Source organism: uncultured Roseicyclus sp., assembly GCF_937892565.1.
GTDB lineage: Bacteria > Pseudomonadota > Alphaproteobacteria > Rhodobacterales > Rhodobacteraceae > Roseicyclus.
In genome coordinates, this window is the sequence record NZ_CALAHQ010000094.1 from 1 (window position 1) to 113,664 (window position 113,664).

A 113,664-nucleotide genomic window follows, 5' to 3' on the forward strand; every position below is an offset into this window, starting at 1 on the left:
AAAACCCGGGTTTTTCGCATCCTTCTGCAGGCTCAGCCTTGCATTGCGTGCAAACCGGCCTGCGACCCAACGCCGATTGTCGTGTGACATGAAATTTGTTTAACGTTGAACAAACAGGTATCCAGAGGAGCGTGAGCCGTGGCATCTCAGACATTCGACGTGATCGTGATCGGCGCGGGGCCGGGCGGCTATGTGGCGGCGATCCGCGCCAGCCAGCTTGGCCTCAAGGTGGCCATCGTCGAGCGTGAACATATGGGGGGCATCTGCCTGAACTGGGGTTGTATCCCGACCAAGGCGATGCTGCGCTCCTCCGAGGTGTTCCATCTGATGCAGCGGGCCCGCGACTTCGGCCTCAAGGCCGACAACATCGGCTATGACCTGGACGCCGTGGTCAAACGCTCGCGCAACGTGGCCAAGCAACTCAATTCCGGCGTCGGCCATCTGATGAAGAAGAACAAGGTGACGGTCGTGATGGGGACGGCCAGCATTCCCGCCCCCGGCAAGGTTTCGGTCATCACCGCGGCCGGAACCGAGGTTCTGAGCGCCAGCAACATCATTCTGGCGACCGGGGCGCGGGCGCGCGAGCTGCCGGGGCTTGAGGCCGATGGCAAGCGCGTCTGGACCTACAAGGCGGCGCTGACGCCCCCGCATATGCCCAAAAAGCTGCTGGTCATCGGATCGGGCGCGATCGGGATCGAATTCGCCAGCTTCTACAATACCTTGGGCGCAGACACGACCGTGGTCGAGGTGATGGACCGCATCCTGCCGGTCGAAGATGCCGAGATTTCGGCCTTTGCCAGGAAAAGCTTTGAAAAACAGGGCATGACGATCATTCAGAAGGGCATGGTCAAGAAACTTGACCGCGCCGCCGATATGGTCACTGCCCATATCGAGGTCGATGGCAAGACCACCGCGCATGAGTTTGACACGGTGATTTCCGCCGTCGGCATCGTTGGCAATGTCGAAGGCTTGGGTCTTGAGGCGCTGGGCGTCAGGATCGACCGCACCCATGTCGTGACCGATGAATTCTGCCGCACGGGCGTTGCGGGGCTTTATGCCATTGGTGATGTCGCGGGCGCGCCGTGGCTGGCGCACAAGGCCAGCCATGAGGGCGTGATGGTGGCCGAACTGATCGCGGGCCACAAACCCCACCCGATCAAGCCCGAAAGCATCGCGGGCTGCACCTATTGCCACCCGCAAGTGGCATCCGTCGGCCTGACCGAGGCCAAGGCGCGGGAACGCGGCCACGCGGTCAAGGTGGGCCGTTTCCCCTTTATCGGCAATGGCAAGGCCATCGCGCTGGGCGAACCCGAGGGGATGATCAAGACCGTCTTTGACGCCAGGACCGGCGAATTGCTGGGCGCCCACATGATCGGCGCGGAAGTGACCGAGTTGATCCAGGGCTATGTCATCGGTCAAAAGCTGGAAACCACCGAGGCCGATCTGATGGAAACCGTCTTTCCGCACCCCACGCTGTCGGAAATGATGCATGAAGCGGTGCTTGATGCCTATGGCCGGGTGATCCACCTGTAAGGCTGTGCGCTTGACCGCAGCCTTGCGCGCGGTCAAGCACGCGCCATGACCCAACCCATCCCCCCGCTGCCCGACCGCACGCCCTGGGCGCTGATTGCGGCGCTTTATGGCGCGGGGCTGTTGGCGGCCGGTCAGTTCGCCAAGATCTCGCTTACGCTGGGGCCGCTTGCGCTGGTCTATCCCGGCTGGCCTGTGGCCTTTGCCGTGTCGGGTGTGGCGGTCATGGGCATTGTCTTTGGCGTCATGGCGGGCGGGCTGACGGCCAGCATCGGGCCGGGCCGGGCAATCTTGGCGGCACTGGCCCTGTCGGCGCTGGCGGGTGGTTTGCAAGCGCTCTTGCCGCCCTTTCCCGTCCTGATGGCGCTGCGGGTGATCGAAGGGGCGGGGCATCTGGTGCTGGTGGTAGCGATCCCCACGCTGATGGCCGGGCTGGCCGGCGCGCGCGACCGGGGGCTGGTGATGGGGCTCTGGGCCACGTTTTTCGGGGTGGGCTTTGCGCTGGCCGCACTGGTCATCGGCAACAGCGCCGCGCCGGTCTTTGGCTGGCATGCGGGGCTCTGCGCGCTTGTGGCGGTGGTGCTCTGGCGGATGCTGCCGCGCGTGGAGGCCGCCCGCCGCCCGCTGCCGCGGCTGTCGGAACATCTGTCGATCTATGCCAGCCCGCGCCTGTTGGCCCCGGCGCTGGGGCATGGGATCTATGCCTTTGTGTTTCTGGCGGCGGTGACCTATCTGCCCGTGGCGCTGGGCGCGGCGTGGCTGGCGCCCGTCTTGCCGGTTGTGGGGATCGTGGGGTCGCTGGCGGCGGGCGTGCTGGCGCGGCGGATTGCGCCGGGGGTGCTGGTGGTCTGGGGCTTTGTCGCCATGGCCGCGCTCTTTGCCATGGCGCTGGTCTGGTCCGGCGGGGCGGCGGGTCTGTCGGTGCTGGCGATGCTGATCTCGGGCCTTGTGGCGGGGGGCGGTTTCGCCGCCGTGCCATGGCTGAACCCGACCGAAGAGGCGCGCGCGCTGGCCAACGGGGCCCTGGCCCAGCTTGGCAATGTCGGCACCTTTGCCGGCACCCCGGTTCTGGCGGCCCTCGGGGTGGGGGCAAGCCTGCCCTTTGCCATCGTCGTGGGCGTTTTCGGGGCGGGGCTGACCGCAATCGCCTATCGCGCGGCCATACGTGGCGATGTTCGCTGAACGTTCCCGAATTTCCATTGGAGACTCGCGCCCGGCCGCCTATGTGTTGCCCAACCGTGAAGGACAGGCTGAACCATGCCCGAGATGAAGCAGATCGAGGTGCGCGGCGCGCGCGAACACAACCTCAAGAACATCGACCTCGACATTCCGCGCGACAAGCTGGTGGTGATCACGGGTCTGTCGGGGTCGGGCAAGTCAAGCCTTGCCTTTGACACCATCTATGCCGAGGGGCAGCGCCGCTATGTCGAAAGCCTGTCGGCCTATGCCCGCCAGTTTCTCGACATGATGCAAAAGCCCGATGTGGATCACATCTCGGGGCTGAGCCCCGCGATTTCCATCGAGCAAAAGACCACATCGAAAAACCCGCGCTCCACCGTGGGCACGGTGACCGAGATCTATGATTACCTGCGCCTTTTGTTCGCCCGCGCGGGCACGCCCTATAGCCCCGCGACCGGCCTGCCGATCGAGGCGCAACAGGTGCAAGACATGGTCGACCGCGTGATGGCCATGCAAGAGGGCACGCGCGCCTATCTGCTGGCCCCGATCGTGCGTGACCGCAAAGGCGAATACCGCAAGGAATTCATGGATCTGCGCAAGCAGGGCTTTCAACGCGTCAAGGTCAATGGCGCCTTTTACGAGCTTGATGAGCCCCCCGTGCTCGACAAGAAATTCCGCCATGACATCGATGTTGTGGTCGACCGCATCGTGGTGCGGCCGGGCACCGAGACGCGGCTGGCCGACAGTTTGCGCACCGCGCTTGATCTGGCCGACGGCATCGCCATCCTTGAAACCGCCCCCCCCGAAGGCGACCCCGAACGCATCACCTTTTCCGAAAACTTTGCCTGTCCGGTCTCGGGCTTTACCATCCCGGAAATCGAGCCGCGGCTGTTTTCCTTCAACGCGCCCTTCGGGGCCTGTCCGGTGTGCGACGGGCTCGGGGCCGAGCTGTTCTTCGACGAACGCCTGATGGTGCCCGATGCCGCGCTCAGCCTTGAGAACGGTGCCATCGCGCCCTGGCGCAAGGGCAAATCGCCCTATTTCACCCAGACGATCCAAGCCATTGCGCGCCATTACGGTTTTGACCCCAAGGCGGCGTGGAAAGACCTGCCTGACGGGGTGCAACAGGTGTTCTTGCGTGGCTCGGGGGATGAGGAGATTGCCTTTCGCTATGATGAAGGCGGGCGCGTCTATCAGGTGAAACGCAGCTTCGAGGGCGTGATCCCCAACATGGAACGCCGCTACCGCGAAACCGATAGCGCATGGATCCGTGAAGAATTCGAGCAATATCACAACAACCGCCCCTGCGGGGCTTGTGGCGGCTATCGGCTGCGCCCCGAGGCCCTGGCGGTCAAGGTCGCGGGCTTGCATGCGGGGCAGGTGGTGCAGATGAGCATCCGCGAGGCGCATGCCTGGTGCGAGGCCGTTCCGACCCAGTTGAGCGCGCAGAAAAACGAGATCGCGCGCGCCATTCTCAAGGAAATCCGCGAGCGCTTGGGATTTTTGAACAATGTGGGTCTCGATTATCTGACGCTGGCGCGCAATGCGGGCACGCTGTCGGGCGGCGAAAGCCAGCGTATCCGGCTGGCAAGCCAGATCGGGTCGGGGCTGACGGGCGTGCTCTATGTGCTTGATGAGCCATCCATCGGTCTGCACCAGCGCGACAATGACCGGCTTTTGACGACGCTCAAGAACCTGCGCGATCAGGGCAATACGGTGATCGTGGTCGAACATGACGAAGAAGCCATCCGCGAGGCGGATTATGTCTTTGACATCGGGCCGGGGGCGGGGGTGCACGGGGGACGCATCGTGGCCCATGGCACGCCCGAAGCGATCACGGCCGATCCGGCATCGATCACGGGTCAGTATCTGTCGGGTGCCCGCCAGATCGCGGTGCCCACCGCGCGGCGCAAGGGCAATGGCAAGACGCTGAGCGTGGTCAAGGCCACGGGCAACAATCTGCGCGGGGTGACGGCGGATTTTCCGCTGGGGAAATTCATCTGCGTGACCGGCGTGTCGGGGGGCGGAAAATCCACGCTGACGATCGAGACCCTCTACAAGAATGCCGCCGTCAAGCTCAACGGCGCGCGCGAAACCCCTGCACCTTGCGAGACGATCAAGGGCTTTGAACATCTCGACAAGGTGATCGATATCGACCAGCGCCCCATCGGGCGCACCCCGCGGTCGAACCCCGCCACCTATACCGGGGCCTTTACCCCGATCCGTGACTGGTTCGCGGGTCTGCCCGAGGCCTTGGCCCGCGGCTACAAGCCGGGCCGCTTTTCCTTCAACGTCAAGGGCGGTCGCTGCGAGGCCTGTCAGGGCGACGGCGTCATCAAGATCGAGATGCATTTCCTGCCCGATGTCTATGTCACCTGCGAGACCTGCAAGGGCAAGCGCTACAACCGCGAAACGCTCGAGGTGCAGTTCAAGGGCAAGTCCATCGCCGATGTGCTGGACATGACGGTCGAGGACGCACAGGAATTCTTCAAGGCGGTGCCGTCGATCCGCGAAAAGATGGATGCGCTGGTGCGGGTCGGTCTGGGGTATGTCAAGGTGGGACAGCAAGCCACCACCCTGTCCGGCGGCGAGGCGCAGCGGGTCAAGCTGTCCAAGGAATTGGCCAAACGCTCGACCGGGCGCACGCTCTACATTCTGGACGAACCCACCACGGGGCTGCATTTCGAGGATGTGAAAAAGCTTCTCGAGGTGCTGCATGAATTGGTCGATCAGGGCAATTCCATGGTGGTGATCGAGCACAATCTCGATGTGATCAAGACCGCGGACTGGATCATCGACATCGGCCCCGAAGGCGGTGATGGCGGTGGAGAGATCGTGGCCGTCGGCACGCCCGAAGACGTGGCCCAGATCGCGCGCAGCCACACCGGTCGCTATCTGGGCCCGATGCTGAAATCACGCAAACATGCCGCAGAATAGCGCGGGACGGGCGCCAGGGGGGGTGCGATTTTTCGTACGAAAAATCGCGTGCCTGTCCGCCTTACGCCCCCGACAGGGCGCGCGCATTTTTCGAGGCTAGTTGCCGATGCCTTGTCGCATGGGGTCGCTTGGGCTGATCACGGGGCTCAAACACACCCCTGTGGTCATTCCGCCGCCCTCAGCGGGGCTTGTTGCACGGGCGCCTGTGTCAGGTCGGCCTGATGATCGGCGCGATCAGGATCGGCATGTGGATCCTCATCCCAGAAAATCGTCGGGTTGACCGCCCGCTTGGCCTGACGCGTCAGTGCCCAGTCTTGGGTCCTGCGGCTCATCTCGCCCGCGCCAAGCCGGCCCAAACCACGCCCGAGCATGCCCAGAATTGTCCAGAACCAGATGCGAAAGGCCAGAAGTGCCGGCGTGAAGATCAGCGTCAGAACCGTGGCGATGCCCAGGCCAAAGACCACCGCGGTGGCCAATTGTTTCCACCACAACGCGGTCGGGCTGTCGACCGTGTAGCCACCATTGGCGAAATCAAGGCTGATCCCGTACATCATGGGGGTCAGGCCCGCCATGGTGGTGATGGTGGTCAAAAGCACCGGGCGGATGCGCGCCTCGACGGTGCGGGTGATTGCTTCGATCCTTGGCATGTAGCGGGCGTATTCCTGATAGGTGTCGATCAACACGATGTTGTTGTTCACCACGATGCCCGCCAGCGCCACGATGCCTGTGCCGGTCATGATGATCGAAAAGGTCTGGTCCATGACCAGCATGCCGATCAACACGCCAGCCGTGGACAAGATCACCGCCAGCAGCACGAGCACCGAGTTATAGACCGAGTTGAATTGCGCCAGCAAGATGATGAACATCAGCCCCAGCGCCGCGCCAAAGGCCTGACCCAGAAAGGCCTGGCTTTCGGCCTGTTCCTCTTGATCGCCGGCCCATTCCCAATTGACCGAAGCGGGCAGGGGGTTGGTTTGCAGCCAGGCGGTGACCGTTGCGATGCGCTCATTGGCGTTGACCGGCACCGCCGTCAGGCTGCCCCTGCGCAGCCCGTCGGCCAGCGCATCGGCCTGTTGCCCGTCGAGCAGGGCAAACACCTGCCAATTGCGGTCTTCGATGCTGAAATCGGCGGATGCGTCGGCGGTGCTTTCGGCGGTGTCGATCAGATAGGCCCGCGTCTGGCCCGTGTCGGTGTCAATCCGGTACAGGCCCGTGATCACATCGGCCTTCACATCCAGCACACGCGATTGGTTGATGCGTCGGATTTCCGCCAATTGCGGTGCAGGGCTGTAGGTGACGAAATTCGACAGCGGCACCAACCCGTCACGGGTGCGCACGCGCAGTGTCTCAAGCGTGGACAAGACGCGCGCATCTTGCGGAAAGCGCACGCGGATTTCGATTTCCTCGTCCGATGTCGGCACCCGCATGGTGTCGAGCAAGATGCCGCGTGTGACCAGTTGCACCATCGCCCCCACGGTTGCCACATCAGCACCAAAGCGGCCGGCGGCTTCGACATCGACGTCGATCTGCCAGTCGATGCCCGGCAAGGGCAGGGTGTCTTCGATCAGCGTCAGCCCATGCAGATCGGTGAATTGCGCCCGCGCAAGCCGCGCGGCGCTTTGCAATTCGTCCCAATTGTCGCCCGACAGCCGCAGATGCAGCGGCTTGCCGCTTGCCGGTCCGCGCGATTGCGAGAAGATCTCGGTCTGGATGCCGGGCAGCAGGTCAAGACGTGCCTGCAAGCGATCAAGGATGACATCGCCATCCTCGCGCCGGCCCCAAGGTTCCAGATCAAGCTGCACCTGTCCGATCGTGTCCGAAGGGGCCGCGGCGCCACCGGTGTTGTTGTCAAGCCCGCCTTCGCCGGAAAAGGCAAAGACATCGCGCACGCCTTCGGCGTCAAGCACGATGGCTTCCACCTGACGCACCAGCGCATCTTGTTCGGCCACCGACAGATTGCCGCGCGCGCGCACATAGACGATGGCGTTTTCAGGTTCGCTTTCGACAAAGAATTCCACGCCGTTGTTGTTGGCGCCGAAATAGACAAACACGCCCATGACAAAGCCGATCACCGCCGCGATGGTAACCACCGGCATCACCGGGTTGCCGACGATCAGATGGATCAGCCGCCCAAAGGCCGTGCGGCGATATCCCGCTTCGACCCGGCGGGGGCCGCGTTCGGGAATGACCGAGCCCAGCAAGACAGACATGGCCACCGATCCCGCCACGAACAAGATCGCGCCCGGCGCCATGCGCAGGATCGGGGCCGCGTCTTCGGGCATGGCGATCAGGATGCCGGGATTGATGGTCTGCAGCGCGGCCAGGGCCATGAGATAGGCCACACCCAGCGTCAGCACGAGGCGCGCGGCATACCACGGCAAGATCTGCATGATCAGCGCCGTTCCCTGTTCGGTCATGCGGGTAAAACGTGCAGCCACCCCCCCCAGTACCGGCAGATAGACCAGCGCCACGATCAACGAGGCCGAGAGCACGAAGATCATCGTGACCGGCAGCATCCCCATGAATTCACCCGGCACGCCGGGCCAGAACAACATCGGCAAGAACGCGCACAGCGTCGTGGCGGTGGACGAGACAACCGGCCAGAACATGCGTTTGGCGGCATCGGTGTAGGCCTGCATCGGCCGTGCGCCCGCCTGCAGGCGCTTGTCGGCATATTCGACAACCACGACAGCGCCATCGACCAGCATGCCCACGGCCAGGATCAGCCCGAACATCACGATGTTCGAGATCGGCACCCCCATGATGCCCAAAAGCACGAAGGCCAGCATGAACGAGGTGGGAATGGCAAACCCCACCAGCATCGCCGACCGCGTGCCAAGGGCCGCAAGAACCACGATCATCACCAGCGCGATGGCGGTCAGAACCGACCCCTCAAGCTGGCTTACCATGTCGGACACCGTGACCGATTGGTCGAGCGTGGTCGATACCTGCACCGCTTGCTGCAGATCCTCGGGCCATTGGCTGCGCAGTTCATCGACCGTCGTGCGCACCAGCGCTGCGGTGTCCATGATGTTGAAGCCCTGCCGCTTGACCACCTGCAACGCCACGGTCGGGGCGCCGTTGAAACGCGCGGTCCCGCTGCGGTCCTCATAGGTCAGGCGGATCTCGGCCAACTCGCCCAAGGTCACCACCCGGTCGCCATTGACCGTGATGGGCAGCGCATAGACATCGGCGGGGCTGTCAAAGCTTGACGGGATCTTGACCGAGATGGCGCCGCCCTCGGTCTCGACCTCGCCCGCGGCGATCAACTGGTTGTTGTTGCGCACCGCGTTGATCAGATCGGCGGCGGTGACATCATAGGCTTCAAGCGCGAGCGGGTCGAGGATCACCTCCAGCATCTCGTCGCGCGTGCCGGCAAGCCCTGCCTCCAGCACCGGGGTCAGCGCCTCGAGGGCGGTCTGCATCTCGCTGGCCAGCCGGATCAGCGTGCGCTCTGGCGCCGCGCCCGACAGCGCCACGATGATGATCGGAAATTCCGAGAAATTGATCTCGTTGATCGAATAGCTTTCGGCACCCGTCGGAAATTGCGCGCCCGCGCGGCCCATCGCGTCGCGCACATCGGCGATGGTGGCGGATTTGTCCCAGCCGAATTCGAATTCGACGAACATCCCCGCATAGCCTTCGGCGGCGGTGGCGGTGATCTTGGTCAGCCCGTCGAGATCCTGAAACTCGGTCTCCATCGGGCGCACCAACAGCTTCTCGCTGTCTTCGGCCGAAATGCCGGGAAAGGGGACCGATACGAACAGCCCCGGAATGTCGATATCGGGTTCACCCTCTTTGGGAAGGCCGACATAGGCGGCGGTGCCCACAACCAAAGACAGCACCACAAAAGCCACCACCATGCGCGCGCGGGCGGCGGCCCAGTCGATCAGGCCGATCATTGCGTCAACTCCTCATAGGTGACGCGGACGGGCACGGCATCGGTGACAAATTCCTGCCCCACGACGATCACATCCGCCTCGGCCGGCAGACCGGTCAACCAGACACCATTGGCGGTGTCGCGCACCATCCGCACCGGCACGAACCGCACCACACCATTCTCGGCGATGCGCACACCCAACGTGCCGTCATCGTTCAAGGTCATGCTTGACGCAGGCAGAAGATGTGCTGCCACCCCGTCGGACTGGATCAAGATGTCGGCGGTCTGGCCGTCGCGAATGGTGACATCGGGATTGGGGACGGTGATTTCCACCCGAAACGTGCGGGTGCGCTCATCGGCCGAACGGCTCAGGAAGCTGACCCTACCCGTCACGGCGCCACCCGATGCCAGCCGCGCGCCCGCCACGGCGCCCACAATGATGCGATCGACCTGTGCCTCGGGCACAAAGCCCACCAGCTTGATGGGGTCAAGCTGGATCACCGTCGCGCAGGGGCTGCCGGGTTGCAGCAAGCTGCCCAGTTCGGCGGTGTCGGTTTCCAGATAGCCCGCGAAAGGCGCCAGAATGCGCAACCGCTTGATGTCTTCATCGGCACGCGTCACCGCCGCTTCGGCCGAACGGATGCCCGACCGCGCCTGTGCCACCGCCGCTTCGCCCGACTGGATCGCGGCCAAGGCGCCTTCGCGCCCGGCCTCGGCCGAGGCGGCGCGCGTTTCCGAGCCAAATCCCGACTGGCTGAGTTGGGTCGCTGCGTTGGCGTCGATTTCGGCAGCCGTCAGCTGGGCGCGCGCCCCTGCCAGGACCGCTTCGGCCTCGGGCAGACGGGCGCGCGCGCTGTCGAGCGCGGCCAAAGCTTCTTCGCGGGCGGTCAGGCGCGTGCCCGGATCGATCTCGCACAGCATGGTTCCCGCTTCGACATAGCCGCCCGCCCGGATCGGATCGGAAATCACCCGCCCCGAGGTTTCAGAGGCCACCGTCACCGCCCGCATCGCCTCGGTGCGACCGCGCAGCGCGACGGCGTTTTCGGTGGTCTGGGCCACCGAGCGACGGGCCACCACATGCACGCGTGTGTCGCTCTCGGCGGGGGTATCCGCGGCGGGCTGCGGCGTGGCTGGTTGTGCGACGTTGTCGGGGGCCGGACCAAATCGGGCAGCGAAATCGACCAGACGGTCACGATCAAGGATCACCAGATAGATCGCTATACACACGAGGATTGCCGTGATGATGGGGAAAATGCGCATTGTGATCCTTTGCCCCGATAGCGGGATGGGGCCGTCTGTCGCCCAAGCTGGCCCAAATGGCCGTTGTGTCTGTTACGCTGAACTAACCGGTTCAGATTAGATTTTTCTGCACCGCCGCGCAAGACTGAACCGTCTGGTTTAGATCGCGGGCACCTTGGCTGTCCCGCAGCCCTTGCAGCGACGGGGGGCGTCGGGCTAAGACGCGGGGATGATCCGTTTGACGGCGCGCGCGGGGGCACATGTCCAATACTGACAGTTTCATTGACGAAGTGACCGACGAGGTTCGCCGCGACCGGCTTTATGGTTTGTTCCGCCGCTGGGCGTGGCTGGCGGTGGTGATCGTTCTGGGCATTGTCGGGGCGGCGGCATGGGTGGAATATTCCCGCGCTCAGGACCGCGCCGCGGCGCAGGCTTTTGGCGATGCGCTTCTGGCGGCGCTGGAAGCGCCCGATCCAGCGGCGCGGATTGCCGCATTGGGGGCGGTTGATGCCAGCCGACCCGAGGGGCGCGTGCTGCTGGCCTTGCTGGCTGCGGGCGAAGCGGCCGCAGGCGGGGCCGGGGCTGATGCGGACGCGGCAGCGGCCGATCTTCGCGTCGCCGCCGAGGCGGCCGGCCTGCCGCGCCGATACCGTGATCTGGCCATGCTCAAGGCGGAAATGATCGCGCCCTCGGATGTCGCGCAGGCGCGTCTGATCCTTGGGGCCTTGGCTGAGCCCGGCGCACCTTATGCCGCCTTGGCCGAAGAACAACTGGCACTGGTCGATCTTCGGGCGGGGGATCTGGCCGCCGCGCTCGAACGGCTGCGCAGCCTCGCGCGAAGTGCTGCCGCCACAGCGGGCTTGCAAGAGCGCGCGTCTCAGTTGATTGTGACGCTGGAGGCGGGGTCGACCCTGATCGATACTGCCCCCGTTCTGCCAGAGCCAGCGGCGCAAGAAGCCGCGCCCACGCCCGCCCCCGCCGGGGATACGGCCCCTGCCGCCCCTGCCGGCAACGAGACCACCGATGGTGCAGAGGGCGACGCCGCCCCCGCCGTGCAACAGTGACGACCACCGCCGCGGCGGCACAACAGGAAGACCGGGGCGCATGACCGGACCGAAGGGCAGAGCAGGCAAGCACCGCAGCGCCAGATGGGCGCTGGGTCTGATGGGCGTTCTGGCGCTGGCCGCTTGCGAACGCGAAAGCATCCTGTCGGGCGAGCGTTTTGACACGCGCACCCCGCTGGCCGCGACGCGGCCTGGCCCCGATGGGCGCGCCCCCGCCTCGGGGGGGGCCGTGGCCGATGGCGCGCGCGCCATCACCTTGCCCGCCGCGATGCGCATCGAAAGCTGGTCCAGCCGTGGATTTGATGCGCAAAATCGTCTGCCGCATGCGGCACTTTCGGCCAATCCCGTGGAAATCTGGGCCGCTGACATCGGTCAGGGCAACACGCGGCGCAACCGCATTGCCACCGATCCCGTGGCGGGCAATGGGGCGGTGTTTACCATCGATGCCGCCGCAGAGCTGAGGGCCAGCTCGCTTGAGACGGGGGCAGCACTTTGGACGGCAAGCCTGATCCCTGATTTCGACCGGGGCGGCAATGCGTCGGGTGGGGGGCTGGCGCTGGCGGGGGGCCGCGTGTTTGCCACCACACCCTATGGCGAGGTTTTGGCGCTGGATGCGGCCACAGGCGCGGTTGTGTGGCGCCAGCGGCTTGGCACGGTTCTGGGCGCGCCCAGCGTTTCGGGCGGCCTGGTCTATGTGGTCGGTCGCAATTCCGAAGCTTGGGCCATCGCGGCCGAAGACGGGCGCTTGCGCTGGCGTATCCCATCCACCGATGCGCCTGCGGTGCTGGTGGGGGGGGCTGCACCGGCTGTGGCTGATGGGCGGGTGGTGTTTCCCTTCCCCTCGGGCGAGCTTGCATCGGTCTTTGCGCAGACCGGGGTGACGATCTGGAATTCCTTTGTCGTGGGCGGCCGGCTTGGCACGGCCTATGCCACGCTCAACGATATCACCTCCGATCCTGTTGTGATCGGCGGCACGATTTATGCCGGAAATCAGTCTGGTCGGGTCGTGGCGATCGACACGCGGTCGGGGCGCACGCTTTGGCAGGCCAGCGAAGGCGCCTATTCCCCGGTTCTCGTCGCAGGCGGCAGCGTGTTTTTCGTGTCGGACCGCAATGAGTTGATCCGCCTTGATGCCGATAGCGGCGCGCGCATCTGGGGCAGCGAATTGCCGCTGTTCGAGGCCAATCGCGAGCGTCGGCGCAAGGCCGTGTTTGGTCATTACGGGCCGATCCTGGCTGGCGGACGGCTGGTGGTTGCATCTGGCGATGGGGTGATCCGCCTGTTTGCGCCCGACACAGGTGCGCTGTCGGGCACGCTGGCGCTGCGGGGCGGTGCTGCCTCGCATCCGATCGTGGTGGGCGATACGCTCTTGGTCGTCAGCACCGAGGGGCGTCTGCACGCCTATCGCTGACAGATCGCGCGCCCCGCCTTTCGGACAGGCTGTGCCTTGATCACCGCAACCAGGCGGCGCGCGCGCTGTCATCCACCCCGATGATGCCGCCCAGCCGCCACGCGGCAAAGCGTGCCGCGTTAAACCACAGCGCCACGCTTTCGCGGATCACCATCCCCAAGGCGAAGCTGCCATCCTCGGTCCGGCGCAGCCGTTCCGACGGGGAAAGCGCCACATCCCCCGCGCCCATCACCTTGAACGACGCCCAAGCGCGCGGCAGGTGAAACGCCTCGCTCACCACGATCACCCGCGCATCGGCAGGCAGCAGGGCAAGGCTGAAGAGCGCATTTTGCAAGGTGGATCGGGCCGATTGCTCCAGCGTGATGCGGGCGGGCCCAAGGCCTGCATCTTGCGCGGCCCGTGCCATGCCCTGCGCCGCCGAAGGCCCGCCGCGCCGGGCAGGCCCACCGGTAAAGATCACGACAGGCGCAGCCCCCGCACGCGCCAGCCCCGCGCAGGTTTCGGCGCGCGCATGGCCTGCCGCATCGATCCGCCCCGCGCCGTCCACGCCTGCGCCCAGACAGATGATCGCGTCGCCTTGCGGCATGGGCCGCTCCAGAGGCCAGAGAAAGGTCCACCCCAAGACAGCGAGGAAACTTGCCGCCCAAAGCCAAAGACCCGCACGGATAATCTGGCCCAGCCACCTTAGTCGCATGGGCGCGTCCCGTGCCGGCTGATGGCCTGATGATGGTTCATGCGCTTGCCCATCTTTGTCTTTCGCCCCATGACAACGAGATGGATGTTCATCACCCGCGATCACGGGCGTCGTGATCGCCTTTGGAAAATCGACGTCCTTCAGGCCAAAGAGTGCCGGGGCCTTTGACCTTCGGCATAGGTCTTGAAATTGTTCAAGATCGCCTGCCAGCCTGCGCGCTGCATCTCGACCGGGTTCTGGGTTTCGGGATCGAAACGAGTGGTTACCTTGGTGCCCGTGCCGTGATCGTCGAAGACCACCTCGACCACGCGCCCGTCATCGAGGTGAAATTCCAGCAGGCCATGCTGCTCGATCTGATGATAGGTGCCCCCGAAATCAAAGCCAAAGCTTTGATCGCGCGCTTCCATCCGCGCCACATACCTGCCGCCAACCCGCAGATCGACCGACGCGGAGGGGCAGCACCAGCCGGGATCGGCGAAATTCCATTCCGTGATATGCGCGGGCGTGACGTAGCAGTGCCACACATGATCGCGCGGTTGATCGACGAGGGCCTCTATCGTGATTTTGTCGGGCATCTGTGGTGCGGCCTATCCTTGCAAGGGCAGCGCCAAGGCTCTGACGATCTTGCCGCCGTCACAAGGACAATTTTCAAACAGCAGACGTCACCGGGCAGATTTGCGGGCTATTCCCACTCGATCGTCCCCGGGGGTTTTGATGTGATGTCATAGGTGACGCGGTTGATCCCCTTGACCTCGTTGATGATCCGTGTGGCGGTTTCGCCAAGGAAGTCATGGCTGAACGGGTAGTAATCCGCCGTCATCCCATCGACGGATGTGACTGCGCGCAGCGCACAGGCGAAATCATAGGTGCGCCCGTCGCCCATCACGCCCACCGTGCGCACGGGCAAGATCGCCACAAAGGCCTGCCAGATCTCGTCATAAAGCCCGTGGCGGCGGATCTGGTCGATAAAGACGGCATCCGCCCGGCGCAGGATCGCGAGCTTTTCGCGCGTGATCTCGCCGGGGCAGCGGATCGCCAGACCGGGGCCGGGAAAGGGGTGGCGACCGATGAATTGCTCGGGCAGGCCCAGTTCGCGGCCCAAGGCGCGCACCTCGTCCTTGAACAGTTCGCGCAAGGGTTCGACCAGTTTCAGCCCCATCTTTTCGGGCAGCCCGCCCACATTGTGGTGCGACTTGATCGTGACCGACGGCCCACCCGAAAAGCTGACCGATTCGATCACATCGGGATAAAGCGTGCCCTGCGCCAGAAACGCCGCGCCCTCGATCTGGTCGGCATAGTGCTGGAACACGTCGATGAAGAGCCGACCGATGGTCTTGCGCTTGACCTCGGGGTCGCTGACACCCTCGAGCGCGCTCAGGAAACGCTCGCTTTCCTCGGCATGGATAAGCGGCATGTTGTAATGGTCGCGGAACATGGTCACGACCTGTTCGGCCTCGTCTTGCCGCAACAGCCCGTGATCGACAAAGACACAGGTCAATTGATCGCCGATCGCCTCATGGATCAAGACGGCCGCCACCGATGAATCGACCCCGCCCGACAGCCCGCAGATCACACGCGCATCGCCAACCTGTTCGCGGATGCGCGCAATCGCCTCTTCGCGGTAGGCGCCCATCGTCCAATCGCCCGTGAAACCGGCCATACGCACGAAATTCGCGTAAAGCCGCGCACCATTGGGGGTGTGATGCACCTCGGGGTGGAATTGCACGGCATAGAAACGGCGCGCCAGATCGGCGGTGATCGCAAAGGGGGCGCCCGGCGACGTGCCATAGACCGCAAATCCCGGCGCGATGGCCGAGACATGATCGCCATGGCTCATCCAGACCTGTTCGCGCCCGCCATCGGCAAACCAGCCCGACAGGATATCGGGCATCTCGCCGGTCGGGGTGACAAAGGCGCGGCCAAACTCGGCGCTGGCATGTTCGCCCGCCTCGACCCGCCCGCCCAGATCCTGCATCATCACCTGCTGGCCGTAGCAGATACCCAGGATCGGCAGCCCGCGCGCATAGATCGATTGCGGCGGCCGGGGCGATCCGGGGCGCGTCACGCTGTCGGGGCCGCCAGACAAGATCACCGCCTTGGGTGCGTAAGCATCAAGGAAGGCATCGGTGACGTTTTGATAGGGGTGAATTTCGCAATAGACCTTCAGCTCGCGCAGGCGGCGGGCGATCAGCTGCGTGACCTGGCTGCCGAAATCGATGATCAGCAGGCGGTCGTGGTCGTGCGGGGCGTGGGCGGCGTGCGTGCTCATGACCCCGCATTAGGCCCGGGCGATGGACCATGCAAGCCCGGCTTGGACCCGCGCATGTCGCTTTCCCGCGCGAGGTGCCGCAATCGACCCAATCCCGCCGCGACAGGCAGGTTAGGTAACCACAACAACCCCTCAGCTTGGAGAGATCGGGACATGTCGGTGGTGGAACAGACAGCCGCACGGCGTGTGCGGGGCGGCGGCGGGGCCGCGCGGCGGGCCGAGCGTTCGGCCATCAGCTTTGAGACCGCGCGCTTCATCGAACGCAACATCCCGAATTTCGAAATCCTGACGCCCGAGGCCATCGAGATCATCGAGGCGAATGCCGAAACCGTGCTCGAGGAAATCGGCGTCAATTTCGTCGACAATCCCGGCGCGCTTGCGCTGTGGCGGAATGCGGGCGCCGATGTGCGCGGCGAACGGGTGCATATTCCGCGCGGTCTGGCGCGGCGGCTGTGCGCGACAGCGCCCTCACGCTTTACCCAGATTGCGCGCAACCCCGCGCGCAATGTCGAGATCGGGGGCAAGTCGCTGGTGCTGGCACCCGTCTATGGCCCGCCCTTTGTGCATGACCGCACCGTCGGGCGGCGCTATGCGACCATCGCCGATTTCGAGATGTTCGTGAAACTGGGTTACATGTCGAAATGGCTGCACCATTCGGGGGGCACGATCTGTGAGCCGACCGATATTCCGGTCAACAAGCGCCATCTCGACATGCTTTATGCGCATATGGCGCTGTCGGACAAACCCTATATGGGGTCTGTCACCGAACCCGTGCGCGCGGCCGATTCGGTCGAGATGTCGCGCATCTTGTTCGGCTCGGATGTGGTCGATCAGAATTGCGTGATGACCTCGCTGATCAACATCAACTCGCCCCTGACATTCGACAGCACCATGATGGGCGCGCTCGAGGTCTATGCCGCCGCAGGCCAGGCCTGCATCATCTCGCCCTTTATCGTGGGCGGTGCCATGGCGCCGGTATCGGTCGCGGGCACGCTGACGCAGGTACTGGCCGAGGTCTTGGCCGGCATCGCCTACAGCCAATTGATCCGTCCGGGCAGCCCGATGATTTTCGGCGCCTTCGTTGCCTCGATCGACATGAATTCCGGCGCGCCGACCTTTGGCACCCCCGAGGCCAGCCAGATCACCTATGGTGCGGGCCAATTGGCGCGGCGTCTGAACCTGCCCTACCGGTCTGGCGGGTCTTTCACCGGCTCCAAGCTGCCCGATGCGCAAGCGGCCTATGAAACCGCCAACTCGCTGAATTCGGCGCTGTTGTCGGGGGTGAATTTCATGCTGCATGCCTGTGGCTGGCTTGAGGGTGGTCTGGTGGCCAGCCCCGAGAAATTCGTGATGGATGCCGACCAGCTTGGCATCTTGCACAAGTTGGCCGAGGGCGTGCCGATGGATGCCAACGCCCAAGCCATGGGCGCGCTGCGCGAGGTGGGACCGGGCGGCCATTTCCTTGGCTGTGCCCATACACAAGACAACTATTCCACCGCCTTCTGGCGGACCGGGGTGCTGGATTACAAACCCTATGAGACATGGGTGGACGAAGGCAGCCGTTCGACCGCGGAACTGGCGGCCGTCAAGCTCGACAAGATGCTGGCCGATTACCAGCAACCCCATCTTGACCCCGCCACCGATGAGGCGCTCAAGGCCTATGTCGCACAAAAGAAAGCCGCCGTGCCTGACGCCTTCATCTGAGCTTCACCCGACCGAGCGCGCGGCGTTCAGAATCGCACTCATCACTTCGACATGGCGGGTGGGCGAATAGCCCAAACCCCCGCCAAGCCGCGCGGCGTTCAGCTTTTCCTCCTCGGCCAGCAAGGCCGCGACCGGGCGGCGGGCGGCGCGTCGATGCGCGTCACCCGTCAGCGCGGCCATGCGGGCGGCCTGAACCAGAAGTCTGGGGCGGTACATTTGTTTGAGCATGGTGGACAAGTCGGTCATCGGTCAGCCTCGTGAACAGGGAACTGCATCCGCCGATCCTGACCCGGGGGGCCTGGGTGTTGCTCACAGGCTTATCCACCGTGCGCCCCACCGCTATCCATTTACGAAAAAGTAACAAATTAAGCGATATCCACAGATTTTAACCGTTCAGTAATCAATTCGCCCAAATTCTGCCCCTGTGTCCTTTAACGAGTAGGGGTAAGCCATGACTTCGGCCAATGCCGGAACAGGCCTTGTTTTGCCTGATGACAATTTCGCTTTTCCGGGCCTTGCCGGCTGGCTGTCGGAACCTGCACGCCAATATCTTGCCCATACCGCAGCTGGCCAATCGCTGCGCCAGATCGCCCGTGAAACCGGCGCGGCGCCCTCCACCATTTGCCGCCGTGTCCGGCGTATCGAAGCGCGCCGGGACGATCCGCTTTTGGATGAAGCGTTGAGCCTGCTTGGCGCACAAGCCGCGCAAAGGCCCCAGACCCAGTTCCAAGCAGAGGAGCCAAACACCATGACAGCCCCCTTTCGTGCGCCTCAGGGCGATGAAGGCACCATCGCCCGCGAAGCACGCCGCATCCTGCGCCGCCTGTGTGAAACCGATGCGGTTCTTGCCGTGGCGCAAGATCTTGACCGGGCGGTGGTGCTGCGCCCCGGTCCCGATGGCGAACAAACCCGCACCGCCGTGGTCGATCGCACGGTCGCTCAGGCCTTTGCGATCAAGGACTGGATCATCTGTCTGAAGCCGGGGCGAATAGCACGCTACACCATCACCGCGGCGGGCAAGGCGGCACTGCGTCGCCTGCTTGACGAGGATCGCCGCCGCCGTCAGGAGGCGCTCGGCTTTGCCGAGGCCGCGACACCGTTTCAGGCGCAGCATGCGGTCTGGGGTGCGGCGCAGGTGGCCGAAGGGGGGCAAACGCGCAAGCTCAGGGTCAATCTGGCCGAATCGCCCCTCGTGGTGCTGGGGCGGCGCAAGGGCCCCGACGGGCAGCCCTTCTTGTCGCGCGCCCTGGTCCAGGCGGGGGAACGTCTGCGCGAAGATTTCGAACGCGCGCAGATGGGCCCGCGCGTCGGTCAGAACTGGGACCGGTTCCTGACCGGCGGCGATCGGGGGGGCTTTCTCAACGACAGCGGTCTGGCCGAGGGCCCGCGCGAGGCGCGCCGCCGTGTGTCGGATGCGCTCGATGATCTGGGGCCGGGATTGTCTGATGTGGTGCTGCGGGTGTGCTGTTTCCTCGAAGGGATGGAATCGGCGGAAAAGCGGCTGGGGTGGTCGGCACGGTCGGGCAAGATCGTGCTCAAGATCGGGCTTGAGCGGCTTTTGGCGCATTATGAACAGCGCTACGGCTTCGTGCCCGCGCTGCGGGGCTGAGTTGCGCCTGATGCAACCCGGCGTGCCAAAATTCGGCATGTGAAATGCATGCGGATGGGGTAAACATCCCCCCAACAGGCGGAGCGAGGCCCCATCCCATGCGCGATCTGAAAATCCCCGACCAGCGCCACCCCGAAAAGGCGCATCGTCCTGACAACGCCCAGCCCAGGAAACCGGACTGGATCAGGGTCAAGGCGCCCAGCGGAACGGGCTATCAAGACACCAAGGCCATCATCCGCGACAACAAGCTTGTCACGGTCTGCGAAGAAGCGGGTTGTCCCAATGTCGGCGAATGCTGGAGCCAGGGCCACGCTACCATGATGATCATGGGCGAGATCTGCACGCGCGGCTGCACGTTCTGCAATGTCGCCACCGGCAAGCCCAAGGCGCTTGATCTGTTCGAACCGGGCCGCGTGGGCGATGCCGTGGCCAAGCTTGGGCTGAACCATGTGGTGATCACCAGCGTGGACCGCGATGATCTGGACGACGGCGGGGCCGAGCATTTTGCCATGACCATCCGCGCCATCCGCAAGCGCGCCCCCGCCACCACCATCGAGATCCTGACCCCCGATTTCCTGCGCTGCGGCCCCTCGGCGCTGGAAACCGTGGTTGCGGCGCGCCCCGATGTGTTCAACCACAATCTGGAAACCGTGCCCGGTCTTTACCCCGAGGTGCGCCCCGGCGCGCGCTATTTCCATTCCCTGCGGCTCTTGCAGCGCGTCAAGGAACTTGACCCCGCCATGTTCACCAAATCGGGCATCATGGTGGGTCTGGGCGAAGATCGCCAATCGGTCTTGCAGGTGATGGATGACATGCGCGCGGCCGATGTCGATTTCCTGACCATCGGGCAATATCTGCAACCGACGCCGAAACATCACGCCATCGACCGCTTTGTCCATCCCGATGAATTCGCGGCCTATGAGACGGCGGCCTATGGCAAGGGCTTCCTGATGGTGTCGGCCACGCCGCTGACGCGGTCATCCTACCATGCGGGCGATGATTTCGCGCGGCTTCGCGATGCACGGCTGGCCAGACTGGGGCGCAGCTAGCGCTCAGCCCCTCACGGGGCCGGCAGCGCCTTGAGATAGGCGGCGATGGCAAGCCGGTCGGCATCGCTCAGCATGGCCATGTTGGCGATCACCGACACCATCGATCCGCCCGCGCTGTCGAAATCGGGCGTGAAGCCGTCGTTGAGATAGGCCGCGATCTCGGCTTGCGACCAAGTCAGCTTGTCCGGGGTCAGCGGGGGGATCGTGCCGGACCCCGACGGGTTGGGCGCGCCCGCCATCCAGGCCGCGCGGTCCAGCCCCCCCAGCGCATCGCGCGGCGTGTGGCATTCGGCGCAATGGGCCAAGGCTTCGACCAGATAGCGGCCGCGCGTGGCCTCGGCGCTCAGATCAGCGGTGATGGTGAAATCATCGCGCAGGTAACGCAGGTTCCACACCCCAACCGCGCGACGGATCGAATAGGGAAAGCCCAGCTCATGGGGTTGGCTGGGCATGTCGGATGCAGGCAGCCCCTGCCAGTAGGCCCAAAGATCGACCAGATCCTGCCGTTCGGCCAGCCGATAGGCGGTGTAGGGAAAGGCCGGGTAGTAATGGTGCCCCGCGGGGCTGGTGCCCATTTGCAAGGCGCTGACAAATTGCGCCACGCTCCAGCCGCCGATGCCGTGTTGCGGATGCATCGAGATATTGGGCGCCACGAATACCCCGTAATCCGAGACGAATCGCTGCCCCCCCGACAGGGTCAGCCGCGCATCGCCGGTGGCCCCTGTGGCGGCATGGCACGACGCACAGCCAGCCGCCCAGAAGACCGCCGCGCCCGCTATGGGGTCGCCAGACAGCCCGTCCAGATCGGCATCGGTGATCACACCGGGCCGCGTAACGGCCCAGGCGGCCACCGATCCGATCAGAGCCATCACGCAAAAGACTGTGAAAATGCGGTGCATCGATCTTGAACGGCCGGGGCGCGGGTGCCAGACCACGCGCCCCGGACCCTTGAGCTATTGCGGCGCGCGATAGACGTCGTGGCAGGCGCTGCAGGTGCCGCCGACCGGCCCAAGGGCTGCGCGCATTGCGTCCAGCCCATTGCCCGCCTCGGCCGACAGCCCCGTGGCGGCGGCGCCGAAGGCCTGCCATTTCGTGATCACATCGGGCAGGTTTTCCCAGATCGCGGGTTCGGCGCGCGTGCCGTCGATCGTCATGTTGTCGGTGCCTTCGGGCCAGTGAAACGACTGATCCAGCATCGAGATGGCCACCAGATTGGCCGCAGCCGTGCTGGCCTGCGCTGCGTCATAATCCGTCGTGCCGCGCGCCATGTTGCCCAGAACTCCGATATTGAGCGCCATGATCTGAAACTGGCCCTTGCGCGCCTGCACGGCGGCGGGCGTGTCTTGGGCAAGGGCGGGGCTGGGCCCGATGCAAAGGGCACCAAGGGCCGACAGGGCGATCAACGTGGTACGATATGACATGAAGATTGGCTCCCAAAGGGTCACGAAAGGTCGGTCGCTACGCAAAATAGGGTAGCCCGCAGGCGGCTTGCGTCAATTGGTCCGTTTCCATCCGCACGACGCCCCCCATTGCCATGGCGCGAATGCCCCTGTCAGGGCGCAGTGATGCGCGGGCCGCGTGGCACCCGCTCTGCGGTCAGCCAGTCAGGCCAGCCAGCCAGGTATTCCACCGCCGCAAAGGCGATCCCGATGCCGCAGATCAGCGCGATGGCGATCTGCTGGTTGCGCGAGGGGGGATGGCGCACCCACAGCAGCATCCGCATCAGGAAAGGTGGCATCAGCTTTGCTGTTGCAGCATCCGGACCTTGCCGATGAACGGCAGGTTGCGGTTGCGCTGCGCATAATCGATGCCATAGCCCACGACGAATTCGTCGGGAATTTCAAAGCCCGTCCAATCGGCACGAATGTCCACCTCGCGGCGGCTGGGCTTGTCCAGAAGCGCGATGGTCTTCATGCGGGCCGGGCCCTTTGATTTCAAAAGATTGACCACATGATGCAGCGTGTGGCCCGTGTCGACGATATCCTCGACCACCAGAACGTCGCGCCCCGCAATCTCGCCGCGCAGATCCTTGAGGATGCGCACCTCGCGGCTCGATTGCATGGCATTGCCATAGCTTGTCGCCTCAAGAAAATCGACCTCGACCGGCAGATCGATCTCGCGCACCAGATCGGCGATGAACACGAAGCTGCCGCGCAAAAGGCCCACAACCACCAGCTTGTCGGTGCCTGCGAAAACGACCTCGATCTCGCGGGCCAGCGCCTCGATGCGGGCGGCGATGGATTTGGCCGAGATCATCTGAATGACCTCATAGCTGGGGGTGCTGCCTTGTTGTGCGGATAGCTGTGCCATTATGCCCCCTCGGCGCGTTGACCTGAAACGCTTGATTTCTGCCGCATGTTTTAGGACATGGAGGCCAAAGGCGAAAGACGAAAGGCGCAGATGCCGACCCATTCCGAAACCCGCATGCTGCCCTATAGCCCAGACCAGATGTATGCACTGGTCGCCGATGTGGCGCAGTATCCGCAGTTCATTCCATGGATCAGCGCGGCGCGCGTGCGCTCGGTCACGCCCGAGGGCGATCATGCGGTGATGTTGGCCGATCTGGTGATCGGCTTCAAAATGTTCCGCGAACGTTTCCTGAGCCGCGTGACGCTGTGGGATGGCCCCCGCCGCATCGATACCGAATATGTCGATGGTCCCTTCAAGCACATGATGTCCAAGTGGCAATTCGCATCACCCGCCGATGGCGGGGCCGGCTGCGAGGTGCGATTTGAGGTGGATTTCGAATTTCGCAACAAGATCTTGCAAGGCGCCGCGGGCCTGTTTTTTCACGAAGCGATGCAGCGGATCGTGCGCGCCTTCGAGGCGCGGGCGGCGGCCCTTTATGCAACACCTGTGTCGGGCACCATGGGCTGAGCGCGCTCAATCTTCGGGCGGGATCAGACGCAACTCTCCCTCTTCCTCCAGCGCGCGAATGGCCGTGATGATCTCGGCCATGGCTGCCTCACCCTCATCGGGGCGGATCTTGCCGATGGTTTCGGCTTCGCCGCGCAGTTGTTCGGCCAGTCGCTTGGACATGTTCGCAAGGATGAATTCCACCGTCAGCGGTGCGGTTTCCATGCCCGCCGCGATGGCACGGGTGATGACGTCGGGTTCCACACGCCGCAAGATGCGCGGCACATCGGCCGGTTCGATCCGTTTGGGGATGTGGTGAAAGGTAAAGATCATGCGCCGCACTTCGACGGCGAAATCGGCGTCGCGGCTTTCCAGCCCACCCAGAACCACCTCGCGCAGAGTGCTGCCCACCGAATTGAGGATCGCGCCCACCCGGTCCACGGGGCTCGACCGAAAGGCGGATTCGGGGGCGGTCTGCATCTGTGACAAAAGCTGGTGGCCGATCCTGTCCACCATCGCCGGTGTCACCGTTGCCGTCAGCGAAACAGCATGCGCGATCACCTGCGCGCGGTCTTGCGGCAGATCGGCCAACAGGGTGGCGGCCTTGCCCACACCCATCTTGGACAACAAGATGGCCGCGACCTCGGCGCTTTCGGTCATCAGCAACGGGCGCAGGCGCGCAGGCTCCATGGCGCTGAGCCGCGTCCATGGGTCGGTGGGGTCACCCGCCTCGGCCTCGGCGCGCAATCCATCGCGGGCAATGGGCGAAATATGGGGCTCCAACAGGGCAAGGGCCGCAGCCAGCCCGTGGGGCGCGGTCAGCGCCAGACTGTCAAGACGGGTGGTGAATTCCTGCACCACTTGCGCCAGTGTCGACCGGCTGATCGGGCCAAGGGTCGCCATGGTGCGCGCAAGCTCGGCCTGAAGTTCGGGGCGCAGCCGATCCAGCCCCGGCGAGACATTCTGCGTCAGCAATAGCCGCACGATCACGGCCGCTTTTTGTTTGGCGCTCAGCCGCGCGGGCGGTTCGACCACCCGCATGGCGTCATCCGCGACAACGTCCCAATCCCGATGCAGGCTCATGCCTCACCCAATCCCTGATCCAAACTCACCCAAGGGGAGCTTGGCGCAACAGGTCTTAACGCCGGGCTTACGGCTTGGGGCTATTCCCGCGGCATTCCAGTCGAATTCGACGATAATCCGAAGGGGCGTCAGTAATCATATCGCGTGGCATCGCCATCGATCAGCGCCTGTGCCAGAACGCGTTCCGACCATGAACCGGCCCCGCCACGCGCCATGATTTCGGCCAACTGCGCCTTGGCCAGCTCGGTTTGCCCGGTCTGAAGATAGGCAAGACCCAGATAGGCGCGCGCCAGCAGATTGTCGGGCGCAACCGTCAGGGCGCGGTCATAATACCCAAGCCCCCGGGCCATATCGCCCGTTTTTCGGGTGACATAGCCAAAATACGTCAACACCATCGTGTCGCCTTGATCCGGGGCGCGGTGCAGCAGGTTCAGCGCATCCTCGAACCGGTTTGCATAGGCCAGTTCGCGCACGACCGTGATCAGCGCGTCGGGCGTCTGGGGCAGGCGGCTTTCCTTGATCTCGACACAGGCGGCGCGCTCGACATCCCAGACCGTGCCGTCGGGGCATTCCAATGTCGTGGCGGTCGGGGCGGGCGGGGCGTTGTCCTCCATGCCCACGGCGCCAAGCTGGCTGGCGCACAACAGGCTGAGGCAAGCGGCAAGAGCAGGGGCGCGCAACATATCACATCCTTGGGCCAAGGGTTTTGTGGGCATGGCGCGACGGTGCGGCGCGGCCGATCCCGGAAACGGAACCGCGCGCCAATCGATCTGGCGCGCGATCCCTGTTCAGGTCTGGCGGCTTGGTCTTCAGCTGCTTGCCGTTGTCACACAGCTTTGCGAGGCGGCATCCCAGCTTGTTCCCTGGGCACAGCTCATCGTCGCGTCATGAGCACTGCTTGAAGAACAATCGGCATAGGCGAAACCCGGCACAGCCATCAGGACGAAGGCGGCCAGGAGGGTCTTGATACGCATCTAGCGTTCTCCTGTGTCAGCTGCGGTCTGGTCGTCTTACTTGCAGGCGAAAGGGTAGCACGGGGGCCGCCAAAGGCAATGCGTGTCTGCAGAATTTCACGAGGCGCAAAAAAGCGTTCCACAACAGCGCTCTGTCGGCAATATGTCATTCACTGGCTGCCAAACACCCGCGCAAAGATCGTATCCACATGCTTGGTATGGTAGGCCAGATCGAATTTTTCCTCGATCTGTGCGGGGCTCAGCGCCGCCGTCACCTCCGGGTCGGCCAGCAGTTCCTCGCGAAAATCGCGGCCCTGTTCCCAGACCTTCATCGCGTTGCGCTGCACCAGCCGATACGCATCCTCGCGGCTGACGCCCGCCTGTGTCAGCGCCAGCAGCACGCGCTGCGAATGCACCAGCCCGCGAAACTTGTTCATGTTGGCGATCATGGTGTCGGGATAGATCACCAGCTTGTCGATCACGCCGGTCAGACGCGCCAGCGCGAAATCCAGCGTGATCGTGGCATCGGGCCCGATCATCCGCTCGACCGAGGAATGGCTGATGTCGCGCTCGTGCCAGAGCGCCACGTTTTCCATCGCGGGCACCACGGCCGCGCGCACCATGCGCGCAAGCCCTGTCAGGTTTTCGGTCAGGACCGGGTTGCGCTTGTGGGGCATGGCGCTGGAGCCCTTCTGGCCCTTGGCAAAAAATTCCTCGGCCTCCAGCACCTCGGTGCGCTGCATGTGGCGGATCTCGATCGCGATGTTCTCGATCGAGCTTGCGATCACGCCCAGCGTGGCGAAAAACATCGCATGCCGGTCGCGCGGGATCACTTGCGTTGAAATCGGCTCGGGCCGCAGACCCAGCTTGGCGCAGACATGATCTTCGACGGCCGGATCGATATTGGCGAATGTGCCGACCGCGCCGGAAATGGCACCCGTGGCAATCTCCCAGCGGGCCTTTTCCAGACGGTTGCGGTTGCGCTCCATCTCGGCATGAAACCGGGCAAATGTCAGGCCCATGGTCACGGGTTCCGCATGAATGCCATGGCTGCGCCCGATGCGCACCGTCATCTTGTGTTCCAGCGCGCGCCGCTTCAACGCGGCCAGCAGCCCATCCAGATCGGCCAGCAAGATGTCGCTCGCCCGCATCAGCTGGATGTTGAACGTCGTGTCCAGAACATCCGACGATGTCATCCCCTGATGCACAAAGCGTGCGTCATCGGCGCCGACGATTTCGGCCAGATGGGTCAGAAAGGCGATCACATCATGTTTGGTGACCGCTTCGATCTCGTCGATGCGGGCCACGTCGAATTCCACATCCTTTGCGCGCCAGACCGCTTCGGCATTGGCGCGCGGGATCACGCCCAGATCCGCCATCGCATCACAGGCATGGGCCTCGATCTCGAACCAGATGCGGAATTTCGTGGCGGGTTCCCAAAGGGCGACCATCTCGGGGCGGGAATAACGAGGGATCATCGGCGCGACCTTGCCTTTTGTGCATGTGTGCCGCTCTCTTAGGGGGCATGACGCGGCGCGACAAGGCAAGCCGGCGGACAAATGGCCCGACAGATGATCACATTGACCGATCTACATGGCGCATGGCGGCTGACGCGGCACATCATCGACCATCGCGCGGGGGTGACGGGTTCCCTGACGGGGCTGTGTCACTGGCGGCCCGACGGGCCGGGCCTGCGCCAGCACGAAGAGGGGGTGCTGATCTTGGGCAGCGCTCCGCCCCTGCAGGCCAGCCGCGCCTATCTGTGGCGACACGAGGGGGCATCCTTGGTCGTTTTCTTCGAAGACGGGCGGCCGTTTCATCGCCTTGGGCCGGGGCAGTTGGCCGACCGCCACCTGTGTGCGCCCGATGTTTACGATGTGGCCTATGATTTTGGCCGCTGGCCCGACTGGACCCAAAGCTGGCGCGTGTTGGGCCCGCGCAAGGATATGACCATCGAAAGCCGATTTGTACGCCTCGATTAGGGGCAGGGCGATCTTGCCCGCGACGCATCGGCCGGTTCAGTGCGGCGGCTGCCCAAAGCTTTCGGCCAGGATCATGGCAAGCCCATGGCGTACCGCCGCCGCGCGCACGCCCGCGCGCCCCATTGCGCCAAAATCGCGGGTTTCGGTCCGCACATGGCCGCCATGCGCCAACCCGAAACATACCCGCCCCTCGGGCTTGTGATCGGATCCGCCCGGCCCCGCGATGCCCGTCACCGACAGCGCGATCTGAGCTTCCGACCGGTCCAGCGCGCCTTGCGCCATTTCGGCGGCCACCGCTTCGGACACCGCGCCATGGGCCTCGAGCGTGGCGGGACGCACCCCCAGAAGCGCGATCTTGGCGGCATTGGAATAGGTCACGAACCCCCGGTCGAACACATGCGAGGCACCGGGCGGATCGGTGAGCGCGGCCGCGATCAGCCCGCCCGTGCAGCTTTCGGCCGTCGCCAGCCGCCAGCCGCGCTGGCGCATGGCCGCAAGCACCTCGGCGCCGGTCATCGGGTCACCATCGGCAGATGCGCGATCACCGCCAGCGCGGCCACCACCATCGCCGCCAGCCAGCCTGCGATCACATCATCGGCCATCACGCCAAATGCCCCCTCTTGCCGGTCGGCCCAGCCCACCGGGCCGGGCTTGAGGATATCGAACAGCCGGAACGCGACGAAGGCCGTCACGACGCCCGGCCAGAGCGACCAGAAACCGGTCCCCGCCATCGTCGCGCCCAATGACACGGGCCAAAGCGCGATCCATTGGCCGGCCAGCTCGTCGATCACGATTTCCGCCGGATCCTTGTCGGTGCTGGTCTGGATGGCTTTGCCCACCACCCACCAGCCCAGACCCGTCACCGCCAGCGTGGCCGCAAAAAACAGCGCAAATCCGCCCAGCCCATGCACCGCCCATGCCAGCACGACCGCCGCCGCGCTGCCCCATGTGCCGGGGCCGGGGCGCAGATGACCGATGGGCCCCAGCGTGGCGATGGCGCGCATCATGGGCGCACCAGCGTGACGGTTGCCATCGCGGCGATGCCTTCCTCGCGGCCGGTAAAGCCGAGCCGTTCGGTGGTGGTGGCCTTGACCGACACGCGGTCCACGCCGATGCGCAGCAATGCGGCCAGCCGCGCGCGCAGGGCGGTTGCATGCGGTCCGATCTTGGGCCGCTCACAGATCAGCGTCAGATCGGCATGCGTGATGATGAACCCCCGATCACGCGCCATATCCACCGCATGCGTCAGAAAGATATGACTTTCCGCCCCTTTCCATTGCGGGTCCGATGGGGGGAAATGCGTGCCGATATCGCCCTCGGCCAGCGCGCCATAGATCGCGTCGGTCACCGTGTGCAGGCCCACATCGGCATCCGAGTGGCCCAAAAGCCCGCGCGCATGCGGGATCGCCACGCCGCACAGCATCACGTGATCGCCCGGCCCGAAGGCATGCACATCAAAGCCATTGCCGGTGCGGATATCCATCTTGCCTGTCTCCGTTGTCAGGATATGGGCCGCGCGCGCGAAATCGCCGGGGCCTGTGATCTTCAGATTGGCCTCGTCGCCGGGCACGATGGCAACCGACAGCCCCGCCGCGCGCGCCACTTCGACATCATCGGCGGGCGCGCCGCTGTGCGCGCGGTGTGCGGCCAGAATGGCGGACAGGTGAAAGCCCTGTGGCGTCTGCGCGCGCCAAAGCCCATCGCGCGCCACGGTGCCCGCCACGGTGCCATCCCCGCGCCAAAGCGCATCGGTCACGGCTAGGGCCGGGGCCGCCCCTTGGTGGTGGGCCAGCGCGGCGATGACCGCATCGATCACCGGGGCGGCAATGCCCGGGCGGGCCACATCATGGATCAGCACCAGATCGGCGTGATGCTCGAGCGCGTCGAGCCCGGCCATGACCGATCCGCCCCGCGTGTCGGCGCCGATGACGATCTGAAGGTCACAGCGGCTTGCGTGGGGCCAATGCGCCGGGTCGCTGTCGGCGGCCACCACCAGAACGATGCGATCGATGGCGGGGTGGCGGTCAAACGCGTCCACCGTCCATTGCGCCACAGATTTTCCGGCGACCGGCCGCCATTGCTTGGCCAGGCCGCCGCCCGCGCGCACACCGCGGCCGGCCGCGACGATCAGCGCGGCGATGCAAGGTCGGGGCGGGGCGCAGGCATCTGTCATGGCATGGTGATAGGCGCTGGACGCGCGCCGCACAACGGGGCACAATCGCTGCACAGTTTTCTTGCGCTATGCCTAAATTTTGATCAATTTCACGGATTGGCTTGGGATTGCTGCGTCCCGCTGCATGAGTTTCTTTTGAACTCTGCGATGGCGCGGCCTAGCCCTCGGTCCTGGCTGCACAGGGATTGAGCAACTGACGATTCAATTGGCACATGTCTCGATTGCGCCGCCGGTGCTTTTGGCGCCGATGGCAGGCATCACTGACCGCCCGTTTCGGGATGTCGTGGCGCGCTTTGGTGCGGGCCTTGTGGTGTCGGAAATGGTGGCCAGCGCCGAAATGGTGGCGGCCAAGCCTTCGGTGCGCGCCCGCGCGGAATTGGGCTATGACGCAGGCCGCACCGCCGTCCAGATCGCCGGTCGTGAGGCCCATTGGATGGCCGAGGCCGCCCGCATCGCCGAAGCCCAAGGCGCGGCCATCATCGACATCAACATGGGTTGCCCCGCCAAAAAGGTGACCAATGGCTATTCCGGTTCGGCGCTGATGCGCGACCCGGATCATGCGCTGCGGCTGATCGAGGCGGTGGTGGGCGCGGTCAAGGTTCCGGTCACGCTCAAGACCCGGCTGGGGTGGGATGAGGCGTTGTTGAATGCGCCCCAGATCGCCGCCCGCGCCGAAGCGGCGGGCATCAAGATGATCACCATCCATGGCCGCACCCGGTGCCAGTTCTACGCGGGCGCCGCCGACTGGGCCGCGATCCGTGGCGTGGTGGATGCGGTGACGATCCCCGTCATCGCCAATGGCGATATCACCGATGCCGACAGCGCGGCCCTGGCGCTGGCGCAGTCGGGGGCGGCGGGGGTGATGGTGGGTCGCGGCGCGCAGGGGCGCCCTTGGGTCTTGGCGGAAATCGCCACGGCGCTGCATGGCGCGCCCGCACCAAAGGTGCCCACAGGGGCGGCGCTGGTCGATCTGGTCGCCGCCCATTACGAGGCGATGTTAAACTTTTATGGCCATGATCTGGGTCTGCGCGTCGCGCGCAAGCATCTGGGCTGGTATCTGGATGCAGCGCTGAGCCCGGCCCAATTGCGCCGTCCTGTCCTGACCGCGCGCAGCGCGGATGCGGTTCTGGCGCTCTTGCCCGAGGCGTTTGATCATCCTTGCGAAAGGGCCGCCGCATGACCCAGGTGACGCGCAGCCTTTGGGCATCGCTGCCCATTCCGGCGGTGATCTGCGATGCCGACAACCTGATCCTCGACGTGAACCCGGCAGCCGAATTGTTCCTGAACGCGTCGAAAAAAGCGCTTGAGGGGCATCCGGTCTGGGACAAGATCATTGTCGCGGCCCCGCTGGAGGCGGCGTTTTCCCGCGTGCGCGACGCCAGCGCGCCCTTGTTCCTGAATGCCGTCGACGTCGGTACGGGCAGCCGAAAGCCGGTGTCATGCGATGTGCAGATTGCACCTTTGGCCGACAAGCCCGACCATGTCCTGCTGCTGTTGGAAAACCGCGAATTGGCCGGGCGGCTTGACCGGGCCATGTCATCGAAATCGGCCGCGAAATCGGCCATCGGCATGGCCGAAATGCTGGCCCATGAGATCAAGAACCCGCTTGCGGGCATCACCGGGGCCGCACAGCTGATTGCGATGAATGCCTCGGGCGAGGACCGGGAACTGACCGATCTGATCGTCGAAGAAACCCGGCGCATCCTGAAATTGCTGGGCCAGGTCGAGGAATTCGGCAATGTGCGCCCGCCCGACCGGCGCGCGGTCAATATCCATGACGTGCTGGACCGCGCGCGCAGATCGGCCGCCATCGGCTTTGCGGCACATATGCAGATCACCGATGATTACGACCCTTCGCTGCCGTCCACATGGGCCGATCCCGATCAATTGCAGCAGGTGTTTCTGAACCTGTTGAAAAATGCCGCCGAAGCGGGGCGGGCGGGCGGCAGCATACGGCTGCGGACCTTTTACGAGTTGAGCCTGAAGGTGCGCCGCCGCGACGGGTCGGGGTCGGCCGTGCCGCTGCAGATCGAAGTGATCGATGATGGCCCGGGCATTCCGCCCGATCTGGCCGAGGATCTGTTCGAGCCCTTCGTGTCGGGCCGCGAAAACGGCACGGGTCTTGGTCTGGCCTTGGTCAGCAAGATCATCGCCGATCATGACGGGTGGATCGCGGTTGATTCCGTGCCGGGGCGCACGGTGTTCCGCCTGTCGCTGCCCATCGCCCCGAAAGATGCCCGATGACCCCCGACGCCCCCACAATGGGAGAGATCTGAGCCATGGACGGAACCGTTCTTGTCGCCGATGACGACCGCACCATCCGCACTGTCCTGACACAGGCGCTGACGCGGGCGGGCTGCAAGGTGCATGCCACCTCCAGCCTGATGACGCTGATGCGCTGGGTCGAAGAGGGCAAGGGCGATCTGGTCATTTCCGATGTGATCATGCCCGATGGCAACGGGCTGGAGACCTTGCCGCAGATCACCCAGATGCGCCCCGGTCTGCCGGTCATCATCATTTCGGCGCAGAACACGATCATGACCGCGATCCAGGCGACCGAAAAAGACGCCTATGATTACCTGCCCAAGCCCTTTGATCTGCCCGATCTGATGAAACGCGCCGCGCGTGCGCTTGATCTCAAGCGGCGTGCCAAGCCCGCCCGTGGCGCGGTCGAGGCCCCCGCCGCGCTGCCCTCCGCGCGCGAGGATCTGCCGCTGGTGGGTCGCACGGCTGCGATGCAGGCGCTTTATCGTCTGGTCGCGCGGGTGATGAACACCGATTTGCCGGTGCTGATCACCGGCGAAAGCGGCACGGGCAAATCGCTGATTGCGCGCGCGATCCATGATTTCTCGGATCGGCGCACGCTGCCGTTTGTCGTGGCATCGGGTGCGGATCTTGAAGGGATGGATGGCCCATCGACGATTCTGGCGCGCGCGCGCGGCGGTTCGATCCTGTTTGACGAGGTCAGCGATCTGAGCGAAGTGGCACAGGCCAAGATCGTGCGGATGCTGGATGCCTTTGGCGACGCCGCCCCGCGCGTGATGGCCACATCGCAGCGCGATCTGACGGAAAAGATGGAAACCGGCCGCTTCCGTCAGGATCTGTTCTACCGCTTGGGCGGTGTCACGCTGGCGGTGCCCAGCTTGCGCGAAAGGGTCGATGACATCCCGCTGTTGACGGCGCATTTTCTGGCGCGTGTCGAACGCGATGGTGTGGCGCTGCGCCGCCTGTCGGGCGATGCGATGGAACTGATCCGCGCCTATTCATGGCCGGGCAATGTGCGCCAGTTGGAAAACACCCTCAAGCGCCTGACGGTCACCAGCCTGTCCGAGGAAATCACCAAGGCCGAGGTCGAGACGGTGCTGGGCAATCAGCCCGCGATCGAACCCCTGATGGGGGTGGGCGAGGGCGACAAGCTGTCGGCCTCGGTTGCCAAGCATCTCAAGCGCTATTTTGATCTGCATGGCGGTGCCTTGCCGCCGCCGGGTCTGCACACCCGGATCTTGCGCGAGGTCGAGACGCCGCTGATCGAGATTGCGCTGGATGCCACGGGTGGCAATCAAGCAAAATGTGCCGATCTTTTGGGGATCAACCGCAATACCTTGCGAAAAAAGATCACCGATCTGGATATCCGCGTGACACGGCGGCGCAAGTTGATGTAAAACCGCAACAGTCTCGTGGCCGATGGGCGACAGCCCCCGATCAGCCGCGTCATTGATTGGGGGGCAGCCCGTGGATGGTACCGCGGACAGACAGGCCGCCGGTCTGATCGACCGGCTCTGGCGGTTCAAGAATGATCCTAATGTGCGCAGCGCAGCCACACTGGGGCTTGTGCTTTTGGGGCCCGTGCTGGCGTTTTTGACGTTTCTGGTGCTCGGGCCGCTGTCCGAGCTTGCCGATGCGCCGCGGCTGCGGCTGATCTTGCTGGCCGATCTGGTCTATATCATTCTGGTCGCCGCTCTGGTCTTGCGCGAAGTGGCGCGCATCGTGGCCTCGCGCCGGGCGCGGTCGGCAGGCGCGCGTCTGCATCTGCGCTTGACGGGTGTGTTCACGATCGTGGCCCTTGTGCCGACAATCCTTGTGGCGGTCTTTGCCACCATCACCGTCAACATGGGGCTCGAAGGCTGGTTTTCCGACCGCGTGTCGCGGGCGCTGGGAAATTCGCTCGATGCCGCCATCGCCTATAGTCAGGAACACCGCGATGACCTGACCGATGATAGCGCCGCGCTTGCCAATTTCCTCAATCTCAGCCGCCGCTCGGGCACGTTGCAATCGGATGGTGACCTGCGCCAGGTGTTGAGCCAAGGCCAGGGGCGCATCCAGCGCGGTCTGGAAGAAGCCTTTGTGATCGATGGTGCGGGTGAAATCCGCGCGCGGGGCGAGGCGAGCTATCTGTTCGATTTCGATCGCCCGGCTCAGGCGGATCTGGCCCGCGCCGCCGATGGTGAACTGGTCTTGATCGAAGACCGTATCCAGAATGAATTCCGCGCGCTTGTGCGGCTGTCGGCCTTTCCCGACCGGTATCTTTACGTCAGCCGTGCGGTGGATGGCGGCATTCTGGCGCTTCTGGACGAAACCGAACAGACCGTGCGGCTTTACCGTCAGCTCGAGGCCGATCGCGGCCGTGTCTTGTTCGAGTTTGGCCTTTTGTATCTGGGCTTTGCGATCATCATGGTGCTGGCCGCAATCTGGCTGGGGCTGTGGTTTGCCGAACGTCTGTCGCGCCCGGTCGGGCAATTGGCCGGCGCGGCGCAACGCGTGGGTCAGGGCGATCTTGAGGTGCGCGTCGCCGATGAAGGCGGTGATGACGAGATCGCGATGCTGGGTCGGCTGTTCAACCAGATGACCCGGCAGCTCAAGGGGCAGCGCGACGCGCTGGTGGAACAAAACGATGCGACCGAAGCACGCCGCCGTCTGTTCGATTCGGTCCTGAGTTCCGTCACGGCGGGTGTGGTTGGTCTGACTGAAGGGGGGCGGATCGATTTCATGAACCGCTCGGCGTTGCGCGTGCTGCAGCTGGGGGAACACGCTGATGGCGGCATCACGCTTGCGGCGGCGGTGCCGGAATTCGGGCCGCTGTTCGAGCGGTTGCAGAAATCCCCCGCCGAAACCGTGCAAGAGGAAATCAAGCTGATCCGCGCCGGCAAGCAAGAAAGCCTGTTGGTGCGCATGGCCACGCGCCGCAATGCCGAGGGCACGCTCGAAGGCTATGTGCTGGCCTTTGACGATGTGACCCAGCTGGTTTCGGCCCAGCGCATGGCCGCCTGGGGCGATGTCGCGCGCCGCATCGCCCATGAGATCAAGAACCCGCTGACGCCGATCCAGCTGTCGGCCGAGCGCATCAAGCGCCGCTATGCCCGCGATCTGCACGGCGAAGACAAGCAGCGTCTGGAGGAATTGACCGAGATCATCGTGCGCCAGACCAATGATCTGCGCCGCATCGTGGATGAGTTTTCCAAATTCGCCCGCATGCCCGAGCCGGAAACCAGACCCGAGGATCTGGCGCGCCTGTTGCGCGAGGCGGTCACCCTGCAACGTGCGGGCCAGCCCGGCGTCCGCTTTGCCTTTGACATCCCCGACCACCCCGTTCTGGCCGATCTTGACGCGACCATGATCGGTCAAGCCTTTACGAACCTGTTGAAAAACGGCGGGGAAGCCATTGAAACCTTGCAAGAAAAAGGCGCCCCGATTGGCCATGTGCCACAGCTGCGCGGGGCGTTGAGTGTGGTGGGTGACACTGCGGTCATCACCATCTGCGACAATGGCATTGGCTTGCCGCTAGACCGGGCCAAGCTGTTCGAGCCCTATGTCACCACGCGCGACAAGGGTACGGGGCTTGGCCTGCCCATCGTCAAGAAAATCATCGAGGAACATGGCGGCACGCTGGAATTGCGCGATGCCGACCCCTTTGAGCCGGGCGCCCATCGCGGTGCCATGGCCCGCATCACCTTGCCCCTTCTGCCCAACGGAGAGACAGCATGAACGATATTCTGGTCGTGGATGATGAGCGCGATATCCGCGAACTGATCTGCGATATCTTGCGCGACGAGGGGTATGCGACCCGCATGGCCGGCACATCGGATGCCTGCATGGCCGAGTTGAACCGCGCCGCCCCCGGGCTGATGATCCTCGATATCTGGCTCAAGGACAGCAAGATGGACGGGATCGACATCCTGGGCCATGTCAAGCGCGACAATCCCGATGTGCCGGTGGTGATCATTTCGGGTCATGGCAACATCGAGATCGCGGTGGCCGCCATTCGGCAGGGCGCGTATGATTTCATCGAAAAACCCTTCAACATCGACCAGCTTCTGGTGGTGATCCGCCGCGCGATGGAAGCGTCACGGCTGCGCCGTGAAAACGCAAGCCTGCGCCGTCAGGATCTGCGCGAGGTGCAGATGATCGGATCGGGGGCGGCGTTTCGCGCGCTGAAATCGAACCTCGACAAGGTCACCAAATCCAATGGCCGGGTGATGCTGACCGGCGCGCCCGGTTCAGGCAAGGAAGTCGCGGCGCGCTATGTGCATGCCCAATCCAGCCGTGCCGATGGCCCGTTTGTCGTCGTCTCATCGGCCTCGATCCAGCCCGACGAGATGGAGGTAAAGCTGTTTGGCCGCGAAAGTGCCGAGCGCGGTGTGGAACAGGGTTTGCTGGAACAGGCCCATGGTGGCGTCGTCTATTTCGACGAGGTGGCGGACATGCCGCTGGGCACCCAATCCAAGATCTTGCGCGTTCTGGTGGACCAAAGCTTCACCCGCGTGGGGGGCACGACCAAGGTGCGGGTGGATTTGCGGGTGATTTCATCGACCTCGCGCGATCTGGCAGAGGAAATCGCGCAGGGCCGGTTCCGCGAAGAGCTGTTTCACCGCCTGAATGTCGTGCCGATCGATGTGCCGAGCCTCGAGGATCGGCGCGACGACATCCCGGAACTGGCGCGCCATTTCATCGCCGAATTCAACCGCGAGCAGGGCCTGCCCAACCGCGCCTTGGGCCAGGATGCGGCGACGCTGTTGCAGACCATGCGCTGGCCCGGCAATGTGCGACAGCTGCGCAACATGATCGAGCGTGTGCTTATCCTGGGCGAAGGCAATGGGCCGGTCCAGCCATCCGATCTTCCGGGGCAGGTCGAGGCGACACAGGGCGCCGATGATGATGCGATGAGCCTGTCGTCGCGTTTGACCACGCTGCCCCTGCGAGAGGCGCGCGAGCTGTTCGAGCGGCAATATCTGATGGCCCAGATCAACCGGTTTGGTGGCAATATCAGCCGCACGGCCAGTTTCGTGGCGATGGAACGTTCGGCCCTGCACCGCAAGCTGAAATCGCTTGGCATTGTGACGACATCGAAATCCGGCGCCCGCATCGCCCAGATGGAAGACGAAGACACAGAGCCCGACATCGAGGATTGAGCCCGCTCAGCCCGTCACATCCAGCCGCTCAAGCCCATGAAAATGGTAGATGTTGGCGTATCGTGCGGGCGCGGCCAGACGCAGGCCGGGCCGGGCCTGGAACAAGATCGGCAACGCGATCTGCAATTCCAGCCGGGCCAAGGGGGCCCCGACGCAGAAATGCAGACCCGCCCCAAAGGATTGGTTCACCGGCCCATCGCTGCGCGCGGGCTCAAAACGCTCGGCCTGCGCATAGGCATCGCCACAGCGGTTGGCCGATGCCAGCAACAGGCCCACCTGATCGCCGCGTGCAAAGCGGTGGCCAAACAGCGTCACATCCTCATAGGCCCAGCGGGTGAACAGATGCAGCGGCGGGTCGTGGCGCAAGATCTCTTCCACCAGCGGCGCGGGGTCGGGCCCCGGGCGCGCCCCTGTTTCCAGACACAGCTTTACCCCATTGCCCAGGGAATGCACCGTCGCCTCATGGCCCGCATTGAGCAGCAAGATGCAGGTGCTGATCAACTCGTCGGTGGACAGCCGCGCACCGTCTTCTTCGGCCGCGATCAGCGCGGTGATCAGATCGTCGCGCGGATCGTTTCGGCGGCGGTTCACATAATCGCGCAGGAAGGCCACGAATTCGGTCGTCGCCGCGACCGCCGCATCCTCATCGGCGCGGGTGCGGCGGGCCTGATACATCTGCACCATCGCATTGGACCAACGCAAAAGATCCGGCGCAATCGCCTCGGGCACGCCCAGAAGGCGCGCGATGATGATCACGGGGATCGGGCGGCAATAGGCGTCGAGCAGGTCGAAGTGATCCGCTTCGGGCAAGCGCGCGGCCAGATCGCCCGCCAGCGCCGCAATCTCGGGGGCCAGCGCCGCAATCCTGCGCGACGTGAACGCGCGCAGCACAAGACCGCGCAACCGCGTGTGACGCGGCGGTTCAAGTTCCAGCATGGAATGGGCTTCGACGGCGAAAAAGGGCTTGAGGTGATCGGGGATGGCGGGGGCCACAAGGGCTTCGCGCCCAAAACGCCGATCGCGCAGGATCGTGTTGACCGCCGCATGGGTCGTGGCCATCGGCATGGCGTAATCCGCCCACCACACCAGCGGCCCGGCGGCGCGTGCCATGCCATAGAAAGGGTAGGGGTCTTGCACAAAGCCCGGATCGGTGGGGGATTGGGTCAGGATCTGCATGATCGCAAATCTGGCAGGGCAACGGCCGATTGACCAGTGGGCTCGATGCCTGTCTGGTGAAAGACGACGCTCATCGCCGGGTGTGCAGGCCCTTTTGCGATGGGCTTTGCCCGGCGGCGGTGGGGATCAATCCGCGCCGCGCACCGGGATGGTGGCCGCGCCACCGGGTTTCAGCATCCGCTGGATCACGGCAACGGCAGCCGCCGTGCCCAGCCCCAGAAGATCGGTCACAAGGCCGCCCTCGATCATCATGAGCGCGGCAATCAACAGCACGATCCGCAGATACCAGACCGACGCTGCGCCCATGACCCACCCCTGCACCGCAGCCGCGAGCAAATACACCCCAAAGCCCGCCGTGACCACCGCGCGGATGATCTCGGTCACGCTGCCATCCATCAAGAGGGCGGCATTGTAGAAGAACATGAAGGGCACGATGAAGGCCGCGATGCCGATCTTGAATGAGGCAACCGATGTCTCCATCGCATTGGCCCCCGAAATTCCGGCCGCCGCATAGCTGGCCAGCGCCACGGGCGGGGTGATGGCCGACACCACGGCGAAGTAAAAGACAAAGAAATGCGCCGTCAACAGCGGGATGCCAAGCTGCACAAGGCCCGGCGCCACCACGGCGGCCGCGACCGCATAGGCCGCGGTCGTGGGCATGCCCATCCCCAACAAGATCGCAATGCACATGGCGAAAAACAGCGCCAAAAGCTGGCTGACGCCCGCAATGTCGAGCAACAGGTTGGAAAAGCGCGCCCCCACCCCGGTCAGCGAAATGACCGCAACGATGATGCCCGCACACGCACAGACCGCGATGATCTGGATCGACATGATCCCCGCAATCTCGAAGGCCTTGACGATCGCGCGCGGGCCCATGGCATGGGGGGTAAGCCAGCTGATCATGGCGGCGGCGACGGTCGCAAGCGTGCCTGCCCGGATCACCGAGTAGCCCATGAAAAGCGCCGCGATCAAGATCAGGATCGGCACGAACAGATAGACCTGTCGGATCAGGCGCTTGAACTTTGGCAATTCATCTTCGCGCATGCCACGCATGCCAAGCTTTGCCGCCTCAAGATCGACCATGAAATAGACCGAGGCGAAATAGAGCAACGCCGGAATGATCGCGGCGATGGCGATATCTTGATAGGGGATGCCCGTCACCTCGGCCATGATGAAGGCACCCGCACCCATGATCGGCGGCATGATCTGACCACCGGTCGAGGCAGCCGCCTCGACCGCGCCGGCGGTCTTTTTTTCGTAGCCAACCTTTTTCATCAGCGGAATGGTGAGCGATCCGGTCGCCACGACATTGCCCGCCGAGGTGCCGTTGATCATCCCCATCAGCCCGCTTGCAAAGATCGCCACCTTGGCCGGACCGCCGCGCGCGCGCCCTGCGGCGGCGAAGGCGAAATTGACGAAATAATCCCCGACCTTCGAGGCCTGCAAAAAGGCCGCAAAGATGATGAACAAGATGATGTAGGTCGATGAGACCGACGTGGTGGTGCCCAAGATGCCGACATCGGAATAGACCGTGCCGAAAAAGCGCTGCCATGTGTAGGGTGTCTCGACCCGCAAGATCGAGGGCAACAGATGCGCGCTGAAGGTATAGGCAAGAAAGATGCCCGCGATCACCACCAGCGCCATGCCCGCGACCCGGCGCGTCAGCTCAAGGATCAGCGCGGTGCCCGCCGTTGCGGCAAAGGCCACGCCAATGGGCACCTGTGGCGTTCCGACCGCATTGCGCGCGGCCGTGCCGTAAATCGGGATCAGGTAGAGCGCCACGATGACCGCGCAAAAGCCCAGCACCATGTCCGAGGCGGCAAAGGCCGCGCGGTCGCGCCGTTCGAACCAACCTGTCACGATGGCGCCAAAGGTCGCCACCAAAAGCGGCACCCCAAACCACCAGATCTCGCGCGCATAGACCCAATCATAGGCCGAAAAGGTGTCGGGGATGTCGGGCATCGATACCCAAAGCACCCGGCCGCCCATCTCCATGATCTGGTCAGTGCCCAGATACTGGATGAAGCCAAGCGTCGTGATGGCCGCCACCAGCGCTGGCAGGGCCAGCGCGGCGGCGATCCGGGTGATGATCCGCGTGTCGCGCACAGGCTGTGGGCCACTGGGAAAACCATGGGCCGCAAACAGGGCAAACCCCAACACCAGGGCGCCAGCGATGTGGATCATGCGGAAATTCCACGGCTCCATCGGCAGGGTCGGCAACATCGGCAGCCGGTCGGCCCAGCGTGATTTGATATCGCGCGCCGTGTGCCGCAAGGCGGCCGCTTCGGCCTGAGCGGTTTCGATGCTGGCGGTCAGTGCTGCGATCTCGTCGGCGTTGTCGGCGGTTTGGGCCACCTCTTGGGCCAAGGCCAGAAGACGGCGCATGCTGTTTCCGCCAAAGGCCTCGCCCGCGGGGCCCAGCGTCCTGCGCAGATCCTCGAAGCTGGCTTGGGTCTTGCGTTCGGCAAGGCTGGCTTGCACCGACCATGGCGACGCGATCAACCCGCTGACCGACAGCCCGTTCAGTGCCGCCATGTGAAAGGCCGCATAGAAAAAGGCCATGACCGCGATGACGACATAGGCGCGACCCGCAAACAGGCGACGGTTGCCTTCGATCGGCTCTTCGTCAACGCCTTCTGCAAGGACCTGTCCGGTCTGGCTGGTCTGGTCGGTCATGGTCTGGTGTTCCCCCGGACGGACGGCGCGGCCTGCCGGCCCCTTGTGGTGCCGCGCCCATCGCAAGGGGCGCGGCCCGTGTCGCGCGGCGGGGCGGATGCGCTGTGCGCATGCCCCGCCGGTGGTCTTACATCGCGCCGTGAATACGGTCGGCCGCAATCGTTGCACCGGCGTTTTCGGTGAACCAGCGTGCCGCACCGGGGTGCCACATCATCGCGGTGTTCTTGTCCCAATGTTCGGGCAGGGTTTCGCGCGCCGAGGCGTGGATGCCGACCATGCGGTCATTGTCCGACATGATGACATCGGTCACCGCATAGACAAAGCTTTCGGGCAGGTCGCAATTGGCGATCGCAAAGTTCCACATCGCCACCGAGCGCGCGGGTGCCTCGAGCGTGGTGTAGGTGGTGTCGGCGATCTCGAAGCCCGAGACGGGGAATTGTTCGATGATCTTGGCCTGTTCATCGGCGGTGAACTCGATGATGTTGATGTCGGTCTGCACCTCAAGCTGCGACACGGCCGGAATCGGAACGCCCGCGGCAAAGGCGATCACATCCAGAAGACCGTCCTGAAGCTGGCCGCCCAGATCATCCCAGCCACCGTTGCGGCGCTCGAACGCCACGCCAAGCGCTTCCAGCATCAGCGGAAAATAGGTGTCCGAGGTCGACCCGGCTGGTCCAAAGCCCACGCGTGCGCCCGCCGGAATGTCGGCGATCGTCTCGATCCCCGAGGCCGACAGCGTCGTCACCGAAAAGGGTGTCTGATACATGGGGAACATCGCACAGGCATTGGTCATCTGCAGCCCGGGTGCGATCGGGTTGGTGCCAGCCAGCGATTCAGCGGCCGGGCCCATGGTGGTCAGACCAAACTGAACTTCGCCGGTGTGCACCAGCGCCATGTTCTGCATCGGCCCGCCGGTCACTTCGCCACCGCCCGAAAGGCCCAGCTCATCGGCAACCAGATTGGCCCAGCCAGAGCCATAGACGAAAAAGGTGCCGCCCTGCGAGGCGGTGCCGACGGTGAAGCTTTCGGGCCAGCCGGTGCGGTCGGCATGGCCATCGGCAAAGGCCGCCGTTGCGGTCAGCGCGGTGGTGGCCGCAAGTGCTGCGATACGGGTGAATACCATCTCAATCTCCCCTTGTGGATGGATCAAGCGCCCGCCGTGAGCCGGGCCGCTGGGCGCGAGTGTCTGGGGCGGGCAAGGCGGTCATGCAAGCCGTGCATGGCCGCTTTGCGTGCATTGATGAGCATATCCTGATGGAATGGGTGGATATCCACCCATCAGGGTCAAATTCATATTACGATCTTGACACATTGCAGGGGCGCAAGCGGCGCGACCTAAGGTTTGCGAAAGCTTTCGCGGTCCAATCCGTGGCGCTGCATCTTTTCATAGAGCGTCTTTCGGCTGATCTGCAGCGCGGCCAAGGTCGCCTTGATGCTGCCGCCATGGGCGGCCAGCGCGGTTGCGATCAACAGCCGCTCATGGGCGGCCATCTGTTGGGCAAGGCTGGCCTCGGGCGCGGGGGGGGCTTGTGCCAGAGCGGGGTCCAGACCCAGCGCCATCCGGTCGGCGGCATTGCGCAATTCGCGCAGATTTCCCGGCCAATCGCGCGTCGCTAGCGCCGCCAGAACCGCCCCCGGCACGATGGGAACCGGCCGCCCGGCCCGGGTGGCGGCTGTCTCCAGAAAGGCCAGGAACAGCTCGGGAATATCCTCGCGCCGGGCTGACAGGGGCGGCAGGCGCAGCGTGACCACATTCAGCCGATACAGCAGATCGGGCCGAAAAGTGCCCTCGCGCACGGCCTGTTCCAGATCCCGCTTGGCCGAAGCCACGATCCGCAGATCGAGCGCGATCGCGTCATTCGATCCAAGGCGCGTCACCGTGCGCTGTTCGATCACATGCAACAGCTTGCCTTGCAGCGCCATGGGCAGGCTGTCGATGTCATCCAGAAACAGCGTGCCCCCGCGGGCATGTTCGAATTTGCCATAGCGCGCGCGGCTGGCGCCGGGAAAGGCGCCCGCTTCATGGCCGAACAATTCGCTTTCGATCAGATCGGCGGGCAAGGCTGCACAATTGACCACGCCAAAGGGGCGCAGGGCGCGCGCGCTGGCGGCATGCAGGGCACGCGCGGCGACATCCTTGCCGGTGCCGGTTTCGCCTTCGATCAGCACATCGGCCCCGGTTGCGGCCACGGCGCTCAGGCTGGCACGCAGCCGCGTCATTGCGGGCGATCTGCCGCGCAACTGCACCTCCAGCGCGTCGCCTGCGGTCTTGGGGTCGGACCCGGCGCGCAGCAGGCGGTTTTCCACTGTCAGCCGGCGCTTTTCCAGCGCCCGCCCCGCCGCCTGCACCAGCCGCGCGGGCGCATAGGGTTTTTCGACGAAATCATACGCCCCGTCGCGCATCGATTGCACCGCCAGATCCACATCACCATGCCCGGTGATCAAGATCACCGGCAGTTCGGGGTCGATGCTGAGCGCCTTGGCCATCAGCGCCAGCCCGTCCATGTCCGGCATGCGGATGTCGGTGATCAAGATGCCGGGAAAATCCCGGTCAAGCCGCGCCAGCGCCTGCGCCGCGCTGGCGCAGGCGATGACGTCAAGATCGGCCAGCATCAGGGCCTGCACGGCGGCCAGGCGCGGATGCTCTTCATCATCGACAAACAAGATGGGCGGGGGGGCGGTCATGGTGCAGCAATCTCGGCGGGTGGCGTGGTCAGCTCAAGATCCACCGTGAACACCGCGCCGCCATCGGGGTGATTGGCCACCATCAGCCGCCCGTTGAAATCGCGCACGATATTGTAGGAAATCGACAGACCAAGCCCCAGCCCCTTGCCGGGGGCCTTGGTGGTGAAGAAGGGATCAAAGGCCTGTGACAAGGCGTCTTGCGACAGGCCGGGCCCTGTGTCGCGCAGCGCGAGCTGGCACCGCCCTGTCTGTGGCATCACGGTCAGGGTCAGGGTGATGGTCGGCCGCGCCGTGCCGTCCATGGCGTCCAGCGCATTGCCGATCAGATTGACGATCACCTGTTGCAGCCGCACCCGCCCGCCGGTGACCCAGATTTCATTGCCCGGTGGCGGGGGGATCACGCGCGCCGCCGATTTGTCCAGCCGTGGCGCCATCAGGTCAAGGGCATCCGCGATCACGGCGTGGATCGGCACCGGGCCGGTCTTGTCTTGCGGGCGGCGGGCGAAATTGCGCAGATGCCGCGAGATCGACGCCATCTTGTCGGCCATCGCGGATATCAGGCGGATATTCTCGCGCGCTTCATCCATGCGGCCGCGCTCCAGAAAGGTGGCGGTGTTTTCGGCATAGGCCTTCATCGCGGCCAAGGGTTGGTTGAATTCATGGCTGAGCGCCGCCGACATCTGCCCCAGGGCTGCCAGCTTTCCGGCCTGTATCAATTCGGTTTGCGTGCGGCGCAGCTGTGCCTCGGTGCGCACGCGTTCGTCGATTTCGTGGCGCAACAGCCGGTTGGCGGCATCAAGCTCGGCGGTGCGGCCGCGCACCCGCGCCTCGAGCCGTGTCTGTTCATCGGCCCGTGTGGCCAATTGCTGTTCAAGCTGGGCGCGCCGTTGCCCGATCACGGCGCTTACCATCAGCCCGAACAGGGCGATCAGCGCCGCGATGGCCAGCGAAGTCAGCGCCTGTGCCCGCGCGGGGGCTATGGGCGACAGGATCGACACCCGCCATCCTGCCGCCGCGATCAGCCCCGTCTGCATCACATAGACCGCGCGCCCCCCGGGGTCGTCGATGGTCAGGATCTGATAGTTCGCGCCGCCCAAGGGCCTGCTGTGCGCCGCCAGAGGGCGCAGCGCCGTGATCGGGTATTGCCGTGTCTGGGCGATGGTTTCCAGCGCGGCTTCGACCATGGGCCCGAGCGTGCGGAAATGCCAATCCGCCCTGTCCGACAGGAAAATGACATTCGACATGTCCTGCACGATGATTGTCGCGCCACTTTCGGCCCATGTCGCCTCGAAGGCGTCCAGGGTGATCTTGACCGCGACCACACCGATGATCCCGCGCTCGTCACTGACCGGGGCGGCAAAGAAATATCCCCGCTCGCCCGAGGTGGTGCCCAGGGCGTGGAACCGCCCGATGCCGCCATCGAGCGCGTCGGTGAAATAGGGGCGATACGCAAAGTTTCGCCCCACAAAGGATCGTTCCGTTCGATAGGATGAGGCCGCGATGGTCAGCCCCGTGCGGTCCATCAGATAGATGTCCGACACATCAAGCGACAGTGCGGTCTGGCGCAGCTGTTCATTGACAAAGGGCAAGAGCCCCGCATTGGTCGGATCGCGCAACACCCGGGCCAGGATCGGACGCTCGGCCAGAAGCGGGGGCAGAACCGCCGCGCGGTTCAGCGCGCCGCGCAGGTTCTGGGTTGCCAGTTCCAGGGTGGCACGATCGCGATCGCCGATCTGCACCTCATAGGCGCGTTCAAGCCGCGGATAGGCCAGCATCGCACCCAGACACAGCCCGATCAGCACCATCCGCACCACAGCGCCCGTGGACCAGCGCCCCGTCAGGGCGCGTGGCTGGCGGCGGTCGGTCATGGCTTCATCGGCGGCATCGATCATGACGCCCAGTATATGCGCGGGCGCGATCCCCCTGACCAGAGCTTGTGGTCAAAGCTTTCCGTGGGGCGATGCCGGGCCGGCGGTGCGAACCAGACCCGGTGAATTCGGCTTTCGCGAATGGCCATGACAGGTTACTCTGACACCAGATCAGGCGACGGCGTTTGTGGGTTGCCAGTCATGTGTTGGAGGAACCGATGTTTGCCATACGCTCCGTCTTGCGCACCATCAGCCTGACGCTGGTGGTTTTTGCCGCCCCGCTTGCCCCTGCCATCGCCCAGAACAGCCTGTGCAACGGGCTTGGGGATGGTGCGCCATGGATGGGCCAGACCGAGGACCGCTCGGACATCGCCACGCAAGGCGCGCCCTTGGTGTGGGCGGGAGATGTGGCGTCGGGTGGCCGGGGGATAGCGCTGTTCACGCTCAGCGCGCCGATGGCCGTGCGTGTCGAGGCGATGGCCGACACGCCGATGGGCGACGTGATGGTCGAACTGTTCGACGCGACGGGCCGCTTGGTGGTGGTCGATGATGATTCCGGCGGAAATCTGTCGGCACGCGCAGAGCCGGATCTGGAGGCGGGCGATTATTGTGTGGCGATAACGGGCTTTGGGGGTGCCGCGGTCGCGGGCCGGATTCAGGTGAGCCGGCTTGAGATGCTGGCCCTGACGCCGGGTTTGGCGGGCGGTTTTGCGGGCATGGACGAGATGATCCCTTTTGTAGGCATGGAGCCGTGCCTTCCAGAGACGCCCGCCACGCGTTTGGGCGACGGCTCGGTCGACGCGCAGCTGATGGACGGGCTTGTGGCAACGGGCAGCGCGGCACAGACGCCCTATTTTCGGTTCGCACTGGCCAGCCCACAGCCGCTCTCCATCCGCGCATCCAACGAAGACGCCGACCCCTATCTTTATCTCTTCGATGCGACCGGGCAACTTCTGGGCGAGAATGATGATGCCGATGGCCTCAATTCCCGGCTCGATTTCTCTCAGGCTTTGCCGGAGGGGGAATATTGCATCGGCCTGCGCGCGCTTGGCGACCCGATGCTGCCCATCGAGGTGCAGATCATCGCCCATGATGGACGGGCCGCCACCTTTGATGGGTACGCGCAGGGGATGATCGCGCCCCCGCTGGACGGGTCCTGGCCGGTTCAGGATCTTGGCGTGTTGCCGGCAGAGGTCACGCGCGACTGGCCGGTATCAGGTGGTCTGGCCCAATGGTTCGTCATGGAGGTTCCGGCCGATGGTCTGTTGATGATCACCGCCGATGCCATCGACGACTCTGACCCGGTGATCAGCCTGTTCGACAGTGCGGGCACGATGCTGGGCCAGAACGACGATGCCAATGACTCGGTCAATTCCCAGCTTGTTCAGGCGGTCGCGCCGGGGCGCTACGTGTTGGCCGTGCGTCAATTCGTGAACACCCACAATGGCATGATCCGCGTCGGCGTGGCGCGCTATGTGCGCGCCGCCCCCTAGGCGTCAGGCTGATTGCAAGGCGGTGATGATCTGCGAAAAGCTGGCCGCCTTCAATGCGGCCCCCCCCACCAGCGCGCCGTCGACATCGGCGATGGCAAAGATCGTGGCGGCGTTGTCGGGTTTGACCGAACCGCCATACAGGATCGGCACCTGACCACCGGCCAAGCCCAATCGTGACAACAGCAAGGCGCGGATCGCGCCATGCACCTGAGCGATCTGGTCGCCGTCGGGCACGCGCCCCGTGCCGATTGCCCAGACGGGTTCATAGGCCATGATCAGCGCTGATGGGTCGATGTCATCGGGCAGGCAGCCCATGACTTGGCGGGTCACCACGTCAAGCGTCATGCCCGCATCCCGCTGCGCGGCGGTTTCGCCGACGCACAAGATCACGCTCAATCCTGCGCCCCGTGCGGATTGTGTCTGTGCCAGGATCACGGCATCCGTTTCGCCATGATCGATCCGCCGTTCGGAATGGCCAAGGATGACATGGCTTGCCCCGGCATCCGCCAGCATCGCAGCCGAGATGTCGCCGGTATGCGCGCCCGATCTGGCGGCATGACAGCTTTGGCCACCAAGGGCGATGGGCGCATTTCCGACCCGCTCGGCCATGCGATGGATCAACGTGGCCGGCGGGCAGATCACGATGCCGACCCCGGGGTCGGGATGGGCCGCGATCAGCGCGTCGATTTCGGCCAAAGCCGCGCCATCGCCATGCATCTTCCAGTTTCCGGCGGCAATCTTGCGGGGCATGGTGGGCCTGTTCCTGTCGGTCGGTCGGATCCAAAGGGAAAGGGGTGACAGGCCAGCGCGCCACAGCGTGCGGCGGCCGATCAGGCCGGGCGCTGCGCCTGTTCGGTCTGCAACTCGGCCAGATCCTTGAACTTGATTGATTCCCCGCACCCGCAGGCATCGGCCACATTCGGGTTGCGAAAGCGGAACCCCTGTTCCAACAGGCTGGTCTCGTAGTCGATGATGGTGCCGAACAAGAACATCTGGGCTGTGGGCGCGATCATCACGCGCGCGCCGTCTTGTTCGACGATCTCGTCATGCGGATTGATCTGGCTGACATAATCCATGGTGTATTCCATGCCCGCACAGCCACCCTTCTTGATGCCGATGCGCAAGCCCTGGCTGCCATCGCGGGTCATGAGGCGCTGGATTTGCGCTGCGGCGGCGGGGGTGATGGTGACGGCCTGTTTGCCGGGAATGCCGAACATGGGATCAGTTCCTTGTCGCTGCGGCGATGCGGGAAAGATAGTCGGTGTCGCGGTATCGCTCAAGGGGCGTGTGTCTTGGCAAGGAGGGTGGCGGCATCTGTGCCATCACATGAAGCCCAGTTCCAGCCGCGCTTCATCCGACATCATGTCCATGCCCCAGGGCGGGTCCCATGTCAGTTCGACATCGACCTGCTTGACCCCTTCAAGCGGTTCGACCGCATCGGCGACCCATCCGGGCATCTCGCCCGCCACCGGGCAACCGGGGGCTGTCAGCGTCATCACAACGCGCACCGCGTTTTCCGGGGTGATGTCGATGGTATAGACCAGCCCCAGATCAAAGATATTGACCGGAATCTCCGGGTCATAGACCGACCGGCAGGCCTCCACCACGCGGTCATACAGCGGGTGATCGGTGCTGGAGGGCTGGATCAGCGGCGTGCCTTCCAGCTTTGGCTCGTGCTCGGTCATGGGGCGGTGCCTTCCACGGTAATCCTGAGTGAAGATATAAGGAAAGGGCGGCGGGGCGTAAAGGGTCGCATTTCCCAAAAGAAAACCCCCGCGCAAGGGGCGCGGGGGTAGGGGTTGTGCCAATGGTTGGCTCTGGCTCAGAAAGAGTATCCCACGCGGATACCAAAGCCCAAGGCCGAGTTGTCGGTGAATGTTCCCAGAAGCGTGCCGGCCGGCGCGGGCGCTGGGGCTTCGGTCTGTGCGTCCCCAACCATCGAATAATTCACGCCCGCCAGAATGCGCCACGGGCCGTTATCGTACCGCGCAGCAAGACCAAACGACGTACGCCCGTCGGTCGGGCCGAGATTGCCCGAGAACCCGCCCGATTTGGCCTCGTAGCCGACCGAACCCAACAGCGCCAGACTGTCGTTCAGCCGACGTGCAACGCCAAGGCTATAGGTGATCGTGTCCTTGTCGTAATCGACCAGAACCGGGCTGGGGGCGAGGCCGTTATCGCCCTGAATGCGGAATTCGGTCCAATCCACCCAGCGCGCCGAGCCGAAGACCAGCGTGCCGGGGGCAACGCCCGTCTGTGCCTCAAGCGTCCACGATTTTGGGATCGTCACGGCAAACTCCGTGGGCAACGTGCCAAGGGCTGGGACAAGATAGGTTTCCGAACCCGCGAAATCATGTGTGGTCGCGGATTGGTAGGTCAGCGACACGCGAAGCGCGATGTCGGGGATCTCGTAGGCGGCGCCGATCGTGTAGCCCAGTTCGGTCGAGCCATCCGCCGTCAGCCCGTAGGTCGGAAGCGAGACGTTGCCTTTCGCGGTGACGCCGCGCAGACCGCCGTAGACGGAAACGCCGCCCCCCGTCTGATAGCGGACCAGCGCATTGACGGCCTGGCTGTCGATGGTGCCGTTGGCCCCGGCAAAGGGGTAGCCGGTGCCAGTAGGATAGTCCACATCCGCGCCGATGGGCGAATCCACGATCAAGGCAAAGGAAAGCTGCTCGGATATCTTCTGATGATAGCGCAACTCGATCTGGCTGTAGCTTGCAGCCATGTCGCCCGATGACACTGCGCCGCCACCTGCTGTGCCCGATACCGATGGATCGACATAACTATAACCGAGTTCCACATAGGTGCCGGTCTCGAACAAGATGCCCATGGATTGGCCAGAGCGCTCGACACCCCCCGCCTGTGCCAGAGCAGTCGTTGCCAGAAGTGCCGCAGAGGCGGCTGCGATGCGGTTCATGATGTCTCTCCCCAAGACTGAGCGATGTCTACCTGACGTCTAGGTCAACAAGAATCACCGGGCGGTCAATTCTGCCGCAACGTCAGCCATCGCTTTACCTTTGGGTCAGCGATGAATTGTGACGGTTCTGCTACACCCGCGTCAGGTCCTGCCGGGTCGGCGCTGGCTGGCCCAGATGTTGAGATAATTGGCACCAAAGATCAACACGGCCCCAAGCAGGACGCTCCATTCCAGGGGTTCGGCATAGACCACCACCCCCACCACGGCGATGGTGGGCAGGCGGGCGAAATCCATCGGCATCACCACCGATGCAGGGGCAAGCGAAAGTGCCGCGGTCAGGCAGAAATGTGCGGCCATCCCGCCGATCCCGATCACCGCCAGCCATGGCAGCATCGCGGCCGAAGGCACGGCCATGTGCCCATCCCGCAAGCAAATGATAAGCCCGATGACCAGCTGGATCACCGACAGCCAGAACAGGATGCAGGTGATGCTTTCGGTGCGCGTCAGCCGCTTGGTCAAGATGACGTTGACCGCGAAAAACACAGCCGCCAGCGCAGCTGTGACCATGCCGATCGACAGCGGCTGCGCCCCGGGCTGCACAACGATCAGCACCCCCACAAATCCCAAAAGCCCCGCGCCCAGCTTCCACGCCGTCAATTTCTCGCCCAAAAACACCGCCGCCAAAAGCATCGCCCAGAGCGGTGCGGTGAATTCGAGCGCGAAAACCAGCGTCAGGGGGGCCACCGTGATGGCGTAAAACCACAGGTTCTGCCCGCCGAAATGGACGATGTTGCGCACCACATGCACGCCCATGTGGCGCCGCGTGATCTGGCCCAGCGTTCCGGCAAAGGCCCCCACCGCCAGAACGATCACCAGCCCGATCACCGAGCGGTAGGTAATCATCTCGAAGGTGTCGAGTTCCAGCGCCGCCGCCCGCCCCGCCACCGCAAGCGCAGAAAAGCAAAGGATCGCGCCGATCATCCACAAGGCGGCGCGCAACGGGTCCTGGGCCGCCTGGCCCTGCGGTGCCGCCTCGATCTGGCTCATGTGCGTGTGTCCTTTGTGAGCCCCTTGTTCGGGGCATCTTGTGTGGGCGTTTCAGATGGTGCGCGCACGCTCAAGGGCAAGCGCGCCTCACAGACCGGCGCGCTTGGCGTCATCCCAAAGTGCATCCATCTCGGCCAGATCGCTGTCGTCGGGGCGTTTGCCGCGCTTTGCAAGCCCGGCCTCGATGAAGGCGAAGCGGCGCGTGAACTTGGCATTGGCACGGCGCAGCGCGGCTTCGGGATCGACCTTGAGATGACGGGCGAGATTGGCCATGACGAACAGCAGATCGCCCATCTCATCCTCGATGCGGTCTTGCGGCAGACTGTCCCGCGCCTCGGACAGTTCGCGGGCTTCTTCGGCGATCTTGTCGATGACCATGCCGATATCGGGCCAGTCAAAGCCAACGCGCGCCGCGCGCTTTTGCAGCTTTTCGGCGCGCATCAACGAAGGCAGGCCCAAGGCCACATCGTCAAGCACCCCGCCCTTGGCCTTGGCCGCGCGTTCGGCGGCCTTGACGCTTTCCCAATCCACGACCTGCTGGGCGGCGGATTTGGCGTTGCTTTCGGTGCCGAACACATGCGGGTGGCGGGCGATCATCTTGTCGGCGATGGCGCTGGCCACATCGTCAAGATCGAACAGCCCCGCCTCTTTCGCCATCTGCGCGTGAAAGACCGATTGAAAGAGCAGATCGCCCAATTCACCCTTCAACTCGTCCCATGCCTTCCGGTCGATCGCATCGGCGACCTCATAGGCCTCTTCGATGGTGTAGGGGGCGATGGAGGCAAAATCTTGCTCCACATCCCAGGGACAGCCCGTGATCGGGTCGCGCAGCCGCGCCATGATCGCGCGCAGCCGCTCGAGCGGGGGCAGGCGGGAAAACTCGTCCATTGCGCAACCGGAGGGTTTGGGATCAGGTGACCCCTTAGACCCAAACCGCGCCGAGGAGTCCAGCCATGCCCGTCATCAACCGTATCGCAGGGCTTTCGCCCGAGATGACCGTGTGGCGTCGCCATCTGCATGCCCATCCGGAACTGGCCTTTGATTGTCACGAGACCGCGGCCTTTGTTGCGGCAAGGCTGGCCGAGATCGGGGTGGACGAAATCCACACCGGCATCGCGCAAAGCGGCATCGTGGCGATGATCAACGGGCAGGGCCCTGGCCCGGTGGTGGGCTTGCGTGCCGATATGGATGCGCTGCCGATCCTCGAGGCCACGCTCGCCCCGCACGCGTCGCGCGTGGCAGGCAAGATGCATGCCTGCGGCCATGATGGGCATACCGCGATGCTGTTGGGGGCGGCCAAGTATCTGGCCGAAACGCGGGGCTTTCGCGGGCGCGTGGCGCTCATCTTTCAACCCGCCGAAGAAGATGGCGGCGGTGCGGGCGTGATGGTGCAAGAGGGCATCATGGACCGCTTCGACATCGCCGAGGTCTATGCGCTGCACAATGCGCCGGGGCTGGAGGCGGGGCGCATCATCACCACGCCCGGGCCGATCATGGCGGCGGTCGATGAGTTCACGATCCTGATCGAAGGCCAAGGCGGCCATGGGGCCATGCCGCATGAGACGCGCGATCCGATCCCTGCCGCGGTGTCGATCGTTCAGGCCATCCAGACCATCGTGTCGCGCAACCATCATGCGCTGAAGGATCTGGTGATCTCGGTCACGCAGATACATGCCGGAACGACGGATAATGTCATTCCCGGCGAGGCGATGATCAACGGCACCGTGCGCAGCTTTGCACCCGAGGTTCAGGAGATGGTGATGGCACGGATGGAGGCGATCGTGGCGGGGCAAGCGGCCAGTTTCGGGGTCGCGGCACGGCTCGATTATGCCATCGGCTATCCGGCCACGATCAACGATCCCGACCGCGCCGCCTTTGCCGCCGAGGTCGCGGCCGAAGTGGTGGGCCCTGAGCGCGTTGATGGGGCGGCAGGGCGCGAGATGGGCGCCGAGGATTTTTCCTACATGCTCAACGCGCGCCCGGGTGCCTATCTGTTCGTGGGGGCGGGCGCGGGGGCGGGTCTGCATCATGCGGCTTATGATTTCAACGATGAGATCTTGCCCATCGGGGCCAGTCTTCTGGCGCGGCTGGCCGAACGCGCCTTGCCGATCGCGGGGTAGAGCGCGAATTTTCGTACGAAAATTCGGATGAGCGGGCGGGGTGCGAATTTTCGTACGAAAATTCGCGTCAACGCTGCGCGCGCGTCGCGCGCGCAGCTCTTGTTAGGGGGGCTGCCCCCAGCCTGCGGCCTGTCCTTGGCTGGTCTTGGGACAAGGATGCCGGGTTCAGCAGGCGGTTGCGCGCAGGTAGCGGCGCGTGCCGTAAAGAAGGGGCTCGCCCGAGGGGGCGCAGACCACCGCCTTGACCGCGCCGATGCAGATGTGATGCGTGCCCATCCGTTCTGCCGAGATCAGGCGGCAATCAAGACTGACCAGCGCCGCCGTCAGATGCGGGGCGCCGGTGACAAGGGGGGCGGTGGCGACTGCGTTGAACTTGTCGCCGCCGGGGGCGGGACGACGGGCAGAAAAGATGTCCGAGATGTCGTTTTGGCCTGCGCGCAGCAGGTTGATGCAAAAGCAGCCGTTTCCCAGCACCAGCGGCAAGACCGATGACGTGGCGTTCAGGCAGGTAAGCAGGGTGGGTGCCTCGCCATCGGCCGAGACCGATGTCATGGCCGAAACTGTGACACCGCCGCGCCCGGCAGGGCCATCGGTGGTCACGATCCAGACCGACCCTATGGCCTGGCTCATGCCATCGAGAAAGGCGCTGCGCAGCGTATCGCGGGTGTCTTGCGCATCGATCATCTGGGGTGTCCTCTTGTGAGCTTCGGCCTTTGGGATGCTGTCATGCTCAGAGCTAGACGCAGGCTCGCGAAAGTCACGCTTGCGCTTGCGTTTTCCTGCGTGTCAGGGCAGGCCAAGGGCGTTTTCGGCGGAGGGACGGCAATGGCGTTGGAAGATGCGAAGCGCGAGGTGGACGGGGCCTTTGTGCGGGCGGGGTTCAAGGGGCTGGCGTTTGAAAATGCCTTTGCGGGTGCGACCAGTTTCTTGCGGCGGCGCTACAGCAAGGATCTGACGGGTGTCGATCTGGCGATCACGGGCATTGCCTTTGATCAGGCTGTGACCAACCGGCCCGGCACGCGGTTGGGGCCGCGTGCCATCCGCGAGGCATCGAGCCTTCAGCCCTTCGATCCGCCCTATGGCTGGGACGGATTTTCGCCTTTGGAAGACATCGCGATCGCCGATTACGGCGATATGGCGCTGGATTATGCGCATACCGCCGATATCCCCGACCGGATCACGGCGCATGTTGCGGGCATTCTGGCCGCGGGGGCGGGATGCATCGCGTTGGGGGGCGATCATTCCGTGACACTGCCGATCTTGCGCGCGCATGCCGCCAAACACGGGCCCTTGGCATTGATCCAGTTTGACGCTCATACCGACACATGGCCCGATGATGACCCCTTGCGCATCGATCATGGCACCTTTTGCTACAAGGCGGTGCGCGAGGGTCTGATCGATGTCGGCGCCTCGGCGCATGTGGGCATCCGCACCGTGGTCGGGGACAATCTTGGAATTGCCATACATGACGCGCGCGCCGTCCATCAGCGCGGCCCCGAGGCGGTGGCGGCCGATCTGCGCGCGCGGGTGGGGGGGCGGCCGGTTTATCTGAGCTTTGACATCGATGCGCTTGACCCCGCCTTTGCGCCGGGAACCGGCACGCCCGTCTGGGGCGGCTTGTCGAGCGCGCAGGCAGCCCAGATCCTGCGCGGTCTGGCGGGGATCAATCTGGTGGGGGGCGATGTCGTGGAAGTGTCGCCGCCCTTCGATCACGCGGCCATCACGGCCGTGGCCGCGGCGCATGTCGCGATGGAGTTGATCTGCCTATGGGGGTGGTGCCGGCGATGAGAGGCTGGACCGACTCGGGCGGTTTGGCCTAGATCACCGCAACACATCGCCCCCGACAGGATCCGCCATGCCCCGCCATACCCCGCAAGATCCCCATCGCGCCGTTGCGCGCGAGATTTCCTACGCGTCTTCGGCCGTCTCGCTTGGCGGGCGCGCGATGATCCGGGTGATGGAGAATGCGACCGGGCGGCTGGCGCTGATCAAGCGCGCCCAAGGCTATGACAGCGAGGTGCGCGAGGGGCGCGATTTCTGGCAGGTCATGGTGGAGCGCTACGGGCTTGATCTGAAGGTGGTGGGCGGATCGCTCGAGATGATCCCGCGTGACGGCCCGCTGGTGCTGATCGCCAACCATCCCTATGGCATTCTGGACGGGCTGATGATGGGCCATATCCTGAGCCATGTACGGGGCGATTTCCGCATTCTTGCCCACCGCGTGTTTCGCAAGGCTGAGGATATCGAGCGGGTCATCTTGCCCATCTCCTTTGATGAAACCAAGCAGGCGCGCGCGCTCAACATCGAGACGCGCAAGACCGCGTTGGCCTATCTGGCGCAAGGTGGCGCGATCGGCATTTTCCCCGGCGGTACCGTTTCGACGGCGGCGCGTCCCTTTGGGCAACCGATGGATCCCGGCTGGCGCAGCTTTACCGCGCGGATGATCGCGAAATCCGAAGCGACCGTGGTGCCGGTGTTTTTTGACGGGCACAATTCGCGGCTTTTCCAGCTGATGAGCCATCTGCATTCCACCTTGCGCATGGGGTTGTTGATCAAGGAATTTCGCGCCCGGGTGAACAGCCCGGTCGAGGTGGTGGTGGGCCAGCCCATGTCGCGTGCGATGCTGGAGCCCTATGTGGGCGATGCGCGTGCGATGATGGAATTCCTGCGCGAAACCACCTATGGGCTTAGCCCGCGGCCGATCAATGCCACTGCACGCGGCTTTGAATTCGAGGATCGGCACCGCGAGCGCAGTGCCCCCGATGTGCGCACCCGCAAGATTCTGGGGGACAGATACTGATGGCGGTGGGAATTTTCGACAGCGGTCTGGGTGGATTGACGGTTCTGAACGCGGTCACGGGCCGCTTGCCTGACACGGCGCTGGTGTATTTTGGCGACAATGCCCATGCGCCCTATGGCGTGCGCGACGCCGATGACATCTATCAATTGACCACGCGCGGGGTGCAGTGCCTGTTCGACGAAGGCTGTGATCTGGTGATCCTGGCCTGCAACACCGCATCGGCTGCGGCTTTGCGGCGGATGCAGGAATCCTGGGTGCCCAAGGACAAGCGCGTCTTGGGCGTTTTCGTGCCGCTGATCGAGGCATTGACCGAACGCAAATGGGGTGACAATTCACCCCCGCGCCCCGTGGCCGTGGAAACTGTGGCGTTGTTTGCCACGCCTGCCACCGTGTCGAGCCGCGCCTTTCAGCGCGAACTGGCCTTTCGCGCCATAGGCGTCGATGTCGAGGCCCAGCCCTGTGCCGGTGTGGTCGATGCCATCGAGATGGGCGACATGATCCTGGCCGATGCCCTTGTGCGCAGCCATGTCGAGGCCTTGTTGCGCCGCATGCCCAAGCCGCAGGCCGCGATTTTGGGCTGCACCCATTATCCGCTCGTCGAAGAGGTGTTTCGCGACGCGCTGGGGCCTGATGTGGCGGTCTATTCCCAGCCCGATCTGGTGGCTGAAGCTTTGGCCGATTATCTGGCACGCCATCCCGACAAGCGGGGTGGCGGCAGCGGGTCGAAATTCCTGACCACGGGCAATCCGAAATCGGTGTCCAACAAGGCCACGCAATTCCTGCGCCGCCGGATCGAGTTTCAAAAGGCCGAGATGCCCTGAGGCTGGCGCGCGCGCGGCTGCTGCTTTTTGGCACGCCCCCCTTCACAGGGGATCATTCTGCACGCAAATTGGGATGATCAGCCCGGCGGCGGGCCCATGACCGTCTGGCGTGCGCCCGCGCTGACGCAGAGGAGAACATCACCCATGCGGGGTCTGAAGAAACAACGCCGTATCCAGATCGTCATGCTGGCAACCCTGGCCCTCGTGCTGTCGGCATCCCTGATCGGCTATGCCATGCGCGACGGGATCAATTTCTTTCGCCCCCCGTCCGAGGTTGCCGAAAACCCGCCCGCACCAGATGAGGTGTTTCGCATCGGCGGGCTTGTCGAGGATGGCAGCCTGATCCGCGACGCGGGTGAGACGATCCGCTTTCTGGTGACCGATGGCGGCGCGTCTATTCCCGTGACCTATACCGGCATCCTGCCCGATCTGTTTGGCGAAGGTCAGGGGATGGTGGGCACCGGCCGGCTGGTCAATGGCGTGTTCGAGGCAACCGAAATCCTTGCCCGCCATGACGAAGAATACATGCCCGCCGAGGTGATCGAGGCGCTCGAAGCGCAGGGCGTCTATCGCCAGAGCGACGGCGCCCCCGAAAGCTGACGCTGCAGCGCGGGGCGGGGCGCAATGCCGCCTTTCCCTGTCGCGTTCGTGCCATCGGTGCGCTTTGGAGGGCGCTAGCCTGCCGGCAAGGCGCGCAAGGGAGGATGGCGATGCAACTCAAGGATGTCGAGGTTTTCATCGTGGCCCCGCCGCCGCCCGGATGGGGGGGGCGCTATTGGCTGATCGTGCGTGTGACGACCGCCTGCGGCATCACCGGCCTGGGTGAGGTCTATGCCGCCGCCGTTGGCCCCAAGGCGATGCAGGCCGTGATCGAGGATGTGTTTGCCCGCCATATGGAAGGCGAAAACCCCGAGAATATCGAACTGATGTCGCGCCGCGTCTGGTCGTCGGGCTTTACCCAGCGGCCCGATCCCACGGCGTTCGGCGCCTTCTCGGGGCTTGAGATGGCGTGCTGGGACATCTTGGGCAAGGCGCGCGAGCGGCCGGTCTGGGCGCTTCTGGGGGGGCGGATGAACGACCGGGTGCGCGCCTATACCTATCTTTATCCCGAAGCGGGCAAGGAACGGGCGAGCTTCTGGGTCGATGGGCCGGCACAGGCCGAAGCCGCCGCCGCGCGTGTCGCCGAAGGCTGGACGGCGGTCAAATTCGATCCGGCCGGCCCCTATACGATCCGGGGCGGTCATGCGCCCGCGGTCTCTGACATCACGCGGTCGGCCGCGTTTTGCGGGTTGATCCGCGCGGCGGTGGGCGACCGGGCCGATCTGTTGTTCGGCACACATGGCCAGTTCACACCGGGCCACGCGATCCGGCTGGCGCGTGCCATCGAAGCCCATGACCCGCTGTGGTATGAGGAACCGATCCCGCCCGATGATATCGCGGGTCTGGCCGAGGTCGCGCGCGCCACCTCGATCCCGGTGGCGGTGGGTGAGCGGCTGTGCGGCAAGCTGGAATTTGCGGCGGCCCTGCGCGCCGGGGTGCGCATCGTGCAACCGGCGCTCGGGCGCGCGGGCGGCATCTGGGAGGGGCGCAAGATCGCGCTTCTGGCCGAAGCGCATGGCGCCCAGATCGCGCCGCATCTTTACGCAGGACCCGTCGAATGGGCGGCCAATGTGCATCTGGGCGTGGCCTGTCCGAACCTGTTGATGGTCGAGGCGATCGAGACACCGTTTCACGAGGCGCTGGTCACCGGGCGGCCCAAGGTGGAAGAGGGATTTGTCACCGCCCCCACGGCGCCGGGTCTGGGCATCGAGCTCAATGACGCGCTGGCACGCGCGCAAGCCTATGGCGGCACGGGACTGCATCTTCAGATGCAAGAGGCGCCTTGCGACTGGAAGAACGGCAACGCCTTTGCGGGCGGTGCCGCTGATTGATCGCGCGGCAGGGCCGCTTGACGCCGATCATGGTATACGCCACCATTCGGCGGTGTCCTGATGGATATGCGCTTGCTCGGCGGTGGGCGGGCGCCCCGCACAGAACCCGCCAAGCCCTTGCCGTGACGCGGCAATCCCGTTGGATGATCGATCTTGTCCCCTGACCTTCCACCGGCGGCACCCGCCAAAAGCCCGCGCCCCGACATCACGGCGCGGGGCATCACACTGGGGGGGCTGTTTCGCTGTTTTCTGATCGTGGGGATGACCGGGTTTGGCGGTGTGTTGCCGGTGTTCGTGCATGAGGTGGTGCACAAGCGCGGCTGGCTTGACCCCGAGGAATTCACCGAATTGCTGGCCGTCTGTCAGGTTTTGCCGGGCCCCAATATCGTCAATATGTCGATGGTGCTGGGCATGCGGGTCCAAGGTCTGATGGGGGCTTTCATGTCGGTTCTGGGGCTTTTGCTGTTGCCGGTGATGCTTGTGCTGGCGGTGGGGTCGCTTTACGCGGGGTTCTCGCATCTGCCCGCGGTCGCGGGCGCGGTGCGTGCCATTGCGGCGGCGGCGGCGGGGTTGTTGATTGCCATCACCGCGCGGCTGTTCTGGCCGCAACGCCGCAACCCCATCGCCATCGGGATCGGCCTGTTGGTGCTGGCCAGTATCGCATGGCTGCGCATCCCGCTGTTCTGGGTGCTGCTTGCACTTGGGCCGGTGTCGGTCGGGCTGACATGGTGGCGGATGCAGCGCGATGGATGACGCTGTTCTCAGCCTGTTTGGGCATCTGATACTGCAATCGCTGATGGCGATTGGCGGCATCTATGTGGTCGTGGCGGAATTGCAGCGGGTCGTGGTCGTTGAAAACGGCTGGATGGGGGCCGAGGATTTCGCCTCGCTTTTTGCACTGGCACAGGCCGCACCGGGTCCCAACACGATTTTCGTGGCTTTGGTGGGCTGGCGCATGGCGGGGCTGTGGGTCGGGGCCTTGGCGGTCGTGGTGTTCGTTTTGCCCTCGTTCATCTTGTCGGTCTTGCTGGCGCGGGGATGGTCGCGTTGGGCCGATCAGCGGTGGTTCGGGTTGCTGCGCAAGGGGCTGGTTCCGGTGACGGTCGGGCTTTTGGCGTCAAGCGCCGCCTTGCTGACCCAGACTGCCTCGGTGACCCCTGTGGCGATGTGCGTCACCGGCGGGGCCGCGGCCCTGTCACTGCGCACGCGCTTGCCGCCCTTGGCCATTCTGGCCTTGGCCGCGATCTTGGGTGCGGCGGGCCTTGTCTAGGCACCCGCTCGGCGCAGATCCTGCACCCAAGCCCCGGCCGCGCCCGAAAGAAAGGCCACATCGGTCTGTGTGGTCAAGAAGCGCGCGCCGCCCCTGATGGCGGCTGCCTGTCGTTCGACCGACCGATTGCCGCCACAGCCCGCAATGATCCCATTGGCCGCGCAGGCCCGGTTGACACGGGCCTGCGCGCTCAGGATTTCGGGGGCGTCGAATTGACCCGTCAGGCCCATGTTCACCAGCAGATCATTGGTGCCCACATGGATCACGTCGACCCCCGGGACGGCGGCGATTTTTTCGACATTCTCAAGCCCTTCGGGGGTTTCGATCATCACCCCCACCAGCGTGGCGGCATTGAGCATGGGGATGATCTGGCCCGGCGGAAGACCCTCGAAATCGACCATCATGTAGCCGCCCGACATGGCCCGCCGTCCGAGGGGCGGGAATTTGCAGATTTCGACCGCGCGGGCGGCCTGTTCGGGGGTGTCGATATCGGGATAGATGATCCCTTGCACCCCATTGTCGAGCATGAGCGACACATCGGGGTCGCCGATCCCGCGCACCCGCACCAAGGGGGACACGCCGATGGCGATGGCGGTCTGGGCGATGGCATGGATCGATTCCAGCCCAAAGATCGCGTGCTGCGTGTCGATGAACAAGAAATCATGTCCCGACGCCCGGGCGATCCGCGCGATGTCACCCGTGCGCACCATTCGCACGCTCATGCCCAGCACGGCGGCGCCTTGGGCAAGTTTGACCTTGAGCGGGTTTTCATAGCGATGGGCCGACATGGGCATCCTTTCGGGGGCGTGGAGATCCGGGCGGGATGTGACCGGCTCGACAATCATGCATGCAGGTGTATTCATCCGTGTCCAACAGGGCAAGACAGGCAGGGGCGAACATGGCGGCCACAGACGGGCAGGGGGCGACGATCACGCTGGAGCGGCAGGCGGCCGAAGGCTTGGCCGCGGATCTGCTGGTGGCCGCCCGCGTGCCGCAAGCCGATGCCGCAATCGCCGCCCGCTGTCTGGTGCGCGCCGATCTGCGCGGTGTTGACACCCATGGCATGGTGCGGTTGCCGGGGTATCTTGACCGCATCGCGCGGGGGCTGGTCGATCCTGCCCCGGCGCTGGTGTTCGAGACGGTGGCACCTGCGGCCGCGCGGCTCGATGGCCAGAACGGCCTGGGTTTCGTGGTGGCCAGCCGTGCGGTGGATCATGGCATCGCCATGGCACGCCAGATGGGGCTGGGCCTGATCGGGGTGCGCAATTCCACCCATTTCGGCATGGCGGCCAATTATCTGCTGCAAGCGATCGAGGCTGGTTTTGCCGCAATGGTCTATACCAATGCCTCGCCTGCGATGCCGCCTTGGGGCGGGCGGGCCGAGATGTTTGGCACCTCGCCGTTCGCGGTGGGGGTGCCGGCACCGGGATCGGTTCCCTTTGTGCTGGATATGGCGCCCAGTGTCGTGGCGCGTGGCAAGATCCGCAAGGCCGCGCGCGAGGGGCGGCCGATCCCCGAGGGCTGGGCGCTGGATGCCGCGGGGCGCGACACCACCGATGCGCAAGCCGCCATGGCGGGGGGGGTGCTGTTGCCCATCGGCGGGCCCAAGGGGGCGGGGATGTCGATGATGATGGATATCTTGTGCGGCGTGCTGACCGGGGCGCGCTATGGCGGTGAGGTGGGCGATCAATACAAGCGCTTTGACCGACCGCAAGGTGTGGGTCATTTCATCCTTGTGATGCGCCCCGATCTGTTCTTGCCCGCCGACGAGATCGCGGCGCGCATGGGCGATCTGGTGACACGCGTCAAGGCCAACCCGCTGGCCGAAGGCGCCGATCAGATCTTCATGCCCGGTGAGATAGAGGCCCTGCGCGAGGCCGAGCGTCTGGCCCATGGCATTCCCTATCGCCGGGATGATCTGGCGCCGTTGGTCGATCTGGCGCGCGCCGGGGGTATCAGCCTGCCCCATGGGCTGTAGCCGATCGGATCAATACTGAAACATCATCCCCAGCCGTGTGTCGCGGGCGTGGCGGATATGGCTGCGGGCCAGATCATCGGCGGCATCGGGATCGCGGCGTTCGATGGCGTCAAGGATGGCCAGATGTTCGCCCACCGCGCAGCCCTGCCGCCCGTCCACGGCAAAGGTGGTGCTGGGCAACAGCATCAGCGTGTCATGCATGCCATCAAGGATGGTCAGCAGAAACGTGTTGTGGGCCGCCTCGTAGATCGCGGCGTGAAAGGCACGGTTGAGTTGCGCCACGCGCGCCGGATCATCGGGGTCGGTTGCGGCAAAGGCTTCGGCAATCTGGCGCATGGTGAACAGATCCGAAACCGAGGCATGCTGGGCCGCGAACCGGGCGGCGCTGCCCTCCATCAATTCGCGCACGGCATAAAGTTCCAGCACGGCCATCCGGTCAAGCTGGGTCACGGCAAGCCCGGTGCTGGTCATCTGCAACAACCCGCGTTCCTGCAGCCGCGACAGCGCCTCACGCACGGGGGTGCGGCTGACATCAAAGGATTTGGCCACATCCTCGGCGCGGATGCGATCGCCTGGCCGAAAGGCGCCGGTGCGCAAGCCATCGATGAAGGACTCATAGACCTTTTGCGCGATCGACATGGTGCTAGACCTTTCATCTGGTCGGGCAGGCGCGCCCTTTGGCCTGCCTGTTTTGTGCAACAGCTATACCGCCCGGATGCCCCATGGGTAAAGCCGCCCGGCACAAGGCAAAACCCTTTGGGGGCATCACAAGCGGCGTGAGTCGTCATTTTTTCAAGGGTCTTTGCGCTGACAACGATCTTTTCATGGGTTTTTTGCCGTCCGCTGAAACAAGTTCTTCAAGGATGACACAACGTTAGAGAATTAAATGTGTCACTTAAAATTTACAGTTGAAGTTGTAAATCTAGAATGACACTCTGTCGCCAGGGCCCGTGCGTCAATATGCGCACAATCCCCGGAGTGGCGCTGCATGTCGCACGCCAACTAACCATGATGGAAAGGAGGGGCGAAGGATGTCCAACGATCCCGAAAAGGTCTGGCCGACTGGCCTTACCCTGAAAGAAGCTGAAGAGGTGCATAGCTACCTCATCGACGGTACCCGCGTTTTTGGCGCGATCGCGCTTCTGGCGCATGTGCTGGTCGCCGTGTCCACCCCGTGGCTCGGCTGAAGGAGGGCATGTCTTGAACAACGCAAAGATGTGGCTCGTGGTCAAACCGACCGTGGGCGTTCCCTTGTTTCTGGGCGCTGTGGCCGTGGGTTCTTTCGCCGTCCATGTGGCGGTCCTGAGCAACACGACATGGGTTGCCGATTTCCTGTCCGGCGCCTCCGCCGGCGGTAGCGCCGCGCTTCAGACCGAGCAGGCGATCTTGCCGGCATCGGCCGATGCGACAACCCTGCCCATGTATATCGAAACCCATGCCGACGGCACGCAAATGATGCGCGTGATCTTGCCCGACGGGCGCAGCGCAACACTGGTGATGGACGATCTGACCCAAGCCGCGCTGCGGTAAGGGGCCGATCCAATGCAGAACGACCGTGACACACGGGTCGGAGGCCGCGGCTGATCCCGCACCCCCGACCCGATCCCGGCCCGCCCCCGGCACATGGGCGAAATGGCATTCGGACATCCCATGGCACGTTTCCGCGACACAGCGCTGAGCAAGATCCAGACCATCGGCCCGCGCTTTCTGCCCTTTGCGGATGTCGCGACCGAGGGGGTGCCCTTGTCGCGCCTGTTGCGGCTGTCACTGTTTCAGGTGACGGTCGGCATGGCGCTGGTGCTGCTGGTGGGCACGCTCAATCGCGTGATGATCGTGGAACTGGCCGTGCCTGCGACGCTGGTGGGGCTGATGATCGCGCTGCCGCTGGTCTTTGCCCCCTTTCGCGCGCTGATCGGCTACAGATCCGACATTCACCGATCCGCCCTTGGCTGGCGGCGCGTTCCCTACATCTGGAAAGGGACGATGCTGCAATTTGGCGGCTTTGCCATCATGCCCTTCGCGCTGTTGGTTCTTTCTGGCTATGATCAGGCGGCCGATGCGCCGGTCTGGATCGGCCAGTCAGCGGCGGCGCTGGCGTTCTTGCTGGTGGGCGCGGGCATTCACACGGTTCAGACCGTGGGGCTGGCACTGGCCACCGATCTGGTGTCGGTCGACGAACAGCCCAAGGTCGTGGGCCTGATGTATGTGATGCTGCTGCTGGGCATGATCGGATCGGCGCTGGTCTTTGGCTGGCTGCTGGACCCCTATACGCCGGGCCGGTTGATTCAGGTCGTGCAAGGCGCGGCCGTCATCACCGTGGCGCTGAACATCATCGCGCTCTGGAAGCAAGAACCGCGCGACCGTGCGCGGGCCGCCAGTGTTCAGACCCAGCCCGAATTCCGCGATGCGTGGCGGCTTTTCGTGCAGGGGCGCACAGCGGTGGGGCTGTTGGTGGTGATCGCCTTGGGGACCATGGGCTTTGGCATGGCCGATGTGGTGTTGGAACCCTATGGCGGACAGGTGCTGGATATGGCCGTGGCCACCACGACGCGGCTGACGGCCGTGTTGGCGGCGGGCGGTCTGGTGGGCTTTGCCATCGCTTCACGCGTGTTGCTCGACGGGGCCGATCCGGTCGATGTCGCATGGTGGGGCACGCTGTTGGGCCTTCCGGCCTTTGCGCTGATCATAGCGGCGGGGCCCTTGGGCGCGGTCACGCTGTTTGTCATCGGCACGGGGTTGGCCGGTTTGGGCGCGGGGCTTTTCGGCCACGGCACGCTGACGGCCACGATGCGCCGCGCGCCGCGCGCGCAGGTTGGGCTGGCGCTTGGGGCATGGGGTGCCGTGCAAGCGACATCGGCCGGCATCGCCGTGGCGCTTGGCGGCGTGATCCGCGATGTCATCGCGGCCATGACCAATGCGCCCGAAATGCGGCCCGAAGCACCCTATACCCCCATCTTTGCTCTGGAGTTCGCCTTCCTTGCCCTGACGCTTGCGGTATTTTTCGTTTTGCGGCGCCGTGAGGCGGGACTTTTCCAGACAACGCACTATCGTCCTGCGCAGGATAGACCGGATCCTTCCGTAGCCAATGCAGCCTGCCACGTTGGAACCGCGGCGGCATCAACGAGGGGATACCCATGACCAAGATAATCACGCGGTATTTCGGCAGCGCCGAGATCGCTCGGCGTGTCCGGCAAGAGCTGGTCGATATTCACCGGTTATCGCCACGCATCATCGATCTGTTCGACCAGGCCGAAGGCCTTGCCGCCCGGCTGGATGCTGCGCAGGTCGCGCCCGCGACGGCCGCGGCCTATGCGCAAAAGCTTGCCGGCGGCGGTGCCGTCTTGCTTGTCCGCGCAGGCCACAAGCCGCTCAGCGTCGGGCGGATCACCCGCGAGGTCACCGCCGCGATGGGGGCCGCCGACATGGGCGGGCTGATCGAGGAAGTCCTGATCAAGGATACCAAGGTCGGTCGCCCCAATACGGTGCTTGGCGATCATCCGCTGATGCTGACGCGCCCGCGCGTGCCGGGCACCACCACCTTTCACATGGCCAATTGGCCGATCCCGTTGATCAGCCGTCGAAAGCCCTCGACCGTGTCGGTCATTCCCCCGCATGGGCATATGGCCAATTTCCCCATTCCGCTGCTCAGCGATCGCAAGCCCTATACCGGCTCGATCTTTGGCCGGCATGCGCGGATGGCCAATTTTCCGATCCCGCTGATCAGCCGCCGCAAGCCCTTTACCGGGTCGATCTTCGGCCTGCATGCGCGGATGGCGAATTTCCCGATCCCGTTGATCAGCCGTCGCAAGCCCTTTACCGGCACCGTGATCGGGCGCCACACCCGCATGGCGAGCGTTCCCTTTCCCTTGCTGATCAATGGGCCGCAGGGGGCGAATGCCTTGATCCCGGATGGGCCGCGGATGGCCAATTTCCCCATTCCGCTGCTCAGCGAACGCAAGCCCTTTACCGGCTCGATCTTTGGCCGGCATGCGCGGATGGCGAATTTCCCGATCCCGTTGATCAGCCGTCGCAAGCCCTTTACCGGGTCGATTTTCCCGCCGCATGCGCGGATGGCCGATGCGATCTTGCCGCTTGTTACCCGCAGTTCGACCCCGGCACCCGATGCGGACAAGCGCTTTTCCTTTTCGCGTCTGCTGGGCTTGCCAACCATTCAATCGCGCTGATCGCGGACAGGCAGGAACGAGGAAAGGCCGGGCATCGCGCCCGGCCTTTTGTCATTCGGCGGCGGCGCGCTTGGGCAGCACCCAGCCCGGCCGCACGAAATGGCAGGTGTAGCCATGCGGCAGGCGTTGGAGATAATCCTGATGCTCAGGCTCGGCCTCCCAGAAGGGGCCCAGGGCTGCCAGCTCGGTCACGACCGGTCCCGGCCACAGGCCCGAGGCGTTCACATCGGCGATGGTGTCCAGCGCCACGGCTTGTTGCGCCGCATCCGCATAGTAGATGGCCGAGCGATAGCTGGGTCCGCGATCATTGCCCTGACGATTGGGGGTGGACGGATCATGGATCTGAAAAAAGAATTCAAGGATGTCGCGGTAGCTGATCCTGGCCGGATCGAACAGGATTTCGATCGCTTCGGCATGGCTGCCGTGATTGCGATAGGTGGCGTTCGCCACATCGCCGCCGCAATAGCCCACGCGGGTTGCCACCACGCCCGGCTTGTGGCGGATCAATTCCTGCATCCCCCAAAAACACCCCCCCGCCAGAACGGCGCGCTCGATGCTCATGCGATATCCTCCACCTGATCAAGATAATCCCCATAGCCCTCGGCCACCATGTCGTCGCGGGGCACAAAGCGCAGCGAGGCCGAGTTGATGCAATAGCGCAATCCCCCCCGGTCGCGCGGACCATCGGGAAAGACATGGCCCAGATGGCTGTCGCCATGCCTGGATCGCACCTCGGTTCGGATCATGCCGTAGCTGACATCGCGCAATTCGACGACATGGGCGGGCACGATCGGCTTGGTAAAGCTGGGCCAGCCACAGCCGGAGTCGTACTTGTCGCTGGAGGCAAAGAGCGGCTCGCCCGAGACGATGTCCACATAGATGCCCGCTGCCTTGTTGTGCAGATAGGCGCCCGTGCCGGGGCGTTCGGTGCCCGCATCTTGCGTGACGCGGTATTGTTCGGGGGTCAGCCGCGCAATGGTCGCGGCATCTTTGGTATATCGGGTCATCTCGGGGTCCTGATCTGGCATGTCAGGGTGGTATATGGGGCGCGCATCGGGGTCTGTCCAATCCCGGCCCGGAAACAAAACACCCCGGGGCGGGGCCACGGGGTGCGTGTTTCGGATGCAAAAGGAAAGGTGTCGCTCACCCGCCCCAGGCACGCACATCGCCACAATCCATGTGGACAAAGTTCGACTGCGCATACCGTCCGACGCCGCCCGCGTTGCAAGAGCGCGCCGCATTGAAAATCTGTGTCACCGTGCGCGAACTCAACCGAAGATCGGCGGCTTCACCACGCATGTGCAGCGAATTGCGCGCCACAGCCGACGAACGGCTGCGCAGCATCGCGTTCGACGCCGGGCTGCGGTAACCCGACAGCAAGGTATAGGGCTCGGAGGTGTCGAGCAGATTATGGGCGGCCGCCATGATATCGATGGCACGCGCATCGATCCGGTGGGTGGTGCCATCGCGCCAGTCGCGCATGAAGAAATCGATCTCTTCCATCGCGGGGCGGATGTAATCGCCATCGATCCAATACACCATGTCAAGACGTTCGCCGGCCCGACCGTTGCTCATGCGCAGACGCCGAATGTCGCCCGCGCCCCGCAAGAACCCTGCTGCATTCGCCATCACAGGCGCCGCCGTCACAGCGGTCGCGGCGAAGGCACGCAGCAAGGTGCGGCGCGTCATCGTCGTATCTGTCATTGTGTCAAATGCCCCATATCTTGCCTGATTCATTATAGATGCGGCCCCTTGAGACGGAGCCGTCGTTTGCATACCCCCCACAGGCACTTCACAAAGCATTGCACAGCCGAAACTATTCGAAAAGACTCAGTGATCGGTGTGGGGCGGTTTTTTTCAGTTTTCGGCAATTTTCCGCCGTTCGTCAGCGGTCGCGGACCCCGCCTTGGCACTTGGCCCATGTCCGGGCGCCCCCGCAGGGCCCAGGGCCTGCGGCTGGCGGGCAACATTGAACAAGAAAGCTCACTCATGCACTGGTGGCTAAACCAAAAGCGTTGTCAAACTGTTACGCTGCGCTTCAGCATTTGCTCTTTGCTGGCGCGGAACGCTTTGTCTGAATGGATGTCGCCCGTCATGCTCTTCCGATTTGCTCGTGTGTCTGTTCTGTCGGTCTGGGTGGCGCTTTTGGCGCTGACGGGTGCGGGGGTGATGCCCACACCTGCCGCTGCGGCGCAAAGCCTGCCTGCCCTCAGGTTGGCCATCGCCGAGGCTTCGGCCAGCGATGCGGCGTTGCAGGCTTTTTATCGTGACCGCGATTTCGAGCCGGTCTGGACCACGGCCGATGCAGCCGACCGCCGCACCGCGCTGCTGCGCGCGCTTGACCAGGCGGATCATCATGGCCTGCCCGTGGCGCGCTACCAGATCGACGCGCTGCGTCAGGCCTTGGTCGATGCCACCAACCCATGGTTGCGCGGCAAGGCCGATGTCTTGGCCAGTACCATCTTTTTGCGCTATGCCCGCGATGTGCATGGCGGTTTTCTGGATCCGTCGCGGATCATTCCCGATATCTTTCAAGACCAGCCGCACCGTGATCCCCATGCGCTGATGCTGGCCTTTCTGAAGGCCGATCCACACCGGTTCATGGCGTCCCTGCCACCGCAAGGCCCCGCCTATAATCGGCTGATGCGCGCCAAGCTTGAGCTTGAGGCGGTGGCGCGCGCGGGCGGTTACGGGGAAACGGTGCAGGCCGAGGTCTTGCGTCCGGGCGATCTGGGCCCGGGCGTGGTGCAGATGCGCAATCGGTTGATCCGTCTGGGCTATTTGGAACAAACGGCAAGCGTCGCCTTCGATGTGCGGTTGCAAGCGGCGGTGATGGCGTTTCAGGTCGACAGCGGCCTGACAGCCGATGGCATCGCCGGCGCCAAGACCCTTGCGGCGCTGAACCGCTCGGTCGAAGATCACTGGAACGACGTCGTCTTGACGATGGAGCGGATGCGCTGGATCAATGATGGCCAGCTGCATGACCGGCTGATATTCGTGAACCTGGCCGATTTCCACACCCGCGTCATCGACAATGGCGAGCTGAGCTTTATCACCCGCTCGGTCATCGGCGCGCGTGACCGTCAGACGCCCGAATTCTCGGACGAGATGGAATATATGGTCATCAACCCAAGCTGGCATGTGCCGCGGTCCATTGCCCGGCGCAGCTACATCCCCGGCATTCTGGCAGGGGAAGCCACCTATATGGAAATCCTGTCCGGCGGGCGCCCCATCGACCCCGCCACCATCGACATGAGCCTGTATTCGACAAGCAGTTTCCCCTTTGATCTGCGCCAGCCGCCGGGGCCGAACAATGCCTTGGGAACGGTCAAGTTCATGTTTCCCAACCGCCACGCCATCTATCTGCATGACACCCCCGATCAGCATCTGATGGACCGCGAGGTGCGGGCGTTTTCCTCGGGCTGCATCCGGTTGGCGGACCCGCATGACTTCGCCTATCATCTGCTGGCCCGGCAAAGCGATGATCCGCAGCGCCAGTTCCAGGGCATTCTTGCCTCTGGCCGCGAGACATATCTGCATCTCGACCAGCACATTCCGGTGCATCTGACCTATTGGACCGCATGGGTCGAAACCGATGGCCGCTTGCGGACCCGGGCCGATATCTATGGGCGGAACGCGATCCTGAGCCGGGCGATCCAGTCGCTCGGGGTGGTCATGCCCGAGGCTTCCAGTTAATCGTGCCCCGGCACAGGCTGTTTGCGGGGCGGGCACGACCATGGCAGGGCATTCGATCAGGGATATCGCCGCAGCGCTCAACGCTGTGGCTTTCGGCGCGCTCGACATCGTGGTGACAGGCGTGGCCGAACCGGCCAAGGCTGGTCCCATGGATCTGGCGATGGCGATGCGGCCCGGCTATGCGGCGGCCCTGGCACAAGGCGCGGCGCGCGCGGCGGTGATCGGCGCCGGCATGGATTGGCAAGCGTTGGGGCTTGAGGCCGCGATCCTTGCGCCGCGCCCGAGGCTGGCCATGGCGGGCATCACGCAGGTGATGGATCAGGGCCCTGTGATCGCAGAAGGCATCCACCCCAGCGCCGTGATCGATCCCACGGCCCGGATCGGGGCGGGGGCTGCCATCGGCCCCTTTGTGGTGATCGGACCCGGCGCGGTCATCGGCGCGCGCGCGCGCATCGCCAGCCATGTTTCCATCGCCGAGGGCGCGCGCGTGGGGGATGATGCGTTGATCTTGCAAGGTGCGCGCATCGGCGCGCGCGTGGTGATCGGCGCGCGCGCGATCTTGCAGCCCAATTGCGTGATCGGGGCGGATGGCTTCAGCTTCGTCACCGCCGAGCCAAGCCAGGCCGAGCGCATCCGCGCAAGCCTTGGGCAAGATGACGGCGCCGCCCCGCCGCAAGGCTGGCGGCGCATCCATTCGCTGGGTTCGGTCCAGATCGGCGATGATGTGGAAATCGGCGCCAATGCCACCGTGGATCGCGGCACCATCGCCGATACCATGATCGGGGATGGCACCAAGCTCGACAACATGGTGCATGTCGGCCACAATGTCCGCATCGGGCGCGATTGTCTCTTGTGCGGTCAGGTTGGCATCGCAGGATCGGTCAGGATCGGGGATCGTGTGGTCCTGGGCGGCCAGACGGGCGTGGCCGACAATCTGGAAATCGGATCGGATGTGGTGACCGGGGCATCGACGATCATCTTGTCCACCGTGCCGCCGGGCCGCGCGCTGTTGGGCTATCCGGCTGTGCGGATGGAAACCCAGATCGAGATGTACAAGGGCCTGCGCCGCCTGCCGCGGCTGGCCAAAGCGGTGGCCGATCTGCAAAAAGCCGTTTCCAAGACCGACAAGACGCCGTAATGCAGCCTTATCCAAGCACGGGGTAGGGCCATGACCGAAAGCGTCCGCGACAAGGTGATCGCGATCATCGCCGAACAGGCGGTGCTGGAACCCGGCGATGTCACGCCCGAGGCGAGCCTGGCCGATCTGGGCATCGACAGCCTTGGGTTGGTGGAATCGATCTTTGCCATCGAAGAAGCCTTCGACATCCAGATCCCCTTCAATGCCAATGCGCCTGACCAGAGCGAATTCGACATCTCCTCTGTCGCATCCATCATCGCGGCCGTCGAGGGGCTGGTTGCCGCGCAGAAAAGCGTCTGATCCGATGCGCCGTGTCGTCATCACCGGGCAAGGCACGATCAACGCGCTTGGTCACGACGTGCCCAGCACCCTTGCCGCCATGCGCGAGGGGCGGTGCGGCATCGCGGATTTGGATCTGCGCGATGTCGACCGCCTGTCGATCCGCATCGGCGCACAGGTCAAGGGCTACGATGCCGAAGCGCTGTTCAATCGCCAACAGATCGCTCTTTATGATCGGTTCACGCAATTCACGCTGATCGCCGCGCGTCAGGCGCTTGATGGGGCGGGGCTGATCTTTGCGGGGGAATTGTCGGCGCGCTCGGGTGTTGTGCTGGGCACGGCCGGGGGCGGCGTCAACACATGGGATGAAAACTATCGCACGGTCTATGAAGAGGGCAAGAACCGCGTTCACCCCTTTGTCGTGCCCAAGTTGATGAACAACGCGGCCGCGTCGCATGTGTCGATGGAATGGAACCTCAAGGGGCCCAGTTTCTCGGTGGCGACCGCCTGTGCGTCGTCCAACCATGCGATGGGGCTGGCGTTCCAGCTTATCCGCAGCGGCATCGCCGATGTGATGGTCACGGGCGGGTCCGAGGCGATGCTGTCGTTTGGCGGCATCAAGGCCTGGGAGGGTCTGCGCGTGATGTCCAAGGATGCCTGCCGCCCGTTCAGCGCCAACCGAAATGGCATGGTGCAGGGCGAAGGTGCGGCAGTGTTCGTGTTCGAGGATTTCGAGCATGCCCGAAAGCGCGGCGCAGAAATCTTGGCCGAGGTGGTGGGCTTTGCCATGACCTCGGATGCGGCCGATATCGTCATGCCCTCCAAACAGGGCGCCGCACGCACCATTGCGGGCGCGCTGAAAGATGCCCGGCTCAACCCGTCGGATGTGGCCTATATCAATGCCCATGGCACCGGAACGGCCGCCAATGACAAGGTCGAATGCGCCGCCGTGGCCGATGCCTTTGGCCATCACGCCGATGATCTGATGATTTCGTCCACCAAATCGATGCATGGCCATCTGATCGGTGGCACCGGGGCGGTCGAGCTTTTGGCCTGTATCATGGCGCTCAGGGATGGGGTCATCGCGCCCACCATCGGTTATGAGGAACCCGACCCTGAATGTGCGCTCGATGTGGTGCCCAATGTCGCGCGCGAGGCGCGGGTCGAGGCCTGCCTTTCCAATGCCTTTGCCTTTGGCGGGTTCAACGCTGTGCTGGCCTTGCGCCGCGCGCCGTGACCCTGTGCAGCGCGCAACGCCCCGCCAAGGCGGGCGGGGCGCTTTTTTGCTCAGACCGTGGTGAACCCGCGCCTACTGTGCGGGCGGGGCGGTGCCTTCGGCTTGGCGAAGCTGCTCTGCCAGTGCCAATGCCGCCTCATGGCGCACCATCAGCGCCGCAAATCCCGCCGTAAAGCCCCGCAGCGAGACATTCAGTTGCACCAGTTGATCGGGCGCGGGCAGCGGAACCAGCGCCACATTTGCCGCTTGGCCTTGCCGAAACCCATCCAGATCTTCCGCCGTAAGCCCAAGTTGGGCAAAGCATCCAACAGGCTGGCAAAAGGAAAACGGATGATCCGACCAAGGCCCCTCATCCACCCGCACCCGCAAACCGGGCGTCAGCAAGGTGTCGAGCGGCGTCACAATTGTGGCGCCCGCGACAAGCGGCCCCTCGTCGGGCAGGTCAAACACGTTGAATTCGGCCACCGCCCCGCCATTGGCGTCGCGCAGCAATTGGTAAAGCTGGCAGGGCTCTGGCATGCCCTGCTCGGCGCGGATGCAACGAATTTCCCAATCACCATGCGTTTCGGCACTGTAGGTCTGGCCCACCTGGGGCTCGGCCGTGGCTTGGGTCTGTGTGCTGGCCTGCGACAAGGCGGCCAAAGGTGCAAGACACAGCCCAGCGATCAGGCCCATCCGCAAAACAAGCCGGGATGACATGTGATGAAACTCCTCTGCGGCGCCCCCTGCGGGCGTCGCGGCTTGGCTAGCATGCCGCATGCACGCTGTCAGGGGCAAAACCGATCGTGCCGGATGCTGATCACGGCGACGTTTTGCCCAACCGCGCGCGCGCATGTTCGCTTTTCTGCGCCGGGTCATGGGCCTGCGCGCGGCAAAAAAGCGAAAGGGCCCGAAGACCGGACCCTTTGCCACGTTTTTTTCACTCCCTGCCGGACTGGCCGACATTATGACGGAAAGGTTAAGGCACGACATTGGATCCGTCAACTGGCCAGTTCCAGCAAGCCCGCGGACCCGCCGCAAGCCGCAAGCCGCAAGCCGCAAGCCCCAAGACATCGGGCGCAGGGATTGCGACAGCGGCCGCGCCGGGTTGCGGTCAGGCATCGGGGCCGATCAGCCCCAGACCGCGCAGATAGATGCCGATCCCTGCCTCCAACAGATCTTCGGGCGAAAACGGTGCCGCAGCGCCGGGTCGTCCGCGGGCGAACAAGTCGACAACGCCATGGCTCATCGCCCAGACATGGGCCGAAAACATGGCGGGCGGCGGGCGCTTTTCCGGGGCGATGTGCTGTGACAAGGCGATGGCGGCCCGCTCCAGCACGTCACGCGATCTGGCTGCGGCTGCGGCCAGTTGCGGCGTGGCGTTGACCGAGGTTCCGCTTTCGAACATCGCCATGTAATGGCCGGGAAACCTGCGGGCAAAGGCCAGATAGGCCCGCCCCGTCGCCTCGAATGCAGCCAAGGCCGAGGGCTGCCCGCTGGCATAGGCATGTTCCATCAGATCGGCAAAGATCGCGTGGCCCTGAAGCGCGCATTCCGCGATCAGGTCGTCGCGGCCCTCGAAATGGCGATAGACCGCCGCGGGCGTCACCCCGGCGGTCTTGGCCGCCTCGGACAGGGTAAAGCCCGTCGGGCCCAGCTCCTCGATCAACAGGAGTGCGGCATCAACCAGCGCCTGTCTGAGATTTCCATGGTGATAGCCGCGTTTGGTCATGTGTCCTCATGGCCGATCACACGGCCGATGGCCCGCGCGGATATGTGGCCCGCCGCCCGGCATGGGATGTTACAGGCTTTGACATTATGCCCGGATGCGCCTTGACGCAATCGGGCGCGATCTGACGCGCGTTCAATGGCGGCCACGACGCGTGTGGGATCGGCATGATGGGGGGCATGGCCCACCCCCGTCATGACGCAAAGCGTCGCCCCCCTGATCTGGCGGGCCAGCGGTTCGGAATGGATGGCCAGCCCCACGGTGGTATCCTGATCGCCGTGCAGGATTTCGACCGGCAGATCGAGGGATGCGTAATCAGGCAGCATCTGCACGATCTCGGGGAGCAGCGCGGCGCGTTGAAGCGCGTTTTCGCGCAACGCGCGCCGCTGCAAGCTCAGGCCCGCGCCGATATGCTGCGCGTAGCCGGGCGGGATCGGCTGGGGGGCAAAGATTTGCGCGATGGCGTCGGTGACAACGCGATCTGGCACCCAAGCCGTCAACAGCGGCGCGGCCAGCCATTGCCCGACAGGATGCGACAGCACCCGGTAGTAGCGCGAAAGCGGCGTGGTCCAGGGGTTCGATGCGGCGGCCAGCAAGATCAGCCCCGCCACATGCTTGGGATGGCGCGTGGCCATGGCCAGTGCCACAGCGCCGCCATAGGAATGGCCCAGCACCAAGGCCTGCGTGACGCCGATCTGGCCCAGCGCGTCGATCAGGCAATCGGCCTGTTCAAAGATGCTGGCCCCGTCGCGATCCAGCCGGTCGGAATGGCCAAGACCGGGGCGATCCAGCACCGTGACCCGGTAGCGGTCGGTCAGGCGCCCCATCAAATCATGGGTGAAATCGCGCATGTTGCCACTGGCCCCGTGGATCAGCACGATATCGGGGCCTGCACCGGCTTGCAAAAGATGCAGCCGTGCGCGCCCTACCGTCACAAAGCCGCCCAGCGGCGGATGGCTGGCGCGTGCGCGGGCTTCGTGGCGGGCGGCCTTCCACAGGGTCAGGGCCCAGAATATCGCCAAAAGCCCCGCAAGTATCAGGGCAGCCTTCATATCCGCCAGTCGGTCGAGCGTTGCCCGATCTCGGCCATGTCGAAGGGCGTGGTCAGATACATCTCGGACACCCAGTTGCCATAAAGCAGGTGCGCATGGCTGCGCCACCGGTTCTGCGGCGGGCGGCTGGGGTCGTTGTCGGGATAGTAGTTCATCGGCACGTTGATCGGCGTGCCATTGCCGATGTCGCGGTCATATTCCTGTTTCAGCGTGTCGCTGTCATATTCGAAATGGTTGAAGATATAGAGCGCGCGCCGGGCGCGATCTTCGACCAGACAGGGGCCGGCCTGATCGGACCCGATCAAGGTGGCAAGCCCCGGCACGGCGTCGATCTCGGGTTGGCGCATTTCGGTCCAGCGGCTGACGGGGATCACGAAATCATCCGAAAAGCCGCGCAGATAGGGCGAGGCGGGTTCCAGCACCCGATGGCGGAAACAGCCAAAGGCCTTGTGCGGAAGGATATGTTTGGCGACCCCGTGGAAATGGTTGATCATCGCCATCCCGCCCCAGCACACGCCAAAGGTGGAATGCACATGGGTCTGGGTCCAGTCAAAGACCTGTTGGAGTTCCGGCCAATAGGTGACCGCCTCGAAGGGCAGATGTTCGATGGGCGCGCCGGTGATGATCAGCCCGTCGAATTTTTCACCCGTGGCGGCCACATCGGCAAAGGGGCGGTAGAATTCCTCCATGTGCTCGGCGGCGGTGTTGCGGGTTTCATGGTCGGTCATGCGGATGAGCGACAATTCCACCTGCAGCGGCGTGGCCCCGATCAGCCGGGCAAATTGCGTCTCGGTCTGGATCTTCTTGGGCATCAGGTTCAACAGGCCGATCCGGAGCGGGCGGATATCTTGCTTGTCGGCCACATCGGCCCCCATGACCATCACGCCCTCGCGCTTGAGCACGTCAAAGGCGGGAAGGGTCGTGGGCAGTTTTATGGGCATGGGATCAATCGTCCTGAAAGGGGCACGGGGGGACCTAGGTGCGGGCCGCGGCCCTGCCAAGGGCCGTGGCGACCATGTCGATGGCATCTGCCGTGTCGCGCACGGCCTCGACCTCGGCGGCGGTGACGCGGATGCCCCAGTTGCGTGCCATTGCGGCATAAAGCGGGGCACGATGGGCCATGGCGTGGGCATAGGCATGGCGGATGAAGGCATCCGGATCGGCCTGATCGGCGGCAATGCCTTGCGCATCAAGCCAGCTTTGCCACAAAGGCAACAGGAATTCCGGCTTGTAATACATGGGCTTGGGATCTCGGTCGAAGCGACGGATCAATTCCTGCGTGTGGCTTTCCGGACCTTCGATCCAGACCATCAGGGCATTGGCCTGCAGGGTTTTCAGCACCTCGTCCCCGGGATCGTCGGGATCGACCACTTCACAGATCGATCCGCCGGTATCGGCGATGAAATGCGGGTATCCATAAAGATCGCGGGCGCGTGCGACAAAGCTGGGCGTATCGAGCAGGGCGTTGATCTCGGCCCGGCGGTGCAGCGCCTGGCGGCGCATGTAGTCGTCGAACGCCAGCCCGCCCTTGGCCGGGTCGCCCGGCTTGCCAAGGAATGTGGACAGCGGCGCCAGATTGCCAAAGCTGATGTTGGAGCCGATATAGATGCTGTCCGAGCGCAGCAACTCCGCCAGAAACGGAACCTGCATCGCCTGACGCTTGAGGTTGTCGGCGATATGTTCACCCATATAGGCCGTGCCGATGCGGTAATCGATCGAATAGTGATACCACTGGCCGCCCGCCCGCAAGATGGCGGCCAGACGCGTCTTGCCCAGACCCGACATGCCAAAGACGGCAAGACGTTTTTCGGGGGCTTTCGCCCAGGCGGCGGGGCTGTCGTAGAGAAGCGGCATGGATGCGTCCGATCAATGGGTGTCGGGGACTTGTATCGCAGCGGCACGCCGGGGAAAACCCGGCCCGTGTCGGGCGGCGTCAGGGCATGGGCTGCAACCGCGTGATGCCGATGTTGCCCGCGCGCGCCAGTTCGGGGTCAAGCGTCATGGTGATGTATTCGCCCCGCCGCCACAAGGCGCCCAGATCGTCGTAATGGCGTGACAGGGGATGGCCCGATTGGCCCGTGGCAATGACAAAGACCGAGCTGTCGGGATCGGCGAAATCATAGACGCCCCGGTAGCCTGCAGCGTGAATATTCACGAAGGGATCGGGCAGCGTGCCGGGGGTGGCCGCGCGGTTGAGCGTGAAATCCCCCCCGCTGGTCGATTGGCGGATATTGGCGATCCATGAAAACAGCCGCGTTTGCCCCAAGACGGGGTGGTCATGGCGGGCCTCATGGGCCGCGCCCCAGCGCCAGCTTTCCAGATCGGGGCCGTAGCGGTCCTCGAGCCATTGCAGCGCATCGTCGAGCGCCATGCGCGCGATGTCGGTGCAGCTCTCCACCGCGTTTGATCGGGCGATGTCGCACCAGCGGCCGGCGCCGTCGATGTCGCGAAACACACGCTCCAGAAAGATCGGTTCAAGTTTCTGGAACGCATCGGCCAAGGGGCCGATATCATCCTGGATCAGGCGTTGCTGCAATTCCCGCATCCAGGCCGCATAGATCAGCGGTTCGGGCAGATGTTCATTCATCTCGCCGTTCCAATCGGCCAACAGCGCCAGTGCCCGCTGTCGGCGGCGTTCGGGCGTGCCGGCGGGGGCTGCTTCTGTGGTGAACCACAGATCGCGCGCGACCAGCGGCAAGATGTTGCGCGCGGCCGCCGACACGGTGTCGAGTTGCGCCTCGATAAAGCTGTCACGGGTGTGGACATCGCGCGCCTCCATCAGGCGCGACAGCCGTGTGATGCGCTGGGTGTCGCCCCAGTCATGGGTCACATGCAGTGGAAAATCGCGCGCGACGGTGCGGTTGTTGGTGTTGCCCAAGATGCCGCTTTCGGGGTCGATGAAGCGGGGATTGGCAAAGTAGAGCGTCATGCCCTGCCAGCGGTTGTCAGCGATCCAGCCGCGCGCGGGCATGCGGGCCTTGGTCTCATGGGCATTCATCCGCCACGGCATGCGCCCGATCATCTGCATCGCGATGCGCCCGTCGCGGCTGGCCAGCATCAGGTTCTGGGCGGGGGCCACGAAATCCTCGCCCGCCGCCAGCCCGTCTTCGATGGTCTGGGCACGCATCAGCCGCAGGCCCGTCTGGATCGAGGTGTTTTGATCCGAAAGCGCGGTCCAGGCCATGCTCATCACACTGCCGGGGGGGGTGACGGTGGCGATGTCGAAATGCTGGCCGGGCAGAACGGGGCCGTTTTCCGTCCAGGCCCGCGTGATGGTCACATCCTGACCACCCGCCACCTCGATCACGCGCCGGTCGGTGCGAAACTCGGCCCACCCATCGGGTGTGCGGTATTGCTGGGGGTTTTCGGGGTTCAACTCTTCGACATACAGGTCGATGTCATCAAGATAGGCCGATGTGATCCCCCAGGCGAGATGTTCGGAGCGTCCCGCAAGGATGACGGGCATGCCCGGGATGGTCGCGCCGATCACGCCACCGGTCGCAAGCTCGAGCCGGGCCAGATACCAGATGCTGGGGGCACTCAGCCCCAGATGCGGGTCATTGGCCAAAAGCGCCCCGGATGACGCCGCGCGCGCCGGCGTCGCGGCAAAGGCGTTCGATGCGCCCGCCAGACCCGGACCCAGAGCGTTGGGATGCAGCGGATGGCGCGGCGATCGGGGCGCTTGCGCAAAGCGGGGCAGGGGCGTGTCAAACAGGCTTTGGTATCGGGCCAGTTCCGCCACACCCGCCCCCGGCGCATCGGGCATCAGATCGGCCATGCCCGCCGGGTCGTTCAGGGCCAGCGACAGGCGCGCGCGCAGCACCTCCTGGTCGTGGTGACCGGTCAGTTGCAGCGCCATCAGAAAGGTCACCGCGACGCTGTCGGCTGGCCGCCACGGCGCGATATCGGGGGTGAACAGGAACAATTCCGGCGCCCCGCGCCCCAGCGCCTCTTGGCTGACAAGCCCAATCCACGCGTTGACCCCGTTGGCATAGGCCTCGAGCACGGCGCGGGTTTCGGGGGCCAGGGCTTCGACAGATGTCGTGGCAAGCTGGTAGATGTCGAGCCTGCGGATCAGGTCGTCGATCTCGAGCGTCGCGTCGCCGAACAGCTCTGACAATTGCCCCTGTGCGGTGCGCCGCATCATCAGCATTTGCCACAGCCTGTCTTGGGCATGGGCCAGCCCGAGACCGAAAAACACATCCGCATCGCTTTGCCCGAACACATGCGGCACCGCGGCGGTGTTGCGGACGATCTCGACCGGTGCCGAAAGCCCCGGCACCTGCCACTGGGCGTCATAGTCGGGAATGGACCGCGACCCGATCCACCACACCACCAGCACAACGGCCACCGTCACGCCGACAGCGACGGTTCCCAGTCGTAGAAGCCAGCGCAACAACAGGCCCATCGTTCCTCGCCCTGAATCACAGCGCGACAGCTAACCGATGAGGGGGTGAATGCAAACGGGTGGTTTCGCCCCGATCAGGGCAGGATGCGGGTGTAGCGCATGCCTTCCAGCGTGGCGCCCACGATCAGGCCCGCCTGTCCGTAGACAATCGCGATCACGGGATCGGTCAGGGTGGTGGTGTCGATGCCGATCATGCCGCCGCGGTCGCTGACCGCATAGCGCACATCGCCACCCACGCCCCAGCCGCTGGATGTGCGAAAACCCTGCAAGGCCGCGTCAGTCATGAAAAAGATCGTATGGGCATATTGCTGTGCCCCGATCTGCAAGCCAAACGACCCCGCCGTCGCAGAATAGTAATCGACCGTCACCCCGTTGATGCGCAACGCGCCCCGCCCGTAAGAGCCCCCAAAGCCAAACCCCGCCTCGGTGATCAGCGGCATCACCAGCATGCCTTTTGCGCTGGTGGCAAGCTCCTGGGCGCCGGGTACTTCGGCGGTCATGAAATTCAGCGCAGCATCCACCCGCCCGTCGATGCTTGCCCCCCCGCCTGAATTGATCGAGTTGTTGCAGGCGGCCAAAAGCGGCAATGCAGCGCCGCTGATCACGAAATGACGACGGGTGAGCTTGCGCATCTGTGTTCTCCTGCTGATGACCTCGGTGGCGGGTCTTGGCGCCCGCATTGCTGCGGTCACTCTACGTCCTTCGCCCCGTCGTGTCACGGCGGAAAACACCAATGCTGGCGGCAAGCCGCCGATCCGCCCCTATCCGTTGAGCATCTTGGCCAGCCTTGGCGCGAAATAGGTCAGGACACCGTCACATCCCGCACGCCGAAAGCTCATCAGGCTTTCCACCATGACCTTGTCGCCATTGATCCAGCCATTGGCGGCGGCCGCCTCGATCATCGCGTATTCGCCCGACACCTGATAGGCATAGGTCGGCGCGCCGAAACGGTCCTTTACCTCGCGCACCATGTCCAGATAGGGCAGGCCCGGCTTGACCATCACCATATCGGCGCCCTCCATCAGGTCACGCTCCACACAGGCCAGCGCCGCGCGGCGGTTGGCGGGATCGATCTGATAGGTCAGCTTGTCGCCCTTGAGCGCGCCCGAGGCACCGACCGCATCGCGGAACGGGCCGTAATAGGCGCTGGCAAACTTGGCCGCATAGGACATGATTGTCACATTGTGATGGCCTTCGGCCTCCAGCGCCGTGCGGATTGCGCCGATGCGGCCATCCATCATGTCCGACGGCCCCAGGATATCGGCCCCCGCCGCGGCCTGTGCCAAAGCCATCTTTACCAGTGCCTCGACGGTTTCATCATTCACGATGACACCGTCGCGCACGATGCCGTCATGGCCGTTGATGTTGTAGGGGTCGAGCGCGATGTCGGTCATGATCGCGATCCCGATCCCGGCGTCGCGGATGGCGCGGATGGCGCGGTTCGACAGGTTGTCGGGGTTCCACGCCTCTGCACAGGCTTCGGTTTTCAGGCTGGCATCGGTGTAGGGAAACAGGCAGATGGCCGGAATGCCCAGCGATGCTGCCTCACGGGCGGCAACCACGATCCTGTCCACCGACCGGCGCACCACGCCGGGCATGGACGCCACGGGTTCCTCGATGCCCACCCCGTCGCGCACAAAGATCGGCCAGATCAGATCGTTCACGCTCAACTCATGTTCGCGCACCAGATTGCGAAGCGGGGCGGATGCGCGCAGGCGGCGGTGGCGGAGGGCGGGAAAGGCGGGCTGGGGCATGGGATCGGGCGCTTTCTGTGAAGATGCACAACCACAAGCGGTGCCACGATGCCGGTCGAAGGGCAAGGCCTGGCGGGTGGCTGGGGTGCCACAGGCGTTTTGCGGGGCTGGCGTCGGATGCATGGCTTGGCTAGGGTGATGATCGGCTCTGGGCTTGACATGTTGGCGGCGCGCTTTTGGATTTTCTCGACCTTGTCACCGAAGTGATTGATCTGCGGTCGTTTTCGAACCTGTGGTATTGGATCGTGCTGGCGATCTTGTGGTCGTCCTTTACCCATTGGGTATTGGGCATTCCCTATCATCTGGTACAGCGCGCCCGGGGCGGCGATGCCGACAGCGCGCGCGATCTGCGCCTTTTGGCCCGGATCAACAGCCGCCGCGTTCTCGAGGTCGCCGATATGTCTGGCCCGCTGGTGGTGGCGCTCGGGGCATTTGTGTTCAGCGCACTTGCGGTGCTGGGCTGGGGATATCGGATCGAATTCGCGCAAGCGCTGGTCTTGCTGATCTTGCCGTTGGTGCTTGTGGCGGGCTTGTCCGTCGTGACCGCGCGCCGTTTGCACGACAGCGATTTTGCGACGGCGGAGGCGCTGTTGCGCCATCACCGCTTGATTGTGCAAGCCATGGGGATCGTGTCGATTTTCCTGACCGCGTTCTGGGGCATGAAAATGAATGTCACGGCCAGCGTGCTGCACTAGACCTTGACACCGCCCCCCCACGGCGTAGGTCACCGCCCCATGATCCCGTCGCCCAGCCATATCCTTGCCTCAGGCGCGCCCGAGGGGTTTGACGCCACCCTTGTGTTGAAGGAGCTGGCGACCGGCGGCGGTGTGCCGGTGCTGCATGTGGCGCGCGACGACAAGCGCATGGCGGCCATGGCCCGTGCCTTGGCCTTTTTCGACCCTTCGGTGGTGGTTCTTCAGTTTCCCGGCTGGGATTGCCTGCCCTATGATCGCATGTCGCCCAATGCCGAGATTTCGGCCAGCCGCATGGCGACGCTGGCCGCTTTGGCGGGGGGGCTGTCGGGGCCTTTCATCGTGTTGACCACGCTCAACGCCGCAAGCCAGTTCGTGCCGGCGCGTGCGGTCTTGCAATCGGCCGCCTTTGCGGCAGCCGTGGGCGAACGGATCGATGACGCCGCGCTCAAGCGGTTCCTGGTGCGCATGGGCTTTGTGCAGACGCCGACGGTCAGCGAGCCGGGCGATTACGCCTTGCGCGGGGGCATCATCGATGTCTGGCCACCCGGTGCCAGCGGTCCGGTGCGGCTCGATCTGTTCGGCGATGTGCTCGATGGTGCGCGCCGGTTCGATCCCGCGACCCAGCGCACCACCGAAAAGCTCGATCGGATCGAATTGGCACCAGTGTCCGAGGTCATCCTGGATGAGGCCGCGATCACGCGCTTTCGTCAGAATTATCGCATCGAATTTGGCGCCGCCGGCACCGATGATCCGCTCTATGAGGCGGTCAGCGCGGGCCGCAAGCATCAAGGTGTCGAACATTGGCTGCCGTTTTTCCACGACAGGTTGGAAACCCTGTTTGATTACCTGCCCGGCGCGCGGATCACGCTTGACGACCAGACCACCCCCCAGCGGCTGGCGCGGTGGGATACGATTTCCGACCAGTACGACACCCGAAAGACCGCGCTGACGCAAAAGGGGCGGCTGGACACGGTCTACAAACCCGTGCCCCCGGGGTTGCTTTATCTCGATGATGCGGCCTGGATGCGCGCCATCGCCGCGCACCGCGTCGTGCAATTCGCCCCCATTCCTGCCGCGCCGGGCCCCGGCATCATCGATGCAGGCGGGCGTGTGGGTCGCAATTTTGCGCCCGAACGCCAGAACGAATCCATCAGCCTTTTTGCGGCTTTGGCAGATCACATCAGGGCAGAGCGTGACCTGCGCGCCGTCGTCGTCGCCTCTTGGTCCGAGGGTGCGCGCGAACGCTTGCAAGGGCTGTTGGAAGATCAAGGGCTGACCGACGCCAGGATGGCGCGGGATGCGCGCGGGATCGGTCCGAAGGGCAGCGTGACGCTGATCGTCTGGCCACTGGACGAGGGCTTTACCGGCGCTGGGCTGACGGTCATCTCGGAACAAGATGTGCTGGGCGACCGGCTGATCCGGCCCAAACGCCGCGTCAAGCGTGCCGAAAACTATCTGACCGAGGCGCAATCGCTCAGCCCCGGCGATCTGGTGGTGCATGTCGATCATGGGGTGGGCCGCTACAAGGGGCTGGAAACCATCACCGCGATGGGGGCGCCGCATGAATGCCTGTTGCTGGAATATGCCGGTGGCGACAGGCTGTTCTTGCCGGTTGAAAACATCGAACTGCTCAGCCGCTATGGCCATGACGAGGGGCTGCTGGATCGGCTGGGCGGCGGTGCGTGGCAGGCCAAAAAGGCCAAGCTCAAGGAACGCCTGCGCCAGATTGCCGACAAGCTGATCCGCATCGCCGCCGAGCGGGCCTTGCGCCGCGCCCCGATCCTCGAGCCGCCCGGCGACATGTGGGAAGCGTTCTGCGCGCGCTTTCCCTATGAGGAAACCGACGACCAGCTTTCGGCCATTGCTGATGTGCTGGATGATCTGGCCGCAGGCCGCCCGATGGACCGGCTGGTCGTGGGCGATGTGGGCTTTGGCAAGACCGAAGTCGCCATGCGCGCGGCCTTTGTCGCGGCCGCGCAGGGGCTGCAGGTGGCGGTGATTGCGCCCACCACGCTTCTGGCCCGCCAGCACGCCAAGACCTTCACCGACCGCTTTCGCGGCTTTCCGGTCAATGTGCGGCCATTGTCGCGCTTTGTCGGCCAGAAGCAGGCCGATGAAACGCGCGCGGGGCTGGCCGATGGCAGCGTCGATATCGTGATCGGCACCCATGCGCTTTTGGCCAAGGGGGTGCGGTTCAAGACCCTTGGCCTGTTGATCGTGGACGAGGAACAGCGCTTTGGCGTGGGCCACAAGGAACGGCTCAAGGAATTGCGCTCGGATATCCATGTTCTGACGCTGTCGGCCACACCCATTCCGCGCACGCTGCAGATGTCGCTGACGGGGGTGCGCGATCTGTCGATGATCGGCACGCCGCCTGTCGACCGGCTGGCGATCCGCACCTATGTGTCGGAATTCGACGCCATCACCCTGCGCGAGGCGCTGCTCAGGGAACATTATCGCGGCGGACAATCCTTTTTCGTGGTGCCGCGGATCGAGGATCTGCCCGAGATCGAGACATTCCTGCGCGATCAGGTGCCCGAGGTCAGCTTTGTCGTGGCCCATGGCCAGATGGCGGCGGGCGAGCTTGATGACCGCATGAACGCCTTTTACGACGGCAAATTCGATGTGCTTCTGGCCACGACCATCATCGAATCGGGCATCGACATTCCCACCGCCAACACCATGATCATCCACCGCGCCGACATGTTCGGTCTGGCGCAGCTCTATCAGATCCGCGGCCGGGTGGGGCGCGCGAAAACGCGCGCCTATGCCTATCTGACCACCAGACCGCGCCAGAAACTGACCCCGGCGGCCCAGAAACGTCTGCGCGTCCTTGGCAGCCTCGACAGCCTTGGGGCGGGCTTCACCATCGCCAGTCAGGATCTCGATATCCGGGGCGCGGGCAACATCGTGGGCGAGGAACAATCCGGCCATGTCCGCGAGGTGGGATTTGAGCTGTATCAATCCATGCTCGAAGAGGCGATCACCGCCATCCGCTCGGGCGTGGCCGAACCGATCGTGGCCGATGGGCAATGGTCGCCCAGCATCAATCTGGGTGTGCCGGTTCTGATCCCCGACGCCTATGTGCCGGATCTCGATGTGCGCCTTGGGCTGTATCGGCGGTTGAGCCAGTTGGAAACCAAGGTCGATCTGGAGGGCTTTGCCGCCGAGCTGATCGACCGGTTCGGCGCGCTCCCGCGCGAGGTGAACACGCTTTTGCTGGTCGTGCGCATCAAGGCGATGTGCAAGCGTGCCCATATCGCCAAGCTCGACGCCGGGCCCAAGGGGACGACGGTGCAATTTCACAACGACAAATTCCCCAATCCCGCGGGCCTTGTGGCTTTTGTGCAGGCCGAAAAGGGCGCCGCGCGCGTCAAGGACAACAAGATCGTTCTGGTCCGTGCCTTTGCGTCCGAGGCAGACAGGATCAAGGGCGCCTTTGCCATTGCGCGCGATCTGGCGCTGCATGCCGAGGGCAAGGCTGGCTGACGCACGGCCCAATCACCGCTGTGGGATCTTGCGTATTTCTGGAAAGCTGAAGGCGCGGGCGCAAGGCTAGGCAGGGGTGCCCGCGCGCAGGTGATCCGTGATCTCGTCGATCACGTCGAGCCAGAATTCGGTGGATTGCGCCCCCGAGATGACATGCTGGTTGGCCAGAATGAAACAGGGCACACCGGTAACGCCACGCGCGCGGGCATGGGCATCGCGCGCGGCGATGTCGTGTTTGTCGGCCTCGCTGGCCAGAAGTGCCGCGATCACCTTGCCATCAAGCCCCGCAGCTTCGGCAATGTCGGTCAGGGTGGCGGCGTCGCCGATGTCGCGGCCTTCGGTGAAATAGGCCCGGAAAAGCGCCAAGGCGAGCGGGGTTTGGCGCCCCTCCAGCCCTGCCCAATGGATCAGGCGATGGGCGTCAAGCGTGTTGGGGGTGCGCGCGATCCGGTCGAGCTCAAGGGTCAGCCCCGCCGCCCTGGCCTGTGCGATCACCGGCCCATAGGCGCGCAAGACCCCCTCGGGACCGCCGAATTTCGCAATCATGTAATCGCGCCGGTCAAGCCCGCCCGCCGGCATGTCGGGGTTGAGTTGAAACGGGTGCCATTCGATCGCCAGCGGATGGTCAGGCCGCGCGTCGAGCGCGCGGGCCAGATTGGTCCAGCCGATGAAGCACCAGGGGCAGATCGGATCGCTGAGGATGTCGAGCTTGATCATGGGCGATCCTTCAGGAGCTGGGCCAAGGCGCGGCGGTCGAGCTTGCCATTGGCCGTGCGGGGCAGGGCAGGCAGCGGGATATAGAGGCGGGGGTGCTTGTAGCGGGCAAGCCGGGTGCTTGCCAGCGCCGCCAGCGTGTCGGGCGATGCGGTGCCGCTATAGGCCAGCGCGATCACCTCGGTCTCGGCCTTGACGGGCAGGGCGAGCGCCGCGCAATCGCCAAGGCCCGGCGCATCCTGAAACGCCGCCTCGATCTCGAGCGGGGCAATGCGAAAGCCGCCCGTGGTCAGCAGATCGTCGCGCCGCCCATGATAATCCAGCGCGCCCTCGGGGGTTTGCGACACCAGATCGCCGGTCACAAACCACTCTCCCACAAGCGGCAGATCCGGCGTCTGGTCCGCAAGATAGCCCAGCATCAGACCCGGATCGCTGCGGTGGATGGCAAGAATGCCGGTCTCACCCTGGGCGGTGGGGGTGCCGTCTTCGGCAAGAATTGCGATGCGCCGCCCGGGCTGGGGGTAGCCAAGGCTGCCCTTGGGCGCCGGGCGTGCCGGGCTGCCCGAGATGAAGGTGGAGCATTCCGACATGCCCAACGCCTCGTGGATCGGCGTGCCGGTCGCGCCCTGCCAGCGCGCGCGCAGGCTTTCGGGCAGCTTTTCGCCTGCCGCAAGCCCATGGCGCAGCTTGGGAAGATCAAGCGGCGCCGCGCCCTGCAACAGCTTGCGAAAGACGCCCGGCGCGGCGGCAAAGATCGTGGCATCATGGCGCTTGAGCAAAAGCGCCAGCGTGTCAGGGGCGGTTCCGGGGGCCGGGATCAGTGCGGTGGCGCCGATGGTCCATGGATCCAACAACCCCGTGCCCAAGGTAAAGGTCCAGTTGAACGCCCCCGCATGCAGCACCCGGTCGGTGTGGCGCAGCCCATACCAGCCCTCCCACATCATCCGCCGCGCCCAGAGCGCGCGATGGGCATGGGCCACCGCCTTGGGCCGGCCCGATGAGCCCGAGGTAAAGACGATGTAGGCCAGGCGTTCGGGATCGCCCATGGCAAAATCGGCCGGCGCGTGGGCCGCCAACGTGGTCAGATCGCTGAGCACCGGACAGTCGGGATCGCTGGGGCAGGTGATGCCGGGGGCAGCCAGAATGGCCTTGGGCGCGATGATGGGGGTGATGCGGTCCAATTCCACAGGTGTCAGCCCTTCGGCGGTTGGAACAGGGATCAGACCCGCCGCGATGGCACCCAGAAACGCCACCGGAAATTCCGCCGTATTGCCCAGCCGCAAAAGCACCCTGTCGCCCGCAACAAGGCCTTGCGCCAGAAGCCCGCCCGCCATGGCGCGCACCGCGGCCTCCAGCCGGGCAAAGCTCCAGCGGTCGGCGCGTGCGGGGCCAAGCACAGCCAGGGCGATCTTGTCGGGTGTGGCGCGCCCCGCGCTCAGCACGGCGTCGGCCAGATTGAAGGGGGTGGGGCAGGGCTGCATGATGGGGTGCCGATTACGCGCGCCACGCCTGCGTTGCAAGCCAGAGGCGCGCGCGCTAAACCCGTGCGCATGAAAGATGAACCCAGCCTGATCCGTCTGGCCCGCGAAACCGGCTCACAGACCCCGCCCCAGCCCGTGGATCTGGGCCAGCGGGTGCGCGAATTGCGCCGCGCCCGCGACTGGACGCTGGAACAGGCGGCCACTCATGCGGGGCTGGCGCGCTCGACCCTGTCCAAGATCGAGAACGGCCAGATGTCGCCCACCTATGAGGCGCTGAAAAAGCTGGCCTTGGGCTTGGGCATTTCGGTGCCGCAATTGTTCACGCCGCCCACCGATGCGCAGGTCAATGGCCGCATGGCGGTGACCCGCTCGGGCGAGGGACAGGCGCATCCGACCACGACCTATGAGCATGAGCTGTTGTCGGGCGCGCTGACGCGCAAGTCGATGTTGCCCTATCGCGCCCGCATCCGCGCGCGCAGCTTTGATGAATTCGACGGCTGGGTGCGCCATGACGGGGAAGAGTTTCTATACGTCCTGACCGGGGTGGTGCGGCTGTTGACCGAATTCTACGCCCCCGTCGATCTCAAGCGTGGCGACAGCGCCTATTACGATGCCTCGATGGGGCATAACGTGATTTCCGTGTCCGAAGATGATGCGACGATCCTTTGGGTCACGTCGCTGGCTTAGACTGTTTTGGCTGGGGCGGCGGATCTCACAAGCGGTTGTATCGGGCGGTCGGCGTGCTACAATCGCTATGTTGGCCGCAACAGGAAAAGAGCAGCATCGTGAAACATCTCCCCTTGAGCAGCACGCTTTTGTTTCTGGCGGGTCTGACCCCCGCCTTGGCCGATCCCACGATGATGCTGGGCGGCACCGTGACCTTTGGCGCAAACACTTCGCCCAGTTTCGGCGTCACGGTCCGCTTGCTGGAAAACAACCGGGTGAATGAAAGCACATTGGGCGCCGGATTGAGCTATTATCTTGGCTCTGGACAGATCGGCGTCGATGTCTTTGCGGGGTTCTTGTTCGAAAAGGGCGTGTTCGGCTTTGGCTACGATCTGGTGCAAGGCAAGGCGATTGCCAGCCTTGGGGTGGTCGATACCCAAGACTGACCCCAAGACTGACCCCCGCCCGCAGCGTCGTGCGCGCCGCGATGCGGCAACGCGCGCCGCCGGGGCGCAAGGCGTCAGCGGATCGGCGCGATCAGCGCCCTCAGGGCCACGACGGGATCTTCTGCGCGCCAGATCTCGGTGCCGATGGCAAAGAAATCGGTGACGGGCGCAAAGGCTTCGATCAGTGCGCAATCCAGTGCGCCTTCGGCCACAACGGGCAATTCGATCATCTGCGACCACCAGTCGAACAACGCATGTTCCGCGCGCGGCCCGGCTGCAAGCGGGCTGTCGCCAAGCGGGCCAAAGGCGATGTAATCGGCACCGCTTTCGCCCGCTGTCATGCCATCATGGCGCGAGGCGCCGCAAAAGGCACCGATGATGGCCTCGGCCCCAAGCGCCTTGCGCGTGGCCCGCAGGCTGCGCGCGCCATCGGTCAGATGCACCCCGTCAAGGCCCAGCCGTTCCACCATCCCCGCATGGCCCGTGATGACCAGCGGCACATCGCGCGCATGGGCCACCTCGCGCAGGGCATCGGCGGCGCGCGCGAGGTGATCCTCATCCTCGCTGACCAGCGCCAGACGCAGACAGGCGATCGCCTCGGCATCCAGAACCGCCTGCAGCCGGGGCAAAAAGGCATCGATCTCGAAGCTTTGGGGCGTGATAAGGTAGAGATTGGGCTGATCGGTCTGAGACATTGGCGGGCATCCTTGCGGCTGGTCGGGGTGATAGCGGTCGGGGGGCTGCGGGGCAATGGGGCGCTTGAAGCCGCCCCTGCGCCGCGCTAACGGCTTGGCCATGACCCAATCGCCCGTCCCCGCCCAGCCCGTCTTTGTCCTTGTGCGCCCGCAGATGGGCGAAAACATCGGTGCGGCCGCCCGTGGCATGTGGAATTTCGGGCTGGAGCGGATGCGGATTGTCAGCCCGCGCGATGGCTGGCCCAATGAGCGGGCCGTGGCGCTGGCCTCGGGTGCGGGCAGGCTTTTGGATCATGCGGGGCTCCATGATGATCTGCCCGGCGCCATCGCCGATTGCACCTATGTCTTTGCCACCACCGCCCGGTCGCTCGGGATCACGGTGCCGATCATGACGCCCGAACAGGCGATGGTGCAGGTGCGCGCCATGCTGGCCACGGGGGGGCGGGTGGCGGTTGTCTTCGGGCCCGAACGTTCGGGGCTGGACAATGAGGACATCGCGCGGGCCAATGCGGTGATCTCGGTTCCGGTCAACCCGGATTTTCCGTCGCTCAATCTGGCGCAATGCGTGCTGCTGTGTGCCTATGAGTTCCGGCGCGCCGGTGTGCCGACGCCGCCCGAGGTGCTGGATATGGCCCGCACGGATTTCGCCAGCGCCGCCGAGATCGCGGCCCTTGGCGACCATCTTGAAGGCGTGCTGGAGGAGGCGGGTTTCTTCTTTCCTGCCGACAAGGCCGCGCGCATGAAGCGCAACCTCAGACAGATCTGGAGCCGCCTGCCGCTGACGCGGGCCGATGTGGGCACGCTGCACGGGATGTTCCGCCAGATCGTCGGCTGGGCCGAACGAAAACGCGGCAAATCCTGAGGGGGATCTGCCATGACCGGCCCGGTGCCAGCATGGCGTGGAACAGACAAAGGGCCGGGCGGGCGCCAAGGACAGACTGACGCGGTCGCTTGTCGGGGCGGCGGGTGCGCGATAGGTCTGATGCCACGACGCAAGGAGACCCGACCATGGCCGAGACCCGCAGCATTTTCCAAGAGGTGCAGGGCGCCAAGAGACCTGCAGCGACCCCCGGCGGCGTGTCGCGTGACACGGGCCGCGCGCGGGCGCTGGTGCGGGCTTGGCTGATCACGCTGTTTGCCTTGGTCGTGCTGATGGTGGCGGTCGGCGGCTTGACGCGGTTGACGGATTCGGGCCTGTCGATCACCGAATGGGCGCCGCTTTCGGGTGCCGTGCCGCCGTTGAATGCCCAGGATTGGCAGGCGGAATTCGATGCCTATCGCCAGATCCCGCAATATCAACTGATGAACCGGGGCATGAGCCTTGAGGAATTCAAGGTGATCTATTGGTGGGAATGGGGCCACCGCCAATTGGGGCGGGTGATCGGTCTGGTCTGGGCCTTGGGCTTTTTCGGGCTTTTGCTGAGCCGCAACATTCCCACCGGCTGGACGGGGCGGTTGCTTGTGCTGGGGGGCTTGGGGGGGCTTCAGGGCGCGATTGGCTGGTGGATGGTGCATTCCGGCTTGCAGGAGGGGATGATCTCGGTCGCCTCCTACCGTTTGGCGACGCATCTTGGGCTGGCATTCCTGATCCTTGGGCTGATCGCATGGTTCGTGATGAAACTGAGCCGCGAAGAGGCGCAACTGATGGTCGCCCGCCGCGATGCCGACGCCCGGCTCAAGGGGATGTCGACGGGGCTGTTGCACCTGAGTTTTGTGCAGATCCTGATCGGCGCCTTGGTCGCAGGCATCGATGCAGGGCGCAATTATACCGATTGGCCGCTGATGGCGGGGGGGCTGACCCCACCGGGCATGTGGGCGCTGGAACCGGTGTGGCGCAACCTGTTCGAAAATGACGGCACGGTGCAGTTCATCCACCGCTTGGTGGGGTATGTGATCCTGGGCCTGGCCATTGGCGTCTGGTTTGCCGCACGCCGCACGGCGCGGGTGGCCACCAGACGCGCGTTTGACTGGGTTCTCGTGGCGATCTTTGCGCAGATGGTGTTGGGCATCGTCACGGTGATGCATTCCTCGCCCTGGTATATCGCGATCTGGCATCAGCTGGGGGCGGTGGCGGTGCTGACATTGGTGCTGCGGGCGCGGTTCCTGAGCATGTATCCGCTGGCCCAAAGCGTGAAAGGGGCGCGTGCATGAGCGCGGTGTCGGATCTTCTGGCCTTTCAGCGCGAGACCGAAGCGCTCGCGCAGATCATGGGCCGTCTGGGCTGGGATCAGGAAACCATGATGCCGCGCGGGGCGGCCGATCAGCGCGGCGATGAGATGGCAGCGCTCGAGGGGGTCTTGCATGCAAGGCGCACCGACCCGCGTCTGGGCGAATGGCTGGACCGGGCCGCGCATGAAAGCCAGACCCAGACCCATACCCAGACCATGGCCGAGGCGGCACAGCTGCGCCTGATCGCACGGGCCTATGCGCGGGCCTGTCGCGTGCCTGTGGCCTTGGCGGCGCGCATCGCGCGGGTGACGTCGCTGTCGCAAGGCAGATGGGCGGCCGCCCGCAAGGCCGAGGATCTGTCAGGCTTTTTGCCCGTCCTTGCAGAGGTTATCGCCTTGCGCCGCGAAGAAGCACAGGCGCTGGCATCTGGCGGCGATGCCTATGATGCCGCGCTCCAGGGCTATGAGCCGGGCATCACCGGGGCCGAGATTGCGGCCGTCTTTGACCGGATGCGCCCCCGGCTTGTGGCCTTGCGCGCGGGCTTGCGCGATGGGCCTGACGCCCCGGTGCTGCACGGGCATTTTCCGCGCGCAGCCCAGCTTGCCCTTGCCCATGAGGTGGCCGGGGCCTTTGGCTATGATCTGACGCGCGGGCGCATCGACGAGGCGGTGCATCCGTTTTCCTCGGGGTCGCACAATGACGTGCGCATCACCACCCGCATCGACGAGACCGAGCCTTTGGGCTGCATCTATTCCACCATCCATGAGGTGGGCCATGCGGGCTATGAGCAAAACATCACCCAAGACTATGGCCTGAGCGTTTTGGGCCAGGGTGTGTCGATGGGGGTGCATGAAAGCCAAAGCCGGATCTATGAAAACCAGCTTGGCCGGTCACCCGCCTTTTGCCATTGGCTTTATGGGCGGATGCGCGATCATTTCGGCCCGCTGTCGGTCAGCAGCCCCGAGGCCTTTACCCGCGCCGTCAATCGGGTGGCCAGCGGCTTTATCCGCACCGAAGCCGATGAGGTGCATTACAACCTTCACATCATGCTGCGCTTTGATCTGGAACGCGCCCTGATCGGGGGCGATCTGGCGGTCTGCGATCTTGAGGCGGCGTGGAACGACCGCTTTGCCGCCGATTTCGGCGTCGCGGTCGATCGCCCGTCGGACGGCGTGTTGCAAGATGTGCATTGGCCGGTGGGGCTGTTTGGCTATTTCCCGACCTACAGCCTTGGCAATGTCTATGCCGGCTGTCTGCATATGGCGCTGCGCGCGGCGGTGCCGGGGTTGGACGACCGGCTGGCCCAAGGCGATCTGGCGCCAGCCCTTGGCTGGCTGCGCGACAATCTTCAGATCCACGGGGCCTTGCGCGACCCGCGCGACACGGTCGAACACGCCACCGGCGCCCCGGTCGGCGAGGCGCCTCTTTTGACCTATCTGGAAACGAAATACAGCGCCCTTTACGCCGCCTAAAGCTTGGCCAGATACGAGGCGCAGCCACTCAGCGCGGCGTAATCATCGCGCACTGCAAAGACGCCAAAGCGCTCCATGAAGCCCGCAAACCGGCCCTTGGCGCGCAGATGGGCGGCAAAATCGAAGCGGTCCAGATACGGGGTGATGGCGCGGGTCACGCCGCCGACCAGATAGATCCCGCCAAAGGGCAGGTGTGCAAGCGCCAGATCCCCCACCACGATGCCCATGACGCGCACAAAGCCCGCCCCGGTGGCGCGCGCCTTGGGTTCATCTGCCGCCAGTCGCGCCATGATCTCGGCGGGCGTGCAGCTTTCGCCATGCAGCGCGCGGTGCAGGTAGCTGATGCCGCGCCCTGACAGAACCTCTTCGACCGAGGCAAAGCCGTAATCGCGCAGCATCGCGTCGGTCAGTGCCGCCAATTCCCCCCCCAGCATGGGCAGGCTGACATGCCCCGCCTCGGAGGGGGGCACAAAGCGGCCGGCGTCGGTGTCAAAGACGGGACAGGCGTTGAAACCCGTGCCCAGACCGACCACCAGCTTTGTGGCATGGGCGGGCGCGCCGGGTTGGGCGATGATGGCATCAAGATCGGCGGCATCGATATGGCCGATGGCATGGCCCTGAGCCTGCAGATCGTTCAGCACCGCGACCCTGTCCGTGGCCAAGGCCGCGCGCAACGCGGTCTGGTCGATGCGCCAATCCAGATTGGTCAGTTCGGCCACGCCATCTTGCACGGGACCGGCCGCGGCCACGCAGACGCCGCTGATCCGGGCGCCGCTGATGCCGGTTTCCGACAGGTAACGCGCCAGAACCGCCGCCAGATCGGCATGGGCGCCGTTGTCGTAGCGCTTGACCGTCTGGCGATCCACGACCGGGCCGTGCGCCAGCGCCACCCGCGTGTTGGTGCCTCCGATGTCGGCCACAAGGTTCAAGCCGCTGTCGCCCTGAAGATGCTGCATCCTGATCGCCCCGCCTCAGCCACGCCACCAGCGCGCGAGCGCGTGATAGGACGCTTTCGGGGTCCTTGCCAAGCGGTCGAAATCCACATGCACAAGGCCAAAGCGTTTCTCATAGCCCAGCGACCATTCGTAATTGTCCATCAGCGACCATGCAAAATAGCCCGCCACCGGCGCGCCGGCCGCAATGGCTTGGCGCACCGCGGTCAGATGGTCCGCCAGATAGGCGATGCGCGCCGTGTCGGGCTGAGCAAGGGTATCGCAATTGGCCATGCCGTTTTCAGTGACAAACAGCGGCAGATCGCCGGTATGGGTGCGCGCCGTGCGGATCAGGAAATCGCGCAGGCCATCGGGGTAGATCTCCCATCCCATCTGCGTCAGGGGCAGGCGGGTGGGCGCTTCGGCGTAGCTGGGCCAAGCGGTGTCGGCATGGCGGATCAGCTTTCTTGTATAATAATTCAGCCCCAACCAATCGAGCGGCGCCCTGATGGTGGTGAAATCATCTTGCCAGCCTTTGGGCAGATGGGGTTCCAGCCCCGCCAGGACCTCGGGCGGGTAGGTGCCGTGAAACAGCCCGTCCAGAAAGAAGCGGTTGTAGATTGCATCATAGCGCCGGGCGGCTGCTTGATCCTCGGGGGTGGTGCTGGCGGGTTCGGCCCATTCGACATTGCACACCGCCCCAAGGTTCTGCATCCCCAGATCGCGCATCACCGCAATGGCGCGGCCATGGCTGAGCAACACATGATGCATGGCGCGCGCGGTGGCGCGGATGTCGCGCATGCCCGGCGCGTGGACGCCATCGAAATGCGACAGCCACGACACGCACCACGGCTCGTTGATGGGGGCGGCCGACCAGAGCCGGTCGCCGATGCGCGACATGATCAGATGGGTGTAATCGGCAAACCAGTCAGGCATGCAGGCATTGCGCCAGCCGCCCCTGTCGGCCAGGGCTTGCGGCAATTCCCAATGATAGAGCGTGGCAGCGGGCTTGATGCCACGCGCCAGCATGCCATCGACCAGCCGGTCGTAGAAATCGAGGCCTGCCGCGTTGGGCTGGCCCCGGCCTTCGGGCAAGATCCGTGCCCATGAGGTCGAGAACCGATAGACATCCGCCCCAAGCCCCGCGACCAGATCAAGATCTTCGGCCCAGCGATGATAGTGGTCACAGGCACGCGCGCCATGTTCGGCACGCACCACATTGCCGGGTGTGGCGGCGAAGCTGTCCCAATGGGTCGGCCCCGCCCCCCCGAACTGGTGCCCTTCGATCTGATAGGCAGAGGTGGCGACCCCGAACAGGAAGTCCTTGGGGAAATCGCCGCGCGAAAGCTGCATCGACGGTGCTCCTTTCTTGTGGTTCTAGCCGTTGCAGGGGCCCGTCGATTGCCCGACCATCAGACCCACATCCCACAATTCCTGCACCGCTGGGCGGCCCGGATGGCGGATCAGGTCGATGAGGATTTCCGCGCAACGCCCCCCCGCCGCACGGATCGAGGACCGCGTGGCCGTGAAGGCCGGACCGCCGATATCATTGTTGAGATAGCTCAATTCATCATCGTGGCAGATGATCGAGATGTCGCGCCCCATCCGCAAGCCGCGTTCGGCCGCCGCGCGGCGGATACCGATGGCGATGATGACGGACGAGGCCAGAAATGCCGTGGGCGGCTCGGGCCCGTCGAGCATGCTGGATGCAGACAGATAGCCAAAGCTTTCGGTCATCGCCTCGCTGACCATCAGATGGGGCAGGGTGGGCACATGACGCGCCGCCATCGCCGCCTCGAAACCACGCCGGCGGCGGTGGGCGAAATCAAAGCTTTCCTGACCGTTCAGCAGGGCTATCCGCCGATGTCCCAGATCGAGCAGAAAATCGGTGGCCCGGCGAAATGCGCGCATGTTGGCGATGTCGAGCCAGCTGTAGTCCATGGCATCCCCCGTGCGCCCATGCACCAGAAAGGGCAGACCCAATTCGGTCAACAGCCCGATGCGGGGGTCGTTTTCCTGTGGGGCTTGCACCATCACGCCGTCGACCGACCCATTGGCCGCCAATTGTCGAAACGCAGCCTCGGTTTCGGTCTCGGGCACCATGGACAAAAGCAGGTCATAACCCTCGCGGGCATAGACCTCGCCCGCGCCGATCAGGAAATCGGCAAAGATCGGGTTGACCATCTCGGCCCGGCCCGTCAGCGGAATGACGTGACCGATGGTCATCGCCCGGCCCGTCGCCAGCCGGCGCGCGCGCGCGTTTGGCGCGTAATTCACCGCCTTGGCTGCGGCCATGACCCGGCTGCGGGTTTCCTCGCGCACCTCCGGGTAGCCGTTCAGCGCGCGGCTGACCGTTGTGGGGCTCAGGTTCAGCGACTCGGCCAGTTCCTTGAGATTCATTGGTAAAACACGTTCAAATCGGTTTGGATTTCTGCCCAAGGCTAGCCGTGCCAACAGGCAGTTGTCAAAGGCTCAAATGCCCGCACCCAAGGTTTTGGATGTAAATTCAGGCTTTATTTCATGGGTTTTCCTGAAAGACCGATTGACAGGCACCGCCATTATCGAAACTATGACAGCAACCCAAAGCGCTTTGAAAATCTTCGGTTGCCTTTGGGTAAAACTTGCGTTGGCCAATCCGCTGGCCGTTCCTTGGGAGGACGAGATGAAACATTCCTTGATGATCAGCGCCGCTGTCGTGGCGCTTGGGGCTGGCGGCGCGCTGGCCGACGGCCACATGCCCTTTGCCGAGGGTGAAGGTGCCTTCAACTGGGCCAGCTATGCCGAGTTTTCGGCCGCGGCCCCCGATCTGAGCGGTCAGACGCTGACCGTATCGGGCCCCTGGCTGTCGCCCGAGGCCGAACGCTTCGATATCTTGCTCAACTATTTCGAAGCCGCGACCGGCGTGCAGGCAAGCTACACCGGCTCTGACAGCTTTGAGCAACAGATCGTCATCGATGTGGAGGCGGGCTCCGCCCCCAATATCGCGGTGTTCCCGCAGCCCGGTCTGGCGGCGGTTCTGGCAGGCAAGGGTCAGCTGAGCGCGCTGGGGCCCGACATGGCCGCCTGGGTCACCGAAAACTATGCCGCCGGATCGTCCTGGGTTGATCTTGGCACCTATGCCAATGCCGCGGGCCAGGATGAATTCTACGGCTTTTTCTTCAACGTGAACCTGAAATCGCTGGTCTGGTTCGTGCCCGAGAATTTCGAAGACGCAGGCTATGAGATCCCCACCACGATGGAAGAGCTGATCGCGCTGAGCGACCAGATCGTCGCCGATGGCGGCACGCCGTGGTGTATCGGTCTGGGATCGGGTGCGGCGACCGGCTGGCCGGCCACCGACTGGGTCGAAGACATCATGCTGCGCACGCAGACCCCCGATGTCTATGACGCCTGGACCACCAATGAAATGGCCTTCAACGACCCTCGCGTCGTGAACGCGATCGAACTGTTCGGGTCTTTTGCGCGCAATGACGCCTATGTTGCGGGCGGCGCGGGTGCTGTGGCCACGACCGATTTCCGGGACAGCCCCGCGGGTCTGTTTGCCTCGCCTCCGGGCTGCTACATGCACCGTCAGGCAAGCTTCATCCCCGCGTTTTTCCCCGAAGGCACGGTTGTCGGGCAAGATGCCGATTACTTCTACTTCCCGTCCTTCTCGGGTCAGGATCTGGGCAACCCGGTCCTGGGTGGCGGCACGTTGATGGCGGTGACCGATCCGTCTGATGCGGCGGCGGCCTTCATGGCCTTTCTTCAGTCACCCTTTGCCCATGAGATCATGATGGCACAGGGTGGGTTCTTGACGCCCCATTCCGGCGTGAACCTTGCCGCCTACCCAAGCGCGGTCGAGGCTGGTCAGGGTGAGATCTTGCTCAACGCCACCACCTTCCGCTTCGATGGCTCCGATCTGATGCCGGGTGGCGTGGGTGCGGGCAGCTTCTGGACGGGTATGGTCGATTTCGTCGGCGGTGCCGATGCCAAGGCCGTGGCAGACACGATCCAGGCCAGCTGGGACGCGCTGAAGTAAGCCGGGCCCAAGCCCATGGATGAAAAAGGATCCGGCCCCATGCGGGCCGGATCCCTTGTGTCGGGTGACAATGGGGGCGGGTCCCGGCCCCCTGATGTCAGCCATCTGGCTTTTCTGGGAGAGGCATCATGAACCCGGTTTGGCAGGGCGTGATCACCATTTTCATCGGTGTGGGGGGCTGCATCGGGTATTTCTACCTGTCCAACCAGCTTCTTGACCGGGTGCTGTTTCCGGCGCGCGGGCCCAGGATCGGGCGCAACATCACACGCGCCAATGCCGTCCGGCCGTGGCTGTTCTTGCTGCCTGCGATCTTGGCGCTGGGTCTGTATCTTGCCTATCCGGTGGTGGAAACGCTGCGGCTGTCGCTGATGGACCGCAACACCGGCGATGTCTTTGTGGGCGCCGACAATTATGCCCGCATGCTCAACGATCCCAAATTCTGGGAGGCGCTTGGCAACAATATGCTGTGGCTGCTGGTCGTGCCCGCCGCATCGACCGCTTTTGGGCTGTTGGCCGCCCAGCTCACCGACCGGATCGGCTGGGGCAACATCGCCAAATCCCTGATTTTCATGCCGATGGCGATTTCCTTTGTGGGCGCGGCCGTGATCTTCAAGCTGGTCTATGACGCCCGCCCCGAGGATGTGGCCCAGATCGGGGTGCTCAATGCGATCTATCTGCAACTGGGGGGGGCGGCGCCGGTCACATGGCTGACGGTGCCGCATTGGAACAACCTGTTCTTGATGGCGGTCTTGATCTGGATCCAGACGGGCTTTGCCATGGTGATCTTGTCGGCCGCGCTGCGCGGCATCCCCGAGGAAACCATCGAAGCGGCCATTGTCGATGGCGCCAACCCGTTCCAGATCTTTTTCAAGATCAAGGTGCCCCAGATCACCGGCACCATCATCGTGGTCTGGACCACCATCACCATCGTCGTGCTCAAGGTGTTCGACATCGTCTTTGCCATGACCAACGGTCAGTGGGAAACGCAGGTGCTGGCCAATTTCATGTATGACAAGATGTTCCGCGCCAATGACTGGGGCATGGGATCGGCGGCGGCCATGGTGATCATGCTGCTGGTGATGCCGATCCTTGTGTGGAACGTGTGGACCGCCCGCAAGGAGATGCGCTGATGATCCGCCCCGCCGGGAAAGACCGCCATCATGAGTAGCATCGCGGGCAAGAAATCGGCCCTGACATGGGCGGTGCATCTGTCGGTTGCGGCCCTTGTGTTGCTGTGGGTCTTTCCCACGCTGGGGTTGTTGGTGTCGTCCTTTCGCACCACCGACCAGATCCGCACATCGGGCTGGTGGGTGTCGCTGTTTCCGGCGGTGCAAAACGAGGTGTTCCGCACCGCTGATCCGGGCGCCGTCAGGATCGAACGCGATGGCCTCTTCATGGTCGAGGGCAATCTGTATGTTGTGGCCGGCCGGGCCGAGACCGCCGATGATGTGCGCGCGGAGATCAGCGCCTGGGGCGTGTCTTCGCGCGAGATTGCGGCTTTCGTGCCGGGCCAGACCGCCGATCTGGGCGAGGGTGAGACGCTCCGCGTTGCGGCGAATGGCGATTACGTCTGGGCCGGAACCGATGATCAGATCAGCGGGCGTGGCCAGCGTATCTTTGTGACCGCCGCCAGCCCGCCCGAGTTCACGCTGGCCAATTATCAGGGCGTGCTGTTTGACCCGCGCAACCGCGAGGGCATGGGCAAGGCGTTTTTCAACACGCTGACCGTCACCATTCCGGCCACGATCATTCCGATCCTGATCGCAGCCTTTGCCGCCTATGCGCTGGCATGGATGGAATTTCCGGGCCGCGCGCTGTTGGTGGCGGCGGTCGTGGCCTTGCTGGTCGTGCCGTTGCAACTGGCGCTGATCCCGCTGTTGACGCTGCACAACCAGATCGGGATCGGAAAGGGGTATCTGGGCGTCTGGCTTGCCCATACGGGCTTTGGCCTGCCGCTGGCGATCTATCTGTTGCGCAATTACATGATCGGCCTGCCGCGAGAGATCATCGAATGCGCCAAGATCGACGGCGCGACCGATTTCCAGATCTTCACCAGGATCGTCTTGCCCTTGAGCTTTCCGGCACTGGCAAGCTTTGCCATCTTTCAGTTCCTGTGGACATGGAACGACCTTTTGGTCGCCATGGTGTTCTTGATCGACAGTTCGGGCCAGACCACCGTCATGACGCGCCAGATCGTCGAATTGATGGGCACGCGCGGGGGCGATTGGGAAATCCTTGCCACCTCGGCCTTTGTGTCGATCGCTGTGCCGCTGATCGTTTTCTTTACCATGCAACGCTACCTGGTCCGGGGCCTGTTGGCCGGATCGGTGAAATAGGAAAGCCATCCCAGATGACCGTGATCCAGGATATCAAGCGCGACACAATCATCGGCCCGGACCGCGATTGGTGGCGCGGCGCCGTGATCTATCAGATCTATCCGCGCAGCTTTCAAGACAGCAATGGCGACGGGATCGGCGATCTGGGCGGCATCATCGCGCGGCTCGATCATGTCGCCAGCCTGGGCGTCGATGCGATCTGGATTTCGCCCTTTTTCCGCTCGCCGATGCTGGATTTCGGCTATGACGTCAGTGATTACTGTGACGTCGATCCGATGTTCGGGCGTCTGGCTGATTTCGACGCGCTGATTGCACGCGCCCATGATCTTGGGATCAAGGTGCTGATCGATCTGGTGCTGAGCCATACCTCCAGCCAGCACCCGTGGTTTCAAGACAGCCAGACAGGCCGCAACAGCGCCAAGGCCGATTGGTATGTCTGGGCCGATGCCAAGCCCGATGGCAGCCCGCCCAACAACTGGCTGTCGATCTTTGGCGGCCCGGCCTGGGAATGGTCGGGCGACCGGATGCAGTATTACCTGCACAATTTCCTGAAAGAACAACCCGACCTGAACCTGCACAATGGTGATGTGCAAGATGCGCTTTTGGCTGTGGCGCGCTTTTGGCTTGATCGCGGCGTCGACGGGTTTCGTCTTGATACGATCAATTTCTATTTCCACGACAGGCTGTTGCGCGACAATCCCGCGCTGCCGCCCGAAGCGCGCAATGCCACCATCGCGCCCGCGGTCAACCCCTACAACTGGCAAGACCATCTCCATGACAAGAACCAGCCCGAAAATCTGGCGTTCTTGCGCCGTCTGCGCGCGGTGATGGATGACTACACCGCCACCGCCGCGGTGGGCGAGGTGGGCGACGCCCAGCGCGGGATGGAGATACAGGCGCAATACACCTCGGGCGGGGACAAGGTGCATATGTGCTATTCCTTTGATTTCCTGTCGGGCGTCACCCCCAGCGCCGCGTCGATGGCGGCGGTGCTGGCCGCCCATGACCGTCAGTCGCGCGATGGCTGGGCGTGCTGGGCGTTTTCCAACCATGACGTGGTGCGCCATGCCAGCCGCTGGGCGCTTGATGACCGCGGCTTGCGGCTTTTTGCGGCGCTGCTCTTGTCGTTGCGCGGATCGATCTGTCTTTATCAGGGCGAAGAGCTTGGCTTGCCCGAGGCCGATGTTGGGTTCGAAGATCTGCAAGACCCTTATGGCATCCGCTTCTGGCCCAAGTTCAAGGGGCGCGATGGCTGCCGCACACCCATGCCATGGGTCAGCGACAACCATTTTGGCGGGTTTTCCGATGCCGCGCCTTGGCTGCCCATGGCGCCGGCCCATCGGGCGCTCTCGGTTGCAAGCCAAAGCGACGATCCCCAAAGCCTGCTGGCATTCTACCGCAAGATGATCGCCTATCGTCAGGCCCGCCCGGCCCTGATCAAGGGTGATCTGTCGGCGCTCTCGGGCGAGGGCGGTGTTTTGTCTTTTGTCCGGCATCAGGGCGAGACGCGGGTGTTTTGCGCCTTCAACCTGACCGATATGCCCTGTGACCTGCGCTTGCCGGCGGGGCGCTGGCAGCATGATGAAGCGGCGCCGTTCGGCCCGCCCGATGAAATGGCGACAGGACAGATCACCTTGGCCGCCCATCAGGCCTGGTTTGCCATCGATCATGCCGCGCCTTCGGCGTAACGCACACAGAAGGGGGGATTTGCATGGCCGATCTGAAACTGACCCAAGTCGAAAAAACCTATGGTGGCAGCGTCAAGGTGCTGGGCAACATCGATCTTGAAATCAAGACGGGTGAACTGATCGTTTTCGTCGGCCCCTCGGGCTGCGGGAAATCCACGCTTTTGCGGATGATCGCGGGGCTCGAGAAGATTTCGGGCGGCACGCTTGAGATCGACGGCCAAATGGTCAACGACATGCCCCCCAGCCAGCGTGGCATTGCCATGGTGTTTCAATCCTATGCGCTCTACCCGCATATGACGGTGTACGACAACATGGCGTTTTCGCTCAAGATCGCGGGGCTCAGCCGCGCTGCGATCGACCAAAAGGTACGCGCCGCCGCCGACAAGCTTCAATTGACCAGCTTGCTCGACCGCCTGCCCAAGGCACTGTCGGGGGGGCAACGCCAGCGGGTTGCCATCGGGCGATCCATCGTGCGCGATCCCAAGGTCTATCTGTTCGACGAACCCCTGTCCAATCTGGATGCCGCGCTGCGGGTGGCCACCCGGATCGAGATCGCGCAGCTCAAGGAACAGATGCCCGACAGCACGATGATCTATGTCACCCATGATCAGGTCGAGGCGATGACGCTGGCCAGCCGCATCGTGGTGCTGGCGGGCGGCGGCATCGCACAGGTCGGCACGCCGCTTGAGCTGTATGAGCGGCCCAATTCCACCTTTGTCGCTCAGTTCATCGGCAGCCCGGCGATGAACCTGATGTCCGGGCGCATCACGGCCACGGGCGAAGTGACCACGCTGCAACTGGCTCAGGGGGCGGGGGAAATCATCTCCGGCTATCCCTCGCGCCCTGATGATCTGGGTGCAGAGGTTCAGGTGGGCATCCGTCCGGAGGACATGATCGAAACCGATGCGGCCAGCTTTGCCTTTCAGGGCCGGGTCGAGATCGTCGAGGCGCTTGGCGAGGTGACGCTGCTCTATTTCCCGAAATCCGCCAGCGCGCCCAATGGCGTGGTTGGCAAGCTGCAAGGCATCCATTCCGGTCTGCGCGGCACCACCGTGCGGCTTGGCGCGGCACCCGACAAGGTGCATGTGTTTCGCAACGGCGTTTCGCTCCATCACCGCGACCAGCCGGTGTTCATGCCCGGTGTCCAGCCACATTGATGCAGGTCGCACTGATGCGGGCCGCTCTGGTCTTGTTAGCGCTAACATGCTAGGGCAGATCCGACTCATGGTCAGGGGAGGGTCGACATGACGCTGGATGGTCGCATCGCCGCAGTTACAGACAGGATCGTGGCACGCTCGGCTGCCACACGCGGCCCCTATCTAGACCGGATGCGCCGCCTGGCCGAGGACGGACCGCGCCGCGCGCATCTGTCTTGTGGCAATCAGGCCCATGCCTATGCCGCAATGGGCGCCGACAAGGATGCGCTGGTGGCCGCGCGCGCACCCAATATCGGGATCGTGACGGCCTATAACGACATGCTGTCGGCCCATCAGCCGTTTCAAAGCTACCCCGACCAGATCAAGGCCGCCGCGCGCCGGGTGGGCGCCACCGCTCAGGTCGCAGGCGGCGTTCCTGCCATGTGCGATGGCGTCACCCAAGGTCAGGTGGGGATGGAATTGTCGCTGTTTTCACGCGACGTGATCGCCTTGGCCACAGGCGTGTCGCTGTCGCACAACACCTTTGATGCGGTGCTGTATTTGGGTGTGTGCGACAAGATCGTGCCGGGGTTGGTGATGGCGGCGGCAACATTTGGCTATTTGCCGGGTCTGTTCGTGCCGGCGGGGCCGATGGTGTCGGGCCTGCCCAATGATGAGAAATCCAAGGTCCGCCAGCAATTCGCCACCGGTGCCGTGGGGCGCGACGTGCTGATGAAGGCCGAGATGGACAGCTATCACGGGCCGGGCACCTGCACCTTTTACGGCACCGCCAATTCCAACCAGATGTTGATGGAATTCATGGGGTTGCATTTGCCCGGTGCCAGTTTTGTCAACCCCGGCACGCCGCTGCGCGCGGCCTTGACAGATGCCGCGACCGCGCGGGCCGCCGCGATCACCGCGCTTGGCAATGCCTATACGCCCGTGTGCGATATCTTGGATGAAAAGACCTTTGTGAACGGCATTGTCGGGCTGATGGCCACGGGCGGGTCGACCAATCTGGTGATCCATCTGGTGGCCATGGCGCGCGCGGCTGGCGTGATCATCGAGCCCAGCGATTTCGCCGATCTGTCGGCCGCAACGCCCCTGATGGCGCGGGTCTATCCCAATGGTCTGGCCGATGTGAACCATTTCCACGCGGCGGGGGGGCTGGCCTATCTGATTGGTCAATTGCTTGATGCGGGGCTGTTGCATCCCGACACGAGGACCGTCGTGGGTCACGGCTTGGCGCAGTATGCGCAAGAACCCAAGCTGGACGCGGATCGCCTGACATGGGTGGCCGGGCCGGACGCCAGCCTGAATGACAAGATCTTGCGCCCTGCGCGTGACCCTTTCCAGCCACAGGGCGGATTGGTGGAACTGGTGGGCAATCTGGGCCGCGCGGTGATGAAAGTCTCGGCCGTCGATCCCGCCCGCCATGTGATCGAGGCGCCCGCCGCCATTTTTGACAGCCAGTCGGCGGTCAAGTCCGCCTTTCAACGCGGCGATCTGAACCGCGATGTGGTGGTTGTGGTCCGCTTTCAGGGCCCGCGCGCCAATGGCATGCCCGAATTGCACGCGCTGACCCCGCTTTTGTCCGTGCTGCAAGATCGCGGTCACAAGGTGGCGCTGGTCACCGATGGCCGCATGTCAGGGGCAAGCGGCAAGGTGCCGTCGGCCATCCATCTTGCCCCCGAAGCGCTGGATGGCGGGCTGATCGGCAAGCTTTTGGATGGCGACATGATCCGCGTCGATGCCCATCTCGGGCGGCTTGAGGTTCTGACCCAGGGTGTGGACGACCGCGCGCCTGCCCAGCCCGATCTGTCGGCCAACAGCCACGGCGTGGGCCGCGAATTGTTCGAGATCTTCCGCCAGAATGCTGGCCCCGCCACGATGGGCGCGGGCGTTGTGGTCTAACCGCTTGTGTTTCACCTTTTTTCAAATACGCAATCCCCGTCCCGGAAAGCCGCGCCATGACCCCACAGGAACAATCCCTCGCAACCCGTGCCATCTGTGCGCGCGCGCCGATCATCCCTGTCCTGGTGCTGGATGATGTGGCCTGTGCACCGGCCTTGGCCAAGGCGCTGGTCGCGGGCGGTCTGCCCGCGCTTGAGGTGACGCTGCGCACGGCGGCGGCACTTGATGCGATCCGGGCGATGGCCGATGTCGAGGGCGGCATCGTGGGCGCCGGCACCTTGCTGACGCCTGCCGATATCCGCGCGGCCAAGGATGCGGGGGCGACATTCGGCGTCTCACCGGGTGCCACGCCGCGGCTTGTCGCGGCCGCGGCCGAGATTGGCCTGCCGCTGTTGCCGGGGGCGGCCACCGCATCCGAAGTCATGGCGCTCTGGGAACAGGGCTATGACATGCTGAAATTCTTTCCCGCCGAGGCCGCAGGCGGCGTGGCTGCGTTGAAATCCATCGGCGCGCCGATCCCTCAGGTTGGCTTTTGCCCCACGGGTGGCATCACGACGGAAAACGCCGCAAGCTATCTGGCGTTGCCCAATGTGATTTGCGCGGGGGGGTCCTGGGTCGCACCCAAGGCCAAGATCACCGCGGGCGATTGGGCGGGCATCACCGCCCTTGCGCGCGCCGCCGCTGCCTTGAGGCGCTAGGCTTTCAACCCATCGGCAAAGCGGATCATCCGGCTGATGGCTTCGGCAAACGCTGTGTCGGGCAGGGTGAGGGCCACACGCAGATGGCCCGCCGCCGCGCGGCCAAAGCTTTCGCCCGGCATCACCGCCACCTGTTCGGCATCAAGCAGGCGCGCGGCAAAATCATCGCCGCTGAGCCCCGTGGCGCGGATGTCGAGCATCACATACATGGCGCCTTGGGGCGGGATCGCACGGATCAGCGGGTGGTCCTTGATCTGTGCCAAAAGCATGTCGCGCCGCCGTCGAAACGGCGCGGCCACCGCTGCCTCGGCCGCCGTGCCTTGGCCGAGCGCGAACAGCCCTGCCTCCTGGATATAGCCCGGCACCCCATAGGTGGTGTGGGTGGCAAGCGTGATCAGATGGTCGATCACCGCCTCGGGACCGCACAGCCAGCCCAGCCGCGATCCGGTCATGGCATGGCTTTTTGACAGCGACCCAACCGTCAGCGTTCGCTCGGCCATGCCGGGCAGGGCGGCGATGGATCGATGTCTGCCCGCCCAGATCTGGGTATCATAGACCTCGTCCGAGATGACCCAAAGATCATGGGCCTGCGCGATGGCGGCGATACCGGCAAGGCTGGCCTCGGAATAGACCGCGCCGGTGGGGTTGTTGGGGCTGTTGATCAACAGCGAACGCGCGCCGGGGGCGGCTGTTGCCAGCGCGGCCAGATCGGGCTGAAACCCGTCTGCGCTCTGTGCTGGCACGATGACAGGGCGGGCACCCACCGCGCGGATCGTGCCTGGATAGGTCACATAATAGGGATCGATCATCAGCGCGCGACAGCCTTCGTCACAGGCGGCATGATGGGCGGCAAAAAGCGCCGATTGCGCGCCGGGGGTGATCAATATGTTTTGCGGCCCATAGGCCGTGCCATGCTGCGCGCTCAGGCGCTGTGCCACAGCGGCGCGAAGGGCCGCGATGCCCGGCACGGCAGCATAGCCCGTATGGCCCGCGCGCGCGGCGCGATCCATCGCATCCAGGATCGCAGGGTCGGTTCCGATGTCGTGCTCGCCGATGGTCAGCTCCAGCACGCGCATCCCTTGGGCCCTCATTGCGCGCGCGCGGTAAAAGATGGCCCAACCATCATCGCCATCGCCGGTCAGCGTGGCAATACGGCGCGAAGGTGTGGGCATGGCGCAAGGCTCCGGTGGATGATGACCGCGATCAGATGGTCATGCCCCGTCGCATTGGGCAAGTCCCCAACCCGCACCCGACCTGAAATCCTAATCCTGATCAGCGCTTTGGTGCCGGGAGGCGGTCGAGGTCGTCGGCCAGTCCCGCAACACCAGATCATAGCTTTCGCGAAGTCTGACGCGCAATTCCTCGGGCGTTGTTTCCCATGGCAGCACCACCCATGCCCCCCCCGTCAGATAGGGGGCGGATACCGGCCGGCTGCGGCGGATCATCGCCAGCGCATGAGACATGCCGGCCGTCCGCACCGAAAGCCCCGCCCCGGTTTCCGTGTAGGCGGCAAACATGTGACCATGGATTTTCCAGACAACCATATCCGGGCCGAAGGGCTGATCCCTGATCGCCTCGGGGAGGGTACGGCAGAACCTGTCTACGAATTCATGGCGCATTGTTTTCGTATACAAGTATATACCGAAGCCCGAGTCAAAATCATCCTGTCGGTTTTGGCCAAGCAAGGGGCGGACATGCTGACGCAGGGGCGCGCGGGGCGGGTCGTGGTTTTCAACCGGGGCGCAACCTGTTAGGCCAGTTGCGCTGCGCATCTGCGCGTCGAAAGGCATGCCATGGTCGAGATCAGGATAAGAAATTCCCGCACCCGTCGGGTGGAGTCCCTGGAACCTACGGTCATCCCGGGCCGGGTTGGAATGTATGTCTGCGGCCCGACCGTCTATGACCGCGCGCATCTTGGCAATGCCCGGCCTGCAGTGGTGTTTGACGTGCTCTATCGTCTGTTACGGCATGTCTATGGGCCCGATGCCGTCACCTATGTGCGCAACTTCACCGATGTGGATGACAATATCAACGCGCGCGCGGCCCAGACCGGCCGTCCGATCGCCGCGATCACCGAGGAAACAATCGGCTGGTATCTCGATGATATGGCTGCGCTTGGGGTGCTGGAGCCGACCGTCATGCCGCGCGCGACGGCCTATATCGGCGAGATGATCGCGATGATCGCGGAGCTGATTGCCAAGGGCCATGCCTATGAGAAGAATGGCCATGTCCTGTTCCGCGTGCGGTCCTACGCCGATTACGGCAAGCTGTCGGGCCGCTCGGTCGATGACATGATCGCAGGCGCCCGGGTCGAGGTGGCACCCTTCAAGGAAGATCCGATGGATTTCGTCTTGTGGAAGCCATCGACAGATGACCTGCCGGGATGGGACAGCCCGTGGGGTCGCGGCCGGCCTGGCTGGCACATCGAATGCTCGGCCATGGCGCATGAGCTGTTGGGCGATAGCTTCGACATCCACGGTGGCGGCAACGACCTGTTGTTTCCCCATCATGAGAACGAGATCGCCCAAAGCTGCTGCGCCCATCCCGAAGGCAGCTTCGCCCGCATCTGGATGCACAACGAGATGTTGCAGGTCGAGGGCAAGAAGATGTCCAAATCCTTGGGCAATTTCTTCACCGTGCGCGACCTGTTGGATCACGGCATCCCGGGCGAGGTGATCCGGTTTGTATTCCTGTCAACGCACTACTCCAAGCCGATGGATTGGACGGCAAGGAAAGCGGAGGAGGCGGAACGTGTATTGGCCCGCTTCCAGAGCAAGACGGCAAGGGTGGTTCCGGGGCCGGTCGATCCTCGCATCATCGAGGCGCTGGCCGCCGACCTGAACACACCCGCAGCCATCACCATTCTGCATGATCTGTTCAAGGAAGATGACGCTCCAGGGCTCGCCGCAGGCCTTGAGTTTCTTGGGCTCAACCTCGGAGGGATGACATACTGGCCCGAGAAGCACGATCTGTCACGATTGGCCGAAGACCTCGCCGCTGCGCGCCAGGCTGCGATGGCCACCAAAGATTTCAAGGCCGTCGATGCACTCAAATCCGCCCTGACCGCGGCGGGGGTCGCGGTGCGGATGAGCAAGGAGGGGGTGGAGCTTGTCCCCGGTCCGGGGTTCGATCCTGCCAAGCTGGAGGGCCTCTAGATGTCCGTCGCCCGGCCCGGATTTTCGTACGAAAATCCGCAAGACATGAATTTTCGTACGAAAATTCAGGGGATCCAACATGCCTGAGCGCCTCTACATCTACGACACCACGCTGCGCGATGGGCAACAGACCCAGGGCGTGCAATTCTCGACCAAGGACAAGATCCGCATCGCCACCGCGCTCGATGCCTTGGGGGTCGACCATATCGAAGGCGGATGGCCGGGTGCCAACCCGACCGACAGCGCCTTTTTCGAAACGGCCCCCCGCACGCGGGCCGTCATGACCGCGTTTGGCATGACCAGGCGCGCGGGGCGATCTGCGGCGAATGATGATGTGCTGGCGGCGGTCTTGAATGCGGGCACCCCGGCTGTCTGTCTGGTGGGCAAGGCGCATGATTTCCACGTCACCCAGGCGCTTGGGATCACCCTGTCCGACAACCTCGACACCATTGGCACCTCGATCGCCCATTGCGTGGCCCAAGGGCGTGAGGCGCTCTTTGATGCCGAGCATTTCTTTGACGGCTACAAGGCAAACCCCGATTATGCGCTGTCTTGTCTGCATGCGGCCTATCAGGCGGGGGCGCGCTGGGTCGTGTTGTGCGACACCAATGGCGGCACGCTGCCCGATGAGATCGGGCGCATCACCGCCAAGGTGATCGCGGCGGGCATTCCGGGCGATCGTCTTGGCATCCATACCCATAACGATCTGGATTGCGCCGTGGCGGGCGCGCTGGCCGCTGTCATGGCCGGGGCGCGCCAGGTTCAGGGCACGCTCAACGGTCTGGGCGAGCGGTGTGGCAACGCCAACCTGACGGCCCTGATCCCGACGCTCCTGCTCAAGCAACCCTATGCCAGCCGCTTCAGCACATCGATCACGCCCGAGGCGCTGGCGGGTCTGACGCGCATCTCGCGCATGCTGGACGATATCTTGAACCGTGTGCCGATGCGACAGGCGGCCTATGTGGGGGCCTCGGCCTTCGCGCACAAGGCGGGGCTGCATGCCTCGGCCATCGTCAAGGATCCCACCACCTATGAACATGTCGACCCCGCGCTGGTCGGCAATGCGCGCATCATCCCGATGTCCAATCAGGCGGGGCAGTCGAACCTGCGCCAGCGTCTGGCCGAGATGGGGCTGGATGTGCCGCGCGATCACCCCGCGCTGCCCGTCATCTTGGACGAGATCAAGGCCCGCGAGGATCAGGGCTATGCCTATGACACTGCTCAGGCCAGCTTTGAATTGCTGGCACGCCGCGCGCTTGGGGTGATGCCGCGCTTTTTCGAGGTCAAGCGCTACCGCGTCACGGTAGAGCGCCGCAAGAACAAGTATGATCAGATGGTCAGCCTGTCGGAGGCGGTGGTGGTGCTCAGGATCGGCGAAGCCAAGATGCTGTCGGTGTCCGAATCCATGGATGAGGCAGGCACCGATCGTGGCCCGGTCAATGCGCTGGCCAAGGCGCTGGCCAAGGATCTGGGCCCCTATCAGCGCTACATCGCCGATATCCGGCTGGTCGATTTCAAGGTGCGCATCACCCAGGGCGGGACCGAGGCCGTGACCCGCGTGATCATTGACAGCGAAGATGCGACCGGGCGGCGGTGGTCGACGGTGGGGGTTTCGGCCAATATCGTCGACGCAAGCTTTGAGGCCCTGCTTGAGTCCGTTTTGTGGAAACTGGTGCGCGATGGTGCGCCCGCGTCATGAGCTTTCCGGTGGATGATGCGTTCTTTGCCTTGCACGCCGATCTGCCGCGCGAGGGGCCGGGTGAAGCCGCCGATGTCGCCTGGGCGGCTGAGGTTGCGGGGCTGCGGCGGGACGCGCGCATCCTTGATGCCGCGTCCGGGCCGGGGGGCGATCTGGCTGCGCTTTTGCGGGCCGCGCCTGCGGGGCATGTCACCGCCATCGATCTGCATCCCCCGTTTGTGGCGGCCGCCCGCACGCGTTGGGGCAACCATCCGCAGGTGACGCTGCGGTTCGGCGACATGACCGAACCCGAGGGGCCGTTTGATTTCATCTGGTGTGCGGGGGCGATTTATTTTCTCGGGATCGAGGCGGCGCTTTTGGCATGGGCGCCGAAATTGGCACCGGGTGGGGCTATCGCCTTTTCCGAGCCCTGCCTGTTCACCGATGCCCCCTCGGAGGGCGCAATCGCCTTTTGGGAAGGGTATGCGCGCTTGACCGATGCATCGGGCATTGCGGTGCAAGTGCAAGCCGCGGGGTTCACGACGCTGGCCACGCGTGTAATCGGCGACATCGGCTGGGAGGGTTATTATCGCCCGATGGAAGCCCGCATCGCCGGCCTGCGCCCGGTCGCTGATGCGGCCCTGGCGGCGGTGCTGGATCAGGCCGAGGGAGAAATCGCGGCTTGGCGGGCACATCGCGTGGAAACGGGTTATCTCTTGTCTGTGGTACGACCGGCGCGGGTGCCGGGATCGGTGCTTGGGCTTGGGCCGGGGCCGGGGGCCTTGGCGTCATGAGCTTGCAATCTTGTGCCGAGTTGGTCGCGCGCGGCGATCCGGATCGCTTTCGGGCAAGCATGGCCGCGCCCATTGCGGCGCGCCGTGTGCTGTTGCCGCTCTACGCCCTCAACGTCGAGATCAGCCGCGCCCCTTGGGTGACGGCCGAACCGATCATTGCGGAAATGCGGCTGCAATTCTGGCGCGATGTCGTGGGCGAACTGGCCGCGGGCAAACCGCCGCGCGCCCATGAGGTTGCCCAACCATTGGCACAAGCGGTGCCGCAAAAACTGATCGGCGCGCTGGATGCGATGATCGTGGCCCGGCGTTGGGATATCTATCGCGACGCTTTTGCCGATCAGGATGCCTTTGCGGCCTATCTGGACGACACCGCCGCCACGCTTGTCTGTGTGGCGGCGCGTGCGCTTGGCGCGCCCCCAGAGGCCGAGCCGGTCTTGCGCGATGCGGGTTGGGCCTTTGGTTTGGCCAATTATCTGAGGGCTGTTCCCGCGCTGGAGGCAGCGGGCCGGGTGCCGTTGGTCGATGGCAGGCCCGCCGCGCTCCGCGATCTGGCGCGCGAGGGGCTTGCGCGACTTGCGCGCGCGCGGGGCGCACGCAACATGGTGCCGCGCGCCGCCCGTCCGGCGCTTTTTGCCGGGTTTCGCGCCGAGCCCGTCTTGCGCATGGTGTTGGCCGATCCGGGGCGCGTGGGCGCGCGATCGCTGCCGGATGCGGGCCTGCGCGACAGTCTGCGTCTGGCAGGGATCGCGTTGACGGGGCGCTGGTAACCCGCAAGCCGCCCCCGCCGTCAGGCGGGGATGGCATCCTTGGGACGCAGGGCCAGCCAGATCAGGGCCGCCCCCGCCAGCATCAAGAACGGCAACATGGCAAGGTTCACCGCTGTCCAGCCGGTCTGAACATCGTCGCCAAAGCTCATCATCAGGCCAGACGACAGCGAGGCGAAGGTGACGCACCCGAAGACCAGAAAATCGTTCATCCCCTGCACCCGGCCGCGTTCCTCGGGGGAATGGGCTTGGGTCAGCATGGCGGTGGCACCGATGAAGCCGAAATTCCAACCGATGCCCAAAAGCACGAGCGACACGAAGAACTGTGTCAATTCCACCCCGCTCAGTGCCACAGCGCCTGCCGCCGCCAGCAGCGCAAGCCCCAGTGCCACGATCCGCATCGCACCAAAGCGCGCGATCAGATGACCGGTGACAAACGAGGGCGCATACATCGCGATCACATGCGCCGAAACGATATCGGCGGCATTGCCGGTGGAAAAGCCGCATCCCACCACCGCCAGCGGCGTGGAGGTCATCATCAGGTTCATCAGCGCATAGGAAACCATGCCACAGATCACCGCCACCGCGATGCGCGGATCACGCAGCAATGCGCGGCGGCTGCGGCCTTGGGTCGTGCCGGGCTTGGGGGGCACGGGCCTTGGCACGTCGAGAAAGACAAAAAGCCAAGCCCCTACCAGATTGATCAGCACCACAAAGAGATAGGAGCCCACAAAGGGGATCACGGTGGCATCGACGCTGAACTTGACCAGTTGCGGGCCAAGCAGGGCGGACAAGAGCCCGCCCGCCATGACATAGGAAATCGCCTTGGGCCGAAACGTCTGGGATGCGGTATCGGTTGCGGCGAAACGGTAGAAGCCTTGCGCCGACATGTAGATGCCGGTCAGGTAGGAGCCGATCAGGAACACCGCGAAGCTGTCGATCCAGAGCCCCCAAGCCGAGGCCGCCGCCCCCGCCGCACCGCCCATCGCACCCACGACAAAGCCCAGGCGCCGCCCAAAGCGCTGCATCAGCGCCGAGAGCCAGGGCGCCGTGGTCATCGAGCCAAAGACGATGAGCGAGATCGGAATGGTCGCCAGCGCGGGCGAGGGGGCGATCATCAGCCCCGCCAAGCCGCCCACGGTGAAGATCAGCGGCATCTGCGCGCCAAGGATTGCCTGGGCTGCGACCAGCACCGCGACATTGCGTCTGGCGCGGCGGTCGTCCGGGGCTGGGGCCACGATATCGGGGGTCGTGTCTGTCATGGGGTTGGGGTAACGGCTTTGACAGCGCCCGTCCAGAGGCCGCCGTGTTGCGCGGCTTGTGTGCGGGGTATGCGTATTTTTGGAAAGATGAAGGATCTTGCCGTGCTGCAGGCACCCAAACGGATCGAGACCGAGGCCGATCTTGCGGCGGGGGCCGTGGTGCTGGTGGCACGCGATCCGCGCTTTGTACCGATTCTGGC

The 113,664-nt window shown here is 64.3% G+C and carries 103 protein-coding genes (1 of these 103 only partly in view); 53 read left to right on the forward strand and 50 right to left on the reverse strand.

Features of this window, described 5'->3' with window-relative positions; genetic code table 11:
- Nucleotides 1-138 precede the first annotated feature (138 nt).
- The 3 genes from lpdA (at nt 139) to uvrA (ending at nt 5,646) form a co-directional block, all read left to right on the forward strand.
- On the forward strand, nt 139-1,533 hold the full coding sequence (gene lpdA, locus Q0094_RS12910) for a dihydrolipoyl dehydrogenase (RefSeq protein WP_297620280.1): 1,395 nt from the start codon (nt 139-141) through the stop codon (nt 1,531-1,533).
- 45 nt (nt 1,534-1,578) lie between these two features.
- The gene (locus Q0094_RS12915; protein WP_297620283.1) at nt 1,579-2,712 is read left to right on the forward strand and encodes an MFS transporter; all 1,134 of its coding nucleotides are present in this window, start codon (nt 1,579-1,581) and stop codon (nt 2,710-2,712) included.
- A 75-nt stretch (nt 2,713-2,787) separates the two neighbouring features.
- On the forward strand, nt 2,788-5,646 hold the full coding sequence (gene uvrA / locus Q0094_RS12920) for an excinuclease ABC subunit UvrA (protein ID WP_297620286.1): 2,859 nt from the start codon (nt 2,788-2,790) through the stop codon (nt 5,644-5,646).
- A gap of 164 nt (nt 5,647-5,810) precedes the next feature.
- On the opposite strand, the gene Q0094_RS12925 is transcribed toward uvrA, so the two are convergent.
- A complete protein-coding gene (locus Q0094_RS12925) occupies nt 5,811-9,548 on the reverse strand; it encodes an efflux RND transporter permease subunit (protein ID WP_297620289.1) in 3,738 nt (1,245 codons plus the stop codon).
- Nucleotides 9,545-10,786 carry an efflux RND transporter periplasmic adaptor subunit gene (locus Q0094_RS12930; protein WP_297620292.1) on the reverse strand — a complete coding sequence of 414 codons (1,242 nt, stop codon included), beginning with the start codon at nt 10,784-10,786 and terminating at the stop codon, nt 9,545-9,547. Before Q0094_RS12930 ends, Q0094_RS12925 begins: the two co-directional genes overlap by 4 nt.
- Before the next feature lie 239 nt (nt 10,787-11,025).
- Here Q0094_RS12930 and Q0094_RS12935 point away from each other — a divergent pair, with 239 nt between their 5' ends.
- Nucleotides 11,026-11,829, forward strand: coding sequence for a hypothetical protein (locus Q0094_RS12935; RefSeq protein ID WP_297620294.1), 804 nt, complete (start codon nt 11,026-11,028; stop codon nt 11,827-11,829).
- 40 nt (nt 11,830-11,869) lie between these two features.
- A complete protein-coding gene (locus Q0094_RS12940; RefSeq protein WP_297620297.1) occupies nt 11,870-13,240 on the forward strand; it encodes a PQQ-binding-like beta-propeller repeat protein in 1,371 nt (456 codons plus the stop codon).
- A 40-nt stretch (nt 13,241-13,280) separates the two neighbouring features.
- Here the strand turns inward: Q0094_RS12940 and Q0094_RS12945 are convergent, their stop codons facing one another.
- The 3 genes from Q0094_RS12945 to guaA form a co-directional block, all read right to left on the reverse strand.
- Nucleotides 13,281-13,934 carry a YdcF family protein gene (locus Q0094_RS12945; RefSeq protein ID WP_297620300.1) on the reverse strand — a complete coding sequence of 218 codons (654 nt, stop codon included), beginning with the start codon at nt 13,932-13,934 and terminating at the stop codon, nt 13,281-13,283.
- A 140-nt stretch (nt 13,935-14,074) separates the two neighbouring features.
- Nucleotides 14,075-14,509 carry an SRPBCC family protein gene (locus Q0094_RS12950; protein WP_297620303.1) on the reverse strand — a complete coding sequence of 145 codons (435 nt, stop codon included), beginning with the start codon at nt 14,507-14,509 and terminating at the stop codon, nt 14,075-14,077.
- Nucleotides 14,510-14,616: 107 nt separating this feature from the next.
- A complete protein-coding gene (gene guaA, locus Q0094_RS12955) occupies nt 14,617-16,203 on the reverse strand; it encodes a glutamine-hydrolyzing GMP synthase (RefSeq protein WP_297620306.1) in 1,587 nt (528 codons plus the stop codon).
- A 153-nt stretch (nt 16,204-16,356) separates the two neighbouring features.
- On the opposite strand from guaA, the gene Q0094_RS12960 reads away from it, so the two are divergent.
- Nucleotides 16,357-17,907 carry a trimethylamine methyltransferase family protein gene (locus Q0094_RS12960; protein ID WP_297620309.1) on the forward strand — a complete coding sequence of 517 codons (1,551 nt, stop codon included), beginning with the start codon at nt 16,357-16,359 and terminating at the stop codon, nt 17,905-17,907.
- Nucleotides 17,908-17,910: 3 nt separating this feature from the next.
- On the opposite strand, the gene Q0094_RS12965 is transcribed toward Q0094_RS12960, so the two are convergent.
- A complete protein-coding gene (locus tag Q0094_RS12965; RefSeq protein ID WP_297620312.1) occupies nt 17,911-18,153 on the reverse strand; it encodes a DUF6477 family protein in 243 nt (80 codons plus the stop codon).
- 205 nt (nt 18,154-18,358) lie between these two features.
- Between Q0094_RS12965 and Q0094_RS12970 the strand changes: the two genes are divergently transcribed.
- Nucleotides 18,359-19,516, forward strand: a complete 1,158-nt coding sequence (locus tag Q0094_RS12970; RefSeq protein ID WP_297620315.1) for a DUF6456 domain-containing protein — start codon at nt 18,359-18,361, stop codon at nt 19,514-19,516.
- A gap of 98 nt (nt 19,517-19,614) precedes the next feature.
- Nucleotides 19,615-20,565, forward strand: a complete 951-nt coding sequence (lipA, locus tag Q0094_RS12975; RefSeq protein WP_297620318.1) for a lipoyl synthase — start codon at nt 19,615-19,617, stop codon at nt 20,563-20,565.
- An 11-nt stretch (nt 20,566-20,576) separates the two neighbouring features.
- Here lipA and Q0094_RS12980 read toward each other — a convergent pair whose 3' ends face one another.
- From Q0094_RS12980 to hpt, 4 genes are all read right to left on the reverse strand, one after another.
- Nucleotides 20,577-21,434: a cytochrome c gene (locus tag Q0094_RS12980; RefSeq protein WP_297620322.1), complete on the reverse strand. Its 858-nt coding sequence runs from the start codon at nt 21,432-21,434 to the stop codon at nt 20,577-20,579.
- Nucleotides 21,435-21,518: 84 nt separating this feature from the next.
- Nucleotides 21,519-21,986, reverse strand: a complete 468-nt coding sequence (locus Q0094_RS12985) for a cytochrome c (RefSeq protein WP_297620325.1) — start codon at nt 21,984-21,986, stop codon at nt 21,519-21,521.
- A gap of 131 nt (nt 21,987-22,117) precedes the next feature.
- A complete protein-coding gene (locus Q0094_RS12990; RefSeq protein ID WP_297620327.1) occupies nt 22,118-22,288 on the reverse strand; it encodes a hypothetical protein in 171 nt (56 codons plus the stop codon).
- Between the two features lie 14 nt (nt 22,289-22,302).
- Entirely contained in the window at nt 22,303-22,875 is a 573-nt protein-coding gene (gene hpt / locus Q0094_RS12995; RefSeq protein ID WP_297620330.1) for a hypoxanthine phosphoribosyltransferase, read from the reverse strand.
- Between the two features lie 90 nt (nt 22,876-22,965).
- Between hpt and Q0094_RS13000 the strand changes: the two genes are divergently transcribed.
- Nucleotides 22,966-23,442: a type II toxin-antitoxin system RatA family toxin gene (locus Q0094_RS13000; protein ID WP_297620333.1), complete on the forward strand. Its 477-nt coding sequence runs from the start codon at nt 22,966-22,968 to the stop codon at nt 23,440-23,442.
- A 6-nt stretch (nt 23,443-23,448) separates the two neighbouring features.
- Here the strand turns inward: Q0094_RS13000 and Q0094_RS13005 are convergent, their stop codons facing one another.
- Together Q0094_RS13005 and Q0094_RS13010 are read right to left on the reverse strand one after the other, a co-directional pair.
- Nucleotides 23,449-24,504, reverse strand: coding sequence for a FliG C-terminal domain-containing protein (locus Q0094_RS13005; protein WP_297620336.1), 1,056 nt, complete (start codon nt 24,502-24,504; stop codon nt 23,449-23,451).
- A gap of 128 nt (nt 24,505-24,632) precedes the next feature.
- Entirely contained in the window at nt 24,633-25,187 is a 555-nt protein-coding gene (locus Q0094_RS13010; protein ID WP_297620339.1) for a tetratricopeptide repeat protein, read from the reverse strand.
- 31 nt (nt 25,188-25,218) lie between these two features.
- On the opposite strand from Q0094_RS13010, the gene Q0094_RS13015 reads away from it, so the two are divergent.
- The gene (locus Q0094_RS13015; protein ID WP_297620342.1) at nt 25,219-25,395 is read left to right on the forward strand and encodes a hypothetical protein; all 177 of its coding nucleotides are present in this window, start codon (nt 25,219-25,221) and stop codon (nt 25,393-25,395) included.
- A 232-nt stretch (nt 25,396-25,627) separates the two neighbouring features.
- On the opposite strand, the gene purB is transcribed toward Q0094_RS13015, so the two are convergent.
- The gene (gene purB / locus Q0094_RS13020) at nt 25,628-26,935 is read right to left on the reverse strand and encodes an adenylosuccinate lyase (RefSeq protein ID WP_297620345.1); all 1,308 of its coding nucleotides are present in this window, start codon (nt 26,933-26,935) and stop codon (nt 25,628-25,630) included.
- A 93-nt stretch (nt 26,936-27,028) separates the two neighbouring features.
- On the opposite strand from purB, the gene Q0094_RS13025 reads away from it, so the two are divergent.
- Entirely contained in the window at nt 27,029-27,439 is a 411-nt protein-coding gene (locus tag Q0094_RS13025) for a DUF6314 family protein (RefSeq protein ID WP_297620348.1), read from the forward strand.
- 36 nt (nt 27,440-27,475) lie between these two features.
- Here Q0094_RS13025 and Q0094_RS13030 read toward each other — a convergent pair whose 3' ends face one another.
- From Q0094_RS13030 to Q0094_RS13040, 3 genes are read right to left on the reverse strand one after another with little or no spacing between them, the layout of a single operon-like run.
- Nucleotides 27,476-27,955, reverse strand: coding sequence for a CinA family protein (locus tag Q0094_RS13030; RefSeq protein WP_297620351.1), 480 nt, complete (start codon nt 27,953-27,955; stop codon nt 27,476-27,478).
- Nucleotides 27,952-28,446, reverse strand: a complete 495-nt coding sequence (locus Q0094_RS13035) for a phosphatidylglycerophosphatase A (RefSeq protein ID WP_297620354.1) — start codon at nt 28,444-28,446, stop codon at nt 27,952-27,954. The genes Q0094_RS13030 and Q0094_RS13035 overlap by 4 nt, the downstream gene beginning before the upstream one ends.
- Complete coding sequence (locus Q0094_RS13040; protein ID WP_297620357.1) at nt 28,443-29,612, reverse strand: bifunctional 2-C-methyl-D-erythritol 4-phosphate cytidylyltransferase/2-C-methyl-D-erythritol 2,4-cyclodiphosphate synthase; 1,170 nt, start codon at nt 29,610-29,612, stop codon at nt 28,443-28,445. The genes Q0094_RS13035 and Q0094_RS13040 overlap by 4 nt, the downstream gene beginning before the upstream one ends.
- A 193-nt stretch (nt 29,613-29,805) precedes the next feature.
- Between Q0094_RS13040 and dusB the strand changes: the two genes are divergently transcribed.
- From dusB to Q0094_RS13065, 5 genes are all read left to right on the forward strand, one after another.
- A complete protein-coding gene (gene dusB, locus Q0094_RS13045; protein WP_297620594.1) occupies nt 29,806-30,792 on the forward strand; it encodes a tRNA dihydrouridine synthase DusB in 987 nt (328 codons plus the stop codon).
- Entirely contained in the window at nt 30,789-31,856 is a 1,068-nt protein-coding gene (locus Q0094_RS13050; RefSeq protein ID WP_297620361.1) for an ATP-binding protein, read from the forward strand. The genes dusB and Q0094_RS13050 overlap by 4 nt, the downstream gene beginning before the upstream one ends.
- Nucleotides 31,857-31,891: 35 nt before the next feature.
- The gene (locus Q0094_RS13055; protein WP_297620364.1) at nt 31,892-33,274 is read left to right on the forward strand and encodes a sigma-54 dependent transcriptional regulator; all 1,383 of its coding nucleotides are present in this window, start codon (nt 31,892-31,894) and stop codon (nt 33,272-33,274) included.
- Between the two features lie 142 nt (nt 33,275-33,416).
- Complete coding sequence (locus tag Q0094_RS13060) at nt 33,417-35,594, forward strand: PAS domain-containing sensor histidine kinase (protein WP_297620597.1); 2,178 nt, start codon at nt 33,417-33,419, stop codon at nt 35,592-35,594.
- Nucleotides 35,591-37,018: a sigma-54 dependent transcriptional regulator gene (locus Q0094_RS13065; protein ID WP_297620367.1), complete on the forward strand. Its 1,428-nt coding sequence runs from the start codon at nt 35,591-35,593 to the stop codon at nt 37,016-37,018. The genes Q0094_RS13060 and Q0094_RS13065 overlap by 4 nt, the downstream gene beginning before the upstream one ends.
- Before the next feature lie 6 nt (nt 37,019-37,024).
- Here Q0094_RS13065 and Q0094_RS13070 read toward each other — a convergent pair whose 3' ends face one another.
- The 5 genes from Q0094_RS13070 to Q0094_RS13090 all read right to left on the reverse strand — a co-directional run bounded on the left by Q0094_RS13070 (nt 37,025) and on the right by Q0094_RS13090 (nt 45,447).
- Nucleotides 37,025-38,194, reverse strand: coding sequence for a cytochrome P450 (locus Q0094_RS13070; RefSeq protein WP_297620370.1), 1,170 nt, complete (start codon nt 38,192-38,194; stop codon nt 37,025-37,027).
- Between the two features lie 126 nt (nt 38,195-38,320).
- The gene (locus tag Q0094_RS13075; protein ID WP_297620373.1) at nt 38,321-40,870 is read right to left on the reverse strand and encodes a TRAP transporter fused permease subunit; all 2,550 of its coding nucleotides are present in this window, start codon (nt 40,868-40,870) and stop codon (nt 38,321-38,323) included.
- Between the two features lie 127 nt (nt 40,871-40,997).
- Entirely contained in the window at nt 40,998-41,993 is a 996-nt protein-coding gene (locus Q0094_RS13080; protein ID WP_297620376.1) for a TAXI family TRAP transporter solute-binding subunit, read from the reverse strand.
- A 212-nt stretch (nt 41,994-42,205) separates the two neighbouring features.
- Nucleotides 42,206-43,555, reverse strand: coding sequence for a sigma-54 dependent transcriptional regulator (locus tag Q0094_RS13085; protein WP_297620379.1), 1,350 nt, complete (start codon nt 43,553-43,555; stop codon nt 42,206-42,208).
- Nucleotides 43,552-45,447: an ATP-binding protein gene (locus Q0094_RS13090; RefSeq protein ID WP_297620382.1), complete on the reverse strand. Its 1,896-nt coding sequence runs from the start codon at nt 45,445-45,447 to the stop codon at nt 43,552-43,554. The genes Q0094_RS13085 and Q0094_RS13090 overlap by 4 nt, the downstream gene beginning before the upstream one ends.
- Nucleotides 45,448-45,641: 194 nt before the next feature.
- Between Q0094_RS13090 and Q0094_RS13095 the strand changes: the two genes are divergently transcribed.
- Nucleotides 45,642-46,916, forward strand: a complete 1,275-nt coding sequence (locus Q0094_RS13095; RefSeq protein ID WP_297620385.1) for a DVUA0089 family protein — start codon at nt 45,642-45,644, stop codon at nt 46,914-46,916.
- Between the two features lie 3 nt (nt 46,917-46,919).
- Here the strand turns inward: Q0094_RS13095 and tpiA are convergent, their stop codons facing one another.
- From tpiA to mazG, 6 genes are all read right to left on the reverse strand, one after another.
- Nucleotides 46,920-47,666: a triose-phosphate isomerase gene (gene tpiA, locus Q0094_RS13100; protein WP_297620388.1), complete on the reverse strand. Its 747-nt coding sequence runs from the start codon at nt 47,664-47,666 to the stop codon at nt 46,920-46,922.
- Nucleotides 47,667-47,746: 80 nt separating this feature from the next.
- Nucleotides 47,747-48,133 carry an iron-sulfur cluster assembly accessory protein gene (locus Q0094_RS13105; RefSeq protein WP_297620391.1) on the reverse strand — a complete coding sequence of 129 codons (387 nt, stop codon included), beginning with the start codon at nt 48,131-48,133 and terminating at the stop codon, nt 47,747-47,749.
- 105 nt (nt 48,134-48,238) lie between these two features.
- Nucleotides 48,239-48,601, reverse strand: coding sequence for an SUF system Fe-S cluster assembly protein (locus tag Q0094_RS13110; RefSeq protein ID WP_297620393.1), 363 nt, complete (start codon nt 48,599-48,601; stop codon nt 48,239-48,241).
- Nucleotides 48,602-48,738: 137 nt separating this feature from the next.
- Complete coding sequence (locus Q0094_RS13115) at nt 48,739-49,836, reverse strand: outer membrane protein transport protein (protein ID WP_297620397.1); 1,098 nt, start codon at nt 49,834-49,836, stop codon at nt 48,739-48,741.
- 141 nt (nt 49,837-49,977) lie between these two features.
- Nucleotides 49,978-50,883, reverse strand: coding sequence for a DMT family transporter (locus Q0094_RS13120; protein ID WP_297620400.1), 906 nt, complete (start codon nt 50,881-50,883; stop codon nt 49,978-49,980).
- 87 nt (nt 50,884-50,970) lie between these two features.
- Nucleotides 50,971-51,771 (reverse strand): nucleoside triphosphate pyrophosphohydrolase, encoded by an 801-nt coding sequence (mazG, locus tag Q0094_RS13125; protein ID WP_297620403.1) that lies wholly within the window; start codon nt 51,769-51,771, stop codon nt 50,971-50,973.
- A gap of 65 nt (nt 51,772-51,836) precedes the next feature.
- Between mazG and Q0094_RS13130 the strand changes: the two genes are divergently transcribed.
- Complete coding sequence (locus tag Q0094_RS13130) at nt 51,837-53,003, forward strand: M20 aminoacylase family protein (RefSeq protein WP_297620406.1); 1,167 nt, start codon at nt 51,837-51,839, stop codon at nt 53,001-53,003.
- Nucleotides 53,004-53,168: 165 nt separating this feature from the next.
- Here Q0094_RS13130 and Q0094_RS13135 read toward each other — a convergent pair whose 3' ends face one another.
- Nucleotides 53,169-53,687: a flavin reductase family protein gene (locus Q0094_RS13135; protein WP_297620409.1), complete on the reverse strand. Its 519-nt coding sequence runs from the start codon at nt 53,685-53,687 to the stop codon at nt 53,169-53,171.
- Nucleotides 53,688-53,828: 141 nt separating this feature from the next.
- Here Q0094_RS13135 and speB point away from each other — a divergent pair, with 141 nt between their 5' ends.
- From speB to Q0094_RS13170, 7 genes are all read left to right on the forward strand, one after another.
- Nucleotides 53,829-54,791 carry an agmatinase gene (speB, locus tag Q0094_RS13140; RefSeq protein ID WP_297620412.1) on the forward strand — a complete coding sequence of 321 codons (963 nt, stop codon included), beginning with the start codon at nt 53,829-53,831 and terminating at the stop codon, nt 54,789-54,791.
- A gap of 67 nt (nt 54,792-54,858) precedes the next feature.
- On the forward strand, nt 54,859-55,803 hold the full coding sequence (locus Q0094_RS13145; protein ID WP_297620414.1) for a lysophospholipid acyltransferase family protein: 945 nt from the start codon (nt 54,859-54,861) through the stop codon (nt 55,801-55,803).
- Nucleotides 55,803-56,624 (forward strand): aspartate/glutamate racemase family protein, encoded by an 822-nt coding sequence (locus tag Q0094_RS13150; protein ID WP_297620417.1) that lies wholly within the window; start codon nt 55,803-55,805, stop codon nt 56,622-56,624. Before Q0094_RS13145 ends, Q0094_RS13150 begins: the two co-directional genes overlap by 1 nt.
- Nucleotides 56,625-56,768: 144 nt before the next feature.
- Complete coding sequence (ccmE, locus tag Q0094_RS13155; RefSeq protein WP_297620420.1) at nt 56,769-57,224, forward strand: cytochrome c maturation protein CcmE; 456 nt, start codon at nt 56,769-56,771, stop codon at nt 57,222-57,224.
- Nucleotides 57,225-57,334: 110 nt separating this feature from the next.
- Nucleotides 57,335-58,555, forward strand: coding sequence for a mandelate racemase/muconate lactonizing enzyme family protein (locus Q0094_RS13160; protein WP_297620421.1), 1,221 nt, complete (start codon nt 57,335-57,337; stop codon nt 58,553-58,555).
- Nucleotides 58,556-58,708: 153 nt separating this feature from the next.
- Nucleotides 58,709-59,308 carry a chromate transporter gene (locus Q0094_RS13165; protein ID WP_297620422.1) on the forward strand — a complete coding sequence of 200 codons (600 nt, stop codon included), beginning with the start codon at nt 58,709-58,711 and terminating at the stop codon, nt 59,306-59,308.
- On the forward strand, nt 59,301-59,825 hold the full coding sequence (locus tag Q0094_RS13170; protein ID WP_297620423.1) for a chromate transporter: 525 nt from the start codon (nt 59,301-59,303) through the stop codon (nt 59,823-59,825). The genes Q0094_RS13165 and Q0094_RS13170 overlap by 8 nt, the downstream gene beginning before the upstream one ends.
- Here Q0094_RS13170 and Q0094_RS13175 read toward each other — a convergent pair.
- Complete coding sequence (locus tag Q0094_RS13175; RefSeq protein ID WP_297620424.1) at nt 59,822-60,613, reverse strand: aldolase/citrate lyase family protein; 792 nt, start codon at nt 60,611-60,613, stop codon at nt 59,822-59,824. The two genes, Q0094_RS13170 and Q0094_RS13175, sit on opposite strands and share 4 nt — an antisense overlap.
- 110 nt (nt 60,614-60,723) lie before the next feature.
- On the opposite strand from Q0094_RS13175, the gene Q0094_RS13180 reads away from it, so the two are divergent.
- Nucleotides 60,724-61,803 carry an Ldh family oxidoreductase gene (locus tag Q0094_RS13180; RefSeq protein ID WP_297620425.1) on the forward strand — a complete coding sequence of 360 codons (1,080 nt, stop codon included), beginning with the start codon at nt 60,724-60,726 and terminating at the stop codon, nt 61,801-61,803.
- A 9-nt stretch (nt 61,804-61,812) separates the two neighbouring features.
- Here Q0094_RS13180 and Q0094_RS13185 read toward each other — a convergent pair whose 3' ends face one another.
- Nucleotides 61,813-62,442, reverse strand: a complete 630-nt coding sequence (locus tag Q0094_RS13185; protein WP_297620426.1) for a GntR family transcriptional regulator — start codon at nt 62,440-62,442, stop codon at nt 61,813-61,815.
- A gap of 392 nt (nt 62,443-62,834) precedes the next feature.
- On the opposite strand from Q0094_RS13185, the gene pufB reads away from it, so the two are divergent.
- From pufB to Q0094_RS13205, 4 genes are all read left to right on the forward strand, one after another.
- Nucleotides 62,835-62,990 carry a light-harvesting antenna LH1, beta subunit gene (pufB, locus tag Q0094_RS13190; protein WP_297620427.1) on the forward strand — a complete coding sequence of 52 codons (156 nt, stop codon included), beginning with the start codon at nt 62,835-62,837 and terminating at the stop codon, nt 62,988-62,990.
- Between the two features lie 13 nt (nt 62,991-63,003).
- Nucleotides 63,004-63,333 carry a light-harvesting protein gene (locus Q0094_RS13195; RefSeq protein ID WP_297620428.1) on the forward strand — a complete coding sequence of 110 codons (330 nt, stop codon included), beginning with the start codon at nt 63,004-63,006 and terminating at the stop codon, nt 63,331-63,333.
- 120 nt (nt 63,334-63,453) lie between these two features.
- A complete protein-coding gene (locus Q0094_RS13200) occupies nt 63,454-64,941 on the forward strand; it encodes a PucC family protein (RefSeq protein ID WP_297620429.1) in 1,488 nt (495 codons plus the stop codon).
- Nucleotides 64,938-65,987, forward strand: coding sequence for a PucR family transcriptional regulator (locus Q0094_RS13205; protein WP_297620430.1), 1,050 nt, complete (start codon nt 64,938-64,940; stop codon nt 65,985-65,987). Before Q0094_RS13200 ends, Q0094_RS13205 begins: the two co-directional genes overlap by 4 nt.
- Before the next feature lie 51 nt (nt 65,988-66,038).
- Here Q0094_RS13205 and msrA read toward each other — a convergent pair whose 3' ends face one another.
- From msrA to Q0094_RS13220, 3 genes are all read right to left on the reverse strand, one after another.
- Nucleotides 66,039-66,548: a peptide-methionine (S)-S-oxide reductase MsrA gene (gene msrA / locus Q0094_RS13210; protein WP_297620432.1), complete on the reverse strand. Its 510-nt coding sequence runs from the start codon at nt 66,546-66,548 to the stop codon at nt 66,039-66,041.
- Nucleotides 66,545-66,994: a peptide-methionine (R)-S-oxide reductase MsrB gene (msrB, locus tag Q0094_RS13215; RefSeq protein ID WP_297620434.1), complete on the reverse strand. Its 450-nt coding sequence runs from the start codon at nt 66,992-66,994 to the stop codon at nt 66,545-66,547. The genes msrA and msrB overlap by 4 nt, the downstream gene beginning before the upstream one ends.
- A 136-nt stretch (nt 66,995-67,130) precedes the next feature.
- Complete coding sequence (locus Q0094_RS13220; protein ID WP_297620436.1) at nt 67,131-67,676, reverse strand: DUF882 domain-containing protein; 546 nt, start codon at nt 67,674-67,676, stop codon at nt 67,131-67,133.
- 405 nt (nt 67,677-68,081) lie between these two features.
- On the opposite strand from Q0094_RS13220, the gene Q0094_RS13225 reads away from it, so the two are divergent.
- From Q0094_RS13225 to Q0094_RS13240, 4 genes are read left to right on the forward strand one after another with little or no spacing between them, the layout of a single operon-like run.
- Nucleotides 68,082-69,683: a L,D-transpeptidase family protein gene (locus tag Q0094_RS13225; protein ID WP_297620438.1), complete on the forward strand. Its 1,602-nt coding sequence runs from the start codon at nt 68,082-68,084 to the stop codon at nt 69,681-69,683.
- Nucleotides 69,684-69,723: 40 nt separating this feature from the next.
- Nucleotides 69,724-70,821, forward strand: coding sequence for a UDP-3-O-(3-hydroxymyristoyl)glucosamine N-acyltransferase (lpxD, locus tag Q0094_RS13230; RefSeq protein WP_297620440.1), 1,098 nt, complete (start codon nt 69,724-69,726; stop codon nt 70,819-70,821).
- 30 nt (nt 70,822-70,851) lie between these two features.
- Complete coding sequence (locus Q0094_RS13235; protein ID WP_297620442.1) at nt 70,852-71,121, forward strand: acyl carrier protein; 270 nt, start codon at nt 70,852-70,854, stop codon at nt 71,119-71,121.
- A 4-nt stretch (nt 71,122-71,125) separates the two neighbouring features.
- A complete protein-coding gene (locus Q0094_RS13240) occupies nt 71,126-72,337 on the forward strand; it encodes a beta-ketoacyl synthase (RefSeq protein WP_297620444.1) in 1,212 nt (403 codons plus the stop codon).
- 72 nt (nt 72,338-72,409) lie between these two features.
- Here the strand turns inward: Q0094_RS13240 and Q0094_RS13245 are convergent, their stop codons facing one another.
- The 8 genes from Q0094_RS13245 to hemB all read right to left on the reverse strand — a co-directional run bounded on the left by Q0094_RS13245 (nt 72,410) and on the right by hemB (nt 81,259).
- Nucleotides 72,410-73,036, reverse strand: coding sequence for an invasion associated locus B family protein (locus Q0094_RS13245; RefSeq protein ID WP_297620446.1), 627 nt, complete (start codon nt 73,034-73,036; stop codon nt 72,410-72,412).
- Between the two features lie 394 nt (nt 73,037-73,430).
- Nucleotides 73,431-74,048 (reverse strand): TetR/AcrR family transcriptional regulator, encoded by a 618-nt coding sequence (locus Q0094_RS13250; RefSeq protein ID WP_297620448.1) that lies wholly within the window; start codon nt 74,046-74,048, stop codon nt 73,431-73,433.
- Nucleotides 74,045-75,097, reverse strand: coding sequence for an alpha/beta hydrolase (locus tag Q0094_RS13255; RefSeq protein WP_297620450.1), 1,053 nt, complete (start codon nt 75,095-75,097; stop codon nt 74,045-74,047). Before Q0094_RS13255 ends, Q0094_RS13250 begins: the two co-directional genes overlap by 4 nt.
- Complete coding sequence (gene metA / locus Q0094_RS13260) at nt 75,094-76,038, reverse strand: homoserine O-succinyltransferase (protein ID WP_297620452.1); 945 nt, start codon at nt 76,036-76,038, stop codon at nt 75,094-75,096. The genes Q0094_RS13255 and metA overlap by 4 nt, the downstream gene beginning before the upstream one ends.
- A gap of 34 nt (nt 76,039-76,072) precedes the next feature.
- Entirely contained in the window at nt 76,073-76,951 is an 879-nt protein-coding gene (locus tag Q0094_RS13265) for an ATPase (RefSeq protein WP_297620454.1), read from the reverse strand.
- A 79-nt stretch (nt 76,952-77,030) separates the two neighbouring features.
- A complete protein-coding gene (locus Q0094_RS13270) occupies nt 77,031-79,505 on the reverse strand; it encodes a penicillin acylase family protein (RefSeq protein WP_297620457.1) in 2,475 nt (824 codons plus the stop codon).
- A 74-nt stretch (nt 79,506-79,579) separates the two neighbouring features.
- A complete protein-coding gene (locus Q0094_RS13275; protein ID WP_297620460.1) occupies nt 79,580-80,137 on the reverse strand; it encodes a YSC84-related protein in 558 nt (185 codons plus the stop codon).
- A 129-nt stretch (nt 80,138-80,266) separates the two neighbouring features.
- Nucleotides 80,267-81,259 carry a porphobilinogen synthase gene (gene hemB, locus Q0094_RS13280; protein WP_297620463.1) on the reverse strand — a complete coding sequence of 331 codons (993 nt, stop codon included), beginning with the start codon at nt 81,257-81,259 and terminating at the stop codon, nt 80,267-80,269.
- A 176-nt stretch (nt 81,260-81,435) separates the two neighbouring features.
- Here hemB and Q0094_RS13285 point away from each other — a divergent pair, with 176 nt between their 5' ends.
- Entirely contained in the window at nt 81,436-81,954 is a 519-nt protein-coding gene (locus Q0094_RS13285) for a component of SufBCD complex (protein ID WP_297620466.1), read from the forward strand.
- Nucleotides 81,955-81,993: 39 nt separating this feature from the next.
- The gene (gene mfd, locus Q0094_RS13290) at nt 81,994-85,443 is read left to right on the forward strand and encodes a transcription-repair coupling factor (protein ID WP_297620469.1); all 3,450 of its coding nucleotides are present in this window, start codon (nt 81,994-81,996) and stop codon (nt 85,441-85,443) included.
- A gap of 66 nt (nt 85,444-85,509) precedes the next feature.
- Here the strand turns inward: mfd and Q0094_RS13295 are convergent, their stop codons facing one another.
- Complete coding sequence (locus Q0094_RS13295; RefSeq protein WP_297620472.1) at nt 85,510-86,160, reverse strand: DsbA family oxidoreductase; 651 nt, start codon at nt 86,158-86,160, stop codon at nt 85,510-85,512.
- The gene (locus Q0094_RS13300; RefSeq protein WP_297620475.1) at nt 86,157-87,638 is read right to left on the reverse strand and encodes a class I adenylate-forming enzyme family protein; all 1,482 of its coding nucleotides are present in this window, start codon (nt 87,636-87,638) and stop codon (nt 86,157-86,159) included. Before Q0094_RS13300 ends, Q0094_RS13295 begins: the two co-directional genes overlap by 4 nt.
- A gap of 69 nt (nt 87,639-87,707) precedes the next feature.
- Here Q0094_RS13300 and Q0094_RS13305 point away from each other — a divergent pair, with 69 nt between their 5' ends.
- Together Q0094_RS13305 and Q0094_RS13310 are read left to right on the forward strand one after the other, a co-directional pair.
- Nucleotides 87,708-88,325, forward strand: a complete 618-nt coding sequence (locus Q0094_RS13305) for an XRE family transcriptional regulator (RefSeq protein WP_297620478.1) — start codon at nt 87,708-87,710, stop codon at nt 88,323-88,325.
- 98 nt (nt 88,326-88,423) lie between these two features.
- On the forward strand, nt 88,424-88,750 hold the full coding sequence (locus Q0094_RS13310; protein WP_297620481.1) for a hypothetical protein: 327 nt from the start codon (nt 88,424-88,426) through the stop codon (nt 88,748-88,750).
- A gap of 74 nt (nt 88,751-88,824) precedes the next feature.
- Here the strand turns inward: Q0094_RS13310 and Q0094_RS13315 are convergent, their stop codons facing one another.
- Entirely contained in the window at nt 88,825-89,445 is a 621-nt protein-coding gene (locus tag Q0094_RS13315) for a thiamine phosphate synthase (protein WP_297620484.1), read from the reverse strand.
- Nucleotides 89,446-89,545: 100 nt separating this feature from the next.
- On the opposite strand from Q0094_RS13315, the gene Q0094_RS13320 reads away from it, so the two are divergent.
- The 3 genes from Q0094_RS13320 (at nt 89,546) to Q0094_RS13330 (ending at nt 93,086) form a co-directional block, all read left to right on the forward strand.
- Nucleotides 89,546-90,307 carry an RNA methyltransferase gene (locus Q0094_RS13320; protein WP_297620487.1) on the forward strand — a complete coding sequence of 254 codons (762 nt, stop codon included), beginning with the start codon at nt 89,546-89,548 and terminating at the stop codon, nt 90,305-90,307.
- 146 nt (nt 90,308-90,453) lie between these two features.
- Nucleotides 90,454-91,596 carry a heme A synthase gene (ctaA, locus tag Q0094_RS13325; RefSeq protein ID WP_297620492.1) on the forward strand — a complete coding sequence of 381 codons (1,143 nt, stop codon included), beginning with the start codon at nt 90,454-90,456 and terminating at the stop codon, nt 91,594-91,596.
- Entirely contained in the window at nt 91,593-93,086 is a 1,494-nt protein-coding gene (locus Q0094_RS13330; RefSeq protein ID WP_297620496.1) for a carboxypeptidase M32, read from the forward strand. The genes ctaA and Q0094_RS13330 overlap by 4 nt, the downstream gene beginning before the upstream one ends.
- On the opposite strand, the gene Q0094_RS13335 is transcribed toward Q0094_RS13330, so the two are convergent.
- The 3 genes from Q0094_RS13335 to Q0094_RS13345 are packed head-to-tail and all read right to left on the reverse strand — an operon-like array spanning nt 93,083 to nt 96,418.
- Entirely contained in the window at nt 93,083-94,042 is a 960-nt protein-coding gene (locus Q0094_RS13335) for a glucokinase (RefSeq protein WP_297620499.1), read from the reverse strand. The two genes, Q0094_RS13330 and Q0094_RS13335, sit on opposite strands and share 4 nt — an antisense overlap.
- 15 nt (nt 94,043-94,057) lie before the next feature.
- Nucleotides 94,058-95,371 carry a GH1 family beta-glucosidase gene (locus tag Q0094_RS13340; RefSeq protein ID WP_297620502.1) on the reverse strand — a complete coding sequence of 438 codons (1,314 nt, stop codon included), beginning with the start codon at nt 95,369-95,371 and terminating at the stop codon, nt 94,058-94,060.
- A gap of 24 nt (nt 95,372-95,395) precedes the next feature.
- Nucleotides 95,396-96,418 carry a substrate-binding domain-containing protein gene (locus tag Q0094_RS13345; RefSeq protein WP_297620504.1) on the reverse strand — a complete coding sequence of 341 codons (1,023 nt, stop codon included), beginning with the start codon at nt 96,416-96,418 and terminating at the stop codon, nt 95,396-95,398.
- A gap of 262 nt (nt 96,419-96,680) precedes the next feature.
- Between Q0094_RS13345 and Q0094_RS13350 the strand changes: the two genes are divergently transcribed.
- The 7 genes from Q0094_RS13350 to eda all read left to right on the forward strand — a co-directional run bounded on the left by Q0094_RS13350 (nt 96,681) and on the right by eda (nt 105,811).
- Nucleotides 96,681-98,039, forward strand: a complete 1,359-nt coding sequence (locus Q0094_RS13350; protein ID WP_297620507.1) for an ABC transporter substrate-binding protein — start codon at nt 96,681-96,683, stop codon at nt 98,037-98,039.
- 128 nt (nt 98,040-98,167) lie between these two features.
- Nucleotides 98,168-99,169, forward strand: a complete 1,002-nt coding sequence (locus Q0094_RS13355; protein ID WP_297620510.1) for a carbohydrate ABC transporter permease — start codon at nt 98,168-98,170, stop codon at nt 99,167-99,169.
- Nucleotides 99,170-99,199: 30 nt separating this feature from the next.
- Nucleotides 99,200-100,375 carry a carbohydrate ABC transporter permease gene (locus tag Q0094_RS13360; protein WP_297620513.1) on the forward strand — a complete coding sequence of 392 codons (1,176 nt, stop codon included), beginning with the start codon at nt 99,200-99,202 and terminating at the stop codon, nt 100,373-100,375.
- 14 nt (nt 100,376-100,389) lie between these two features.
- Nucleotides 100,390-102,063, forward strand: coding sequence for an alpha-glucosidase (locus tag Q0094_RS13365; RefSeq protein WP_297620516.1), 1,674 nt, complete (start codon nt 100,390-100,392; stop codon nt 102,061-102,063).
- A 23-nt stretch (nt 102,064-102,086) separates the two neighbouring features.
- Nucleotides 102,087-103,220: a sn-glycerol-3-phosphate ABC transporter ATP-binding protein UgpC gene (gene ugpC / locus Q0094_RS13370; protein WP_297620519.1), complete on the forward strand. Its 1,134-nt coding sequence runs from the start codon at nt 102,087-102,089 to the stop codon at nt 103,218-103,220.
- An 87-nt stretch (nt 103,221-103,307) separates the two neighbouring features.
- The gene (gene edd, locus Q0094_RS13375; RefSeq protein WP_297620522.1) at nt 103,308-105,113 is read left to right on the forward strand and encodes a phosphogluconate dehydratase; all 1,806 of its coding nucleotides are present in this window, start codon (nt 103,308-103,310) and stop codon (nt 105,111-105,113) included.
- 56 nt (nt 105,114-105,169) lie between these two features.
- Entirely contained in the window at nt 105,170-105,811 is a 642-nt protein-coding gene (gene eda, locus Q0094_RS13380) for a bifunctional 4-hydroxy-2-oxoglutarate aldolase/2-dehydro-3-deoxy-phosphogluconate aldolase (protein ID WP_297620525.1), read from the forward strand.
- On the opposite strand, the gene Q0094_RS13385 is transcribed toward eda, so the two are convergent.
- Nucleotides 105,808-106,983, reverse strand: a complete 1,176-nt coding sequence (locus tag Q0094_RS13385; RefSeq protein ID WP_297620528.1) for an aminotransferase class I/II-fold pyridoxal phosphate-dependent enzyme — start codon at nt 106,981-106,983, stop codon at nt 105,808-105,810. The two genes, eda and Q0094_RS13385, sit on opposite strands and share 4 nt — an antisense overlap.
- A gap of 90 nt (nt 106,984-107,073) precedes the next feature.
- Nucleotides 107,074-107,724, reverse strand: a complete 651-nt coding sequence (locus tag Q0094_RS14500) for an MmcQ/YjbR family DNA-binding protein (protein WP_366940296.1) — start codon at nt 107,722-107,724, stop codon at nt 107,074-107,076.
- Here Q0094_RS14500 and cysS point away from each other — a divergent pair.
- The 4 genes from cysS (at nt 107,605) to Q0094_RS13410 (ending at nt 112,205) form a co-directional block, all read left to right on the forward strand.
- Complete coding sequence (gene cysS, locus Q0094_RS13395; protein WP_297620531.1) at nt 107,605-108,966, forward strand: cysteine--tRNA ligase; 1,362 nt, start codon at nt 107,605-107,607, stop codon at nt 108,964-108,966. The two genes, Q0094_RS14500 and cysS, sit on opposite strands and share 120 nt — an antisense overlap.
- 79 nt (nt 108,967-109,045) lie before the next feature.
- Nucleotides 109,046-110,665 (forward strand): citramalate synthase, encoded by a 1,620-nt coding sequence (gene cimA / locus Q0094_RS13400; protein WP_297620534.1) that lies wholly within the window; start codon nt 109,046-109,048, stop codon nt 110,663-110,665.
- Nucleotides 110,662-111,438 (forward strand): trans-aconitate 2-methyltransferase, encoded by a 777-nt coding sequence (locus tag Q0094_RS13405; RefSeq protein WP_297620537.1) that lies wholly within the window; start codon nt 110,662-110,664, stop codon nt 111,436-111,438. Before cimA ends, Q0094_RS13405 begins: the two co-directional genes overlap by 4 nt.
- Nucleotides 111,435-112,205, forward strand: a complete 771-nt coding sequence (locus Q0094_RS13410) for a squalene/phytoene synthase family protein (protein WP_297620540.1) — start codon at nt 111,435-111,437, stop codon at nt 112,203-112,205. The genes Q0094_RS13405 and Q0094_RS13410 overlap by 4 nt, the downstream gene beginning before the upstream one ends.
- Nucleotides 112,206-112,225: 20 nt before the next feature.
- On the opposite strand, the gene Q0094_RS13415 is transcribed toward Q0094_RS13410, so the two are convergent.
- Nucleotides 112,226-113,464, reverse strand: a complete 1,239-nt coding sequence (locus Q0094_RS13415) for an MFS transporter (RefSeq protein ID WP_297620545.1) — start codon at nt 113,462-113,464, stop codon at nt 112,226-112,228.
- An 87-nt stretch (nt 113,465-113,551) separates the two neighbouring features.
- Between Q0094_RS13415 and Q0094_RS13420 the strand changes: the two genes are divergently transcribed.
- Nucleotides 113,552-113,664: the start of a DNA-3-methyladenine glycosylase 2 family protein gene (locus Q0094_RS13420; protein ID WP_297620548.1), read on the forward strand. Its footprint extends 538 nt past the window's final position; the window shows 113 of its 651 coding nt (coding positions 1-113); it begins with the start codon at nt 113,552-113,554; the stop codon falls past the right edge of the window.

Bases quoted from the DNA above. Each gene is read 5' to 3' on its own strand.
- purB (WP_297620345.1), bottom strand. From the start codon at position 26,935: ATGATCCCTCGTTATTCCCGCCCCGAGATGGTCGCCCTTTGGGAACCC.
- metA (WP_297620452.1), bottom strand. From the start codon at position 76,038: ATGCCCATAAAACTGCCCACGACCCTTCCCGCCTTTGACGTGCTCAAG.
- ccmE (WP_297620420.1), top strand. From the start codon at position 56,769: ATGCGGGGTCTGAAGAAACAACGCCGTATCCAGATCGTCATGCTGGCA.
- Q0094_RS12930 (WP_297620292.1), bottom strand. From the start codon at position 10,786: ATGCGCATTTTCCCCATCATCACGGCAATCCTCGTGTGTATAGCGATC.
- Q0094_RS13005 (WP_297620336.1), bottom strand. From the start codon at position 24,504: ATGAGCCTGCATCGGGATTGGGACGTTGTCGCGGATGACGCCATGCGG.
- Q0094_RS13270 (WP_297620457.1), bottom strand. From the start codon at position 79,505: ATGGGCCTGTTGTTGCGCTGGCTTCTACGACTGGGAACCGTCGCTGTC.
- msrB (WP_297620434.1), bottom strand. From the start codon at position 66,994: ATGACCCGATATACCAAAGATGCCGCGACCATTGCGCGGCTGACCCCC.
- Q0094_RS13075 (WP_297620373.1), bottom strand. From the start codon at position 40,870: ATGACCGACCAGACCAGCCAGACCGGACAGGTCCTTGCAGAAGGCGTT.
- mazG (WP_297620403.1), bottom strand. From the start codon at position 51,771: ATGGACGAGTTTTCCCGCCTGCCCCCGCTCGAGCGGCTGCGCGCGATC.
- Q0094_RS13090 (WP_297620382.1), bottom strand. From the start codon at position 45,447: ATGATCGATGCCGCCGATGAAGCCATGACCGACCGCCGCCAGCCACGC.
- Q0094_RS12935 (WP_297620294.1), top strand. From the start codon at position 11,026: ATGTCCAATACTGACAGTTTCATTGACGAAGTGACCGACGAGGTTCGC.
- Q0094_RS12960 (WP_297620309.1), top strand. From the start codon at position 16,357: ATGTCGGTGGTGGAACAGACAGCCGCACGGCGTGTGCGGGGCGGCGGC.
- Q0094_RS13250 (WP_297620448.1), bottom strand. From the start codon at position 74,048: ATGACCAAACGCGGCTATCACCATGGAAATCTCAGACAGGCGCTGGTT.
- msrA (WP_297620432.1), bottom strand. From the start codon at position 66,548: ATGAGCATCGAGCGCGCCGTTCTGGCGGGGGGGTGTTTTTGGGGGATG.
- Q0094_RS12950 (WP_297620303.1), bottom strand. From the start codon at position 14,509: ATGCCCGACAAAATCACGATAGAGGCCCTCGTCGATCAACCGCGCGAT.
- guaA (WP_297620306.1), bottom strand. From the start codon at position 16,203: ATGAGCACGCACGCCGCCCACGCCCCGCACGACCACGACCGCCTGCTG.
- Q0094_RS13385 (WP_297620528.1), bottom strand. From the start codon at position 106,983: ATGCCCACACCTTCGCGCCGTATTGCCACGCTGACCGGCGATGGCGAT.
- Q0094_RS13055 (WP_297620364.1), top strand. From the start codon at position 31,892: ATGGACGGAACCGTTCTTGTCGCCGATGACGACCGCACCATCCGCACT.
- Q0094_RS13000 (WP_297620333.1), top strand. From the start codon at position 22,966: ATGCCGACCCATTCCGAAACCCGCATGCTGCCCTATAGCCCAGACCAG.
- cimA (WP_297620534.1), top strand. From the start codon at position 109,046: ATGCCTGAGCGCCTCTACATCTACGACACCACGCTGCGCGATGGGCAA.
- Q0094_RS12980 (WP_297620322.1), bottom strand. From the start codon at position 21,434: ATGGCTCTGATCGGATCGGTGGCCGCCTGGGCCGTTACGCGGCCCGGT.
- Q0094_RS13115 (WP_297620397.1), bottom strand. From the start codon at position 49,836: ATGAACCGCATCGCAGCCGCCTCTGCGGCACTTCTGGCAACGACTGCT.
- Q0094_RS13105 (WP_297620391.1), bottom strand. From the start codon at position 48,133: ATGTTCGGCATTCCCGGCAAACAGGCCGTCACCATCACCCCCGCCGCC.
- Q0094_RS13315 (WP_297620484.1), bottom strand. From the start codon at position 89,445: ATGTCTCAGACCGATCAGCCCAATCTCTACCTTATCACGCCCCAAAGC.
- Q0094_RS13030 (WP_297620351.1), bottom strand. From the start codon at position 27,955: ATGACCGGCGCCGAGGTGCTTGCGGCCATGCGCCAGCGCGGCTGGCGG.
- Q0094_RS13220 (WP_297620436.1), bottom strand. From the start codon at position 67,676: ATGACGCGCCGCACCTTGCTGCGTGCCTTCGCCGCGACCGCTGTGACG.
- Q0094_RS13175 (WP_297620424.1), bottom strand. From the start codon at position 60,613: ATGTCGGCCCATCGCTATGAAAACCCGCTCAAGGTCAAACTTGCCCAA.
- Q0094_RS13070 (WP_297620370.1), bottom strand. From the start codon at position 38,194: ATGCAGATCCTGACCCAATCCCCCACCGATCCGGGCTTTGTGCAAGAC.
- Q0094_RS13415 (WP_297620545.1), bottom strand. From the start codon at position 113,464: ATGACAGACACGACCCCCGATATCGTGGCCCCAGCCCCGGACGACCGC.
- Q0094_RS12965 (WP_297620312.1), bottom strand. From the start codon at position 18,153: ATGACCGACTTGTCCACCATGCTCAAACAAATGTACCGCCCCAGACTT.
- Q0094_RS13065 (WP_297620367.1), top strand. From the start codon at position 35,591: ATGAACGATATTCTGGTCGTGGATGATGAGCGCGATATCCGCGAACTG.
- edd (WP_297620522.1), top strand. From the start codon at position 103,308: ATGACGCTGGATGGTCGCATCGCCGCAGTTACAGACAGGATCGTGGCA.
- Q0094_RS13320 (WP_297620487.1), top strand. From the start codon at position 89,546: ATGACCCAATCGCCCGTCCCCGCCCAGCCCGTCTTTGTCCTTGTGCGC.
- Q0094_RS13275 (WP_297620460.1), bottom strand. From the start codon at position 80,137: ATGCGCAAGCTCACCCGTCGTCATTTCGTGATCAGCGGCGCTGCATTG.
- Q0094_RS13265 (WP_297620454.1), bottom strand. From the start codon at position 76,951: ATGCCGCTTCTCTACGACAGCCCCGCCGCCTGGGCGAAAGCCCCCGAA.
- Q0094_RS13240 (WP_297620444.1), top strand. From the start codon at position 71,126: ATGCGCCGTGTCGTCATCACCGGGCAAGGCACGATCAACGCGCTTGGT.
- Q0094_RS13145 (WP_297620414.1), top strand. From the start codon at position 54,859: ATGCCCCGCCATACCCCGCAAGATCCCCATCGCGCCGTTGCGCGCGAG.
- Q0094_RS12985 (WP_297620325.1), bottom strand. From the start codon at position 21,986: ATGTCATATCGTACCACGTTGATCGCCCTGTCGGCCCTTGGTGCCCTT.
- Q0094_RS12990 (WP_297620327.1), bottom strand. From the start codon at position 22,288: ATGCGGATGCTGCTGTGGGTGCGCCATCCCCCCTCGCGCAACCAGCAG.
- tpiA (WP_297620388.1), bottom strand. From the start codon at position 47,666: ATGCCCCGCAAGATTGCCGCCGGAAACTGGAAGATGCATGGCGATGGC.
- Q0094_RS13120 (WP_297620400.1), bottom strand. From the start codon at position 50,883: ATGAGCCAGATCGAGGCGGCACCGCAGGGCCAGGCGGCCCAGGACCCG.
- ctaA (WP_297620492.1), top strand. From the start codon at position 90,454: ATGGCCGAGACCCGCAGCATTTTCCAAGAGGTGCAGGGCGCCAAGAGA.
- Q0094_RS13095 (WP_297620385.1), top strand. From the start codon at position 45,642: ATGTTTGCCATACGCTCCGTCTTGCGCACCATCAGCCTGACGCTGGTG.
- Q0094_RS13360 (WP_297620513.1), top strand. From the start codon at position 99,200: ATGAGTAGCATCGCGGGCAAGAAATCGGCCCTGACATGGGCGGTGCAT.
- Q0094_RS13160 (WP_297620421.1), top strand. From the start codon at position 57,335: ATGCAACTCAAGGATGTCGAGGTTTTCATCGTGGCCCCGCCGCCGCCC.
- cysS (WP_297620531.1), top strand. From the start codon at position 107,605: ATGGTCGAGATCAGGATAAGAAATTCCCGCACCCGTCGGGTGGAGTCC.
- pufB (WP_297620427.1), top strand. From the start codon at position 62,835: ATGTCCAACGATCCCGAAAAGGTCTGGCCGACTGGCCTTACCCTGAAA.
- Q0094_RS13150 (WP_297620417.1), top strand. From the start codon at position 55,803: ATGGCGGTGGGAATTTTCGACAGCGGTCTGGGTGGATTGACGGTTCTG.
- Q0094_RS13235 (WP_297620442.1), top strand. From the start codon at position 70,852: ATGACCGAAAGCGTCCGCGACAAGGTGATCGCGATCATCGCCGAACAG.
- lipA (WP_297620318.1), top strand. From the start codon at position 19,615: ATGCGCGATCTGAAAATCCCCGACCAGCGCCACCCCGAAAAGGCGCAT.
- Q0094_RS13180 (WP_297620425.1), top strand. From the start codon at position 60,724: ATGGCGGCCACAGACGGGCAGGGGGCGACGATCACGCTGGAGCGGCAG.
- lpxD (WP_297620440.1), top strand. From the start codon at position 69,724: ATGGCAGGGCATTCGATCAGGGATATCGCCGCAGCGCTCAACGCTGTG.
- Q0094_RS14500 (WP_366940296.1), bottom strand. From the start codon at position 107,724: ATGCGCGCGGTCATAGACGGTCGGGCCGCAGACATACATTCCAACCCG.
- Q0094_RS13050 (WP_297620361.1), top strand. From the start codon at position 30,789: ATGACCCAGGTGACGCGCAGCCTTTGGGCATCGCTGCCCATTCCGGCG.
- Q0094_RS13200 (WP_297620429.1), top strand. From the start codon at position 63,454: ATGGCACGTTTCCGCGACACAGCGCTGAGCAAGATCCAGACCATCGGC.
- hpt (WP_297620330.1), bottom strand. From the start codon at position 22,875: ATGGCACAGCTATCCGCACAACAAGGCAGCACCCCCAGCTATGAGGTC.
- Q0094_RS13040 (WP_297620357.1), bottom strand. From the start codon at position 29,612: ATGACAGATGCCTGCGCCCCGCCCCGACCTTGCATCGCCGCGCTGATC.
- Q0094_RS13205 (WP_297620430.1), top strand. From the start codon at position 64,938: ATGACCAAGATAATCACGCGGTATTTCGGCAGCGCCGAGATCGCTCGG.
- hemB (WP_297620463.1), bottom strand. From the start codon at position 81,259: ATGCCCCAGCCCGCCTTTCCCGCCCTCCGCCACCGCCGCCTGCGCGCA.
- Q0094_RS12940 (WP_297620297.1), top strand. From the start codon at position 11,870: ATGACCGGACCGAAGGGCAGAGCAGGCAAGCACCGCAGCGCCAGATGG.
- Q0094_RS12945 (WP_297620300.1), bottom strand. From the start codon at position 13,934: ATGCGACTAAGGTGGCTGGGCCAGATTATCCGTGCGGGTCTTTGGCTT.
- Q0094_RS12925 (WP_297620289.1), bottom strand. From the start codon at position 9,548: ATGATCGGCCTGATCGACTGGGCCGCCGCCCGCGCGCGCATGGTGGTG.
- Q0094_RS13340 (WP_297620502.1), bottom strand. From the start codon at position 95,371: ATGCAGCTTTCGCGCGGCGATTTCCCCAAGGACTTCCTGTTCGGGGTC.
- Q0094_RS13085 (WP_297620379.1), bottom strand. From the start codon at position 43,555: ATGACCGCCCCCCCGCCCATCTTGTTTGTCGATGATGAAGAGCATCCG.
- uvrA (WP_297620286.1), top strand. From the start codon at position 2,788: ATGCCCGAGATGAAGCAGATCGAGGTGCGCGGCGCGCGCGAACACAAC.
- Q0094_RS13010 (WP_297620339.1), bottom strand. From the start codon at position 25,187: ATGTTGCGCGCCCCTGCTCTTGCCGCTTGCCTCAGCCTGTTGTGCGCC.
- mfd (WP_297620469.1), top strand. From the start codon at position 81,994: ATGATCCCGTCGCCCAGCCATATCCTTGCCTCAGGCGCGCCCGAGGGG.
- Q0094_RS13225 (WP_297620438.1), top strand. From the start codon at position 68,082: ATGCTCTTCCGATTTGCTCGTGTGTCTGTTCTGTCGGTCTGGGTGGCG.
- Q0094_RS12970 (WP_297620315.1), top strand. From the start codon at position 18,359: ATGACTTCGGCCAATGCCGGAACAGGCCTTGTTTTGCCTGATGACAAT.
- Q0094_RS13185 (WP_297620426.1), bottom strand. From the start codon at position 62,442: ATGTCGATCGCGCAAAAGGTCTATGAGTCCTTCATCGATGGCTTGCGC.
- Q0094_RS13245 (WP_297620446.1), bottom strand. From the start codon at position 73,036: ATGTCATCCCGGCTTGTTTTGCGGATGGGCCTGATCGCTGGGCTGTGT.
- Q0094_RS13405 (WP_297620537.1), top strand. From the start codon at position 110,662: ATGAGCTTTCCGGTGGATGATGCGTTCTTTGCCTTGCACGCCGATCTG.
- Q0094_RS12915 (WP_297620283.1), top strand. From the start codon at position 1,579: ATGACCCAACCCATCCCCCCGCTGCCCGACCGCACGCCCTGGGCGCTG.
- Q0094_RS13345 (WP_297620504.1), bottom strand. From the start codon at position 96,418: ATGAATCTCAAGGAACTGGCCGAGTCGCTGAACCTGAGCCCCACAACG.
- Q0094_RS13305 (WP_297620478.1), top strand. From the start codon at position 87,708: ATGAAAGATGAACCCAGCCTGATCCGTCTGGCCCGCGAAACCGGCTCA.
- Q0094_RS13170 (WP_297620423.1), top strand. From the start codon at position 59,301: ATGGATGACGCTGTTCTCAGCCTGTTTGGGCATCTGATACTGCAATCG.
- Q0094_RS13350 (WP_297620507.1), top strand. From the start codon at position 96,681: ATGAAACATTCCTTGATGATCAGCGCCGCTGTCGTGGCGCTTGGGGCT.
- Q0094_RS13335 (WP_297620499.1), bottom strand. From the start codon at position 94,042: ATGCAGCATCTTCAGGGCGACAGCGGCTTGAACCTTGTGGCCGACATC.
- speB (WP_297620412.1), top strand. From the start codon at position 53,829: ATGGCGTTGGAAGATGCGAAGCGCGAGGTGGACGGGGCCTTTGTGCGG.
- Q0094_RS13365 (WP_297620516.1), top strand. From the start codon at position 100,390: ATGACCGTGATCCAGGATATCAAGCGCGACACAATCATCGGCCCGGAC.
- Q0094_RS13355 (WP_297620510.1), top strand. From the start codon at position 98,168: ATGAACCCGGTTTGGCAGGGCGTGATCACCATTTTCATCGGTGTGGGG.
- Q0094_RS13410 (WP_297620540.1), top strand. From the start codon at position 111,435: ATGAGCTTGCAATCTTGTGCCGAGTTGGTCGCGCGCGGCGATCCGGAT.
- Q0094_RS13300 (WP_297620475.1), bottom strand. From the start codon at position 87,638: ATGCAGCCCTGCCCCACCCCCTTCAATCTGGCCGACGCCGTGCTGAGC.
- Q0094_RS13135 (WP_297620409.1), bottom strand. From the start codon at position 53,687: ATGATCGATGCGCAAGACACCCGCGATACGCTGCGCAGCGCCTTTCTC.
- Q0094_RS13080 (WP_297620376.1), bottom strand. From the start codon at position 41,993: ATGGTATTCACCCGTATCGCAGCACTTGCGGCCACCACCGCGCTGACC.
- Q0094_RS13255 (WP_297620450.1), bottom strand. From the start codon at position 75,097: ATGAAGGCTGCCCTGATACTTGCGGGGCTTTTGGCGATATTCTGGGCC.
- Q0094_RS13330 (WP_297620496.1), top strand. From the start codon at position 91,593: ATGAGCGCGGTGTCGGATCTTCTGGCCTTTCAGCGCGAGACCGAAGCG.
- Q0094_RS13025 (WP_297620348.1), top strand. From the start codon at position 27,029: ATGATCACATTGACCGATCTACATGGCGCATGGCGGCTGACGCGGCAC.
- ugpC (WP_297620519.1), top strand. From the start codon at position 102,087: ATGGCCGATCTGAAACTGACCCAAGTCGAAAAAACCTATGGTGGCAGC.
- eda (WP_297620525.1), top strand. From the start codon at position 105,170: ATGACCCCACAGGAACAATCCCTCGCAACCCGTGCCATCTGTGCGCGC.
- Q0094_RS13035 (WP_297620354.1), bottom strand. From the start codon at position 28,446: ATGATGCGCGCCATCGCCACGCTGGGGCCCATCGGTCATCTGCGCCCC.
- Q0094_RS13295 (WP_297620472.1), bottom strand. From the start codon at position 86,160: ATGATCAAGCTCGACATCCTCAGCGATCCGATCTGCCCCTGGTGCTTC.
- Q0094_RS13130 (WP_297620406.1), top strand. From the start codon at position 51,837: ATGCCCGTCATCAACCGTATCGCAGGGCTTTCGCCCGAGATGACCGTG.
- Q0094_RS13015 (WP_297620342.1), top strand. From the start codon at position 25,219: ATGGCGCGACGGTGCGGCGCGGCCGATCCCGGAAACGGAACCGCGCGC.
- Q0094_RS13110 (WP_297620393.1), bottom strand. From the start codon at position 48,601: ATGACCGAGCACGAGCCAAAGCTGGAAGGCACGCCGCTGATCCAGCCC.